Here is a 115,343-nt window from a genome sequence, read left to right as displayed (position 1 = left end):
CGACGTCGAGGGGCGGCCGTTGACGCCGGAGCACGCGGAGAGTCTGGTCGCCATGGTGCGCGAGGTGGCGCCCGAGACCGCGGTGATCCTGACGTCCCGTCACCAGTCGTCGCTCCCGACGGCCCTGCTGCTGCGCCTGGCGCGCGTGCCGCGGATCATCGCGATCAGCGAGGACGAGCCCGGCTCGCTGCTCGACATCCGGCACATCGTGGACGAGAGCACCGACGTCCCTGAGGCGCTGCGCATGCTGGCCCTGGTGCGCGCCGCGGGCTTCGAGCTCCCCGCCGGGGACGAAGGACGGCTGGAGGTCCGGCGCCCGCTGCCGGAGGTGGGGCACCTCACCGGCCCCCCGGGATACGTGGTCGTCCACCCGGGAACCACGGCCCCGGCCCGCGCCTGGCCGGCCGAGCACCACGCGCGGGCCGTGAAGGAGCTGGTACTAGGCGGGCTCCCGGTCGTCGTCACCGGCGATCCCGACGAGCAGGCGCTCACCGCGCGGGTCGCCGGCGCGTACGGCGCCGACCTCGGCGGCGTGACGACGCTGCACGAGCTCGCGGCCGTGCTGGCGAGGGCGGCGGCCGTCGTGGTGGCCGACACCGGCCCCGCGCACCTGGCCGCGGCCGTCGGCACCCCCGTGATCAGCCTGTTCGCCCCGATCGCCCCCGCGGCACGCTGGGCGCCGTACCAGGTCCCCGTGATCCTCCTCGGCGACCAGGACGCGCCGTGCCGGGCCAGCCGCGCGCGGGAGTGCCCGGTGCCCGGCCACCCATGCCTGTCCTCGGTGACCCCCGACCAGGTCGTGGCGACGATACGCGACCTGATCGCCACCACCACCCCCGGCATGCTGCGCCACGCGGTCACCCCGGCACCCGCCGACGACCGGCCGGACGCGACCGGAGCACCACCTGACGACGTACGCACCGGCCGCGACCACCCGGTCGCCACCGGAGCGCCGCCTGATGATGTGCGCGCCGGTGGCGACCGTCCCGACGCCACCGGAGCGCTGCCCGAGGGCGTGCGATGAGGATCGCCATCGTGTCGGCGCACACGGACCCGCTGGGCGGGGCGGACACGGACGGGCAGGTCGCCGGGCTGGCCGTCGCCCTGGCCGAGCTGGGCCACGCGGTGACGGTGTACACCCGCAGGACCGGCGCGGACCAGGACACCCCGGCACTCCTGGCGCCGGGAGCCGTGGTGGAGTACGTACCCGCCGGCCCGCCCGAGCCGCTGACCAAGGACGCGCTGCCGCCGTACATGCCCGCCTTCGCCGCCTGGCTGGCCCGCAGGTGGACGCTGGACCGGCCCGACGTGGCGCACGCGCATCACTGGATGAGCGGGACGGCCGCCCTCAACGCCGCCACCTGGCTCGCCGTCCCGGTCGTGCAGACGTTCCACACGCTCGGCACGGTAGAGCGGCGCTGGCAGGGCACCGTCTCGGACGAACGCATCGCCGCCGAGCGGGACATCGGGCGCCGTGCCATCGCGATCATCGCCACCTGCACGGACGAGGTGCGGGAACTGGCCGCGATGGGCGTGCCCACCGAACGGATCACCGTGGTGCCGTACGGTGTGGACCTCGGCAGGTTCAGCCCGGACGGCCCGGCCGCGCGCCCCGCCGACCAGGACGGCAGGCCGCTGACCGCGCAGGTGCTGAGCGTCGGCAGGCTGATCCCCCGCGAGGGCGTGGACACCATCATCGAGGCGCTCCCCCGGGTGCCCGAGGCCCGCCTCATCGTCGCGGGCGGCCGGCCGGGCGACGCCGAGTGGCTGCGGCTGCGGGCGCTGGCCTCGGCGTCCGGCCTGGCCGCCCGGGTGCGCCTCATCGGCGGCGTCGGCCACGCCGAGATGCCCGCGCTGGTCCGGTCGGCGCAGGTCGTGGTGAGCGTGCCGTGGTACGAGCCGTTCGGCATGGTCCCGGTGGAGGCGATGGCGTGCGGGATACCGGTGGTGGCCTCGGCGGTCGGCGGCCACCTGGACACGGTCCCCGGCTGCGGCATCCTGGTCCCGCCCCGGCGCCCCCTCCCCCTCGCCAAGGCGTTGCGCGACCTGCTGGCCCACCCCGGCCTGCGCGCGTCCCTGGCCGCCGCGGGACTGCGCCGCGCCAGGTCGCGGTACGGCAGGCCGTGGGTGGCGGCGCGCACCGAGTCGGTGTACCGCGAAGCGATCGGCGAACGTGCCGACCGCCTCGCGACGGCGGAGGGATGAGGCCGTGCACCCGCGTCCGGCGCGGCTGAGGGGGGCACCGGCGGACGCGCCGCGGGCGGACCAGGCCACGGACACGCCCCCGGCCGCCCAGACCGCGGACACGACCCCGGCCGCCCAGACCGCGGACACGACCCCGGCCGCCCAGACCGCGGACACACCCCCGGCGGACCAGGCCGCGGACGCGCCCCGGCCGGACCACGCGCTCACCGGCATGGCGCCGAACCCGGTCACGACCCGCCGCGACGAGTCCGTCCCTTCCTCTGCCGCCGCGACCGGCCAGGAGCCCCGCCGCACCGCGATCCACGTGCTCCGCGACATGATCGAGGAGGCGGGGACATGAGCGCCACCGGGCCGGTCGTCGTGATCGGGGATTCGTTGCTGGACGTCGACGTGGAAGGCGACGCCGACCGGCTGTGCGCGGACGCGCCGGTGCCGGTGGTGCGGGGCGTGGCCGAGCGGCGGCGGCCGGGTGGGGCGGGGCTGGCGGCGCTGCTGGCGGCGCGGTCCGGAGCCGAGGTGGTGCTGATCACCGCGCTCGGGGAGGACTCGGCGGGGCGGTGCCTGCGCGGGCTGCTGTCCGGCTTCGCCGAGGTGGTGCGGCTGCCCCTGCGCGGCACCACGGCGCGCAAGACGCGGGTCCGCGCCCGGGGCCAGACCCTGCTGCGGGTCGACACGGGGGACGGCCGGGCGTGGTGCGGCCCGGAGGGCGGGCGGGCGGCGTGGGTGCTGCGGCACGCGGGCGCCGTCCTGGTGTCCGACTACGGCCGGGGCACCGCGGAGGCCGTGCGCGACCTGCTCGGCTGCCTGACCATGCCGCTGGTGTGGGACCCGCACCGGGCCGGTTCCCTGCCGGTGCCGGGCTGCGCGCTGGTCACCCCGAGCGAGAGCGAGACCGCCGGGCTGTGCTCCAGGCCCTACCCCCTGCCGGAGCTGGCGGCGCGCGGGCTGGCACGCGAGCTGCACGCGTCGGCGGTGGCCGTCACGCTCGGCGGCGCGGGCGCGGTGCTCGCGACCGCGCAGGGCCGCACCGTCCGCGTACCCTCCCCCGCGCCAGCCACCGGGTACGACACCTGCGGCGCCGGTGACCGGTTCGCCGCCGCGGCGGTGCTGGCGCTGCGGGACGGCGCGGGTGCCGAGGAGGCGACGCGCACGGCCGTCGCCGAGGCGACCAGCTTCGTGAGGGCGGGCGGCGCCACCGCGATCCGCCTGCCCGAACCCGCGCCGTCCGGGCCGCCGCGCACCGCCGCCGAGCTCGCCGCGCTGACCCGCGCGTCCGGCGGCACGCTGGTCGCGACCGGCGGGTGCTTCGACCTGCTGCACACCGGGCACGTCAGCCTGCTGCGCCAGGCGCGGGCCCTCGGCGACGCGCTCATCGTGTGCGTCAACTCCGACGAGTCGGTGCGCCGGCTCAAGGGCCCAGGACGCCCGGTGGTCGCCGAGCGGGACCGGGTGGAGATCCTGCGGGCGCTCGGCTGTGTGGACGGCGTGGCGGTGTTCCCCGAGGACACCCCGGGTGCCCTGATCGAGCGCCTGCGCCCCGACGTGTGGGTCAAGGGCGGCGACTACGCGGGCCTGGAACTGCCCGAGGCCGCGGCGGTCCGCAGATGCGGCGGCGACGTCGTCGTACTGCCCACCGTGCCCGGCCACTCCACGACGCGCCTCATCGCCGCCGCCCAGGACGCGCTGTGACCGGCCCCACCCGGGAGGTGCCCCCATCGGGACCCCGTAAAGCGGTCGTGCGTCGTGACACCGGGGCGGGGGTGGGGCCAGCCTGGACGGAAGGGACGGATCGGCATTCCGGTGACCAGTCGAACCCCCCGTAGCAGGAGGAGCATCGATGATCGGGAACATTCCGTGATGACCGCGCGGCGGGTCGTGGTGACCGGCGGGGCGGGGTTCCTCGGGTCGCATCTGTGCGAGCGGCTGCTCGCGGAGGGCGCGTCCGTCATCTGCATGGACAACTTCCTCACCGGGTCGCCGGGGAACGTGGAGCACCTGCTCGGCCGGCCGAGGTTCCGGCTGATCGAGTGCGACCTCACCGGGTACGTCCACGTGCCGGGGCCGGTGGACCTGGTGCTCCACTTCGCCTCCGCCGCGTCCCCGGTGGACTACCTGCGCCACCCGATCGCGACGCTCAAGGTGGGCAGCATCGGGACGTTGCACGCGCTCGGCCTGGCCAGGGAGAAGGGCGCGCGGTTCGTGCTGGCGTCCACCAGCGAGGTGTACGGGGACCCGCTGGAGCACCCGCAGCGCGAGACGTACTGGGGGAACGTCAACCCGGTGGGGCCGCGCAGCGTGTACGACGAGGCCAAGCGGTTCGCCGAGTCGCTGACCACGGCCTACCGCGTCTCCCACGGGGTGGACACCGGCATCGTGCGGATCTTCAACACCTACGGCCCGCGGATGCGGCCGTACGACGGCCGGGCGATCCCGACGTTCGTCCGGCAGGCCATCAACGGCGAGCCGCTGACGGTCACCGGCACCGGGACGCAGACCAGGTCGATCTGCTACGTGGACGACACCGTGCGCGGGGTGCTGGCCCTGGCGGCGAGCGACTTCCCCGGGCCGGTCAACATCGGCAACCCGGCGGAGCTGTCCATGCTGGCGCTGGCCATGACGATCCGCGAGCTGACGGGGTCGCGCTCGCCCATCGCGTTCGTGGACCGGCCGGTGGACGATCCCGAGGTGCGGCGCCCGGACACCGCGCTCGCGGCGGCCCGGCTCGGGTGGCAGCCCGTGGTCGACGTCGCCGCCGGGCTGCGGCGCACCATCGCGTGGTTCGAGCGGGAACTGCTGGAGACCCGTCCAGCATCCTGAACGGGCGGTTGTAATTTTCAGTTCTCAGCGTCGCGGCTCGGCCTGATAGGGCCAGGTAAGCCGCGCGCCCCGGCGTGCGCCCGGCCGGGATGGGGCGGCGGTTCATGGCGCCGCCTGCGGGTTTCGCTTATGTTTCGCGCAGATCACCGGGCCGTATGACGTGCGCGTCATTTAGCGGCCCAATCTAATCGAAGCGATTCGATTAATTCCCTCCGCTGAAAGGAACGTCATGCGCGAGAGCGCGAGATCCCCCGGACGCCGCCTGGCGGTCACCATGTCGGCGGCCGCCGTCGCGCTGGCCGCGACGGTGAGCACGCTGACCGCCCACGCCGCCGCGGTCGCCTGCGAGGTGCGGTACACCGTCGGTTCGCAATGGGCCGGCGGGTTCTCCGGCAACGTCACCATCGACAACCTCGGCGACCCGGTCAGCGGGTGGCGCCTGGTGTGGAACTTCACCGCCGGGCAGCAGGTCGTCCAGGCGTGGAACGCCACCGTCACCCAGAGCGGCTCCCAGGTGACCGCCGCCGACGCCGGGTACAACGCCTCCATCCCGAGCGGTGGGAACGTGTCGTTCGGCTTCAACGGCTCGTGGAACAACTCCAGCAACCCGGTGCCCACGTCCTTCTCGCTCAACGGCGTCGCCTGCACCGGCGGCCCCGGCCCCACGACCACGCCCACGGTGACCCCCACCGTGACCCCGACCGTCACCCCCACGGTCACGCCGACCGTCACACCGACCGTGACCCCGACGGTCACCCCGACCCCGAGCACCGGGCGGCAGGTAGAGCGGCTGGACCGCGGCCTGGTCAGCGTGCGCTCCGGCAGCGCCAACCTCGTGTCGTGGCGGGTGCTCGGCACCGACCCCGCGGGCGTGGGCTTCAACCTGTACCGCGGCTCCACCCGGGTCAACTCCTCCGTCATCACCGGGGCGACCAACTACCTGGACAGCGGCGCCGCGGCCGACGCGTCGTACACCGTCCGCCCGGTCGTCGGCGGCACCGAGCAGGCGGCCTCCGAGGCGTCGCTGCGCTTCGCCGGCGGCTCGTATCTCGACGTGCCCATCCAGCCGCCGTCGGGCGGCACCTCGCCGGACGGGGTCGCCTACACCTACAGCGCCAACGACGCGAGCGTGGGTGACCTGGACGGCGACGGCCGGTACGAGTTCGTCCTCAAGTGGGACCCGTCCAACGCCAAGGACAACTCGCAGTCCGGCTACACCGGCAACGTCTACGTGGACGCCTACCGCCTGAACGGCACCCGCCTGTGGCGCGTCGACCTCGGGCGCAACATCCGCGCGGGCGCGCACTACACCCAGTTCCAGGTGTACGACTACGACGGCGACGGCCGCGCCGAGGTCGCGATGAAGACCGCGGACGGCAGCGTGGACGGCACCGGCCGGGTGATCGGCAGTTCCTCGGCCGACTACCGCAACTCCTCCGGCTACGTGCTGAGCGGGCCCGAGTTCCTCACCATGTTCAACGGCCAGACCGGCGCGGCGATGTCCACGGTGAACTACGACCCGGGACGCGGCACCGTGTCGTCCTGGGGCGACAACTACGGCAACCGGGTGGACCGTTTCCTGGCGGCCACCGCCTACCTGGACGGCCGCCGGCCGAGCCTGATCATGGCCCGCGGCTACTACACCAGGACCGTCATCGTGGCCTGGGACTTCCGTGGCGGCGCGCTCACCAAGCGGTGGGGCTTCGACTCCAACTCCTCGGGCAACAGCGCGTACGCCGGGCAGGGCAACCACAACCTGTCCGTCGCCGACGTGGACGGCGACGGCCGCGACGAGATCGTCTACGGCTCCATGTGCGTGGACGACACCGGCCGGGGCCTGTGGAACACCAACAACGGCCACGGCGACGCCATGCACGTCGGCGACCTCGACCCGTCCCGCTCCGGCCTGGAAGTCTTCAAGGTCGACGAGGACGGCAGCAAGCCGAGCTCCTGGATGGCCGACGCCCGCACCGGCCAGGTCCTGTGGTCGACCGCCGCCAGCGGCGACAACGGCCGCGGCGTCTCCGCCGACATCTACGCCGGCAGCCCAGGCGCCGAGTCGTGGTCCGCCGCGGTGAGCGGCCTCCTGGACACCCGGGGCCGCAACATCGGCGCCAAGCCCTCGTCCACCAACTTCCTGGCCTGGTGGGACGGCGACCCCGTCCGCGAGCTGCTCGACCAGACCCGCATCGACAAGTACGGCACCGGCGGCGACACCCGCCTGCTGACCGCCTCCGGCGTCCACAGCAACAACGGCACCAAGGCCACCCCCTCCCTCTCCGGCGACCTCCTGGGCGACTGGCGCGAAGAGGCCGTCTGGCCCACCTCCGACAACCGCGCCCTCCGCGTCTACGCCACCACCTCGGTAACCGACCGCCGCATCACCACCCTGATGCACGACACCCAATACCGAGTAGCCATCGCCTGGCAGAACACCGCCTACAACCAGCCCCCCCACCCGAGCTTCTTCATCGGCAACGGAATGTCCGAACCTCCCAGGCCGAACGTCTACACCCCGTGATCGCTTCCAGGTCGTGATCTCGGCCGGTGGGCCGCATGAGGGCGCAGTCGATCAGCGCCCTCATGCGGCCCACCACCTGGCCGGGATCGTCGCCCCTGCCTCCGCGCGGCGGGCGGCGTCGCTCGTGCCACCGGCGCGAAGCCGGGGACCGCGAAGAGACATTGAGCGGACGGCTCAGGTGAGGTAGATCGTGCTTCCCTGGGCTCTCGCGGTCAGGGAGGCGCGCAGGCGCTTGGCGAAGTGGGGTGAGAGCAGGGCGGCTCCCTCTTCTGGAGGGAAGAAGCGGTAGTCGTCGAGTTCCTCCTCCTGCAGGATGATCCCCTCGTCCCCTGGGATCTCGCCGCAGTCGAAGAGGAAATGGATCAGCGGGACGGGGCGGTCGCCGCTGGGCGGGTTCCAGTGGATCACCAACAGGCGGCCTACCGGCAGAGTGAGGCCGAGCTCTTCGGTCACTTCGCGGGCGCAGGCCTGGTCGGGGGTCTCGTGTTCGTCCACGTGGCCGCCGGGCCAGCCCCAGTGGTCGCGGTAGTTGGGCTTCACGAGGAGGACGCGGCCCGTGGGGTCGGTGATCAGCGCGCCTGCGGCGGCGACGGTCTTGTTCAGTTGCGCGAAGAAATCGTGCGCCGGCAGGAAGTTCATGTTCTGAAGGTAACCCCGGCTTCCCCTAGGGGCGGTCCCGTAGGTCTTCAGGCGGACGGCGTGTGGCGGGCTACCCCTGCGGCAGTACCCGTCAATTGCCATTCACGGCTGATGTATCCCCCTTTTTCCACTTCTACCTTCAGAAGAAAAACCGAGCTGGGGGATAGAAACGATGAGACGCCGGAGAAACCTGGCCGCGTCCGTGGGCGGGTGGAGTGCCCGCCACCGCTGGGCGGCGATCATGATTTGGGTGGCCTTCGTCGCGGTGGCCACCATCGCGGGCAGCGCCGTCGGCACGGCCCAGATGAAGGGCTACGAGAGCGCGAACGGCGACTCCCGCGAGGCGGGTCGCATCCTGGACGGGGCCAAGTTCCCCGATGTCGCGGGTGAGGTCGTGCTCATCCAGTCGCCGGGTGACGGGCCGGTGGTCACCGACGCGCGGTTCCGCGAGGCCGTGACCCGGGTCAAGGACGCGGTGACCGCCACGGGGCAGGTCACCAACGTCCGCACGCCGTACGACGACCCGCCGTCGCCGGTCACCCCGGACAAGCACACCACGCTCGTGCAGTTCGACATGAAGGGCGAGGCCAAGTCCGCCGGGGACCGGGTGCAGCCGGTGCTGAACGCCGTGGCCGGCGTGCAGAAGAGCTACCCCGACCTGCACGTCGAGCAGGCCGGCGGGGCGAGCGCGGACAAGCTCATCGGTGAGGCGATCGACAAGGACTTCGTCAGGGCCGAGCAGCTGTCGCTGCCCATCACCTTCGGCATCCTGCTCGCGGCCTTCGGCGCGCTGCTCGCCGCACTGGTGCCCCTGGCGCTGGCGATGACCGCGATCATCGGCGCGACGGGCCTGCTCGCGCTGACCAGCCAGCTCCTGCACGTCGACGGCGCGACGCCGAACCTCATGCTGCTCATCGGCCTCGCGGTCGGCGTGGACTACTCGCTGTTCTACATCCGCAGGGAACGCGAGGAACGGGCGAAGGGCCGCGACAAGCAGCGGGCCATCGAGATCGCGGCGGCCACCTCGGGGCGGGCGGTGCTGATCTCCGGCATCACGGTGATCGTCGCGATGGCCGGGATGTTCCTCACCGGCAACGGCATCTTCATGGGCTTCGCCGAGGGCACGATCCTGGTGGTGCTGGTCGCGATGATGGGCTCGCTCACCGTACTGCCGGCGTTGCTCTCCCTGATCGGCGACAAGATCAACGCACGGCTGATCCACGGCACCGTACGCACGGTCACCGGCGGCCGGGTCACCTGGGAGCGCAAACTCGGGCGCGGCGGCGAGGGCCGCCTGTGGAACGCCGTCCTCACCCCGGTGCTGCGCCACCCGCTGGTGTCGGTCGTGCTCGCGGGCGGCCTGCTCGTCGCGCTGGCCATCCCGGCGTTCGGCCTGCGCACCGGCCCGCAGACGATCGACGACCTGCAGGGCAACTACGCCATCGCCAACACCTTCAAGCGGATCGACGCGGCGTTCCCCGGCGGCAACGAGCCCGCGATCGTGGTGCTCAAGGCGGCGGACGTGACCACGCCCGAGGTGAAGGCGGCCATCGACTCCTTCAAGACCCGGGCGCTGGCCACCGGGCAGACCAACGAGCCGTTCAGCGTGCAGGTCAACCCGGACAAGACGGTGGCGCGGATCTCCATCGGCATGAAGGGCGAAGGCGCGGCCGCCGAGGGGACGGTCCGCACCCTGCGCGAGAAGGTCATCCCCGGGACACTGGCCGGGGTGGGATCGGCGCACGTCACGGGGAACGTCGCCGGGTCGATGGACTTCAACGCGCAGCTCTCCCGGTCGGCGCCGCTGGTGTTCGGGTTCGTGCTGCTGCTGGCCTTCCTGCTGCTGCTGAGCTCGTTCCGGTCGCTGGTGGTCGCGGTGAAGGCGATCCTGCTCAACCTGCTGTCGGTGGCGGCGGCGTACGGGGTGCTGGTGCTGGTCTTCCAGCGCGGGTACGGCGAGGGACTGCTCGGCTTCACCTCCACCGGCACCATCACCGACTGGCTCCCGATGTTCCTGTTCGTGATCCTGTTCGGCCTGTCGATGGACTACCACGTGTTCATCCTGAGCCGGATCCGCGAGGCGTACGACCGGGGCATGCGCACCGAGGACGCGGTCTCGTACGGCATCCGGTCGACGGCGGGCGTGGTGACCAGCGCCGCGCTGATCATGGTCGCGGTGTTCGGGACCTTCGCCACCCTGTCGCTGCTGACCTTCATGCAGATGGGCGTCGGCCTGGCGGCGGCGATCCTCATCGACGCCACCATCGTCCGGGCGGTCCTGCTGCCCGCCACGATGAAGCTGCTCGGCGACTGGAACTGGTACCTGCCGCGCTGGCTGAACTGGCTCCCGGAGCTCTCCCACGGGGACGACGACGATGACGACGACGATCGTCCCGACCTCGTCCAGCAGCGCAGGGAGCCCCTCCCGGTCGGCTGAACACCAAGACCGCCCCGGGACGGACAGCGTCGTCCTCCCGGGGCCCAGAGGACCACGACGGGGGACCAGGGCCTGGCGTCACCTTCCAGGGGGAGGTGACGCCAGGCCGTTTCTCATTCCCCGGGATCTGCCAGCTCGGTGAACGGAGCCGCGAAGTGGGAGGTCCCGATCGCGCCCCGCCTCGCGCGCACACCGTCGAGCACGGCCCGCCGGGTCCGCACGGCCAGCGCCGGGTCCTCGTCGTGGGCGTACGTGATCGCCGGGTTCGCCACCTGGACCGGGTGCACCACGAGGTCACCGGTCAGGGTGACCTCCCCGATCTCGACCACCTGATGCCCCGGCGTGTGCCCCGGAGCGGGCAGCACGCGCACCCCCGGCAGGAGGGTGGCCTCCCCGTCCACCGCGTCGATCAGCGTGGTGAGCGGCCGCAGGACCCGCTGCTGGATGGGATTCGGCCCCCCGTCCTCGATCCACTCGATCTCGGCCCGCTGGATGACATGCCGCGCGTTCGGAAACGCGGGCACCCCCTCGGTGACGGCCCCACTCGCGTGATCACTGTGCAGATGCGTCAGCACCACGGTGTCCACATCCCCCGGCGCGACCCCGTGCCCCGCCAGCTCGGTGATCAACCCCCCCGGCGCCGGCGCCCAACTGGCCGCCGGCGAGTCGGCCCCCCCGATCCCCGCGTCCACCAGCACGACCCGCCCACGCCCGTCCCGCACCAGATAACACCGAAAGTGCAACACCCACTCCTCGTCCCACCCCTCCCACACCGCGGCCCCCCCACCGCGGAACAACTCCCCGAGCGGCCGCCGCAACGCCTTCCCCATAGGCCCCACCGCATCCAGAATCGGCGTGACCTCCACCCCGGACACCAGCCTGGGCGCGTACGACATGGAACCCCCATGGGATCGGCTACCCGCCCACCCTAGATCATCTCGATCCCCGGCCTGATGTGATCAGGTCAGGGCCGACCTGTCCGCGTGTGCCGCGCGGCGGCGGGTGGCGAGTGCGGTGAGGGTCGCCGGAAAAGAGACTGCGCCGAAGGCACCTTTCAAAGGTGCGCATGCCCGCTGAATGTCTGGACATACGCGACGGGAGTGAGAAGGCGCGGGCCTTCGAGAGGGCCCGCGCCTGAGGGGAGGGTCAGTAGGCGATGCCTACTGGTTGTTTTACCGTGGCCGGGTCGTCGAGGGTCGCCAGCATGGCGTGGGCCAGGTCGGCGCGGGAGATGAAGCGGCCGTGGGGGACGTTGCCGCCTATTTCTCGGCGGTAGCGTTCCGTCAGGGGCTTGTCGGTGAGGCGGGGTGGGCGGACGACCGTCCATTCGGTGGTGCTGCGGCGGGCCTCTTCCTCCATGGCGGCGAGGTCGGCGTAGACGTCGCGGAGCAGGCGGCGCAGCAGGGGGGACAGGACGGCGCGGTACAGCATGCCTTCGTCCTCGGGGATGGGGCCGACGGGGACGGCGCTGAGGATGACCAGCCTGCGGACGTCGCTCTGTTCCATCGCCTGGATGATCGCGCGGGTGGCGCCGGTCGCGATGCCGGCGTCCTTGCGGGAGCGGGGGCCTATGGCCGAGATGACGGCTTCCCGGCCGGCCAGCGCGGGGCGCAGCGGGCCGGGGCTCGTCACGTCGGCGGTGATCACTTCCAGGGCCGAGTGGCTGACGGGCAGCCGTGCAGGGTCGCGTACGACGGCGGCCACCTCGTGCCCGGCGTCCAGCGCCTGCTTGACGATGTGCTGCCCCGTGCGGCCGGTGCCCCCGAAGACTGTGAGTTTCATTCGTCGTCTCCCCATGGTTGGTGAGTACTCACTTACATCCTAGAATGGAGACCCTTCTGGCGTGTATCAAAGTTCCGTCCGGTGAAAGGCAGAATCCGTCCGATGCCTCACGAGCGCAGCGGCGCCCTCACCCGGGCCCGTATCCTGGACGCCGCCGTCGAACTCATGCGCACGCTGGGGCTGGCGCGGGTCACGACAAAGGAGATCGCCAAGGCCGCGGGCTGCTCGGAGGCGGCCCTCTACCGCCACTTCTCCGGCAAGGAGGAGCTGTTCGTCACCGTGCTGCAGGAGCGCATGCCCTGGTTCGGCGCCCTGCTGGCCCAGCTGGCCGCGGACGCGAGCGACCAGGCGCCGGAGGAGACCCTCACCGAGATCGCGAGCGCCGCCACACGGTTCTACGAGGCCACCATGCCCATCGGCTCGTCGCTGTTCGCCGAGCCCGCCCTGCTGGAACGCCATCGCGAAGGGCTGCGCAAGATCGGCGCCGGGCCGCAGAAGCCGCTGGAGTCCCTCACCGACCTGCTGCGGACCATGCGGTCGCGCGGCGAGATCCGCCAGGACGCCGACGTGGAGTCGGCCGCCGCGATGCTGCTCGGCGCCTGCCACCAGCGCGCGTTCCTCGGCCACTTCATGGGGCCCGAGGTCCACACCCGTCCCCTCGCGGAGTTCGCGGCCGGCCTGGCGCGTACCGTGCTGCGCGGCATCGCCTGACGACCACCGGGGTAGGCCCCGGGACGGCGGCGTGGCATGATGTTACTCGCGAGTAGCACAGAGGCGTGAAGCCGCCCAGCAACGAGGAGCCAGCCCGTGCCAACGTCCCGTGACGTCGTGTTCGTCGACGGCGTGCGCACCCCCTTCGGCAGGTCGGGGCCGAAGGGCCTGTACGCGGAGACACGCGCCGACGACCTGGTGGTGCGCGTCATCCGCGAACTCATCCGCCGCAACCCCGGCCTGCCGCCCGAGCGGGTCGACGAGGTCGCCATCGCCGCGACCACCCAGATCGGCGACCAGGGCCTCACCATCGGCCGCTCCGCCGCCGTCCTCGCCGGGCTCCCCAAGTCCGTGCCCGGCTACGCCGTCGACCGCATGTGCGCGGGCGCGATGACCGCCGTCACCTCCGTCGCGGGCGGCATCGCGTTCGGCGCCTACGACGTCGCCATCGCGGGCGGCGTGGAGCACATGGGCCGCCACCCCATGGGTGAGGGCGTCGACCCCAACCCCCGGTTCCTGTCCGAGAAGCTGGTGGACGGCTCCGCGCTGGTCATGGGCATGACGGCGGAGAACCTCCACGACCGCTACCCCGAGATCACCAAGGAGCGCGCGGACGCCTTCGCCGTCGCCTCCCAGGAGAAGGTCGCCAAGGCGTACGCCAACAACCGGATCCAGCCCGACCTGGTGCCGATGGCGATCCGCACCGGCGCGCTCGGCTGGGGCCTCGCCACCGAGGACGAGCCGCCGCGCCCCGGCACCACCATGGAGGGGCTCGCCTCGCTCAAGACGCCCTTCCGCCCGCACGGCCGGGTCACCGCGGGCAACGCCGCCGGCCTGAACGACGGCGCCACCGGCTGCGTGCTCGCCGCGGCCGGTACGGCGGCCGAGCTCGGCCTCACACCCAAGATGCGGCTGGTCTCCTACGCCTTCGCCGGGGTCGACCCCGAGGTCATGGGCGTCGGGCCGATCCCGTCCACCGAGCGGGCGCTGCGCCTGGCCGGGCTGTCCATCGAGGACATGGGCCTGGTGGAGATCAACGAGGCGTTCGCCGTGCAGGTGCTCGCCTTCCTGTCCCACTTCGGCATCGCCGACGACGACCCCCGGGTCAACCCGTACGGCGGCGCCATCGCGTTCGGTCACCCGCTGGCCTCCTCGGGGGTGCGGCTGATGACCCAGCTGGCCCGGGAGTTCGGCGACCGGCCCGACGTGCGGTACGGCCTGACCACGATGTGCGTCGGCATGGGCATGGGCGGAACGGTCGTCTGGGAGAACCTCGCCTGGGAGGGCGCCAAGTGAGCGGCATCACCGAGATCTTCGACGACGAGGTCGTCACCCACGCGCTGGTGCGCGACGTGCGGCTGCCGGGCGGCGCGGGCACCATGGCGCTGATCACGCTGGACAACGGCTTCGACCACACCAAGCCGAACACCTTCGGCCCGCGCGGCCTGACCGAGCTCGGCGCGGCGCTGGACGCCGTCGAGGAGCGCACCGACCTCGCCGCGGTCGGCCTCACCGGCAAGCCGTTCATCTTCGCCGTGGGCGCCGACCTCAAGGGCGCCGCACTGGTGCGCCGCCGCGAGCAGGCCGAGGAGCTCGGCAGGCTCGGGCACGAGGTGTTCCGCCGCCTCGGCGAGCTGGAGGTGCCGACGTTCGCGTTCGTCAACGGCGCGGCGATGGGCGGGGGGCTGGAGGTGGCCCTGCACTGCGCCTACCGGACGATCTCCGCGGGCGTCCCGGCGGTCGCGCTGCCCGAGGTCTTCCTCGGCCTGGTGCCCGGCTGGGGCGGCACGCAGTTGCTGCCCCGGCTCATCGGCCCGAGCAACGCCCTCAAGCTGATCATCGACAACCCGCTCGCCCAGAACAAGATGATCGACGGCAGGGAGGCGTATCGGCTCGGCGTGGCCGACGCGATCTTCGAACCCGCCGACTTCCTGGAGGAGTCGCTGCGCTGGGCGGCCCGGGTGCTGACCGGCGAGGCCGCCGTCAGCCGCCCGCCGTTCACCGCGGACGCCGACGCGTGGCAGGCCGCCGTGGCCGGGGCCCGCGCCCTGACCGACCTCAAGGTGCGCGGCGCCTCGCCCGCGCCGTACCGCGCCCTGGAGCTGGTGGAGCTGGCCCGCACCGCCGGGCGGGACGAGGGGTTCGCGGCCGAGACGAGCGCCCTGGCCGACCTGGTGATGGGCGACGAGCTGCGCGCAGGGCTGTACTCCTTCGACCTGGTGCAGCGGCGGGCCAAGCGGCCCGCGGGCGCCCCGGACAGGGCCCTGGCCCGGCCGGTCACCAAGGTCGGCGTGGTGGGGGCGGGCCTGATGGCCTCCCAGCTGGCCCTGCTGTTCGCCCGCCGCCTGGAGGTCCCGGTCGTGCTCACCGACCTGGACCAGGCCCGTCTCGACAAGGGCGTCGGGTACGTCCACGCCGAGGTCGACCGGCTGCTGGCCAAGGGCAGGATCGACGGCGACAAGGCCAACCGGCTCAAGGGGCTGGTCACCGGGTCGCTGACCAAGGACGCGTTCGCCGGGGCCGACCTGGTGATCGAGGCCGTGTTCGAGGACCTCAAGGTCAAGAAGCAGGTCTTCGCCGAGGTCGAGGACGTGGTCGGGCCCGAGTGCGTGCTCGCCACCAACACCTCGTCGCTGCCGATCACCGCGATGGCGGCCGACCTGCGGCACCCCGAGCGGGTGGTGGGGCTCCACTTCTTCAACCCGGTGGCGGTGCTGCCCCTGCTGGAGATCGTCCGCGGCGAGCGCACCGACGATGCCGCGCTGGCCACCGCGTTCGCGGTCGGGAAGGCGCTGCGGAAGTCCAGCGTGCTGGTGAAGGACGCCCCGGCGTTCGTGGTGAACCGGCTGCTGGTGCGCCTCATGGGTGAGGTGATCGGCGCCGTCGACGAGGGCACCTCGATCGAGACGGCCGACCACGCGCTGGACGGCCTGGGGCTGCCCATGACGCCGTTCACCCTGCTTCAGCTGGTCGGCCCTGCCGTGGCGCTGCACGTGGCCGAGACGCTGCACGAGGCGTTCCCCGACCGGTTCGCGGTGTCGGCCAACCTCGCCGAGCTGGTGAAGGCCGGCAAGCCCGGCGTGTACGCGGCGGACATGACCGTCGACCCCGAGGCCCGGGAGATCTTCGCCGGCGCGGGCGACGGGCCCGGCGCCGTCGAGGTCAAGGACCGCGCGCTGCGGGCCCTCGCGCAGGAGGTCCGGCTGATGCTGGACGAGGGCGTGGTGTCCGCGCCCGAGGACATCGACCTGTGCCTCATCCTCGGCGCGGGCTGGCCGTTCCACACCGGCGGCATCACGCCGTACCTCGACCGCACCGGCGTCTCCGCCGCCGTCGCCGGCCGCGCCTTCCTCGCCCCCGGCGTGGCCTCGGTCCCCGCCTGATGGACGCGCCGCGACCTGGGCCCGTCTGCCGCCCGGGGAGCGACGCGGCAGGCACGGGCCGGATCTGAGCCTGATCCGGCGCCCGATCACGCGTCCGGGCGTGATCGGGGGCCGGGTCGGAACGCCGCCCCCGCGCCGCCCCCGGGGCGCTGTGACCGGGGAGGCGCGGGGGTCCGGGATGATTGGGGCATGCTGGCCGACGTCATCGAGCACCTCGCCTGCCCGGTGTGCCGGGAGGACCTCACCCTCGCGGGCGGGGTGGCGCGCTGCGCGGCCGGCCACGGCTTCGACGTCGCCCGGCAGGGGTACGTGAGCCTGCGCACCGGCTCGGCCCCGGCGGGCACGGCCGACACCCCGGCCATGGTGGAGGCGCGGGCCAGGTTCCTCGGCGCCGGGCACTTCGCCCCGGTGGCCGACCGCCTGCGCGAGATCGCCGCGCCGGCCGGTGTGGTGCTGGACGCGGGTGCGGGCACCGGCTACCACCTGGCCGCCGCGCTCGGCCCGGCGGCCGTGGGCATCGCCCTCGACATCTCCAAGCACGCGCTGAAGCGGGCGGCCCGCGCGCACCCCCGGATCGGCGCCGTGGTGGCCGACGTGTGGCGCCCGCTGCCGGTCAAGGACGGCCGGGCCGAGGTGCTGCTCAACGTCTTCGCCCCGCGCAACGGGCCTGAGTTCGCCCGGGTCCTGGCCCCCGGCGGCGTTCTGGCCGTGGTCACCCCGACCCCGGGCCACCTGGCGCCGCTGGTCGCGCGGCTCGGCCTGCTGTCGGTCGGGGAGGCCAAGGAGCGCAGGCTCGGCGAGGCGCTCGCCGGGCACTTCGCCGAGGCCGGGCACATGATCGAGGAGTACGAGCTCACGCTCGGCCACGAGGACGTCGAAGCCGCGGTGGGAATGGGCCCGAATGCCTGGCACACTGACCCGATGGCGCTCGCGAAGGAGATTTCACGGTTGCCGGATCCGGTCGCCGTGAATATGTCGTGCAGGATCTCCATGTTCCGTAAGATCACCTAGAAGCCAAGGAATGAGATTTTCCGCGACTTTGTAGGCCATCTTCCGTTTAGAAGCGACATACTTAACGGCAACCCGCCGATCCCGACCGGGAGAGCGTGAGGGAGGGGCACCCCCATGAAGGCCGAGGAACGCTGGCAGGCCAGGTTCCGAGCGGCACGTATGACGCTGCCCATCTGGGCGCGGCTGGCACCCGCCAAGGCCGTGTACCGCTGCAACAGCTCCGGCACGTGGGAGATCCACGCCTGGGACCGCTCGATCGGCTCGACCCGCCAGGTCACCAAGCGTCCCCGGGGCACCTCCCACGCGGCGATCGACCCCACCGGCCAGTGGATCTGGTGGTTCGCCGACACCTACGGCGACGAGTTCGGCATCTGGATGCGCCAGCCGTTCGGCGGCGGCCCGGAGGCACCGGCCCACCCCGACCTCGCGCCGGGGCACCCGACCGGCCTGGCGCTGTCCGCCACCGGCATCGCGGCCGTGGGCCGCAGCAGCCGCCACGGCTTCCAGGTCCTGCTGGTCAGGGGCTGCGGCGAGAAGCCGGCCGTGATCTACGAGTCCCGTGAGTTCGCGCAGGTCGCCGGGATGTCGCTGGACGGCACCCTGATCGCGGTCAGCCACAGCGAGCACGGCGACTCGCGCCACCCCGCGCTGCGCGTGCTGCGGCCGGACGGCCGGGTGGCCGCCGACCTGCACGACGGGCCGGGCAAGGGCTTCTCCGGCGTGCGCTTCGCGCCGTCCATCAACGACCGGCGCATCCTCGCCCTGCACGAGCGCCGCGGCAGGCGCGAGCCGCTGGTCTGGGACCCGCTGACCGGCGAGCAGCGCGAGATCTGGCTGCGGGTGCCCGGTGAGATCACCGCGGACTGGTACCACGACGGGCGCGCCCTGCTGATCGGCCACAACAACCGCGCGCGGACCGAGCTGTTCCGGTACGACCTCGGCGGTGGCGGCCTGACGCCGATCAAAACGTTGCACGGCGTCATCCACGACGCCATGCCCCGCCCGGACGGCGTGGTGGAGTACTCCTGGTCCAGCGCCGCCCACCCGCCGGTGATCAGGTCGAGCGGCGGTCACGTCGTGATGAACCAGTCCGGGCCGTCCGCGCCGCCGTCGGTCCCGCTGGAGGACGTCTTCGTGGAAGGGCCGGGCGGGCGCGTGCACGCCCTGGTGTCCCGGCCGGAGACCGGCAACCCGCCGTACCCCACGGTGTTCCTGCTGCACGGCGGCCCCGCCGCCCAGGACGACGACTCGTTCCTGCCGAACGTCGCGGCGTGGGTGGACGCCGGGTTCACCGTGGTCAGGGTCAACTACCGCGGCTCGACCGGATACGGCTCGGCGTGGCGGGACGCGCTGCGCGGCGAGGTGGGCCACATCGAGCTGGCCGACGTGTCGGCGGTGCGCGACTGGGCCGTCGAGCAGGGCGGCGCCGATCCCGAGCGGCTGGTGCTCGCGGGCTCCTCGTGGGGCGGCTACCTGACCCTGCTCGCTCTCGGCACCCAGCCCAAGGCGTGGACCGCGGGCATCGCGGCGGTGCCGATCGCCGACCACGCCGCCACCTACCGCGACGAGACCGAGGGCCTGCGCGCCTACCACCGCGCGCTGTTCGGCGGCTCCCCGCAGGAGGTGCCCGACCGGTACGCCAGCTCCTCGCCGATCTCCTACCTGGACGCCGTGCAGGCGCCGCTGCTCGTGCTGGCCGGGGAGAACGACCCGCGCTCGCCGATCGGGCAGATCGAGAAGTACCTGGAGCGCCTGTCCGAGCGCCGGCACGACTTCGAGGTCTACCGCTACAACGCCGGGCACGGCACCCTGGTCATCGAGGAGCGGATCAAGCAGATGACCACGCAGCTCGACTTCGCCCGCAAGCACACCGGCCCCGACCGGCGAAGCGGCACCCGGTAGCCCGGACCCCGTCGTAGGTCAGCGGACGCCCTGCGCGGCGGCCTCGGGCCGCTCGGCGCGCAGGACCAGGATCGCCAGGTCGTCGGCGCTCGGCTCGCTCGCGAAGTCCAGGACGGCGCGGTGGATGCGCTCGGCGACCGCGCGGGCCGACAGGTCGACGCACTCGGCCAGCAGCTTGCCGAGACCGCCCTCGTCGTCCAGCAGCCGCGTGCCCGACCGGCGCTCGGTGACGCCGTCGGTCACGCCGAGCAGCACGTCCCCCGGCGCCAGGACCACCCGCTCGGCCTCGAACTCGGCCTCGGGGAAGACACCGAGCAGCGACTGGGCGGTCACCACGGCCTCCACCACGCCGGTCGGCCGCAGCCGCAGCGCCTCGGGGTGCCCGGCGGAGATCAGCGACAGCTCAAGCCCCTCGTCGGTCCGGGTGATCTCGCCGTGCAGCAGGGTGAGGAACCTGGCCCGCTCGCCCTCCTCGAGGATCGCCCGGTTGAGCCGGGAGACGACCGCCGCCACGTCGTACCCCTCACGGGCCAGCAGCCGCAGCGTGTGGCGGGCCAGCCCGGTGACCGCGGCGGCCTCGGGGCCGGTGCCGCAGACGTCGCCGATGGCGAACCGCCACGTGCCGTCGGCGGTGGCGAACAGATCGTAGAAGTCGCCGCCCACCTCGTTGGTCTCGCCCGCGGGTTCGTACACCACGGAGTAGTCGAGGCCGGGGGTGACGGCGGGCACGCCCGGCGGCAGCAGGCTGCGCTGCAGGGCGCGGTTGGCGTCGGCCTGCTGGGCGTACAGGCGGGCGTTGTCCATGGCCAGCGCGGCCCGGCGGGCGAGGTCCTCGGCGAGCTGGGCGATGTCGTCGGGGAAGCGGCCGGACCGGCCGAGGCACATGACGCCGAGGCTGCGGCCCCTGGCCACCAGCGGGAAGGCGAGCGACTGCCAGTCGGGCAGGGAGATCGGCATGGGCCGGAGATCGTCGGCCGAGGGGATCGCGGCGTCGGCGAGGAGGTCGCGCAGGGCGTCCATCCTGGACTCGTCGGCGTGCCAGAGATAGGCCAGGTCGTGCTGGCCGCTGCCGTTGTCGGCGGTGTAGACGGCGCACCAGGTGGCCAGGCGGGGCACCACGATCTGCGCGATCAGCGCGGGGACCATGTCCGGGTCGAGGGTGCCGGCCAGGAGGTCGCTGGCGTCGGCGAGGAAGCCGAGCCACCCGGGGCCGCGCGAGGTGGTCTCGGTCACGCCGCCCTCGCGGTCCTCCCGGGGCGACATGGTGTGCGGCAGGCCGAGCCGGGCCCAGGTGGTGCGCTGGGTGCCGGAGAAGGTGACGCCCCAGGCGGCCACCGGGACGGCGGGGGCGGCGGGTGCCCTGTCGTCGTCCGCCCGCTGCCGGACCTCGATCTGGACGGCGTCCCCCTGATGGCCCCATACAATTTCAAATGGGACATCGCCTACTTCTGTGACGAATTCTCCCGTGAGTCGTTCGGCGTCCGCAAGGATCGACGTGGCGGCCCACGCGGTGAGCACCTCGTGCGTGAACTGCCTCGCGGCGGGTAGGGCCGCCTTGCCCGCCACGAACGACGCGGCCAGGGCACCTCGGGAAAAATTCGTCATCACACCGTGCATACCACAGATGGCCGTCACATGCGGTCAGCGGAGCAGGCGACCGCATAGTGTCCTTCATGCCAGACTGGCACTACTCCATGTCCCGCCCGAACAGCGTGAAGGAGGCTTCATGAAGGGCACCCCGACTCTCGCGGGGTCCGGTTCGGAGCGGTCTTACACCGAGTCCGATCTCCGGCCGTTGCTGGAGACGCTCGTCGCTTGGCGTGACGGCGACTTCCGGCGGCGCGTACCCCATGCGGCGCCAGGCATCCTCAGCGAGGTGCGGCTGCTGATCAACGAAGTGGCCGACCGCCGCGAGCACCTGGCCAACGAACTCCTGCGCGTGCGCCGGGAAGTCGTCAAGGAAGGACGGTTCGGCGTCCGCCTGACCCCGGGCCCCGGCGTGGGCTCCTGGGCGGAGAGCGTCCACTCGGTCAACGACCTCATCGACGCCCTCGTGGGCCCGGTCAGCAGCGCGGCCGACGTGCTGGACGCCGTCGCCCAGGGCGACCTGTCCCGCCGCATCGACATGGACCGCACGGCCCGGGGCGAGGTGCGCCGCCTCGGCAAGGCGATCAACGGCATGGTCGACCAGCTGGCGCTGTTCAGCTCCGAGGTCACCCGGGTCGCCCGCGAGGTCGGCTCGGAGGGCCAGCTCGGCGGGCGGGCCAACCTCCGCGGCATGTCCGGCAGCTGGCGCGACCTCACCGAGGCCGTCAACACCATGTCCAGCCGGGTCTCGGCCCAGGTCCGCGACATCGCGGTCGTCACCACCGCCGTGGCGCGCGGCGACCTGTCGCGCAAGGTCACCGTCGACGCCGTCGGCGAGATGCTCGAACTCAAGAACACCGTCAACACCATGGTCGACCAGCTCTCGGCCTTCGCCGAAGAGGTCACCCGCGTGGCCCGCGAGGTCGGCACCGAGGGCGAGCTCGGCGGCCAGGCCCGGGTGCGCGGCGTGTCCGGCGTCTGGAAGGACCTGACGGACAACGTCAACGTCATGGCGAGCAACCTCACCAGCCAGGTGCGCAGCATCGCCACCGTGGCGACGGCGGTGGCCCAGGGCGACCTCTCCAAAAAGATCACCGCGGACGCGCAGGGCGAGGTGCTCCAGCTCAAGGACACCCTCAACACCATGGTCGACCAGCTCTCGATGTTCGCCGACGAGGTCACCCGCGTGGCCCGCGAGGTCGGCACCGAGGGCCAGCTCGGCGGCCGCGCCGACGTGAAGGGCGTGTCGGGCGTCTGGAAGGACCTCACCGACAACGTCAACTCCATGGCGAACAACCTGACCTACCAGGTCCGCAACATCGCCCAGGTCACCAAGGCCGTCGCGGGCGGCGACCTGTCCAAGAAGATCGACGTGGACGCCCAGGGCGAGATCCTGGAGCTGAAGTCCACGATCAACACGATGGTCGACCAGCTGTCGCTGGTGGCCTCCGAGGTGAGCCGGGTCGCCCGCGAGGTCGGCTCGGAGGGCCAGCTGGGCGGCCAGGCCCAGGTGCACGGCGTGTCGGGCGTCTGGAAGGACCTCACCGACAACGTCAACTTCATGGCCAACAACCTGACCTCCCAGGTGCGGCAGATCGCGGCCGTCTCCACCGCCGTGGTGCAGGGCAACCTCTCCAAGAAGATCACCGTGGACGCGCAGGGCGAGATCCTGCAGCTCAAGGACACGGTGAACACCATGGTCGACCAGCTCTCGCTGTTCGCCGACGAGGTGACCCGCGTGGCCCGCGAGGTCGGCACCATGGGCCAGCTGGGCGGCCAGGCCCGGGTCCGCGGCGTGTCCGGTGTGTGGAAGGACCTCACCGACAACGTCAACCTCATGGCCACCAACCTGACCTACCAGGTCCGCAACATCGGCGAGGTCACCACGGCCGTCGCCCGTGGCGACCTCTCCCGCAAGATCGACGTGGACGCCCAGGGCGAGATCCTGGTGCTGAAGACCACCATCAACAAGATGGTGGACCAGCTCTCCTCGTTCGCCTCCGAGGTCACCCGTGTGGCCCGCGAGGTCGCCTCGGACGGCCGTCTCGGCGGCCAGGCCCGGGTGGAGGGCGTCGAGGGCACCTGGAAGCAGCTCACCGAGAGCGTGAACGAGCTGGCCAGCAACCTCACCACCCAGGTGCGCGCCATCGCCGAGGTGACCAGCGCGGTCGCCCGCGGCGACCTGACCCGCTCGATCAGCGTCCAGGCCCAGGGCGAGCTGGCCGACCTGAAGGACAACATCAACACGATGGTGTCCAACCTCGTCGCCACCACCAAGGCCAACCAGCAGCAGGACTGGCTGAAGTCCAACCTGGCCCGCGTCTCCCGGCTGATGCAGGGCCACCGCGACCTCATGGAGGTCGCCAAGCTGATCATGAGCGAGCTGACCCCGCTGGTCTCCGCCGCGCACGGCGCCTTCTACATGGTCACCGGCACCAGGGACGGCAGGCTGCGGCTCATCGCCGGGTACGGCGTGCGGCCCGGCAGCCGGGCCAGGCAGAGCTTCGCGCTCGGCGAGGGCATCGTCGGCCAGGCCGCCGCCGAGGGCCGCCCGATCGTGCTGGACGACGTGCCGGCCGGATTCCTCACCATCGACACCGGCCTGAGCAGCTCCACACCAGCCCAGATCGTCGTGCTCCCCGTCCTCTTCGAGGACCAGGTGCTCGGCGTGGTCGAGCTGGCGTCACTCGGCCGGTTCGACGACGTCCACCTGGCCTTCCTCAACCAGCTCGTCGAGACCATCGGCGTCACGATGAACACCATCATCGCCAACTCCCGCACCGAGGGCCTGCTCACCGAGTCCCAGCGGCTCACCACCGAGCTGCGCGAGCGCTCGGACGAGCTGCAGCGCCAGCAGGAGGAGCTGCGCCGCTCCAACGCCGAGCTGGAGGACAAGGCCGCGCTGCTGGCCAAGCAGAACCGCGCCATCGAGATCCAGAACTTCCAGATCGAGCAGGCGCGGCGCACCCTGGAGGAGCGGGCCGAGCAGCTCGCGGTCTCCTCGCGCTACAAGTCCGAGTTCCTCGCCAACATGTCCCACGAGCTGCGCACCCCGCTGAACAGCCTGCTGGTGCTGGCCAAGCTGCTCACCGAGAACAGCGACGGCAACCTCACCTCCCAGCAGGTCGAGTTCGCCCGCACCATCCACGGGGCCGGGTCGGCGCTGCTCCAGCTGATCAACGACATCCTCGACCTGTCCAAGGTCGAGGCCGGCCGCATGGACGTCCACCCGCAGCAGCTCTCCGTGCCCAAGCTGGTCGACTACGTCGAGGCGACGTTCGCGCCGCTGGCCAGGGACAAGGGCCTGTCGTTCAGCGTCGAGGTCGACCCCTCGGTGCCCGAGGAGCTCCTCACCGACGAGCAGCGCCTCCAGCAGGTGCTGCGCAACCTCCTGTCCAACGCGGTGAAGTTCACCCCGAAGGGCGAGGTGCGCCTGCGCGTCTCGCGGGCCGCGGGCGAGGTGCCGTACATCGACGAGACGCTGCGCGGCGCCGAGGACATCCTGTCCTTCTCGGTGGTGGACACCGGCATCGGCATCGCCTCCGACAAGCTGGACGTGATCTTCGAGGCGTTCCGGCAGGCCGACGGCACCACCAGCCGCAAGTACGGCGGCACCGGCCTCGGCCTGTCGATCTGCCGCGAGATCGCCCGGCTGCTCGGCGGCGAGATCCACGCCACCAGCGAGCCGGGCCGCGGCAGCACCTTCACCCTCCATCTGCCGATCAACTACACCGGCCCGCTGGCGGACGGCGACGGCGGCGCGTCGGTCAGCGTGCCGGACGACGCCGGGCGCCACCTGGAACCGGAGGCGCCCGTGCTCAACATCGAGGCCCCGCTCACCGACGACCTCCACATCCCGTCGCTGAGCATGAACAACGACGTGAAGCCCTGGCAGGGCGAAGACCCCCTGAACGGCGCCAAGGTGCTGATCGTGGACGACGACATCCGCAACGTGTTCGCGCTGACCAGCGTGCTGGAACGGCACGGCTCCACCGTGGTCTACGCCGAGAACGGCCGCGAGGGCATCGAGCAGCTCGAACGCAACGAGGACGTCGCGCTGGTGCTGATGGACATCATGATGCCCGAGATGGACGGCTGGGCCACGACGTCGGCGATCCGCCGCATGCCGCAGTTCACCGATCTGCCGATCATCGCGCTCACGGCCAAGGTCATGCACGGCGACCGGGAGAAGAGCATATCCTCGGGCGCCTCGGACTACGTGCCGAAGCCGGTGGACGTGGACCGCCTGCTGGAGCGTCTGCGTGGCTGGCTGACCCGCCACCGGGTGGGCTCGGGAGAGGTCAAGGAGGGACGCGGTTGATGGCGGAGCGAGCGAAGATCCTCCTGGTCGACGATCGCGAGGAGAACCTGATCGCGCTGGAGGCCATTCTCAGCTCCCTCGACGTGGTGGCGGTACGGGCGAGGTCCGGCGAGGAGGCGCTCAAGGCGCTGCTCGCCATCGAGTTCGCCCTCATCCTGCTCGACGTGCGCATGCCGGGCATGGACGGCTTCGAGACCGCGGCGCACATCAAGCGCCGCGAGCGCACCCGCAACATCCCGATCATCTTCCTGACCGTGGTGGACAGCGCCCCCGACTACGCCTTCCGCGGGTACGCCGCCGGGGCCGTCGACTACCTCACCAAGCCCTTCGACCCGTGGGTGCTGCGCGCCAAGGTCTCGGTGTTCGTCGAGCTGTACAACATGAACAGCCGCCTGGCCGACCAGGCGGCGCTGCTGCGCGACCGGCTGGCCGTCGAGCTGCCGGACGGCACGGGCGCCGAGGTGCTGCCCGAGTTGTCCCGGCGGCTGACCGCCGTGGAGGAGGAGCTTACCCGGGTCAAGGAGCTGACCGCCAAGACCCAGGGTGCCATCCCGCTCACCGGCCCGCTGCGCGACCTGTCCGAGCGGGTGCTCCACCTGCGCGCGGGCTTCGACGCGTTGTCCTGACCCTGCGCCGCCGCGTCAGGTGTCCTCCTCGGAGCCCGACGAGCGGGAGTTCTCCGTGACGAGGCTTTTGACCAGCGTGTCGAGGTCCACGACGCCCGCGGCGACGGCGGCGTACAGGTCGTCCAGCTCGCGGTGGCCGAGGCGCTCGGCCACGCTGCCCGAGACGCCCTGGCACTCCAGGTCCAGCAGTTCCAGGCCCTCGGCGGCGACCGCCTCGGCGACCAGGCGCCGGCCCTTGTCCGCGGCGTCGTCCGCCCGCTGCGCGGCCAGGTGGCGGCGGATCAGCAGCCGGGCGGTGGGGGTGGTGGCGGCCACCAGCCCGTCCGCGGACGGCGAGGCCGTCTCGGCGGTGAGGATGTGCACCACCGCGCCGTCGTCGACGCGGGCGTGCAGGGGGACCAGCCTGCCGTTGATCAGCGCGCCGATGGCGTGGTCGCCGATCTCCGGGCCGAGGGCGTAGGCGAAGTCGATGGACGTCGCGCCGGGCGGCAGCGGGATGACCTCGCCCTCGGTGGTGAACGCGGCGATGCCGTCCGGGCGCAGGTCGCCGCGCAGGGACTCCAGGAAGTCCGCGGAGGTGGCGTCGTTCTGCCAGGCCAGCAGGCGGCGCAGCCATTCCAGGTCGATGCGCCCCGCCACGTCCGCCCCCGGCCCGCGCGCCATCTCGTGGATGTGCGCGGCGAGGCCCCGCTCGGCCGTGCGGTGCATGCGGCGCGTGCGGATGATGACGTCCATCACCTTGCGGCCGTCGGCGATCACCCGGGTGTGCAGCGCGCGGTAGAGGTTGAAGCGGGGCAGCGAGATGAAGTCCTTCAGGCGGCCGGGCACGGGGTTCATGCAGGCGTGCACGGCGCCGAGCGCGATGTAGCAGTCGCGGTCCTCGCCGTCCACCAGCACCAGCAGCCGGAACAGGTCGGCGGGTTGCAGGGTGTCCAGCCGGTCGCCCACGTCCAGGTGGACGGCCCACAGGTGGCGGCGGTACAGCATCACCTCACCGGCGACCCGCTGGTCCTTCAGCGCGTCGCGCAGGCGCCGCACGGCGGGCTGGAGCAGGGCGCGGCCACCGGCCTCGCGGGCGTCCAGTGCGGACTTGATGGCGTCGTGCGCGTCGGGCTGGAGCACCGAGAAGCACAGGTCGTCCATCTCGCGCTTGAGTTCGTACATGCCGAGGCGCTCGGCGAACGGGATCAGCAGCTCCTGCGACTGGCGGGCGATGCGCTGCTGTTTGTGCGGGGGCTGGAAGCCGAGGGTGCGGAGGTTGTGCAGGCGGTCGGCCAGCTTGATGAGCAGGACCCGCAGGTCGGCGGCGGCGGCGAGCACCATCTTGCGGAACGTCTCGGCCTCGGCGCGCTCGCCCCACTTGGAGCCGTCGAGCTTGGTCACGCCGTCGACCAGCACCGCGATCTCGTCGCCGAAGTCGGCGCGCAGCTCGGGCAGGGTGTAGGAGGTGTCCTCGACGGTGTCGTGCAGCAGGGCGGCCTGGAGCGTGGCGGTGTCCATGCCGAGCTCGGCGAGGATCAGCGTCACCGCGAGCGGGTGGATGATGTACGGCTCGCCCGACTTTCGCACCTGGCCGCGATGCGCCAGCTCGGCCGCGTCGTACGCCCGGCGCACCGGGCCCATCTTGGGTTTCGGGTATCCCGCGCGGTGCGCGCGCAGCACGGAATCGATGTCGACCTGATCGTCCGCCCGTGCGGCGCGCGGCACCGGGTCCCGGAGGGTCCGGCCGCGCCGCCCGGAAGGCCGCTCCTCACCCATGGGTACTCCCTCGCCGGTGTACCTGAGTCATCGCGAGCAACTTCGAGCAAACTACGGGCAACTGCGCGCGCACGCGCGCATGACGCCCACGTTAGCGCCGGGCACGCTCCAAGGCATCCCAGAAACCGCGCCGCAGTGCGTGGCGTACTTCGTCGTGCAGCAGGAAATCGATCGGCAGGGACGATCCCTGGAGCAAACGGGCCTCCAGGTCGGACGGCATCCGGGGCTTGCGGGCCAGCACGGCCTCCAGCCACAACGCGGGGGCGTCCCGCGCGACGGACTCGCCGAAATCGTGTCCTTCCTTGTGTGCGGCTTTCACGGCGTCGGCCAGCGTGGTGGTGCCCGGGCCGTGCGACGGCACCGGCGCCGGCTGCGGCCCCGTGTAGGGCCCGAGGTGCGATCCCGCGTACGGCGAACCTCCGGCGTGCCCTCCGGAGTACTGGCTGGGCACCGGGGAGGCCTGCGGCGGGATGGGGGCGGGCATGGGGCCGGTGAGCGGGCCCGGGGCGTCCGTGCTGTACCCGCCCGAGTACGCGGCGGGCAACGCGGGCTGCGTCGTCCCCCTGGGGGCCGGCGGCGCCCCGGGAGGCGCGTCCTGCGGCGTCCCGTGCGCACCGGACCGGCCGCCGTGCGCTCCCGGCTGCCCGGACTGACCGCCTTGTCCCGGCTGATGCCCGCCGAACTGGCCGGACTGGCCGGACTGATGCCCACCCGCCTGTCCTGGTGACTGGTGCCCGCCGGCCTGACCGGGCTGCTGGCCCGCCTGGCCGGACGACTGATGCGCGCCGGCCTGTCCGGGCTGCTGGCCCGGCTGGCCGGACGACTGATGCGCACCGAACTGACCGGACGACTGGTGTGCGCCTGCCTGGCCCGGCGACTGGTGTGCGCCCGCCTGGCCGGACGACTGGTGCCCGCCCGCCGCGCGAGGCCCTGCCGACAGGCCTGAATGGCCGCCCGCGCCGGCCCCACCCGGCCCGGTCGCGTTCGCGCCGTCTCCGTGGGCGCCGCTGCTGAGGCCCCTACCGGGCTGTTGTCCACCGGTGGAGCTGAGCCCGCCCTGTCCCGTCCCGTGCGACCCGGTGCCGAAGGACCCGCCGTACGAACCGCCCGCACCGGGCCCGCCGGCGCCGTGCGAGCCACTGCTGAGGCCCCCGCCGCCCTGCCGGCCACTCCCGGTGCCACCGGCCCCGGAACCGCCCGTGCTCAGTCCGGTTCCCGTCGTGCCGCGTCCGGTCTGGCCGGACCTGTGTTCGCCCGGCTCGGACGATCCCGGAGACTGCCCGTCCATCCCGAACACGCTCGGAGTGAGGGGTCCGTCATCGGACGACGACTGCGCGCCCCGGCCGAAGGAACTGCCCAGGCCGTACGCCCCTTGCCCTGGCGAACCGGGCCCCTGGCCCTCCGGTCCGAAGGACCCCGGTCCAGGGGAACCGTGCGCGGGGGTGCCCTGCGGATCCGGCGCCACCCCTTGGACACCCGTCCCGACTTGCCCGCCTTGACCACTCTGCCCGTACCCACCCGAGCCCGCGGCGCCCGCGCCATAGCCACCGGAGCCTCCGGCACCCGCACCACCCGCGTCGTACGGGCCAGAGCCCGCGGCGTCCGCGCCATACCCGCCGGACCCCGCGCCGTCGGTACCGTACGCCCCGGTGCCTGCGGCATCCGCACCATACGAACCGGAACCCGAACCACCCGCACCATACGAGCCGGAACCCGAACCGCCCGCACCGTACGAACCGGAACCCGCACCATCCGCACCATACGAGCCGGAACCTGAGCCGCCCGCACCGTACGAACCGGAACCCGAACCGCCTGCACCGTACGATCCGGAACCCGCGCCACCCGCGTCAAACGAACCGGAACCCGAACCGCCCGCACCATACGATCCGGAACCCGCACCACCCGCCTCAAACGAACCGGAACCCGCGCTGCCCGCACCATACGAACCGGTACCTGCGGCGCCCGAACCGTACGCGCCGGAGGCTAGGCCACCCGAACCACCTGAACCGTAGGAGTTCGATCCTGGGCCCCCCGCGCCATGCGAACCCGAACCTGAACCACCCGCGCCGTGCGAACCGGAACCTGAGCCGCCCGAACCGTGCGAGCCGGGGCCTGGGCCGCCCGAACCAAGCGCGCTGGATCCTGGGCCGTCCGAACCAAGCGCGCCGGATCCTGGGTTGCCCGCGCCGTGCGAACCGGAACCCGCACCACCCGAACCGTGCGAACCCGACCCCGCACCACCCGAACCCTGCGAACCCGAACCACCCGCGCCATGCGAACCCGAACCGGGACCACCCGCACTGTGCGAACCCGAACCTGGAGCACTCGAACCGAGCGTGCCTGAACCTGGACCGCCTGGACCAAGTGCGCCCGGACCTTGGCCGCCCGCGCTGTGCGAGCCGGAACCTGAGCCCCCCGGACCATGCGAGCCCGCGCCTGCGCCGTCCGCGCCGTACGGGCCGGTGCCCGTGTCGTACGAGGCGGCGGGCGTGCCCTGGCCGTATGCGCCTGGGCCGGTGGTGCCGGGGCCGTAGGTGCCTGAGGCGTGGACTCCCGTTCCGGGAGTGGGGCTTGGTGAGGCGGTGGTGCCGTAGGCGGTGGGGGGGTGGTCGCCGGGGTGGGGTGGGTGCTGGTCGGGTTGTGCCTGCTGGCCTGGCGTGGAGGGGCGGGACTGGGAGGTGGGGGTCATCGCGGACAGGCCGGAGCGGGTCGTGGGGGACAGCGCGCCGGAGGCCTGGGCCAGGGAGGCGGCGCCCAGCGGGCCGGGGCCGAGGGCGCCTTGGGGGGCGGGGCCGTGGGCGGAGGTGGTGGAGAGGCCGGAGGCGGGGCGGCCGTGGCCGTTGCCGTTGCCGCCGTCGGGGGGGCCCGCCACGTTGCCGGTGACCAGGTTGACGTAGGGGCGCAGGTGGCCGCCGCTGATCTCGATGAGGTCGTCGCACTCCTGCTGGAGGGTGCGGGAGACGGCCCAGCTGCCCTCGGCGGCGATGTGGATGACGGTGACCCGGATGCCGAGGTCCTGCGCGTCGCTCACGACCTGGGCGAGGTCCTCGTCCCCGCTCACCACGACGGCGTCGCAGATGGCGTTGTTGCGGGCGAGGGTCATCAGGTCGCGGTGGACCTGGGCGTCCACACCCTCGCGGCGGCCGGGGCGGATGCGGGCCAGGCGCAGTTTTAAACCGGGGATGTCGGCCAGCGCGTCGTGTTCGGGCGTGCGCCGGCCCTCGACCGTGGCCTCGTACCAGTAGCACCGCAGCAGCGGGAGGTCGGTGCGCTCGCGCGACAATGTGGACAGAAGTTGCAGCAGACCGGGGTAGTCCCAGGCGACGGCTTCGCGATGGCGGGTCCCATGCACGGCCATCGCGCCGTCGGCCAGCAGGTAGCCGGCGTCCACGAACAGCGCGCAGCGATCCACGCGACACCGCCCTTTCTACGTGGCCCAGGCCCGGTGGCAGCCGAAGCCCGGCCCGATCCCAGGGTAATGAAGCCTCTGATCGCGCGAGGGTGAATCCCGGCGATTCGGCCCGCGCATGGCCACATCTAGGGACGTCCACGCAGACCGTACCAGTTTGCTCTTTAATCCCGACCTGCGGTGATAAGGGAGTGGCCGCAACGTGCACGAACATCGGCGTTCTCTAGGCTGGCCTCATGAACGACCGCGCGAATCTGCTGGATGAAATCATCAAAAAGGGAGTCGTACACGGCCGTGTCGTCCTCTCCTCCGGGCGTGAGGCGGACTGGTACGTGGACCTGCGCCGGATCACCCTGGACGGCGTCGCGGCCCCGCTGGTGGGCCGCGTGATGCTCGACCTCACCGAGGACCTCGGCTACGACGCGGTGGGCGGCCTGACGCTCGGCGCGGACCCGGTGGCCACGGCGATGCTGCACGCGGCGGCGGCGCGCGGGCGGCGCCTGGACGCGTTCGTGGTCCGCAAGGAGGGCAAGGCGCACGGCTTGCAGCGCCGCATCGAGGGCCCGGACGTCGCCGGCCGCCGCGTCCTCGCGGTGGAGGACACCTCGACCACGGGCGGCTCGGTGCTGACGGCCGTGGAGGCGCTGCGGGAGGCGGGCGCCGAGATCGCCGGCGTCGCGACCATCGTGGACCGCGGCGCCGCCTCCGCCATCGAAGCCACGGGCCTGCCCTACCGGACCGCGTACACCCTCACCGACCTCGGCCTGTCCTGAACGTTTCACCTTTGACGGGACGTCCGGGGACCGGCGCCACCGGTCCCGGGCCGTTCCCGATCAGTTCGGGCGTTCGACCGTGAAGGACTGGCGTTCGCCGGGTTTGCCGGGTTTGCGGGGTTTGCCGTTCACCTCAACGTAGACGGCGGCGGCGTCGCCCAGGACCACGTCGAGGCGGGGCTGGTCGTAGACCGCCTGCTGGCCGCGGCTCAGGTCGCGGTCCTCGACGACGTCGCCCCCGCTGACCCGCACGAACAGCGGGCAGCTGTCGGCGCGGCACTCCACGAACAGGGTGGGGGTCGAGGCGGCCGGGACGGCGGCCGACGTGGCGGGCGCGGGCAGGGGCGCGGCGGAGACAGCCGGCGCGGCGGCGCCGGACGGCGTGCCGCCGTCGGTGTTCAGCGAGCCGATCAGTGCCAGCACGCCGAGCACGATCAGCGCCAACACCACGAGGACGGCCACGCCTGTCAGCAACAGGCGGGCGAGCCCCATGGGGTCGGTTCTGTGGCGTCCCACATATCGGAGGGTAGCCGCTTCGTGGCGGCGAATGGCCGTTCAGCTGCACATTCGTCTGACGGGTCGGCGCACGGGGGCCTCACCGGCCTGTCGCGGACAGGACCGGCCAGGGGGCCGCGACGGGCCCGCCTACAGCGGGGAGGCGGAGTCCCGGTGGTGACGGCCGCGCGGCTCGGCGGGCGGGTCGGTGAGCTGCCCGGAGCGGGACGCCTTCCGGCCCTTCATGATCTCGCGGATGATCGGGATGATCGAGAGCAGGATGATCACGGCGGCGCCGGGCAGGATGTACCGGTCGACGTTGGGGATGGCGCTGCCCGCGAAGTAGCCCACGAGCAGCAGCGACTCGGTCCACAGGACGCCGCCGACGATGTTCCACACGAAGAACTTCGGCGCGGGCATGCCGAGCATGCCGGCCACCGGGTTGAGGAACGTGCGGACGATCGGGATGAACCGCGCGAGCACCACGGCCTTGGCGGGGCCGAAGGTCTGGAAGTAGTGCTCGGCCTTGTGGACGTACTCCTGCTTGAACAGCCGGGACTCGGGCCGGGAGAACAGCCGGGGGCCGGTCTTGGCGCCGATGTAGTGGCCGAGCTGGGCCCCGAAGATCGCGCACAGCGGGGCGCCGATCAGCAGGACGGGCAGCGGGAACGGCGCGTCGAGGCCCACAGAGGTCGCCACGGCGGCGGAGGCGCCCATGCCCGCGACGACCAGCAGGGAGTCACCGGGCAGGAAGAAACCGATCAGCAGCCCGGTCTCCGCGAAGATGATCGTGAGGATGCCGATCAGACCGAAGGTGACGATCCACCACTGGGCATCAAGAAGATTCGTGAGGTCCATCACGGACGAGACTATCCTGGCGAGCAGGTTCCGCGCGCGAACGGGTACGACGAGGTATATCGAGCGAGCGCCGGCCTCCGGCGGTGACCGGAGGCCGCGGCCCACCGGCCTAGGCCGGTCCGTGGTTTCCCGACTCGCCGCTACTTCGCAATACTTGCTACCTGCCCCCGTAAGTGCACGTACTGGCCTGTGCGGCCATCAGAAATCCGTCTAGGGAGATGACTTCCGATGCCTATCGCGACCCCAGAGGTCTACGCCGAGATGCTCGACCGGGCCAAGGCCAATGGTTTCGCATACCCGGCGATCAACGTGACGTCCTCGCAGACGCTGAACGCCGCGCTTCGCGGATTCGCGGAGGCCGAGAGTGACGGGATCATCCAGGTGTCGACCGGTGGCGCCGAATACCTCTCCGGCCCCACCGTCAAGGACATGGTCACCGGCGCCCTGGCGCTGGCAGGGTACGCGCGAGCCGTCGCCGACAAGTACCCCGTGCAGATCGCCCTGCACACCGACCACTGCCCGAAGGACAAGCTCGCCGGGTTCGTGAACCCTCTGCTGGACATCTCCCGGCAGCGTGTCGCCGAGGGCAAGGACCCGATCTTCCAGTCCCACATGTGGGACGGCTCGGCGTGCCCGCTCGACGAGAACCTCGAGATCGCCCGTGACCTGCTGGCGAAGGCCCGCGAGGCCAACGTCGTGCTCGAGGTCGAGATCGGCGTCGTCGGCGGCGAGGAGGACGGCGTCGTCGGCGAGATGAACGAGAAGCTGTACAGCACGCCCGAGGACGCCCTGGCGACCGCCGAGGCGCTCGGCGTGGGCGACCAGGGGCGTTTCCTGCTGGCGGCGACCTTCGGCAACGTGCACGGCGTGTACAAGCCGGGCCACGTCAAGCTGCGCCCGAGCGTGCTCAAGGAGATCCAGGACGCGGTCGGCGCGCAGTACGGCACCGAGAAGCCGTTCCACCTGGTGTTCCACGGCGGCTCCGGCTCGTCGCTGGACGAGATCCGCGAGGCGATCTCCTACGGCGTGGTGAAAATGAACATCGACACCGACACGCAGTACGCCTTCACCCGCCCGGTCGCCGACCACATGCTCCGCAAGTACGACGGCGTGCTGAAGGTCGACGGCGACGTGGGCAACAAGAAGGACTACGACCCGCGCGCGTGGGGCAAGTCGGCCGAGGCGGGCATGGCCGCCCGGATCGCCCAGGCCTGCGACGACCTGCTGTCGGCGGGCAACAAGCTCTGATCACGGAGCGTGCCCGGCGGGGCGGCGGCCCGCGCCGGAAGCACATCTGATACGCGCCGGGAACGGGCGGGTCGTTGACCCGCCCGTTCCTTGTGAATTCCCTGAGAAAGGACCGTAAAAGCCGTAATAAGCAGACTCATGTCCCAATCTTCTCGTTAGCATCATCAAAATGTTCATCTCCTACCGAGCGCGGCCATATGTCTGCGGTGCCATCGGTAAGTGGGATGCACGGGTGGCGGACAGGCTGCTGGCCGCGTCGCCGCGGGGCCTGGACGAGGTGCACCGCTCCCCCACGGCCGCCCTGTGGTCCACGGGCGAGCCGGAGAACTGGTCGGCCGGTTCCCGGTCCGGCTACCTGTGGTGGCCCGCCGCGGGCGGCCCCCCGCAACCCTCCTCGTGGCGCGACGCCGCCGAGCGTCGCCTGGCCGCCGGGCTGGTCGTCGACCGCGACGGCGCGGTGCTGCACACCGACGCGCTCGGGATCAACGAGCTGAACGTCCGGGCGCACGGGGACGCCCTCTACTTCTCGGTCCGGGTCGACCCGCTGGTCCACCTGGACGACCGGCCGCTGCGCGCCGACTGGTCGGCGCTGGCCAACCTGCTGGTGCTGATGACCCCGATCGGGGACGAGACGCCGTTCGCCGAGATCAGGCGCCTGGAACCGGCCACCGCCTGGCGGGTCCCGGCCCGCCCGTCCTGGCCCGCCGGCCGCGAGAGCTTCGAGCCCGCCTGGCTGGACACCGGGAAGGCGCCCACGCCGCGCGAGATGACCGAGCTCATCGCGGCCCGGATCCCGCGCAGGGCCACCCCGGTCACCATCGGGCTCAGCGGCGGCTGGGACTCCCGCCTTCTCGCCGCGCTGGCCGTGCGCCGGGGGGTGCGGGCCCAGGCGTGGACCACGAGCACCGACGACGGCCTGGACCTCGACGTCGAGCACGCCCGGCGGGTCGCCGGGGAGCTCGGCCTGCCGCACCGGGTGGTGACGCCCGGCCCCGAGGCGTGGCTGGAGGAGCACCGGGACGTCTGGCGGCGCACGCAGTACCAGACGCTGCACCACGGGTGGGCCATGCCGTACGCCCGCGCGGTGCACGGGCTGCGCGGGCCGCTGGTCGACGGATGCCTCGGCGACGCGCTGCTGCGCCGCCGTCCCGACCACGGCACCATCGCGCGGGCCGGGGACCACGCCGAGGCGCGGCGGATCTCCTGGCGGGCCCTGTCGCCGGGTTTCCCGAGGCACGAGGGGATCTGGGCGCCGGGGATCGGCGAGGCCATCGCCGAGCTGAGCATGACGGCGTTCGACCGGGTGACCCGTCCGGTGGAGGGCCATCAGGCGCTGCCGATCCTGGCCCGGCTGCTCACCCGGTACCGGGGGATCTACGCCTCGCCGAACTGGCTGCTCGGGCCGGAGGCGGAGGTCGTGCTGCCGTTCGCCGACCCCGAGATCGTCGCCGGGGCGCTGAGCGTGCCGCTCGCCGCCCGGGAGGACCACGCCTACTACCGGGCGATGCTGGAGTACGGCGCGCCCCGGGTGGCCGGGCTGCCCTCGACCAACGACCCCGGCGAGCGCCCCGAGCCCGGTCCGCGGCGGGCGACGAGCCCGGCGGCGCTGGCCGCGCTGGCGCGGGAGATCGCCGGGTGCGGCGAGGTCCGGGAGCTGCTCGGGCCCCGGATGCTGGCCGCGCTGGACGACCCCGGAGTGCGGGCGCGGCAGGCCCGGTGGTCGGGGCCGCTGTACGTGCTCCAGTGGGCCGGGCTGCTCGCGCGGTGGCGCGCGGAGTATGGATCGCGCATCGATTGGCGCTCTCTTGGCTGAATTCCCGTATCGTGAAATAGCCCTTTGCCTGCGGAAATACTCAAAGAAAGGGTAAAAATGCGGACACCACCTCCACGCCTGCTGCTGGCCGCCAGCGCGGCGGCAGCCGGGCTCGCGGTGCTCGCGCTGGTGCCGCTGTCCGCGTCCGGACTGGTCGACCCCCTCCAGGCCACCCAGCTCGCCCTCTCCGCCGTGACCCTGGCCATCGCGGCGGCGCTCATCGCGAACGTGCGCCGCACCGACGGCAAGGCCCTGCGGATCGACGCGCGCACCAAGCGCCAGGAGGCCGCGCTCGCCCAGACCGGCTCGGACCTCCGCCGGATCGCGACCACGCTGGACGACCTCGCCGGACGCCTCGACGACGCCGGACGCGATCGCGTGCGGCACGTGCTCGCCGCGCTCGGCGAGGACCGCATGGAGCTCACCGCCCAGTCCGGCCGCCTGGCCGGCCTCGACGAGGCCGTCACGCGCCTGAACGACGCCACCCGCGAGACCACCACCGGCCTGGCCGACCTCCGCCGCGCCCACGACCGCCTGGCCACCGCCACCGGCGTCCAGGACCTCGCCGACCGCCTGACCGACCTCGCCGGCACCGTCCGCGACACCCGCTCGGCCGTGACCGGCACCGCCCGCCAGACCTACACCCAGCTGGAGGCGCTGGTGGACCTGCGCGCCCTCCTCCAGCCCCGCGCCCCCCTCCCGCCCCTGCGCGGCTGGGCCGCCTCCCCCGACGTCCTCCGCCTCCTCGTCGGCCGCATCGCCACCGCCCGCCCCAAGACCATCCTCGAATGCGGCAGCGGCGCCTCCACCATCTGGCTCGCCTACGCCGCCCAGCGCTTCGGCGGCGGCCACGTGATAGCCCTGGAACACGACGAACGCTTCGCCCAGTCCACCCGCGACCTGATCCTCGCCCACAACCTCCAGGACGTGGCGGAGGTCCGCCACGCCCCCCTCACCACCTGGACGGACCGGGGAGGGGAGACCTTCCCCTGGTACGACGTGCGGGCGGTGCAGGATCTGCCTGAGGTCGGGCTGGTGTTCGTGGACGGCCCCCCGGGGGCCACGGGCCCGGAGGCGCGGTACCCGGCGGTGCCCCTGCTGCTGCCGCACTGCGCGTCCGACGCGTGGATCGTGCTGGACGACGCGGACCGCCCCGCCGAGCGGGAGATCGCCGAGCGGTGGCTCGCGGAGTATCCCGAACTGGCCGCCACCAGCCACAAGGCCGAGAAGGGCGCGATCATCCTGCGGCGGACCCACGGATGACCGTCACACCCGTGCCCGCCGAGGTGGCCGCCGAGCTGCGCAGGGGCGGGAAGATCGCGATCGCGACCGCCGGGGTCGGGACCGCCGACCTCGACGAACTGCTCCCCGGCGTGGCCTACGAAGCGGCCGACGTGGACGAGATGGGCACGGACCCCTGGGTGATGACCGACCCCTCGGCGGTCGCCGTGGTGGCGCGGACGCCGACGGATCTGCGCCGTGCGGTCGCCCTCGGGGACGCGTTCCCCGACGCCCAGGTGATCGCGGTGATCGTGCTGGAGAGCCCGCAGTGGTGCGACGCCCCGGGCGTGCGCCTGTCGCCGGGGCTCGGCCGCAAGTTCCTGCGCGACCTCGCGGTGTCCAGGCACGGCAAGAGCGGCTGGCGGGTCAGGACCCGTTTCTCGCACCCCCGCCCGGCCGGGGAGGTCGCCGCCGCGGTGGCCCGCGGCTTCGGCGCCCACCCGCTCGGCGCCTACGCCCTCCCCACCGCCGGCCTCGCCGGACCGGGCCTCGCCGCCTGGCGCCCCGGCGACCCCAACGCGCGCTTCAGCGACACCCGGGGCCCCGCCCCCGACCGCGCCGGAGTCCCGTCCGGCGACCTGGCCGTACGCGCCACCGGCGACGACACGGAGTGGATCGACGAACGGGTACAGGTCGTGGACCGCGTGGCCGACCCGTCCTGGGCGCGCATCGGAGCCCCCGGCGGGTACGGCGTGCTGCGGGACACGGTGCTCGCCCCTGAGGCCGTGCCCCCCGTGGACGAACGCTCGATCAACCCCAGAGGCTTCGCCAAGATCCCGTCCCGGGGATACGCCACCCTGGAACGGCGCGACGGCGTCACGGAGATCCGCCTGGAGGACCGGACCCTCGTCCGCGTCCCCGACTCGGGCGGCGTCACCGACGCCGACATCGGCAGGCTCCGCCGCCTGCGCGGCGTGCGGATCGGCTGGCGCCACGCCCACGGCGGCCCCGTCGCCGCCGCCCGCACCGTCACAACCCTCGCCGCCGCCGGCGTCCCCCTGCTGTGCGACCCGGTGCCGGACTGGGCCGCCCGCGCGCTGGGCCCCGGCCTCACGGCCCACCTGACCGGCGCGACCGAGGACGACCTCTCCGACGACCTGCGCCGCGAGGAGCACAGCGTACGGCTGCGCCGCGCCGCCCTCGGCACCCACGGCACCATGGCCCGCTGGCGCGCCCTCGCCGAGGGGGCGGGCGTCCCGGTCCCGCCGCGGGACTCGATCTCGGTCGTCATGTGCACCCGCCGCGCCGACCTGGTGCCGTTCGCCCTCGGCCAGATCGCCCGGCAGCGCGGCGTGCGGCTCGAAGTGATCCTCGCCCTGCACGGCGTGCCCGCGACCGCGCCGGAGGTCCGCGACGCGGTGGCCCGGTTCGACCGCCCGATCACCGTCGTGGAGGCCGGCCAGGACGCGCCGTTCGGCGTGGTCCTCAACCAGGCCGCCGCCCGCGCGAGCGGCTCGTTCGTCAGCAAGTGGGACGACGACGACTGGTACGGGCCCGACCACCTCGCCGACCTGCTGCTCGCCCAGGAGTACTCGGGCGCCGAGCTCACCGGCGTCGCGTCGGAGTTCTTCTATCTGCAGCAGATCGACGTGACGGTGCGCCGCAACTGGACCAGCGAGACCATGTCCGACCACGTGGCGGGCGGCGCGTTCATCGTGTCCCGCTCGGCGTTCGAGGCGCTCGGCGGCTTCCGCCCGGTGTCCCGCGCGGTGGACGTCCAGTTCTTCCAGGCCCTGCTGCGCGCGGGCGGCGGCATCTACCGCACCCACGGCCTCGGTTTCGTCGCCCGCCGCGCCGCGCGCGGGCGGCACACCTGGCAGGAGCCGGTCGGGTACTTCCTGGCCCGCGCCAGGGACCAGTGGCCGGGCTTCAGACCCAGCCGGTTGATGGAGACCGGGAAATGACCGTCGGAGGGGGACCGGTGTCAACGGGGACATCGTCCGGGCCGGGGCGACCGCCCCGGATCAGGCACAACGACTACGGCGTGCTCACGCCGCCCGAGCCGGGCACCTGGCGCCCCAGCCTGTCGGTGAGCGTCGTGATCGCGGCCTACGGGCACCAGGACAAGCTCGACCTGACCCTCGCCGCGCTCGCCGCGCAGAGCTACCCGTCCCACCTCACCGAGGTGATCGTGGTGGACGACGGCACGCAGCCGGCGCTGCGCCTGCCGGAGATCGCGCCGGAGAACACCGTGCTCCTGGCCACCGAGCCGGGCGCCCGGGGCCGTTCCGACGCCCGCAACGCCGGGCTGGCCCGCGCGGGCGGGGACGTCGTGCACTGGCTGGACGCCGACATGGTGACCTTCCACGACGAGGTTGAGGAGCACATGCGCTGGCACCACCTCGCCGACCACCTGGTGGTGATGGGCTACGTCCGCTACGTCGAGCACCGCGCCGGCACGCCGACCCCGCGGGAGGTCCACGCGGCGGTGTCCGCGGGCGCGGCGGACAAGCTCTTCGACGAGGAGCGCAGCGAGCCGCACGCCTGGATCGTGGACCTGGCCGAACGCACCGACGGCCTGCGCACGGCCGGGGACTCGGCGTACCGGGTGCACGTGACCAACGCGGCGTCGGTCAACGCGCGGCTGCTGCGCGAGGCGGGCCCCCTGGACACGAGCCTGGTGCTCGGCGAGGACACCGAGCTCGGGTATCGGCTGGCCCAGGCGGGGGCGGCGTTCGTGCTCGCCCCCGGGGCCCGCAGCCGCCACCTCGGGCTGTCCATGATGATGCGCGACAAGGACAGGATCCGCCGGTACAACCACGCCTACGTGCCCGGCCTCGTCCCGTACATGCGATGGCAGCGCACCCATCCGCGCCGCCAGTGGCAGGTGCCGTACGCCGAGGTCGTCGTGGAGGCCGCCGGGGCGTCCTACGAGGACGTGCGCGCGACCGCCGACGGCGTGCTGGCCGGGACGCTGAACGACGTGGTGGTCACCCTCGCCGGCCCGTGGGACGCCGCCCGGGAGGACCGGCGCAACCCGCTGGACAGCACCCACCTGGACCTGCTGCTGCTGCGCGGCCTGTACCGGGGCGAGCCGAGAGTGAGATTCGTCACCAGCGTGCCCGCCACGGCCGCGCCGGTGCCGTACCGGCTGACCTGCCCGCCGGGGTGGGTGCCCGGCGCCGAGACGCTGCGGCGCCTGGTGGAGCACGCCTCCAAGCACGGCCACGGCCTGGTGTCGGTCGCCCTGGACGAGGGGGAGGACGCGGTGCTCGCCGCGCGCCTGGAGCACACCGGCGCCTTCGCCCGCGCCGCCCTGGTCCGCGAGCCGGGCGAGCCGCTGGACGTGGCCGTGCACGACGTGTCGGGCACGCACTGGATGGACGGCGCGTCGCTGGGGTTCCTGCCCGCCGCCATGGCCGAGCCCGCCAAGCGCGGCAGGACCGACGACCCGGCTCTCACCAGGGAGCTCACCCGGCTGCGCGAGGAGAACGCCCGGCTGACCGAAACCCTCGCCGCCCGCGGCGACGGCGGCGCCCCCGCTCCCGCGGAGCGGGTGATCCCCCGTCCCAGGGGCCGGTGGTTCCGCACCTCGGGGCGCTGATCGCGGCCCGGCCAAGATTTTTTCCGGTTTTCCCGCGCATCGCAGAAGGTGGTATGACCAGACGTCCGGAACACAGGTAAGACTGTGCTCATGGAACCGCACGAGAACCTTATGTCCGGCCCACCGCCCGTCCATCTTCCGGACACCCCGGAGGCCCGGGAGTCCCTGGAGTCCGGCGCCAAGGCCAGCGACACCGCCGCCCGTTTCCCGGCGTACTCCGCGGCCTGGGCCGCCCTGGCCGACGAGGCGTTCGCCGCAGGTCACGCCGTCACGTCCTACGCCTTCGCCCGCACCGGTTACCACCGTGGGCTCGATCAACTGCGCCGTGCGGGATGGAAGGGGCACGGGCCGATCCCCTGGGAGCACGGCCCCAACCAGGGCTTCCTGCGCTGCCTGCACGCCCTGTCCCGGGCCGCGCAGGCGATCGGCGAGAAGGACGAGGCCGAACGATGCGCCCAGTTCCTCCGGGAGAGCAGCCCCGCCGCGGCGAAAGCCCTCGCGAGTCAGTAAGTCGCGCTTGGGTGACATCGGCCTGCTCGGGTAGTCTCACTACGCAAGAGCCCCTGTCGCACTTGCGCCAGGGGTTTCGTATTTGTGCGCGGGAGTACAAACCATGCCGGCTGTCGTTCTCGTAGGCGCCCAGTGGGGCGATGAGGGCAAAGGTAAGGCCACCGACCTTCTGGGCGGCGAGGTCGACTACGTCGTCCGCTACCAGGGCGGCAACAACGCCGGCCACACCGTAGTCATCGGCGACCAGAAGTACGCCCTGCATCTGCTACCCACGGGGGTGCTGTCGCCGGACGTGGTGCCGATCATCGGCAACGGCGTGGTGATCGACCCCGGGGTGCTCCTGTCGGAGATCGACGGGCTGAAGAAGCGCGGCATCACGTGCGACCGCCTGCTGATCTCCGCCAGCGCGCACCTGATCATGCCCCACCACAAGGCGCTGGACAAGGTCACCGAGCGCTACCTCGGCAAGGCCCGCATCGGCACCACCGGGCGCGGCATCGGCCCGGCGTACGGCGACAAGATCGCGCGGATGGGCGTGCGGGTGCAGGACCTGCTGGACCCCGGCATCCTCAGCAAGAAGATCGAGGTCGCGCTGGGCGAGAAGAACCAGGTGCTGACCAAGGTCTACAACCGCCGGGGCATCGACCACGGCAAGGTCCTCGAGGAGTACCTCGCCTACGCCGAGCGGCTGAAGCCGTTCATCGCCGACACCTCGCTGATCCTCAGCAAGGCACTGGACGAGCACAAGGTCGTGCTGCTGGAGGGCGGCCAGGGCACGCTCCTCGACATCGACCACGGCACCTACCCCTTCGTGACCTCCTCCTCGCCCACCTCGGGCGGCGCGTGCGCGGGTTCGGGCATCCCGCCGACCCGCCTGACCCGCGTGATCGGCATCGTGAAGGCGTACACCACCCGCGTCGGCTCCGGTCCGTTCCCCACCGAGCTGACCGACGACATGGGCGAGTGGCTGCGCCGCACCGGCGGCGAGTACGGCACCACGACCGGCCGCGACCGCCGCTGCGGCTGGTACGACGCGATCATCGCCAGGTACGCCACCCGGATCAACGGCCTGACCGACTTCTTCCTCACCAAGCTCGACGTGCTGACCGGCCTGGAGCGCATCCCGGTCTGCGTGGCCTACGACGTGGACGGCACCCGCCACGACGAGATCCCGATGACGCAGACCGAGTTCCACCACGCCAAGCCGATCTACGAGGAGCTGCCCGGCTGGGAAGAGGACATCACCGGCGCCAAGACGTTCGAGGACCTTCCGAAGAACGCGCAGGACTACGTGCGCGCCCTGGAGGAGATGAGCGGAGCGCCCATCTCCGCCATCGGCGTCGGCCCCGGCCGGGACCAGACCCTCTCGCTGCGCCCGCTCATCTGACCCCCCACGGCCCCGCCTGGACGGGGCCGGTACGGGTGACCGATAGAGTGCGCCGTTGTGCAGGTTGAGATTCACGGCCACCGGGGGGCACGGGGCCTGCGCCCGGAGAACACCCTTCCCGGTATGGCCTACACACTGGAGCTCGGTGTCCATGTGATCGAGCTCGATGTCGCGCTGACCGCCGACCGGCAGATCGTGCTGACGCACGACCTCACCGTGTCGGCGGTGACCAGCCAGGACACCGGGCCCGCCACGCCGGGCGACCCCGCGTACCCCTACGTCGGCAAGCCCATCCGCTCGCTCACGCTGACGCAGCTGCGCACGCTCGACGTGGGTGCCCGGCACCCGAGGAGGCCGGACGATCCTTACGCGCGCACCCAGACGCCGGTCGCGGGCGCCCGCATGCCGACCCTCGGGGCGGTGCTCGGCCTGCTGGCGGCCTACGACGCCGACGGGGTGCGGCTGAACGTCGAGCTGAAGTGCGACCCCACGCGGCCCGGCGAGTCCGCCGATCCCAGGGAGCTCACCGAGCTGGTCGTGGCCGAGCTGGACCGGCACGGACGCCTCGGCGGCACCGCCCTGCTCAGCTTCGACTGGCGGGTGCTGCACGCCGCGCGCGACCTGGTCGCCGCGCGGTACGCCCTGGTCGAGAAGGCGACGCTGCGGCCCGAGTGGCTCGGCCTGGACCACGTGACGGACTTCGGCGGGGACGTGGCGGCGGCGGCCGCGTCCATCGGGGCCACCACCCTGTCCCCGGACCGCGTGCTGGTCGACTCCGACCTGATGGACCAGGCGCGGAAGGCCGGGCTGGCGACCGTGGTGTGGACCGTCAACGACCCCGAGGAGGCGTCCCGGATGATCGGGCTCGGCGTCGCGGGCATCGTCACCGACTACCCCGACCGGATGCGCACCCTGTGGGCGGCGCGCGGCCTTCCCCTGCCGGAACCGCTCACCGTGCCGAAACGCGCCGCCGTCCCCACCTGACTTCGTTATCGAACGGATTTGCGATCCGCGCGCGTCACAACATCAACTGGAGTGCGCGCGGGAGTATCGTGCGGAGAACTGAAGTGGCGGGACCGCCGCCCGGCGGCCGGCGCCGGCATCGAGGCGGGCGCGCGACCGGACAACACGCCGCGAGACCGGAGGTCGCTCATGCGGGGAACGTCGCAGGTGTCGCAGATGTCGTCGTGGGCCACCGAGCGCTTCGGCGGCCGCGCCGCGCAGGTGCGCGGGCAGCTCGCCGCGTCGCTGCTGGAGGCCTCGGGCAACGCCCAGGACGCGCAGAAGTCGTCCCGCAGCGGCAAGCGGTACGCCTACGGCTCCACCCTGATGGCCCGGCGGTACGAGGCGCTGCTCGACGGCTTCCGGAGCGAGCCCGGCTTCCAGGCCGTGCGGCCGCACGGCTCGCCGCACCATCTGGTCGTGCTGGACGGCAACCTGTTCCTGCCGTTCCGCTACGCCGAGGACGACACCACGCCGATCAGCGAGGCCCGGGTCGGCGACGGGCGGGTGTCGGCGCTGGTCCGTGAGCTGTTCACCCGGTTCGGGCCCGCCCCCTCGTACTACCAGGAGTCGCTGGACCTCAGCGCGGGCCTGCCGGAGGACCCCGCCGAGGCGGAGGCCGAGCAGGCCGAGCTGGCCGCGGCGCGGCCGGTGCTGGCCCAGCTTCCCGGCGACACCCGGCTGATCCCCGTCGCGTACGCCGCCAACGCCCAGGCGGGGCTGCTGCGGCTCCACTGGGGCGAGGCCGAGCTGATCGACGACATGGGCCGGGTGCACTGGGTGCACTGCGAGCCGATCCCGCTGCTCAGCGCGCTGCCGTGGGTCACGCCCGCCGCCGAGGCCGGCGCCGCCGAGCGGTTCGACCAGGGTGCCGAGCCCGGCCTGGACCTCACGGCCGAGCGCGGCCCGTTCCCTGGCACCGGCGACGTCGTCCGCCTCGCCGCAGCAGATGACCGGTCGTGAACGCGAGCCGTCCCCGCAGGCGGTCGCGGACGCCTTCGACCAGGCCCGGCTCACCCAGGCGCGGCGGCTCGCCGGGCTGACCAAGAAGGACCTCGCCGAGCGGATCGGCGTGACCCCGGCCGCGGTCGGGCAGTACGAGACCGGCACCACCCACCCGCGGCCCGACCTGATCCCGCGGCTGGCGAGCGCCCTCGGCGTCCCCATGGCGTTCTTCCTGACCGGCAGGCCGCACGGGAAGCTGGACGGGTCGATGGCCCACTTCCGCAGCCTGCGCTCCACCCGGGCCCACCAGCGGGCCAAGGCCGTCGCGTTCGTCGAGCAGGTGTGGGAGCTGACCCACGCGCTGGAGCTGCGGGTGCGGCTGCCGCGGGTCGACCTGCCGGGCTTCTCCGGCGGCGAGGTGCACTCGGGGGTCGAGCTGCCCCGCGACCCCGCCGCCGCGGCCCGCGCGCTGCGCGCCCACTGGCGGCTCGGCACCGGCCCGATCGCCCATCTGGTGCGTCACATGGAGGCGCACGGCATCGTCGTGGTGTTCCCGCCCCCCGACGAGGACGCCACCACGGTCGACGCCTTCTCCACCTCCCAGCTCCCCCGCCCGATCGTCGTGCTGACCGCCAACCGCTTCGACGACATCCACCGCCACCGCTTCACCGCCGCCCACGAGCTCGGCCATCTGGTCCTGCACGGCGACACCGCCGCCGGCGACCCTCAGCAGGAACGCGAGGCCGACGCCTTCGCCGCCGAGTTCCTGACCCCGCGCGACAGCATCCTCCCCGACCTCCCGAGACGCCTGGACCTCCGCCGCCTCGCCGAACTCCGCCGCGTCTGGGGCGTCTCCGTCGACTCCCTGCTCTACCGCTGCCGCGAGGTGGGCCTCCTGTCCGACTCCTCCACCGCCCGCGCGTACCAGCGCCTGGCGGCCCTCCGCGACCAGCCCGGCTTCGCCGGCGAACCCATCACCGGCTACCCCGGCGAACACCCCGCCATGCTCCGCCAGGCCTTCGACCTCGCCTGCACCGAAACCCCCCTGACCCTCCCCCGCCTGGCCACCACCCTGGCCTGGCCCACCCCCCGCGTCCGCGCCCTGCTGGGCCTCCCCGACCACCGCCCCGAACTCCGCCTCGTCCCCTGACCTCGCCTGCCGCGCGGAGTGCCCGCGATCACGAGCATCCGATCTGTACGGGGCTGAGTGGAGCGCCGTACGATGCGGCGCATGCCGTCCATTGGGCCTTTTGAATTTGTCATCCTGCTGGTTCTCGCCGCAGTGGCCGTCGGCCTGGTGTTCGGTGTCGTGGCGGTGGCCCGCAGGGGCGGCGGGAAGGACCCGGCGCCGGTGGTGGCGCCGCAGGATCTCGAGCCTCTCATCGCGCATCTGGTCAGGGAGCGGCAGCTGATCCAGGCGATCAAGGAGGTGCGGCAGAGCACCGGTCTCGGGCTGGCCGAGGCGAAGGCGGTCGTGGACGGTGTGGCGGCCGGGCGGTCGCTCTACAGCCGTCCGAGCATGGCGCGGTTCCAGCAGATGGTCCTGCCGCCGACCCCGCAGGATCTGCCGCAGGACCTCCCACCCGACCTCGCGACCCGGGTGCGCCAACTCAAGGCGGCGGGGCGGACCGAGCAGGCGGTGCACCTGGTGCGCGGGGAGACCGGGATGGAGGATCGGGAGGCCCGGCTGTTCGTCGACAGCCTGTAGGTCAATACGGTGGACGCATGACGATCGACCAGCCCACCGTGTCCGCCGCCCCCGAGACCCCGGTGACCTTCAGCGCGGAGCTGTGGCAGGCCATCGAGCCCGTGTACGCGGCGATCCTGGCGCACCCGTTCATCACCGGCCTGGTCGACGGGACACTGCCCAAGGAGGCGTTCGGGCACTTCGTCGTGCAGGACTCGCACTACCTGCGGGACTACGCCCGCGCGTTGTCGGTGTGCGCGGCCAGGGCCCCCGACGAGGACGACGTGCGGGCGTTCGCGGGCGACGCGGTGGGCGCCGTCGCGGCCGAGCAGGAGATGCACTCGGCGTTCATGGCCGGTCTCGGCGGCGCGGCCGAGCACGCGGCCCCGGTGGCGCCGACCACCCGGGCGTACACCAGCTACCTGCTGGCCACGGTGTACGGCGGGTCGTTCCTGGACGGCCTGGCGGCCGTGCTCCCCTGCTACTGGATCTACGCCCGCGTCGGGGAGGCGCTGCTGGAGCACTCGTCCCCCGACCCGCTGTACCGCCGCTGGATCGCCGCCTACGGGGACGAGACGTTCCAGGCCGTCGTGCGCCGCGTGGTGGCGCTCACCGACCGGGCCGGCGCCGAGGCCACGGACGCCCAGCGCGCCCGGGCCCTCGACCACTTCGTCACCACGTCGCGCTACGAGTGGATGTTCTGGGACGCCGCGTGGCGCCGGGAGACCTGGCCGGTCTAGGGGCTCAGGCTCACAGCCAGCTGTTGCGGCGGAACCCCCGGTAGAGCAGCGAGCAGATGACCAGCATGGTCCCGATGACCGCGGGATACCCCCACATGGCCGACAGCTCGGGCATGTGCGAGAAGTTCATGCCGTAGATCCCGGCGATCATGGTCGGCACCGAGATGATGGCCACCCACGCGGAGATCTTGCGCATGTCCTCGTTGGCCAGCGCGTTGGACCTGGCCAGCGCGGCCTGCAGGATCGAGTTGCACAGTTCGTTGGACGACTCCACCTGCTCGCACACCCGGGCCAGGTGGTCGCCCACGTCACGGAAGTAGTCCCGCATGTCGGAGGGGATCATGCGGCGCTGCGGCAGCGCCCCGAGCGGCGTCTGCAACGGCGTGACCGCGCGCTTCATCTCGATCATCTCGCGCTTGAGCTGGTAGATGCGGCCGATGTCCCGGGAGCTCACGTCCGCGAAGACCGCCGCCTCGACCTCCTCCAGCTCGGCCTGCATCAGGTCGGCCACACTCAGATAGCGGTCCACCACGTGGTCGGCGATGGCGTGCAGCACGCCCGAGGGGCCGCGGGACAGCAGCTTGGGCTTGGCCTCCAGCCGCCCCCGCACCTCGGCGAGCGGGCAGTGCTGCCCGTGGCGCACGGTGACCACGAAGTCGGGCCCGACGAACACCATGATCTCGCCGACGCCGATGATCTCGCTGGACGCGGTCAGCTCGTCGTGGTCGAGGTAGGAGACGGTCTTCAGCACCACGAACAGGGAGTCGCCGTACCGCTCGACCTTGGGGCGCTGGTGGGCCTTGACGGCGTCCTCGACCGCGAGGGGGTGCAGCCCGAAGACCTCGGCCAGCCACTCGACCTCGGGGGCCTCCGGCTCGTGCAGGCCGACCCAGACGTACGCCTCGGGGGAGCCGGCCGCGGAGTTGTGCTCCCGGACCAGGCTGACGGCCTCGGGGATGCCGGGGACGTCCACCCGCTTGCCGCCGATGTAGGCGCCGAACTCCACCAGGGAGTCGCGCGGCGGCACGCACCGTGCGTCCGGCACGACGCGGCGCAGGGCGGCGGGCGTGGCGGTCGTTCCGATGCGGACGTGCGTGGTGCGGGGGTGACGGTTGATCCGCTGGAAAAGCGTGGACGAGCGCATGATGGTCCCTTCCCGCCCGGCAATAGCGGGAGCCGCGCACGACGCGGCGAACGTCACAGGGAGCGGACGCGTGTAGGTCTCAGCCGGGCACCGAGTTGGAGAGGTCGGGTTTGCGCACGACGTACGTGCGCGAGCACGTACTGCTGGGATCACCAGATGTCATCCCGATTCCACCTCCAATCAGCCGAAGACAGACCAAAGCCGCCCCAACGTACCATGGGCCTGGCCGTCCGCCTAGCTTACCTCGCCCTTACACCCCCCGATCATGGGATGCGCGAAAGCAGGGGCGCCACCTGGGGTCTTCTTTTAGCACTCTTGGCTTATATAAGCGGCATGTGATATTCATGGACTCGTGCACGCGTTCGATATCCTCGGCGACCCGGTGCGCCGCAGGATCCTGGAGTTGCTGGCCGGCGGCGAGATGACCTCCGGCGCGGTGTGCGAGGTCATCCGGCGGGAGTTCGGCATCTCACAGCCGGCCGTGTCCCAGCACCTGCGGGTGCTGCGCGACGCCGGGTTCGCCCGCGTCCGCCCCGAGGGCACCCGCCGGCTGTACCGGGTGAACTCCGAGGCACTGCGCGAGGTCGACAGCTGGCTGGACAACTTCCGGCGCTTCTGGACCCCGCCGCTGATGGCCCTCGGCACCGAGATCGCCCGGGGCAAAAGGGAACAGCGGCTGCGCGGCTCCGGCGCGGAACCCGACGAAGACCACGAAGAAGACCAAGGGAGTTCCCCATGATCGATACGACCGAGCAGATCAGCGCCGTGGAGCGCACGATCGGCAGCCGCGTGCTGGAGGCCGGCGAGGCGCGGGTGCTGACCGCGAGCCAGACCTACGACGCGCCCATCGAGGAGGTGTGGGACGCGCTGACCGACATCGAGCGCATCCCGCGCTGGTTCCTCCCCATCACCGGAGACCTTCGCGTCGGCGGCAGCTACCAGCTGGAGGGCAACGCGAGCGGCAAGGTCGAGCGCTGCGACGCGCCGACCGGCTTCGCGGCGACCTGGGAGTTCGGCGGCCAGGTGAGCTGGATCGAGGTCCGCCTGTCCCCCGCGCCCGGCGGCGGCACCCGCTTCGAGCTGGAGCACATCGCCCATGTGGACGAGGCCATGTGGGCCCAGTTCGGGCCCGGCGGCGTCGGCATCGGCTGGGACAGCGCGCTGCTCGGCCTCACCAGCCACTTCGCCGCCGAGGGGGAAGGGGTGGACCCGGCGCAAGCCGCGGAGTGGGTGGCCTCCGACGACGGCAAGCGCTTCATGGCGCTCAGCAGCGAGCGGTGGGCCGAGGCGAGCATCGCGGCCGGCACCGACGAGGCCGAGGCCCGCGCCGCCGCCGGCCGCGTCCTCGCCATGTACACCGGCGAGGGCCCCGGCCCCGAGATGTGACGGCCCCCGCCCGCCCGGCGTGTCCCTTGAGCCGCGCCGGGCGGGGCGCGAGCGGCGTGTCCACAGGCCAGGCGTGCCTCGCCCTGTCCGTCCACAGGGCAGGCGGGGCGCGGTGCGCCTGTCCACAGGCAGGGCGGGCAGGGCACGGGCGGGCCGTAGACTCCCTGCGTGCGCGTACTTGTGATTGGGTCCGGTGGCCGTGAGCACGCACTGTGCCGTTCGCTGGCGCTGGATCCCGAGGTGACCGAGGTCCACTGCGCCCCCGGGAACGCGGGCATCGCGGCGGTGGCGGCCGTCCACCCGGTGGTGCCCACCGATCCCGGGCAGGTCGCCGCGCTCGCCGGGCGGCTGGCCGCCGATCTGGTGGTCGTCGGCCCGGAGGCCCCGCTGGTCGCCGGGGTGGCCGACGCCGTGCGCGCGGCCGGGGTGCCGTGCTTCGGCCCGTCCGCCGACGCGGCGCTCATCGAGGGCTCCAAGGCGTTCGCCAAAGAGATCATGACCGCGGCCGGGGTGCCGACCGCCGGGGCCCGGGTGTGCACCACACCCGAGCAGGCCCGCGCGGCACTGGAGGAGTTCGGCGCGCCGTACGTCGTGAAGGACGACGGCCTGGCGGCGGGCAAGGGCGTCGTCGTCACCTCCGACCTCGGCGCGGCCCTGGCGCACGCCGCCGCCTGCGAGCGGGTCGTGATCGAGGAATACCTCGACGGCCCCGAGGTCTCCCTGTTCGCCCTGTGCGACGGCACCACGGCCGTCCCGCTCCAGGCCGCCCAGGACTTCAAGCGCGCCCTCGACGGCGACCAGGGCCCGAACACCGGTGGCATGGGGGCCTACACCCCGCTGCCCTGGGCCCCCGAGGGCCTCACCGAGCAGGTCATGGCCGAGATCGTCCTGCCCACCGTCCAGGAGCTGGCGCGGCGCGGCACGCCGTACACCGGGGTCCTCTACGCGGGCCTGGCCCTCACCGGCGGCGGCCCCAAGGTCATCGAGTTCAACGCCCGCTTCGGCGACCCGGAGGCCCAGGTGGTCCTGGACCGCCTGGAGACCCCCCTCGCCGGGCTCCTCCACGCCTGCGCCACCGGCGCCCTGTCCGCCCACCCCGCCCCGTACCACCGCGACGGCGCCGCCGTCACCGTGGTGATCGCCGCGGAGAACTACCCCGGCCCGCCCGTGACCGGCGACGTGATCGAGGGCCTGGACCACGTGACCAAGGACTCCTACGTCATCCACGCGGGCACCGCCGCGGACCCCGAGGGCCGCGTGATCTCCACCGGGGGCCGCGTCCTCAGCGTCGTGGGCACCGGCCCCACCCTCGAATCGGCCCGCGCCGCCGCCTACGACGCCGTGTCCCACGTCCGCCTGCGCGGCTCCCACCACCGCTCCGACATCGCCGCGCAAGCCGTGGCGTCGGATCGGTAGCGCCGGACCGGGCCGGTGCGATAAGCCGGGGCAGAGGCGAACCCTGGAGGACGGTTATGACGGCCGAGCGGGCAGCGGGAACGGGACCGGCGGCGGCGACCGGCCCGCTCACAGACGACGAGCGGGCCCCCGCCGAGGTCCCCGCCGAGTTCGACGTCGCCACCGGGGCCAAGGAGAGGTTCCGGTGGGCTGGGGTCTGGCGGGTCTACGTCAGCTCCCGCGGCGCGGAGGTGCGCGCGGAGGCCGATCGGGCTGTGCTGTGCCGGGGGGACGAGCCAGGGCTGGCCGGGGTGCGCGCGGCCCTCGGGCGGCACGTCGACGTCGCCCTGGACTACGCGAACGAGCGGCAGGGCTGGCGGCGGTGGCTGACCGGCCAGGTGATCGAGGGTGCGTGGTCGAACCTCTACAGCGCCACGGTGCTGCTGTACGGGCTGCTTCCCGCGGACGAGCTGGACGCGCGGGCGCCGGAGGTGATGGCGACCGGCCGGGCCTATCTGCCCGCGGACGACGCGCGGCTGCAGCGGCTGGCGGCGCGGGTGGCGGCGGGGGACATCGGCGAGCGTGACCGGTCACTGCTCCAGTCGGTGCTCCGGGCCGCCTACACCGCCGCGTCGGTGGAGAGCGGCCGGGTGCGCAGCTTCCGCAACATGCTGCTCGGCGGGGTGGCGATCCTCACGCTGATCGTGTCGGGGCTGGTCACCCTCGCCGCCGTCTGGCCCAGCTGGCTCCCGATGTGCGGCAACGGCACCCTGCTCGCCACGCTCGGGCCACGGCCGGCGATGTCGCAGGTGTGCCCGACGGGGTACGGCCAGGCGAGCCGCGGCGACGTCCCGCTGGTGGCGCTGCTCGGCATGCTGGGCGCGGCGCTCGCGACCGCGGCGAGCCTGTCCACCCGGTCGGAGCTGTCCACCCGGTACTCGCTGGCGGTCGCGCAGAACCTGCTCAAGGTCCCGGCGGGCGTCGCGACGGCCATCCTCGGCCTGCTGATCCTCAACTCCGGGTTCGTCCCCGGTTTCACCGGCCTGAGCTCGCAGACCGCGATCCTCGTGTGGGCGATGGTGTTCGGCTACGCGCAGCAGGTCGTGACGCGGTTCGTGGACCAGCGGGCCAACTCTCTGATGGCCGCCGCCTCGCCGAGCGTCCCCGCGAACGAACCGGCCCGCTGAGCGGTACGGTCTCCCCGAGCCGCCTCGCTGGACCGGTGCTGGACTGTGCGCTCAAAGTGGCCAGCGCCTCATCCGGAAAGCACTACTGTGGGCGGATAACTCGGCCGCCGTCCACTCGCTGGCGGGCCCGATGTGGCCGCGCCGTTCCCGATATCGAGGAGCCCCATCACATGGTTCGTTACCGCGTGCGCGGTGGCAACGCCCTGCGCGGAACCGCCTTCATCCAGGGAGCCAAGAACGCCGTGCTCCCGATGATCGGTGCGGCGCTGCTCGCCACCGACGGCCGCACGGTCCTGCGCAACGTTCCGATCATCGAAGACGTGCGGCGGGCCGTCGAGCTGGCCGAGGCCGTGGGTGCCAAGGTCCAGCTCCACGAGGCCGAGCGCACGCTGGTGATCGACGCCTCCCGGCTGACCAGCCCGGTGCTGCCCGCCGAGATCGCCCGGCGGTTCCGCGGCTCGGTGCTGTTCGTCCCGGCGCTGCTCCACCGGCTCGGGGAGGCGGTCATCGAGGGCATCGGCGGCTGCAACCTCGGCAGCCGCAACCTCGACTTCCACTACCTCGGCTACAAGCGGCTCGGCGCGATGGTCGACGAGGGCGAGAGCGTCATCCACGTCAAGGCCGCGGGCTTGACCGGCGCGCAGCTGTACCTCGACACCCCCTCGCACACCGGCACCGAGAACCTCATCATGGCGGCGGCCCTCGCGAAGGGCACCACCGTCATCGAGAACGCGGCGCTGGAGCCCGAGGTCCTCGACGTCATCGGCATGCTGAGCCGCATGGGCGCCAAGATCAGCGGCGGCGGCACCGGCTTCATCACGGTGGAGGGCGTCGACGAGCTCACCGCGGTGGAGCACCGCGTGATGCCCGACCGCCTGGACGCCGGCGTGTTCGCCATGGCGGCGGCCATCACCGGCGGCGAGGTCAACCTCGTCGGCACCTCGCTGGAGCACCTCGGCGTCGTCCGGTGGAAGCTGGAGCAGATGGGTGTCGAGTTCGCAAGCGACGGCGCCGTGCTCAACGTGCGCCGGCACCGGCCGCTGCGCCCCATCAACGTCATCACCGACACCTACCCCGGCTTCGCGACCGATCTGCAGTCGCCGATCATGACGGTGGGGTGCCTCGCCGACGGCGCCAGCTACATCCACGAGCGCATCTTCGACGGCCGTTTCGCGCTCGCCGGCGAGCTCAACAAAATGGGCGCCCGGATCGAGGTGGAGGGCAGCCGCGCGGTCGTCCACGGCCCCACTCCGCTGACCGGAACAGAGGTAACGGCGCACGACCTTCGGTCCGGAATCGCCCTCGTTCTGGCCGGCCTCGCCGCCGAGGGCGAGACCGTCATCTCCCCCGGTTATCTCATCGACCGGGGCCACCACGACCTCGCGGCGCGCATGAAGGCCCTGGGTGGAGATGTGGTAAGAGAGATTTCCCCTACGACGTGACTCGGCCCGTAAACCGCCTCTGACCTGTTCATATGACCGATCCGGCCATACCTTGTCGGCATGGCCGGATGGTATTCCGGCAAATCCGGGCGTGACATTAGTGCCTTGGCGAGCGATCGTTCCAAAGAGGACTAGACCGGATGGGCGACGAACCCGAGCCGGGAGCGCCGTTGTTCGCCCTTTTCGGTGGCCACGCGGCGGTCCCCGGCGAGGTGGAATCGGCCAGTTGAACGCGGAGAGGACGTCAGGCCGGGCGCGACCGGACGGGAGCACACACGACCCCCGGAACCGCACGGTGTGACAACCTCGATCAGAGGTATGGCGGGATGGGACGAACATTGGTCGAGCGGACCGAAGACAGTTCGCGAGGGTCGCGGGTGGGCACGTCGGCCCCGGACCTCACGATCGGGGTGGTGGGACCACACGACCTCGTCGAACGAGTGATGCTCATGGGTCACGCGGCGGCTCCGGTCCCGTGCCGGTTGGTCGCCGCCGCGTATCGTGACGAGCAGGAGGCGGCGGACAAGGTCGTCCGCCTGGGCCCGGGGGTGGACGCCTGCCTGTTCGCGAGCCCGGTGCCCTACGAGCTGGCCCGGCGCTCAGGAGTACTCACGATCCCGGCGACGTACGTCCAACTCGGCGGGCCCGCGCTGACGGCGGCGCTGGCACGTGCGGCACTGGACGAACGCATCGATCCACGCCGGGTGAGCATCGACGTGCTCACCAGGGCCGAGGTGGAGGAGGCGTACGCCGACCTCGGCCTGCCGGCCACCGGCGTGCAGACACGAGAGGAGTCGGGTGCCACCGGCACGGTCGCCGGTTACCACGAGAGACTGATCCGGCAGGGGGCGACGACCGGTGCCCTGACATGCCTGCCCGCGGTGGCCGACCGGCTGACCGCGGCGGGGGTGCCGACCGTCCGCATCAGGCCGACGTCGGCCGCCGTGCGGACGGCGCTGCACACGGCGGCGTTGCTCGGCGCGCATCACAGGTTGGAGGAGTCGCAGCTCACGGTGGTGCTGATCGAGGTGCCGACGTTACGTGAGCCCGTACGGCGGGCGGCTCCGAGGTATTGGCGTGACGAGCTCAGGTTGTCCCTGCACCGCCTGCTGGTTCAGGAAGCCAATCGGATGAACGCCGCCGTATGGGCGATCGATGATCACAGCTATCTGGTGACGGCGACGCGGGGCTCCATGGCCGCGGCGACCGACGGTTTCCGGGTGCTGCCGTTCGCGGCGCGCATCCGCGACGACCTGGGTCTGGCGGTCGAGGTGGGGGTCGGCATGGGCCGCACCACCCACGACGCCGAGACGCACGCACGTGCCGCGCTCGCGCGGACACAGGCGGGCAAGCAGCCTCAGGGCTTCGCCGTGGACCGGGAGGGCCGCACGCTGGTGCCGGCGCCCCGGATGCCACCGCAGGCCCCGGGACAGGGCAGGCCGAAGGGCGTCGAGGTGCTCGCCCGGCTGGCCGCGAAGCTGGAAGGTGGGGACACGATCGTGGACGCGGAAAGCGCCGGGCGCATGCTCGGGGTGACTCCGCGCACGGCTCGACGGCTGCTGCGTACGCTGGTTGACGAGGGACTCGCGTGGCCGCTTCCGCCGAATCGAACACCACAACCGGGTCGCCCACGGCAGCTTTACCGCCTGATCGTGGAGAAGCTCGGCCCGCGTTGACACCGGGACCGGGCCGGCCGCCTCCTGCGGTCGTGCCCGGTCTCCGCGGAGCCCGGCCCGTCCACAGCCTGTGGATAACCGGCGGCCTGTGGGGGGCCGCCCAAGGGCCGGTTAAGATGCAGAAATGTGATATTTGGCCACCCCTACCCGGCTGGTTATCCACACGATGTGGACAAATCTGTGCTACACGCAGGACCTTCGCCTTAACGGCCGATGTCCGCTTCCACGGGCTGGGATCGGTGTGTCTCAAGGGATGAAACCCGGCGAGTGGGTCAGGCACGTCCAGATAGCGTCATGAGCTATGGGGAAGAACACTCATGACATCAAGGTCTGGACGGCGCTGATCGCCGTGTACGTGGTGTGGGGATCCACGTACCTCGCGATCATGATCGCGATCGAGAGCATCCCACCGCTCATCAGCGGAGGCATGCGGTTCACCGCCGCCGCCGTCGTGCTCGGCGCCGTGCTCGCCGCGGTGCGGGGCCGCCGGTCCTTCCGGATGACCCGCAAGGAGTTCCTCAGCGCCGGTCTGGTCGGAGTGCTGCTCCTCACCGCGGGCAACGGCATGGTCGCCATGGCCGAGCAGCACATCAGCTCCGGCCTCGCCGCGCTGCTGGTCGCCTCGGTGCCGCTGTGGCTGGTCGTGTTCCGGATCATCGCCCGCGACCGTCCCCGCGTGCTCACCCTGACCGGTGTCCTCATCGGCTTCTGCGGCGTCGCGGGCCTTTCCCTGGACGGCGGCGGCACCGCCGGCACCACCGGCATCGTCATCGTCCTGGCCGCCTCGTTGTCCTGGTCCGTCGGCTCGTTCCTCGCCGGCCGCCTCCCCATGCCGAAGGACCCCTTCGCCGCCAGCACCGTCGAGATGGCGGTGGGCGGCCTGGGCCTCCTGCTCACCGGCACCGTGATCGGCGAACGCCTCCACCCCGCCGACGTGACCACCGCGTCCTGGCTGGCGGTCGTCTACCTGATCCTCATGGGCTCCCTGGTCGGCTTCACGAGCTACACCTGGCTCCTCGGCAACGCACCCATCTCCCTGGTGTCCACCTACGCCTACGTCAACCCCGTGGTAGCCGTCCTGCTGGGCCTGGCGATCCTCCAGGAGCCCATCACTCCCCAGATGCTCGCCGGCGGCCTGGTGATCGTCCTGGGCGTGGCCCTGGTCGTCTCGACCGAACGCCGCCACCGCCCACCCGCCTCGGCCGCCACCCCCAAGGTGGAACTCACCCGCTCCTGACGCGACGGACGGCCGGTCCCGGCGCGACGGATGGGCCGACCGCACATGGAACCCACCCGTACAGGCGACCTGGGACCCGGCCGCCCCTGACGCGACCGACGGCACCCGGGACGTCAGCCGGCCCCGAACGCCTCCGCGGCGGCCAGCAGCACGTCGTTGGCCTCCGGCGACCCGATGGAGACCCGGGCCCCCTCCCCCGCGAACGGCCGCACCGCGACCCCGTCCGCGGCGCACCGCTCGGCGAACGCCATGGTGCGCTCCCCGAGCCGCAGCCACACGAAGTTCGCCTCGGTCGGCGGCACCGCCCACCCCTGCCCGAGCAGCCCGTCCCGCACCCGGGCACGCTCCTTGACCACGGCCTCCACCCGCTCCAAAAGCTGATCCTCAGCCGCGAGCGAGGCGACCGCCGCCGCCTGAGCCAGCGCGTTCACCGCGAACGGCACCATGGTCTTCCGCACCGCCGCCGCCACCGGCTCATGCCCGATCAGATAGCCGACCCGCAACCCCGCCAGCCCGTACGCCTTGGAGAAGGTCCGCAGCACCGCCACATTGGGCCGATCCGCGTACACCCGCACCCCGTCCGGCACATCCGCGTCCCGCACGTACTCGTGATAGGCCTCGTCCAGCACGACGAGGACGTCCTCAGGCACCCGATCGAGGAACGCCGTGAGCTCGTCCGCCCGGCTGACCGTCCCCGTCGGATTGTTCGGACTGCACACGAAGATCAGCCGAGTCCGCGAAGTGACCGCCGCCGCCATCGCCTCAAGGTCATGAGCCTCGTCCACCAACGGCACCCGAACCGAAGTCACCCCCGCCAGATCCGCCAGCAAGGGATAAGCCTCAAACGACCGCCAAGCATAAATGACCTCCGCCCCCGGCTCCCCCACGGTCTCCAGCAGTTGCTGCGCCACCGTAACCGACCCCGCCCCGAGGGCCACATGCTCAACCGGCACCCCATACCGCCCAGCCAGCGCCTCGGTCAGCCCCACACAAGCCGGATCCGGATACCGATGCATCTCCCGAGCCGCGACCGCCACAGCCTCCACCACAGAAGGCAGAGGATCATAAGGCGACTCATTGGACGACAACTTGAACGACCGACCATCAGAACCCACCACAGCCTTCCCCGGCCGGTACGCGGGCAGCTCCTCAAGAACCAATCGAAAACGCGGCATGCCCACACCCTATGCCGCCCCCACCCCTCCCCGCCGCTCCCAATCAACCGACCCCCCGGCCACACCTCAGCCAGGATCGCCCAGCCCGCGCCCCTTGACGCCCTCAACGAAGAGGCCCCACTCTGACGAGCTGACGGCCACCACGGGACCATACGGTTTCCTGGAGTCCCGAACCAGGAAGAGACGTCTGGCACTACTCCGATGCCAGACCCCGACCTCGACACATTGGCCACCGTTGGCGTTACTCCAGCTGGACTTACGCCAGCTCACCCGAGACAGGTCCATCATGGCTCCATCGCCCCATCTGCTCATACTTCACGCACCACCTGGGTGATCAAGTCGCGCGTCTGATCGGGTCCGAGCCCTCGGGCTCGCAGGTGATTGAAGAGAAGGTTGTAAGCCTCAACCTCCGATGGGCGCTCCAAATATACGCTTCCTTGCCAATACTCGACATACACCGTGTCAGGGTCTGCGGGCTTGGGAAAGCTCAAGATCGTGAACCCTCCGTCCATGGCGGGATGGACCCCGGCCGCGAAGGGCAGAACCTGGATCGTCACGTGATTTCTCCAGGACAGATCGATCATTCGTAGAAGTTGATCACGCATCGTCCCGGAGCCTCCGACAGGACGCCGAATCACCGCCTCGTTCAGAATGAGCCACATCTTCGGCGGATCGACCCGATCCAGCACACGTTCCTGACGCTGCATCCGTATCGCGAGCCGCCGCTCAAGCTCTTCCTCGGACGGCAGTACCGGGGCCGACCTCATGACTGCCATGGCGTATCCCTCGGTCTGAAGTAGCCCAGGGACGAACTCAGACTGGTACTCCTGAAAGGTCGCGGCCTCCTCTTCAAGGCCCACATAGCTGTGCACCCATTCGGGGATGGCCTCGGACAGCGTGTACCACCAACCACGTTTACGAGCATCACGCGCGAGCTGTATCAACGCCTCCCGCCGCTCGCCGGTCACCTCATAGAGATCGAGCATCACGGAGACAAGAGCAACCGTCGCAGAGCTGGTCGCGGACTCGATCCGAGTGATCGTGACAGGCGCGCACCCCGCGTGGTCCGCCACCTGATCCCTGGTCAACCCAGAGGCTTTGCGGAGTCGTTGCAGTTCCGCGGCGAGCCTGCGTCTACGCACCGATGGACTTCGCCGTGTGCTCACTTCACTCCCCTCGGTGACGAGTCTGCCAGTATGCCGAAGTGATCTTTAGGCTTCAAGATGCACTTTGTTCATTTCGATTCTTGTTGCCGAAGGCTCGGAGGTCATGCAAACTGAGCACTCAAAGTAACGCTACGGTCATACACAGTCACAGACACGTACGATCGTGGCCGGGTCGAGAAGGAGACCCTGTGAAGGCTTTTGGTCTGCTGGGCCAGCTCGATGTCCCCGCCCATGTCGCAGCCGTGCCGCGTGCGCGGCGGTGTGTGCGGGAACTGCTGGATGGGATCGACCATCCGCAGGTGGACGATGCGCTGTTGCTCGTCACCGAACTCGTCACCAACTCCGTGCGGTACTCCGATTCGGGACGGTGCCCGGCCGGGCGGGTGCGGATCGCGGTGGCAGAGCATGACGGGACGCTGCACGTCGACGTGATCGACGCGGGCTCATGGGGAAATCAACCTACGGTCTGTCCGGAAATATGCCTGGACAGCGGCGGTGGACGCGGGCTCTGGCTGCTTCAGGAGATGGCGACGGCCTGGGGCTGGTACGAGACGGCGGCCGGGCGCGTGGTCTGGTTCCAGCTCACCGGCAAGTGACGCACATCCACACTCGCGTGCGGCCGACGAACGCCAGCCGGTTCAAGGTGACTGCTGGACCAGCGTCCGCGCCGCGGTGGCACGGCAGGGATCACCGAAATCCGCTTTCAGGTGGCGGTGGGGCGGCTCTACTGTGGCGCGGTGACGGCTCAGATGATTGTTCTCAATGGTGGCTCCAGCTCGGGGAAGTCGGGGATCGCTCGGTGCTTGCAGGCGGTTCTGCCGGAGCCGTGGCTGGTCTTGGGGGTAGACACGCTGGTCGAGGCGATGCCGGCGTCGATGCGGACGGCGGGGGCGGGGATCGAGTTCGCACCGGATGGTGCGGTGGTTGTGGGGAAGCAGTTCATGGTGTTGCAGGCGGCGTGGATCGAGGGGGTTGTCGCGATGGCGCGGGCGGGGGCGCGGGTCATCGTCGATGAGGTCTTCCTTGGTGGGGCGGGGTCTCAGGAGCGGTGGCTGAGGGCTCTTGGTGGAGTGCGCGTGCTCTGGGTCGGCGTCAGGTGCGACAGTGCGATCGCTGCGGGGCGGGAGGTCGCGCGAGGGGATCGGGTGACCGGGATGGCCGTGTCACAGGCGGAGGTGGTTCACCTGGGGGTGCACTATGACGTGGAGGTGGACACGACGCATGTCGAGGCCATGGAGTGCGCGCGGGCCATTGCCGCTCATGTGAAATGAAGCGGTACTCGGTTACGGCGAAGCGCTAACCAGCCAGGCGGAGCATCGGGGGGTGGAGGAGTTCGGCGGGGCCGCGGCGGTAGAGCATGGCGGGGCGGCCGCCGTCGCGGGTGGTGGTGTGGCCGGTGGGGACGAGGAAGCCGTCGGCCTTGGTCACCTTACGGTGGAAGTTTCTGGGGTCCAGGGGGCGGCCCCAGACGATCTCGTAGACCCTTCGCAGGTCGGCGACGGTGAACTCGGCGGGGCAGAAGGCGGCGCCGAGGGAGGTGTACTCCAGTTTGGCGCCGGCGCGCTCTATGCCGTCCAGCATGATGCGGCGGTGGTCGAAGGCCATCGCGGTCAGGGAGGAGACCGGCTGCCAGCTCATGTGGGCCTCGGTCGAGGCGGGGAGGTCGGGGGCCAGGCCCAGGTAGGCGACGCTCAGGACCCGCTGCCGGGGGTCGCGGTCGGGGTAGCCGTACGTGCGCAGCTGCTCCAGGTGGACCGGGGCCCCAGGGAGGCCCGCACGTTCGGCGAGTACTCGTCCCGCCGCCGCCGGGAGGTCCTCCTCCAACTGGATGAAGCCCCCGGACAGCGCCCAGCGCTCCTCGTAGGGAGGGCGGTCGCGCCGCCAGACCAGCGCGCAGAGCTGCTGGCAGCGCACCGTGAGGACGACGAGATCCACGCTGACGGGAATGCGCGGGACCATGGCAGGCACGTTACACCGCCTGACCATCCACCATGTGAACACCGCTACCGAGTCCCGGGCCGAGCCCTGTCCGGCACGGTGTCCGCGAGCATCCTCCGGGTGGCCCATCCCAGGCGACGAGGAGGAGACGCACGATGACCGCGAAGCGCTATCCGGCCGAGTGCCGGCTCACGCCAGGCGCTGAGGTCCGGCCCTCACCGATCGAAGGGCTGGGACTCTTCACCACTCAGAAGATCGACCCTTCAGACCGCCTACGGGAAGCACTGGGTGGCACCGCTACTCCGCCGCATCGCCTCCCAGTGACACGACACTCAACGGCTCGGCTGGAGTGGGCCGATCCGGGACGACACGAACGGGGGTGTGTGTCCCGCGAGGCGACAGCATGATCGCCTGCGCGATGGCGTGTTGCGGGCTGTCTGAGACTCGCCTTAGTAAGAATGCGCCGAAGCCACCCTTTCCCCCTCGCCCCTGGAGGCTCCTGCACGTATGCACGGCGGAACGTCTGGGTCTCTGTCGCGGGTCGGTGGGAGGGAGTGCGGCGAGGGTCGCCCAAAATAAGACAGCGCCGAAGGCGCCGTTTCCACAGCGCCGCTCGAACTGATCCAGGGCGGCGGGTGAGCGGTCAGGTTTCGCGGTGGAGGTAGACGGAGGCGTTGCTCTTGCGGCCGTCGGGGTGGTCACTTCGATTCCCCGGCGCCCCGGGAGACTCCCGCACGTGTACGAAGCGGGAACGGTCTGGTTCCCCGGCGCGGGTCGGTGGGGAGGAGGTGCGGCGAGGGTCGCCCTGAATAAGACAGCGCCGAAGGCACCGTTTCCACGGCGCCGGGAGGACTGCTCGGGGCGCCGTGGGTGGGTGGGTCAGGTTTCGCGGTGGAGGTAGACGGGGGCGTTGCTTTTGCGGCCGTCGGGGGTGGTTACTTCGATTTTGAGCCAGGCCTTCTGGGGGACGGTGGACCAGTCGACGGGGACCCAGATGCGCTGGACGGCGGGGGGGAGGCCGGGGATGGGGGTGCGGTCGGTCCAGCCTATGGTGGCGGAGTCGGCGGTTCGAGGGGTGTCGCCGCCGAACCAGCTCATGGTGACGGTGCCGCCGGCCAGGTTGTAGCCGCGGACCTCCACGCCTTGCTGGATGCCTCGGGAGACCGACAGGGCCTGGATGGGGATGGGGCGGTCCCAGTCGGCGGCGACCTCTTCGGCGAGGGTGGGGGAGCCGCAGTTGAAGTAGCTGCTCCACTTGTAAGAGATGATCTTGGAGACGTAGGGGCCGACGAAGCCGACCGCCTCGTCCAGGCGCTTCTTGTCGGTGGCGCCCCGCTTGCCGCCGGCCTCGCACGCGCCGTCGCCCTCGGGCTCGAACGCCTCGACATTGGCCCACAGCTGCAGGTCCTCGCCCTCGGCGCGCAGCTCGGCCAGCGCCTCGGACATGGCGCGGTAGTAGTCCCGGGTGGCGCCGTAGTACGCCTCGCGGTACGTCCTGTCGCCCACCACGGGCTTCAGGCGCTCGTCCACGGGTTGGCTGCGCAGGTTGGGCCAGAACAGGCCGACCTTCCCGGTGCCGCGGCTGTCCTGCGGCGCGACGATGCCGACGCCGGTGCGGGCCAGCGCCATGAAGCCCCGCTTGACCTGTTCGGGCGTGGAGGTGAACTGCTTCTCCTTGCGCGCGTCCAGGTAGGGGCTGACCATGATGGGCTTGCCGGGCAGTTCCTGCTGGACGATGTCGTGCTGCTCCGCGTACACCCGCAGGGTCGCCACCTCGGCGGGGTCGGGCCAGTCGCGCAGCTGGAGTTCGAACGGCTGGTACACCCCGCCGAGCGAGGCGCGGTCGTTGAACCGGTCGCCGTAGTCCTGGAGCACCCGCCGGGTCAGCGTGGTCAGCGTCCCGATGTGCCGGGGGTCGGCCTTGGTGGGCTCGACCCGGTCGCGGGGGGCCACGGGCAGGGCGGGGAAGACCTTCATGGCGAAGCGGTCGGCGAGGCCGAGGATCTCGGTGAGGCTGTCCTGCCGGGCGCCGTCCACCAGGATCAGGTGGTAGCCCTTGCCCTTGGAGCTGAAGTCGCAGGTCGGGTCGTCGGTGCCGTCGTCGGGGGCGAGGATGCGGTAGAAGACCTCGTCGCCGACGGTGATGGTGTGCTCCATCTGCGGGCACCGGAACAGGCCGGCGCCGAACGCCTCGTCGGTGCGGTAGACGTACGTCCAGGTGATGCGGTTGCCGGGGTTGGCGGCCTTGAGCGCGGACTCGGCGGCCTGCACGCAGGTCATGCCGAGTTCCTCGCACTTCTCGTACCGCCGGTCGGGTTCCTCGCCCGCCATGTCGAGCACCCGGCCCTCGTCGTCCACCGGACGGGCCTGTAACCCGAAGCCGAGACGCACGACGGTGTCGCCGCCGACGCGGTGGATGGCCTGCAGCTGGCTGCGCCACGTGCAGTGGTCGGTGGTCGGCACCAGCCAGTAGCCGGTGACGGCGTACGGTGTCGGCGTCGTGGTGTCGAAGGTGCCGCAGGGGTCGCTGAACACCGGGGTGGACGGCGTGGGGCCGGTGGGGGTGGCCTTGCCGGTCGCCTTGGGGCTGGAGGACGTCACGGCCCCCGACGGCGAACCGGGGGAGTCGGGAAGGACGATCACGATCGCCGCGACGGCGGCCAGCAGAGCCGCTCCGAACAACAGAGTGAGCCCGCGCACCTTCAGGAGACTACCGTCCTTAGGTTGTGGTCCGGATAAAGCACGATCGGGAGGCTCGGCGGGCGAAGGTCAGCTCCGCTCTCCCGCCCATGCCTCTAACTGGGCCACGAACCTGCGCGCGGAGTTCGGCCAGTGGTGGTTGGCGCGGGCCGCCGCGTACCCGCGGGCACCGGCGGCGCGCCGTTCGCGCGGGTCGTTGCGCAGCCGCAGTACGGCCCGCACGACGGCCTGCGGGTCCTGCCAGGGCACCACGACCCCGCTCTGGTAACGCTCCACCAGCTCGACGGCCCGCGGCGACGGTGTGGTGATCACCGGGATGCCGTGCGCCATGTACTCCACGATCTTGGTGGGCATGGAGTGCCGGTAGTTGGGCTCGTCGTGCAGCAGTGACAGCCCGGCGAGGGCTCCGTCCAGCCGCTTGAGCGCCTCGTCGTTCGGCATGAAGTCCCGCCACTCCAGCACGCCCTCGGCGACCGCCTGGTTGAGCATGGGCCTGCTCTGCGGGTCGGCGTAGCCGATCAGCTCGACGGCGACGCGGTGCGGCTGCAGCAGCCTGCTCACCTCGACGGCCTCGCGCACCCCCCGCGCCTCCGACAGCCATCCGAGGTAGACCACGCGGTCGTCGGACGGCTCGCTGACGTGGTCGGGCACCCAGGTCTCGTTCGGCACCACCAGGTGCGCCTGGCGGAACCGCCCGGCGTACGCGGTCTCGGCGAGCAGCAGGTGCAGGTGGCGCTCGGCGGTCCCCTCCAGCATGCGCGCGAGGAAGCGCGTCGGCGGGCGCAGGAACGACGGCAGCCACGGCTTGAGGGACAGCGTGGCGGGGGTGTCCTCGTGCACGTCCCAGACCACCGGGGGACGTCGCCGCACCCCGGCCACCGCGAGCAGCAGCTCGGGGTCGTGCACGATGGCGAGGTCGACCTGATGACGCAGGCTCTTGAACAGCCGGCGCGCCGCCCTGATCGCGGTCAGCCGCTTGCGCTCGGCGGCCCGGGGCAGGTCCACCCCGGTGACCCACGGCCGGGGCACGACGCCGCGCGCGGTGAAGGGCGCCGCGTATGTGACGGCATGACCGGCGTCCACGAGCGCGCGGATCTGCCGGTGCAGGATCCGGGCGTCCTCAGGGTGGTGGACCACCGTCATGACGAGCACGTGCACGCAGCGACCCCGCTTTCAGAGCCGCTCGACGCGTTCGCCCTCGGAGAGGACGCCACGGGTGTCGAGCAGGAGTACCGCGTGCTTCTCCACCATCTCCAGGTCGAACACCGAGTGCTGCTGGAGGAGCACGGTCACGTCCGCCCGCTCCACCGCCTCCCGCAGGTCGTCCTCCCGGGGGACCTTCACCCCGTCGACGGTCCAGTGCTTCACGTACGGGTCGGCGAAGGCGAGCTCGGCGCCGAGGTCGCGGAAGGCCCGTGCGATGGGCACGGCCGGTGTCTCGCGCTCGTCGGCGATGTCGGGTTTGTAGGTCACGCCCATCAGCAGCACCCGGGAGCCGTTGACCGGCTTGCGCGCCCGGTTGAGCAGGCGCTGCACGCGGGCCACGACGTACGCGGGCATCCGCTCGTTGATCTCCTGGGCCAGCTCGACGAACCGGAAGGGGTAGCCGAGCTTGCGGACCGCGTGGGAGAGGTAGGAGGGGTCGACCGGGATGCAGTGGCCGCCGACGCCCGGGCCGGGCAGGAACTTCTGGAACCCGAAGGGCTTGGTGGAGGCCGCCTCGATGGCCTCCCAGAGGTTCACCCCGAGCTCGTCGCAGAAGATCGCCATCTCGTTGACGAGCGCGATGTTGACGTGCCGGTAGGTGTTCTCCAGGAGCTTGGCCATCTCGGCCTCGCGGGTGCCGCTGACCGTGACGACCTGCTCGATGAAGCGGGCGTAGAACGCGGCCGCGCGGTCGCGGCAGGCCTCGGTGTAGCCGCCGACGACCTTCGGGGTGTTGCGCAGGCCGTACTTGGCGTTGCCCGGGTCGATGCGCTCGGGGGAGAACGCGAGGTGGAAGTCCACCCCGGCGGTCAGCCCGGAGGCCTCCTCCAGGATCGGCCGGACGACCTCGTCGGTGGTGCCGGGGTAGGTCGTCGACTCCAGCACCACCAGGGTGCCGCGCTGGAGGTAACGGCCCACCGACTCGACGGCGCCGCGCACCGCGGAGAGGTCCGGGCGGTGGTCCTCATCGAGGGGCGTCGGGACGCAGATCACGATGGCGGAGCTGGCGGCGAGGATGGCCTGGTCGAGGGTGGCCGTGAACTGGTTGCCCAGCATGGAGTCCAGATCGGCGTCGCTCAGGTCGTCGATATAGGAGTGGCCGGAGTTCAGGGCGTCGACCTTGCGCTGGTCGACGTCGAGGCCGACGACACGCAGGCCCGCTCCCGTGGCTTCCTTCGCCAGGGGCATGCCCACGTATCCGAGGCCGATGACCGCGAGATCGTATCCGCTCACGCCGCGACCTGAGGAAGTCCGAAAGAACACTGCATGGTGGCAAAGGCTATCTCAAGTCCGCACAGCTCATGTCTAATGCGATTGAACCGGTTGCGTGGTGACACTTTCCCAGCGGTCATGGTACGTCAATCACCGGGACAGAGACTGGTAGATCGCCCGATATCCCTCGGCGACACGGCTCCAGGTGCGCTTGGCGGCCACCTCGGCCCGCCCGGCCTCGCCCATCTCGGCGCGCCGCGCGGGATCCTCGCTCAGCCCGGCGAGGGCCTTGGCCAGCGCCGCGGGGTCCCCCGGCGGCACCAGCAGGCCCGCGCCGTCCGATCCCACCAGCTCCGAGAGCGCCGGCAGGTCGCTGAGCACGACCGGCTTGCCGAGCGCCATCGCCTCCACCGGCTTGAGCGGCGTCACCAGCCGGCAGACCCGTAGATCGTCACGGGGGCAGGCGAAGATGTCCAGCGCCGCCTGGGCCTGGAGCGCCTCCTCGGGGCCCACCCGGCCGGGCAGCAGCGCGAGGTCGCCGAGGCCGAGCTGCTCGGCCTGGGCCAGCAGGGCGGGCCGTTCGGCGCCGTCGCCGACGATCAGCACCCGCACGGGCGTGCCGGAGTCGCGCAGCAGGGCGGCGGCGGACAGCAGCGTGGCGAAGCCCTCGTACCCGACGATGCTCGACACCGAGCCGACCACGATCTCGTGCGGCGCGATGCCGTACGCGGCCCGCAGCGCGGCGCCGTCGTACTCGGCGGTGAGCAGCGAGTCGTCCACGGCGTTCGGCGCGAGGAAGATCTTTTCCCGGGGGACGCCCCGCTCGACGATCTCGGTGGCCATCGTCTCGGCCAGCGTCACCACGGCGTCCGCGGCGCGCATGATGTGCGCCTCCCGCTCGCGCTGGAGCAGGTGGCGCTCGCTGCCGACCCGCGCGGGGTCGCGGGATGCCCAGGTCTCCTCAAGGAAGCCCCGGACCTCGTACACCACCGGCGTGCCGGTCCGCTCGCGCACGGCGAGCGCCACCGAGCCGTTGCGGTGGTCGGTGGCGGCGTGCAGCACCTGCGGGCGCAGCGTGCGGACCAGCTCGGCCACCTCGCCGGCCCCGCGCACCATCCGGCCGCGGCTCTCGAACGGAACGTCACCGCTCGGCAGCAGCCGGTGGTACGGCACGCCGTCGAGCTCGTCGTACGGCTCGGCGTCGGCGTGGCCCTGCAACATCGGCCAGCCCCAGCTGGTCACCACGTGCGGGTCGAGCCCGGCGGCGAGCTGCGCGGTGACGATGCGGTGGGTGCGCACGGTGTACCCGGCCTGGGTGTACGGCAGCGCGTTGGTCACGCAGTGCAGCACCCGCCCCTCGATCCGCTCGCCCACGATCACCTTGGACTTCGGCGGGATCGGGCCCGGGCTCACCGCGGCCTTCTCGCCCTCGTAGTAGGCGATCCTGCGGCGGATGAACGGCCACCGGGAGTGCGGCCGGAGGATCTCGATGGCCTGGGTCATGCGCCCGCGCTCGAACTCGTTCTTGGCGGAGTCGAGCGGACCGTTCGCCATGCGGCGCGCGATCTTGCGGGCGGTCACCCGCGCGACGCGGGCCACGGGCCAGGCCACCTTGCCGACGGCGGGACGCAGCCGGGCCGGCATGGCCTCGGCGGCGGCCTGCGCCACCCGCATCGGATCGGACTTGACCTTGGTGACGAAGACCCTGGAGACAATGACCGGATGCTGGATGAAGCCCTTCAGGAAACCTCCGACGCCGGCCCGCGCCGCCTTCGGAGTGACCTGATCGGGCTGCCTGGCCTCGGAAACCACGCGGTGACCGTACCATAGGCACCGCTTGAGCTAAGTTACCCATCCGTTGTCGGTTCCAGGGGGAAAGGCGAGGTCAATGAGGGAAAACCCCCTCGTCCTGCACGTGCTCGGCGCCCGGCCGAACTTCGTCAAGGCGGCACCGGTCGTGCGCGGGCTCGGCGAGCTCGGGATCCGTCAGGGCATCGTCCACACCGGGCAGCACTACGACGCCCTGATGTCGGACGTGTTCTTCGCCGACCTCGGCCTGCCCGACCCGGTCGCCAACCTCGGCGTCGGCTCCGGCACGCACGCCCGGCAGACGGCCGCGCTGCTCACCGGTCTGGAGGACGTGGTCTCCGAGCACCGGCCGGACCTCGTCGTGGTGTACGGCGACGTCAACTCCACGCTCGCGGCGATCCTGGTCTGCGCCAAGCTGCACGTGCCGACCGCGCACGTCGAGGCGGGCCTGCGGTCCTTCGACCGCGAGATGCCCGAAGAGGTCAACCGTGTCGTCACCGACGCGCTGGCCGACATCCTGCTGGTGACCAGCCCGGACGGCCTGTCCCACCTCGCCGCCGAGGGCGTCGCGCCCGGCAAGGTCCACCTCGTGGGCAACCCGATGATCGACAGCCTGTTCTCGGCGCTGCCCAAGCTCGACCCCGCCCCGGTGCGCGCCCGCCTCGGCCTGCCCGAGCGGTACGCCGTCGCCACCCTGCACCGCCCGGCCAACGTCGACGACCCCGCGTCGGCCCGCGAGCTGGTGGACGGCGTGCTGGCGGTGGCCGAGCAGGTGCCGATCGTGGTGCCGCTGCACCCGCGCGGGCGCACCCGCCTGGCCGAGGCCGGCCTGGTGACCGGCGGCAACCTCAGCATCGTCGACCCCCTCGGGTACGTCGAGTTCCTGTCGCTGGTGCGCGGCGCGGCGCTGGTCGTCACCGACTCCGGCGGCGTGCAGGAAGAGACCACGATGCTCGGCGTGCCGTGCCTGACCGTGCGGCCCAACACCGAGCGGCCGATCACGATCACGCACGGCTCCAACCGGCTGGTCACCCCGGCCACGCTGTCCGCCGCGGCGTCCAAGGCGCTGGCCGACGGCGCGGTCACCCCGACCGGCGAGCTGCCGCCGCTGTGGGACGGCAAGGCCGGGCCGCGGATCGCACGGGTCATCGAGGCGTGGCTGCGCGGGGACAACCTCTCGCCCGCCTCGCAGGGCGTGCCGCCGAGCGGCTCCTGAGACCCTCTGCCCGGGGCTGCGATCTGGGCATTTAGCCGGAAACCACCACTTTCAGCCGGTAAAAGCCGTACGATCGGACGTCCCGCGGCAGTGAGTCGGACGTGAGGGAGCAAGGCGCACCATGAGTGACCAGAACGATCCGGAAGAGCCGCGCTTCCAGCGGCTCGGCGCGGTGAACTGGCTCCCCGAGGAGCGCAAGGCCGTCGAGCGCTACGAGGACCGCATCCGCGAGCTGGAGCGGCGCCTCGCCACCGCCGAGGCGCGCGCCGACTACGCCCAGTGGCAGCTCGCCGCCACCAAGGCGCAGCGTCCCTACCGGGTCAGCACCGCGCTCGCCGGGGTCAAGCGCCCCGCCAGGCTGGTGCGCCTCCCCCGCGACCTGTCCCGGGCGATCAAGCCGGGCAAGGCCCCGAAGGCCCCGCCGACCGTCGCCGCCAGCAGCGTCACCATCGACGCCGCCCTGGCGCACGCCCCCGCCGTCAAGATCCCGAACCTCGAATGGCCGTCCGGCCCGGTGAACCGCCCCGACCTCAAGGTCGCGGTCATCCTGGATGACTTCTCCCGGCTGGCCTTCCGCTACGAGTGGGACCAGATCGAGTTCGGGCTCGCGGACTGGCGGCAGATCTTCGCGGATAAGCGGCCGGACGTCCTGTTCTGCGAGTCCGCCTGGCACGGCAACCAGGGCCGCTGGCGCTACCAGATGACCGGCACCAACGCCCCCAAGCAGGAGCTGCGCGACCTCGTGGCCTGGTGCCGCGAGCAGGGCATCCCCACGGTCTTCTGGAACAAGGAGGACCCGCCCAACTTCGACTTCTTCATCGACACCGCCAAGCTGTTCGACCACGTGTACACGTGCGACGGCGACATGGTGCCGAAGTACCGCGAGATCCTCGGGCACGACCGGGTCGGCGTGCTGCAGTTCGCCGCGCAGCCCCGGGTGCACAACCCGATCCAGACCAAGCAGGGCCGCCTGCACGACGTGGTCTTCGCCGGCATGTACTTCCGCGACAAGCACCCCGAGCGGCGCGAGCAGATGGAGACGGTCATCGCGCCCACCCGGGAGCTCGGCCTGCACATCTTCGCCCGCAACGACAAGGCGGGCGACAAGTACGCCTGGCCCGCCGAGTATCGCCCGCACATCGTGGGCGAGCTGCCGTACGAGCAGATGCTGGCCGCGTACAAGATGTACAAGGTCTTCCTCAACGTGAACTCGGTGATCGACTCGCCCACCATGTGCGCCCGGCGGGTCTTCGAGCTGTCGGCCTGCTCGACCACCGTGCTGTCGGGCTGGTCGCGGGCCATCGAGGAGACCTTCGGGCCGCTGGTACCGGTCGCGCACACCCAGGAGGAGGCCTACAACCAGGCCCTCTACCTGATCAACAGCCCCGAGCTGCGCGCCAGGCAGGGCCACCTCGCGCATCGCGAGGTGTTCGACAAGCACCTGTTCTCGCACCGCGTCGACCAGATCCTCGGCGACCTCGGCCGGCCGGTCGCCACCCACTCCAAGAGCGTCTCGATCGTGCTGCCCACCAACCGGGCGGGCCAGCTGGAGCACGCCATCGCGCAGGTCGCCCGGCAGCGCCACCGCGACCTGGAGCTCATCCTGGTGCTGCACGGCCTGGACATCGACCCGGCCGTCGTGCGGGACAAGGCCCTGGCCGCCGGGATCCCCGCCGTCACGGTGCTGACCGCCGACCCGGCGCTGACCCTCGGCGAGGTGCTCAACCTCGGCATCGCCCGCGCCGAGGGCGAGTACATCGCCAAGATGGACGACGACAACCTCTACGGCGAGCACTACCTGTCGGACCTGCTGCGCGTCTTCGACTACTCCGACGCCGAGATGACCGGCAAGGGCGCCCACTACACCTATTTCCCCGCCACCGACTCCACGGTGATCCGCCTGCCCGGCCTGGAGCACCGCTACGCCCACCTGGTGCAGGGCGCCACGATCCTCGCCAAGGCGGGCCTGCTGCGCGCCTTCGCCTTCGAGCCGGTCAACGCGGGCGAGGACACCCGCCTGGTCCGCCGCTGCAAGGAGGAGGGCATCCGCATCTACTCGGCGGACCGCTTCAACTTCGTCTACATGCGCGGCGCCGACGCCTCCGCCCACACCTGGAAGGCCCAGGACTACAAGCTCACCCGCAACGCCCAGTTCTGCTTCACCGGCCACCCCGAGCCGCACGTGATGATCTGACTCGCGCAGGTACGCAAGCTGAATCACGGGTGGCGTGTCATGCGGCAGCCTCTCGTGCGCTCGTCAGATCCAGCTCAGCGATGCACAACGGGTGGTCGGAGAACGTGGGCACCGTGGTAACCGTCACGAGCCGGGCGCCTCCAAAAAGGACATCGTCCACACGACCTCCCGGCAATGCCGACTGCAAAGGACCTTCCAGGCGTCTGAGAACGAGGTCGCGTTGCTCAGTGTTGAAGTCACCTGCGAATACGACGACTTCATCATCGTACTGCTCCACTTCCTTAGCCAAGTGATCCCATATGGCCGAAAACTCCGGTTCCTCAGCCCGCCGATGGAAACGATGAAAGGGAAACAAGTGCACCGAACCCAACGTAATCTTGCGGCCACCCAGAGAGATTCTGATCGTCACCGTACCCTTGTCGAAACTATAGATTCCCTCGGACACCAGCTGGGGATTGGGGAATACGGCTCGCGTTACCTCGTCGAAAGGGAACCGGCTAGCTATGGCCACCCCGGATCGACCGCCAGGGCGCACGTAGGACGGTGACAAGTTGTGCCCCGCCATGTATGAGAGCTGCGTCTCGCCTAGCAGACGTTGGAACAAAGGCGACACATCCGAGCAATCCGGGAACGGAACCTCCTGCATGGCGAGCAAGTCAAGCCTCTGTTCCCGCACTAGGTGAAGGATCTCCAGGAAAGGATCCACACCAGAGCGGACTGCTGTCGCTTCGTTGACGTTCCAGGTCCCAACCCGGACGTAAGCCGACAAAAAGGTGGAATCAGTCGCAGCGCGCTCCACAAGCTCCATGACGATGTCGGCCCTATTCCCCCGGGACCCCTCCTGGAGTCCCCCTCGCTATGACGGGCCCCCGCTACCCAGGGAGCGGAGCTTGATGCCTGGCGCCCCACTCGACATCGGGTCACGGCTTGCGTCCGTCGGGTACCGGAGTGGCATCGGGGCTGAGATGGCGACGCGCCAGGCAGTGTCACGTTGTGCAGGGCGCACACGATACCGGTAGGTACGTGATGTCCATTCATCCACTGTGAGGTGACATGCCCGCGATTCGCCCGGTCGATCCTCTGGACCCAACGGCCAGCCTGCGGAACGCAGAAAGATGGCTGCGCTCGGTCTACAAACGCACCTCAGATGGTGCGATGGGCTGGGGACATCATGAGAGTGAGGACCCGACGGAGTGGGGGGGAACCCTTGACGGCATCCGGGGGATGACCGCCATGGGGGAGCCAGCCAACTCATCTGACCTGGCCGATGCCGCGCAATGGCTAAAAAGCAGACAACGGCCGGACGGCGGCTTCCCTGCACGCGAACTCGAATACTCGGCCAGCGAAGCCACAGCATGGGTCGTCATCGCATTTCACGGAATGGGATGGAACGCGGGGAATGACACTTGCGTTAGGCGGGCGGTGGACTATCTGTACCGTTGCGTGGACAGCGAAGGCGCGGCGGCTACCACCCCGGCGGACGTGGGAAAACCCCGGACCTTCCCCACAGCTCTAGCGCTGTGGGCGTTCGCGCTCCAACCTGACACCGAGCGCATGTGCGCCAAGATGATCTCCCGCCTTCACAAGATGCAGGATCCAGAGACTCGCGGATGGGGAGTAAGCTTCGGTGCGACTCCTAACGCCGCCACAACAGCACAGGTCCTATACGCACTCTGCGTCGCCCAGGGACGATCCGACGCTGACTGGGTACGCGGGGGAGCAGCGTACCTTCTAGAACGCCAAAAGGCCGAAGGCGGCTGGGGGAACAGTCACGACGAATGGTTTCCCACAGAGCGCCCCCGTATCCCCTCACGGTGCATCCACTATGGCACGGCCTGGGCTCTTCTCGCGCTAACTCAGTTCCCCGATGACCGCGAGTGTCAACTGGCGGCCGAAAGCGCTGTGCGTTATCTTCTCGGCCGTCAACGGAAGTCTGGTGCGTGGTTATTCGAGGAATACGATCCAGTGGAGTTCGTCTGGTGCACGACGCAGGTCATGGTGGCCTTGGTTGAGTGGAACAAGGTGCGAAGGCCTAGCTCAGCCACCATGGAAGAAACAGGGGTACGCGGCGCCGCCAGACGGATCGCGCGGGATTTGACGTCCCGGGGCCGTGATTCCTTTCTGTATCTGGCCGTAGGCGCCCTGGCAGTCGCTCAGTTCTGGGGCTCCATCCAACCGCCCCTGTCGGAGTTGGCTCGGTTCCTCCGGCTAGATGGAGCCGGCATCTGGACCAATCTTGTGAGCACCGTGATTTGGTCCTGCCTGGCCCTGATCATCGGCTGGCTGGTGAAACGCATCTCTCGCTCAACTGGTGATTCGAAAGACAAAAAGGTATAAGCGTGACGAACCTCTTTGGTTTCGGAGTGCCCCTATCGCGCGCAAACTCCGACCCGAAACAAGATGTCTTGGTTAAATGGCGTGGATCTGCCAGAATCGATACAGCGACATCGTAAGGAGCTTCGACACGGCCTGATGCGTCGAGATGGCCACGGAGCCAGCGTAGGAGCTGGTGCGTTTGTAGTGCTACGCCGCCCGCATCCCGATGTGCTTTGTGGCCTGCCAAGAGCACATCATTGCGAAGAGTCGGAAAGGTGAGCCGTGAGCCACTACGTGTTCCCAGAGCCCAGCGACTGGAACTTTGACAAGCTTGGTCATCGCGGGAAGCTCTTTGATGCCAACGCCAGCGTGATGCGTAGCAGCTACCTCATCGTAGAGATAGATGGGCAACTCCCAAGTTGGCTGACACAGCACATGTGCGACTTCGTCTATTACGTCCTTGATGGGACGGGCACGTTCGTGGTCGAGGGACGTACGGAGCGATGCGTACAGGGTGATCTTGTCACGGTGCCAGCCGGGTCACGATTCACATACCAGGGCAATCTCCGTATGTTGCTAACGTCCACACCGCCATGGACGGCCGGCCAAGAAGAGCTGATCGACTTCTCGGGCAACTCTTTGTGGGATGAAACGACCAAGAGCGAGTCCGGCTCCTCGCAATCCCAACCACAGAACATCCGCTGAACTACCGGATGTACCGCACGAGCATCTGAAGCTTTTCAACGATCTCGGTTCCACCGAGGTGCCGCAGGGATCTATGGCTCGGCATCGCCGCCCCCTTCGGCACGAGCACGTTCGAGAACTTGCGCCGCACGAGCCCACGGACAACGATGGTCGCAACGAGTGGAGCACCTTCAGGCGAGGCCAGAACCCGGTGATAGGCCTCGTGGTTCAAACTGTAGGAGGAGCCGGCCGTCACCGTGCCGTCGAAGACCACATCGAGTCGGACGGCACCTGTGCGGGCGAACTGATAATCACCGAATCGCCCTCCAACAGGCATACTCGAACTGTAACGATCATATTCCCGACCGCAAGGCAGCGGGCTGAGCATCTGGAAGCGTAATGATCCCACGATCACCTGGGAACTGAAGTCCCATGCGTGATTATGGATGCTCTCGTCGGACGGCACTCCCGTCCACCAGAGATGAACGCGCACCTCAAGCCCTAGCGGATCGCGATAGAGCGATATTCGGTCGAACCCATTCGGGTGCGCATAGGAACGAGCGGCAACCGCCTCAACCAAGGATCTATCCCCGCTCAGCGAACTGACTATGTCGTCAAGTGATCGACGACTACCAAGCTCCGCCACCACTGCCGGATCAACCTGGTGATCCATGGGCTCCAGAACACTTCTGAGTCTATTGAACGCATCGCTACTCATCTGGCTCTCTTGACCTGAGGGATGCTTCCTTCGCCGTAAACATTACGGGCGCATCCACAGCACCTCAAGCCAGTCCAGGTTCTTTGGGTCCGTAAAGCAAAGAGACACGCGGGGAAGCATCTCTGATCGCAAATGGTCCCCCTCGATATACGGTCACCCACTCAGGCCGACGTGCTATGAAGCCGGTCATGCACAAACAGACGATACCGAGCAAACCTCGCAGCGCTTCCCGCACTCTCATAGGGGTACAAGGTAACTGCCTGATGCACATATACGTACAGACCGTATGGGCAAGGATGAAAGGGAATCTACGCCGACAGCTACTGGTTGCTCAGTTCGGGGCCCGCCCAACCGGGCTAGCACGACCGCACCGCTGATGTCGACGCCCAGGCGGGGGGATTGCCACGTGACGACGACAACGACATCGACGAGCGTCGGCCTGCGATCCGAACGGGGCCCGGTGCTCGCCGCCGTGATGCTCTGTACCGGGCTGGTGGCGCTGGACAGCACGGTGATCGCGACGGCGGTGCCGTCGGTGGTCACCGATCTCGGTGGGTTCGCGCAGTTCCCCTGGCTGTTCTCCATCTATCTGCTGACCCAGGCGGTCACCGTCCCGCTGTACGGCAAGCTGGCCGACCTGTTCGGGCGCAAGCCGGTGATGTTCTTCGGCATCGCGGTGTTCCTGCTCGGCTCGGTGTTGTGCGGGCTCGCCTGGAGCATGCCGGCGCTCATCGTGTTCCGCGCGTTGCAGGGAATCGGCGCGGGGGCCGTGCAGCCGATGAGCATCACCATCATCGGGGACATGTACTCCGTCGAGGAACGCGCCCGGGTGCAGGGGTACGTCGCCAGCGTGTGGGGCGTGTCGGCGGTGATCGGGCCGGCGATCGGGGGGCTGTTCGCCGACTACCTCACCTGGCGCTGGATCTTCTTCATCAACCTGCCGCTCGGCGCACTGGCCGCGTGGATGCTCCTGCGGCGGTTCAAGGAGCGGGTGAGCACCAGCTCACACAAGATCGACTACCTCGGCGCGGGGCTGCTCGTCAGCGGCTCCTCGCTGCTCATCCTCGGGCTGCTCGAAGGCGGCCTGGCCTGGGACTGGGTCTCGGCGCCGAGCCTGGTCATCTTCGCCGCCGGGCTGCTGCTGGTCGTGGCGTTCGTGCTGGTGGAACGCAGGGCCGTCGAGCCGATCCTGCCGCTGTGGGTGTTCCGCCGCCGCATGCTCGTCGGCGGCAACATAGTCGGGCTGGCCGTCGGCGCGCTGCTGATCGGCCTGACCTCGTACGTGCCGACCTACACCGAGGGAGTCCTCGGCACCGGGGCGCTGCTCGCGGGCTTCGCGCTGGCCGCGCTCACCGTCGGGTGGCCGCTCGCCGCCACGGTGTCCGGGCGGATCTACATGCGCATCGGGTTCCGCGACACCGCCCTCATCGGCTCCGGCGTGCTCGTGGCGGGCGCCGTGCTGTGCGTCCTGCTGACCTCGAAGGCCGCGGTGTGGCAGGTCGCGGCGGCGTGCTTCGTGGTCGGCGTGGGCCTCGGCCTGTCGTCCAGCCCCACCATCGTGGCCCTCCAGTCGAGCGTCGGCTGGGACCGGCGGGGGGTGGTGACCGCGACCCACATGTTCTGCCGCTCCCTCGGCAGCGCGGTGGGCGCCGCCGCCATGGGTGCCATCTCCAACGCCACCCTGTCCGACCGCTTCGCCCACCCGCCCGCCGCCCTCACCGGGAAACTCCCCACCACCCTGGACGCCACCAGCCTCGTCCTCGGCGCCCAGGGCCCCGCGGCCCACACCGCCACGGCCGCCTACATCCGCCGGGCCCTGTCCGACGCCACCCACCACGTCTTCCTGTCCCTGCTGGTGGTCGCGGCCCTCGCCGTCGTCGCCCTGCTGCTGATGCCCCGGCGCGCCCAGGAACTGACCTTCGACTGAGCACTCGGCCCCGTGGGCTGGTTCACTCCCCCATGCGGTCGATCAGGGCGCGCTGCGGGACCACGGTGTACTTCGGGTCGGCCGCGGAGGCGGTGCCCGCGGCGAAGACGCCGAAGCGGGTGCAGGCCGCGGCGGCCATCAGGGCGGCTCCGGACAGGACGGTGGCGCGGCGACTGCGGGTGGACAGGACGGCACCCACCGCGCCGGCGGCGGCCAGGACCTCGCCGGCCAGGGTCAGGGCGCCGGCGCGGCCCTGGTGGTACGGCTCGGCGATCATGCCCATGCGGTGGCGCATCAGGCGGCCGGCGGCCAGTTCCAGTGCGGTGCCGAAGAGCGCGGCCCGGCGGGCGGGGGCGCTCTCCGCCGCGGGTGCGGCGATCAGGGCGGCGCCCGCGGCCGTCGCGGTGGCCGAGCCCGCGAACAGGAACGGCATCTCGCGGTGACCCTCGTGCCAGGCGGGCACGGCGGTGTCGCTGATCAGGACGGCGGTGTACGTGGTGACCGCCGGGCCGAGCACCGCCGAGCCGTAACAGGCGGCCTTGCCGAGCAGGGGGAGGCGGCCGGTGAGGTCGGCGAACGCGCTCAGGCCGACCAGCGGGCCGTACCCGGCGAGCAGCCACGAGCCGACGCTCATCGGGGAGGTCAGCTTGAACACCCGCAGCATGTTGAGGAAGCGGCCCGGCCGGCCGAGATCCTCCACCAGCGCGACCATCGACAGGGTGATCCCGGCCAGCGCCGCGACCTTCCCGGCGCGGGCCAGCCCCGGCCTGCTGGTGACCTGCCCGCCGGCCGCGAACACCGACGACGCGCCGGCCAGCCCGCCGAGGTACAGATAGCCGCCGATGTGCAGCGGCTTCCACGCCGGCGGCTTCAGCACCGGCCGCCCGTAGTAGGAGGCGAACCCCCTCGGCGTCGTGGCCCGTCCCGCGTCCGGGACCGTGCCGGTCGTGTTCATCGTGCTCATCGGCGTCTCCCCCACACGGGTGCCCGGTGGTCGGTGGGTGCGGTGCGGCCCGTCAGGGCGAAGGACGCGACGACGCCGGCGGCCAGGACGAGCGCGGCGACGGCCGCGTGGCGCCACATGCCCGGCAGGTCGCGGGTGGTGTCCATGGGGGCGGGCGGCAGGCCGTACACCTCGGGGTCGTCCAGGAGCAGGAAGAAGGCGCCGTTGCCCCGGACGCCGTCGTCCGGGTCGTCGCCGTACAGCCGGGCCTTCGCGACGCCGTCCTCGTGCAGGCGCCGCACCCGGGCCTCGGCCCGCTCCAGCAGCTCGTCCAGCGGGCCGAACTGGATGGACTCGGTCGGGCACGCCTTGGCGCACGCGGGGGTGCCGCCGTCCACCAGGCGGTCGTAGCACAGGGTGCACTTCCAGGCGAGGCCGTCGTCCTCCCGCTTTTCGATCACGCCGTACGGGCAGGCGGACACGCAGTAGCCGCAGCCGTTGCACACGTCGGGCTGCACGACCACGCTGCCGAACTCGGTGCGCAGCAGCGAGCCGGTGGGGCAGACGTTCAGGCAGGCGGCGTCGGTGCAGTGCTTGCACACGTCGGACGCCATCAGCCAGCGCAGGTCGCCCGCGCCGTCCTTCTGCACGCGCTGCTCGACGAACGCCACGTGCCGCCAGGTGGACGCCGACAGCTCCACGGTGTTGTCGAACGACATGCCGGTGAGCAGGTTCGGCGCGTCCGCCGGAAGCTGGTTCCATTCCTTACAGGCGACCTCGCACGCCTTGCAGCCGATGCAGACCGAGGTGTCGGTGAAGAAGCCCATCCGGGGCTGGTCCCCCGAATAGCCGGTTTCCCGCTGCACCTGCGGCAGGCGGGCCACGCCCACGGTCCCCGCGCTCATCGCCCCGCCTCCGATCCGCCGCGCCCGACGGCGCCTCCGGACGCCTGCCAGGCCGTGTCGCCCTGCCCGGCCGCGGACGCGTGCTCCCGCGCGGCCCGCTCGAAGGCGAGCTCGACCGGATCCTCGGGCAGGCCCGCCCTGCGGCGGAACGTCTCCATCAGGCGCAGCCGTCCGGCGCCGCGCGGGCGACGTCCGGGCTGGATGTCCGCGGTGTACGCCTTGTCCTCCTGGATGTCGGCGTTGGGGTCCAGCGCGATGGAGTTCAGCTCGTTGGCCGAGTCGCCGACGGCGAGGCCGTTGCGGCCGAAGTGGAAAGGCAGCCCGATCTGGTGCACCACCCTGCCGTCCAGCCGCAGCGACGGCATCCGGTCGGTGACCAGCACCCGGGCCTCGATCGCGCCCCGCGCGGTGATGATCGTCGCCCAGCCGCCGTGCTCCAGCAGCCGCTCCTCGGCCAGCTCCGGCGAGACCTCGCAGAACATCTCGGGCTGCAGCTCCGCCAGGTAGGGAAGCCAGCGGCTCATCCCGCCCGAGGTGAAGTGCTCGGTTAGGCGGTAGGTGGTGACGACGTACGGATAGACGTGGCCGCCCGGCGGGTGGTACCGGTTGCCCGGCCGGTCGTACAGCAGCCGCACCGGGTTGGCCGGCTGGGTCTCGTAGAGCGGGTTGCCCATCGGCGAGTCCTGCGGCTCGTAGTGCGTGGGCAGCGGCCCGTCCTCCAGCCCCGCGGGCGCGAACAGCCACCCCTTGCCGTCGCCCTGCATGATGAACGCGTCGATGCCGGTCAGCGCGGCCACGCCCACCGCGTCCTTCCCCGGACGGTGGTCGGGCGGCAGGTCCTCGACGAAGTCCGGGACGTCGTGGCCGGTCCACCGGCCGCGTGCCTCGTCCCACCAGACGTACGCCTTGCGCTCGCTCCACGGGAGACCCTTCGGGTCCGCCGAGGCGCGGTTGTACAGCGTGCGGCGGTTCAGCGGCCACGCCCAGCCCCAGTCGGCCGACACCCAGCTCTGCTCGGTGTGCGGCGTGCGGCGGGCCGCCTGGTTCACGCCGCCGGCGTACACCCCGCAGTAGATCCAGCAGCCGCACGACGTGGAGCCGTCCCCGCGCAGCTCGGTGTACCCCGACAGCGGGTGGCCGTCCGGGCCGGATCCGTTGATCTCCCGGAGCACCGCGGCGGCGCTCGGCTCCCGCAGCTCGCCCTCCTCGGGGTAGTCCCACGCGAGATCGAGGAACGCCCGGTCCCGCGGCTCGGCCGACCCCGCCAGGCGCTGCCTGACCAGCTTGTGCAGGTGGTGGACGAACCACAGGTCGCTGCGCCGGTCGCCGGCGGGCTCGATGGCCGCGTCGTGCCACTGGAGCACCCGGTTGGTGTTGGTGAACGTGCCGCTCTTCTCGGTGTGCGCGGCGGCGGGGAAGAAGAACACCTCGGTGGGGATGTCCCGGGTGCGCAGCTCCCCGCTCTCGATCTCCGGGCCGTCCTGCCACCACGTGGCGGACTCGATGAGCGAGAAGTCCCGCACCACCATCCAGTCCAGCTTCGCCATCCCGAGGCGCTGCAAACGGGTGTTGGCCGAGCCGACCGCCGGGTTCTCGCCGAACAGGAAGTACCCCTCGCAGACCCCGTCCAGCTGGGCCATCACCGTGTCGTAGGTGTTGTGCGTGCCGGTCAGCCGGGGCAGGTGGCCGAAGCAGAAGTCGTTGTCCGGGGTCGCGGCGTCGCCGTAGTACGCCTTGAGCAGGCTCACCACATAGGAGCGGGCCTCCGCCCAGAAGCCCTTCTGGGTGCTGACGACCTCCAGGAAGGTGTCCAGGTCCTCGTCGGTGTGGGCGTGCGGCATCGGGATGTAGCCCGGCAGCAGGTTGTACAGGGTGGGGATGTCGCTGGAGCCCTGGATGCTGGCGTGGCCGCGCAGCGCCATGATGCCGCCGCCGGGCCTGCCGATGTTGCCGAGCAGGAGCTGCAGGATGCTCGCGGCGCGGATGTACTGGGTGCCCACGGTGTGCTGGGTCCAGCCGACCGCGTACGCGAACGCGGTGGTGCGCTCGCGGCCGGAGTTGGCGGTCAGGGCGTCGCAGACCTTCCCGAAGAGCTCCGGCGGGATGCCGCAGATCCGTTCGACCATCTCGGGGGTGTAGCGGGCGTAGTGCCGCTTGAGGATCTGGTAGACGCAGCGCGGGTCGGTGAGCGTCTCGTCGCACCTGGCGTCCGGCATCACCGGCGCCCCGCCCGAGCCCTGCGCCTCGGGCCTGCCGGGCGTGTGGTACTCGGCGAGCCGCACCCGGCGGCCGGACACCGCCTGCACCGCCGGGCCCCGGTAGTGCCAGGTGCTCGTGTCGTAGCGGCGGTGCGTCTCGTCGAAGCCGGAGAACAGGCCGTCGAGGTCCTCGGTGTCCTGGAAGTCGTCGCGGATGATGGACGAGGCGTTGGTGTATGCCAGCACGTACTCGCGGAAGTCCTTGCCCTCCGACAGCACGTGGTTGATGATCCCGCCGAGGAACGCGATGTCGCTGCCCGCGCGGATCGGGACGTACAGGTCGGCCATGGCGCTGGTACGGCTGTACCGGGGGTCCACGTGGATCACCGTCGCGCCGCGCAGCTTGGCCTCCATCACCCACTGGAAGCCGACCGGGTGGGCCTCGGCGAAGTTGGAGCCCTCGATGATGATGCAGTCGGAGTTGCGCAGATCCTGCATGAAGGTGGTCGAGCCGCCCCGGCCGAAGGTGGTGCCGAGGCCGGTCACCGTCGAGCTGTGGCAGACCCGCGCCTGGTTCTCCACCTGCACGACGCCGAGCCCCGTCATCAGCTTCTTGATGAGGTAGTTCTCCTCGTTGTCCAGCGTCGCGCCGCCGAGGGAGGCGATGCCCAGCGTGCGGGCCACCCGCTTGCCCTCGGACTCCTCCTGCCACGTCCGGGCCCGGGTGCGCACCACGCGCTCGGCGACCATCGCCATCGCGATGTCCAGATCCAGCGGCTGCCACCGGGTCCCGTACGGCGCGCGGTACAGCACCGACGTCTCCCGCGCCGGCCCCGTGGTCAGCTGTAGCGTCGCCGACCCCTTGGGGCAGAGCCTCCCCCTGCTGATCGGCGAGTCCGGGTCCCCCTCGATCTGCACGACCGCGTCCCCCGACACGAACACGTTCTGCGCGCACCCCACCGCGCAGTAAGGACAGATCGACTTCACCACCCGATCCGCCGTGGCCACCCTCCCCCGCACCGAATCGGCCCACGTGGACCGCACCGCCGCCCCGAGCCCCCGCCGGTCCGCCCCCAGAACCTGCCGCACCACCGGCCACCCGCGAAGCCCACCCATCGCCGCCTCCCGTCCGCAACCGGCCACCAACGCACCGTGACATCAAGGGGGCAAGCCACTACCTCCCCACCCCCACCCACCCCCAACCGTCCGTCCACCTCACCACCCCTTGAGCCCTCACCCCACCGCACGGCCCCGCTTTCTCGCCGCGGATCGCGTGTACCGGCGCGCCGATACGACCCCGGTTCTCGCCACCCTTCACAGGTTGTAGGTTCGGCGCCGGGTCGGCGGGACGTTGTACGGCGAAGTCGGCGCCGCTGTACGGCGGGAAACCCGTGGTGTGTGCGGTGCCGGTGAAATGGTCCTCGCGGAGGCCGCGCTTCGCGCGAGAAGGCGCGAGGGCTGTTCTCGGCGGGGGACACCCCCGCACTCCCGGGACCTGCCGGGCTCACCATGATCCACCGCGATGGGTTCCGGTGGATCGGTGTCCCGCCGTACGGCGGCGCCGTATTCGCCGTACAACGTCCCGCCGACCCGGCGCCAGTGAGGCAAACCTGACGACGCGGCGGGGCGGGGCGGGCGAGGCGGGGCGAAGCAGGGCAAGGCGGGGCGGGGCGCCACGGCGGGCAACGCCGAGTGTGTGCGGGGACGGTGGGCCGGGTGGCAGTGCAGCGTGTGAAGCGGTCTGCCGGGGGTGGGCATGTCCGGCGGTTCGTGAGGGCCGACTTCGGAGGACGTCTGGTCGCTCGCCACAATGTCAGCCATGGCTTCTCTTGTGCACCATGTGAGCATCGACTGTGCGGATACCTACCGGCTCGGGAACTTCTGGGCCGAGGTGCTGGGTAGCAAGATCAGTGACGACGACCAGCCCGGGGACCCCGAGGCCTTGGTCGAGGCGGAGGGCATATCGATCCTGTTCATCGCCGTGCCCGAGGGGAAGACGGTCAAGAACCGGATCCACTTCGACATTCAGCCCACGGACCGCACTCGCGACGAGGAGGTCGAGCGTCTGCTGTCCCTCGGCGCCACTCTGGTCGGCGACCGGCGCCGGCCCGACGGCTCCGGCTGGGTCACCCTCGCCGACATCGAGGGGAACGAGTTCTGTGTCGAGCGCAGTGCCGCCGAGCGAGCCGCCGTCACCTCCTGAGCGGCGGGCGCGGGCATGTTCGCGACGACAGATACGGCGGCTTTCGGCGACCGCCTTCGCGGGAGGAGCGGCTCCGGGACCGGGGTGATCGTCTTCTGGGGGGTGGGGACCCGCCTGACGGTGCTGGTGGGGGCGCTTTTAGCATCGTCCTATGAAGACTTCGACGAGGGATGGCGCCAAGGTCGCGCCGCACGCGCCCCGGGTGGCCGTCAAGCGGCGGACTCCTGACATCTACCAAGCCATGCTTCAGCTGGACGCCACCGTGTCGGGGAGTGGGCTGGAGCGGTCGTTGCTGGAGCTCGTCCGGGTTCGTGCCTCGCAGATCAACGGGTGCGCGTTCTGCCTGGACATGCACACCATCGACGCGCGGGCGGCGGGGGAGACCGAGCAGCGGCTTTACACGCTGTCCGCCTGGCGGGAGACGCCGTTCTTCACCGAGCGGGAGCGGGTGGCGCTGGAGCTCACCGAGGCCGTGACGCTGATCGCGGAGGACGGGCTCTCCGACGAGCTCTACGCGCGGGCGGGCGAGCAGTTCAGCGAGGAGGAGCTGGGCAAACTCATCTGGGCCGTCACGGTCATCAACGCGTGGAACCGCATCGGCGTGGCCACCCGCATGGAGCCCGGCCACTACCGTCCGCACGGCCAATGAGCGCGCCCGTCGAACGGGCGGCGCTCACCGAGAAGTCGGCGACACTCCGGGCGCTGCACGTGCCCGGACGGCCGCTGGTGCTGCCGAACGTGTGGGACGCGGGGTCGGCGCGGGTCGTGGTGGACGCCGGGTTCCCGGTGGTGGCCACCGGCAGCGCGGCGGTGGCCCGGTCACTGGGGTACGACGACGGTGAGGCCACACCCGCCGAGGAGATGCTGGCGGCGGTGGCGCGGATCACGCGGGCGGTGCCGGTGCCGGTCACGGCCGACATGGAACGCGGGTACGGCATGGCACCCGCCGAGCTGGCCGAGCGTGTGGCGGCGGCCGGGGCGGTGGGCGTGAACCTCGAGGACTCCGACCCGCGCACCGGCGCGATCATCGACCCCGCCGAGCAGGAGGACTTCCTGTCCGCCGTACGAGCCGCCGCCCCTGAGCTGGTGATCAACGCCCGCGCCGACACGTTCGTGCACGGCACCGGCTCCCCCGGGCAACGCCTCACCGAGGCGGTCGAACGCGGCCGCCGCTACCTGCGAGCGGGCGCCGACTGCGTCTTCCCGATCCTCGCCACCGACCCCGCCGTGATCACCACTCTGGTCACCGAGATCGCCGCCCCCGTCAACATCCTGCTCCTCCCCGGCATGCCCTCGATCCCCGACCTGTCCACCATGGGCGTAGCCCGGATCAGCTTCGGCGCCGGCCTCCACACCCTTCTCCAAACCCACCACCGCACCCTCCTCGACACCATCACCTCCGGCACATCACCCTTCGCTCCCCCACAGCCCTGACCGGCCCCCGCCCAGCCGAGCGGCAGGGCCATGGGGGTGGAGGGAGGCGGGGGGTCGACAGGCTCGGGAGTGTCCTCCGCCCGAATACAGCCCTTGCGTCTTCTCGCGCGGAGCGCGTCCTGCGCGATGGCCATGCCCGGGACGTCCGTACGGCCGGGTCGTCCGCCATACGGCGGTGCCGCCAGAGCCCCCGTCGCCTCGTCGGGTTCGTCTTTGTCCGGCGCCGGGTCGGCGGGAAGGTGGACGGCGAACACGGCGCCGTCATACGGCGCGACACCGGCCCGACGGAACATGTGGCGGTGGAGCACTATGAGCCCGGCAGGGCCGGGGTGTGGGGGCCTGCCCCCACATAAGACAGCCCTTGCGGCTTCCGCGCGAAGCGCACCCTCTGCGAGGACCATTTCCGTGGCGGGTGGATACGTGTGGTTTTCCGCCGTACGGCGGCGCCGACTTCGCCGTGCCACGGCCCGCCGACGCGGCGCCGGTGCACATGACTCCCAGAAGGCGACGAGAGCCGGGCCCCCGTAAGGCGGGGCATGGAGCCAGGCCGGAGGCGTGGACCGAGACGGCGAGTGTTCACCGGGACGTGTCGCGGTGCAGCACCATGAGCCCGGCAGGCCCGGGGGTGCGGGGGTGTCCCCCGCCTGAGCACAGCCCTTGCGCCTTTCCGCGCGAAGCGCGCCCTGCGCAAGGACCATTTCATCGGCGCCGCGCACACCACGGGTTAGCCGCCGTAAAACGGCGCCGTATTCGCCGTTCCACTTCCCGCCGTACCGGCGCCGGGCCAAGAAGTGATCCGGAACGGGGGACTCCGGCCGTAGGGGCCGGGCCACCGCGTGCGGGGGCTCCCGGCAGGGGGCGGGGGCCGCTTCCCTGCCGGGAGTCGCTTGGTCAGGCGGTTTCGGTGGGGGTCTTGGTGGGGGGTTCGGTGCCGTTGAGGCTTGGGGGGGTGGCGTTGGCGAAGAGGGAGCGGGCGAGGCCTAGGCCGGTGCCGCCCAGGGTCATGGCTTTGGCGAGGAGTTCCTCCACGCCTTGGGCTCCGTTGAGGACGACCATGTGGTCGATGTTGCCGAAGGCCTTGGAGGCCGCTTCGACGATCTGGGGCCAGTTCTCGGCCAGCTGCTGGGCGATCACGGCTTCCTGGTTCTTGGCCAGGGCCTGGGCGCGGGCCTGGATCGCTTCGGCTTCGGCGAGGCCCTTGGCCTTGGCGGATTCGGCGTCGGCGAGGCCGCGGGCGCGGGCGGCCTCCGCGTCGGCGAGGCCCTTGGCCTTGGCGCCTTCGGCGTCGGCGAGGGCGCGGGCCTTGTTGGCGGCGGCTTCGCCCTCACCGGTGGCGCGGGCGGCGCCGGCGGCGGCCTCGGCGCGCAGGCGCACGGACTCGGCCTCGGCGGCGGCGGCCTGCTTGACCTGGGAGGCCTGGGCCACGGCGCGCAGCTCGGTCTCCCTGGCCTCGGCCTCGGCCTGGGCGATGCGGGCGTCGCGCTCGGCCTGGGAGATGGTGACCGTCTCGTACGCCCTGGCGTCGGCGGGCTTGCGGACCTGCGACTGGAGGCGCTGCTCGGAGAGGTTGGCCTCCAGCTCGGCGGCCCGGGTCTCCTGGACCACGACCTCCTGGCGGGCGGTGGCCTCCGACAGCGGGCCCGCCTGCCGGGCCTTGGCGGAGGCCTGGTCGATCTCGGCCTGGTAGCCGGCCTGCTGGATCTGGGACTCGCGGATGGCGGCGGCCTTCTTGGCGGCGGACACCTGCTCGGCCTCGGTGGCCTCCTGGTCGCGCTGCGCCTCGGCGATGCGGGCGGCGGCGGCGATGCGGGCGGCGTGCGGCTTGCCGAGGTTGGCGATGTAGCCGGTCTCGTCGTCGATCTCCTGGATCTGCAGGGAGTCGACCACCAGTCCGAGCTTGCTCATCTCGTCGGCGGCGCTGCTGCGGGTCTCACCGGTCAAGCGCTCGCGGTTGAGGATGAGGTCCTCGACGGTGAGGTTGCCGATGATGGAGCGCAGGTGGCCGGTGAACAGCTCGTGGATGGCACCGCTCATGCTGTCCTGCTGGTCGAGGAAGCGCCGGGCCGCGTTGGCGATGGACGTGAAGTCGTCGCCGACCTTGTAGATGATCACGCCGCGGACCTGCACCGGGATGCCCTGCTGTGTCACGCAGTTCACCTGGAGGTTGGTGGCCCGGCTGTCGAGACGCAGCCGCCGCGCCGTCTGGAACCCGGGGAGCACCGCGGTGCCCTTCCCGGTGATGATCTTGAAGCCCAGGCTTTCGGCCAGTTCATTCTTACCTCGGGCCGCGAGCCCGGAGATGATGAGCGCCTCGTTGGGCTCGGCGACCCGCCACACCGCTTTGAACAACAGTGTGATGACGACGAACAGGACGATGACGCCGCCGACCCAGAAGGCCAGCTCGGTGGTGGTCATTGGACCTCCGGTTGCACAAAAGGGGGTGGGAGAGTCAGACGATCGCGCGGGCCACGTAGATCGTTCGTGGCGGCGAATACTCGACGATGATCACGATCGTCCCCGGGGCGATCTCTTCGTCGGGAACCGACGGGTAGGCGTAGAACGCCTCGACGCCCCCGCGTATCGGCACCAACACCTCACCCACAAGGCCCGGACCAATACGGCCGGTCACCCTGCCCTGCCTGCCGACCACCCGTTGTCACCCCGTCGTCGAATGCATCGCCGCACGCGAACAGTACTCCGTTCGCCCCGCTTTATCAGCACGGAGAACGGGCTCGGCGGCCCCATCCCCGTGACTCGGGCCACCCGCGCGCATCGCCTTCACCTCCCCTAACGGCCTGGTAAACCCCGACGTTCCCGGCTTAGGACAGGAAAGGTTACAAATCGCAAACATCGCCCCGTACAGGGGGCGCAATAAACCCAGAAAGAGTTCATCCACCCCCCGCGCCCCATCGCTTTCCGTTTTCCGGCAGGGGTGATGATCGCGGAATGACGGCTCATTTCCCGCTTGGCGATGATCTTCCGGGAAGGCGCGCACGCGAGCTCGGGATGGACCGCCCGATCAGCCGGCGCGACTTCCTGGACGGGGTCGCGACCGCGGTCACCTGCGCGGCCGTGCCCGCCCCCTCCCCACCCGCGAGGACGCTCCCGCGCGCCCGCCCGCCCGCCGAAAGCCAGGAGTCGCGGCACCCGGCGAGCGCGCAGGGGCTGCGCGGCGACACCCCGGACGCCGTCGCGGTGCCGCACGCGCTGCGCGACGGGCGGTTCTGGCGGCACGCGGGCACGCCGGAGCCCACCGGGGAGCGCTACGACCTCGTCGTGGTCGGCGCCGGCATCAGCGGCGTCACCGCCGCCTACACCTGGACCAGGCGCCACCCCGGCGCGCGGGTGCTGGTGCTGGACAACCACGACGACATCGGCGGCCAGGCCCGGCGCAACGAGTTCCACCCGGCGGGACGCCGCGGCCCGCTCGTCGCGCACGGCGGCTCCGGCGCGTTGTACGCGCCGCGCGCCTGGTCCCCCGAGGGCCGCGAGCTGCTCGCCGAACTCGGCGTCGTCCCGGGGCGCCAGCACGACACCGGTCTCTACCCCGGCCTCGGCATGCACGAGGCGGTGTTCTGCGACCGGGAGACCTTCGGCCGCGACCGGCTGGTGGTGCTGCGGCCGGGTCGCGCCACCGCCGAGTGGGCGGCCGAGCTGCCGATCGCCGAACGGGCCAGGCAGGACCTCGTCATGCTGTTCGACCACGCTCCCGACTGGTTCCCGGGCCTGCCGGACGACCACAAGAAGCGGCTGCTCGCCGGGCTGACCTACCAGGGTTTCCTGCGGGACGTCTGCCGCGTCCACCCCGACGCGGTGCGGTTCTGCCAGACCATGCCGAGCGCCACCTGGGCGTACGGCGCCGACGCGCTCGGCGCGCTGGACGCCTGGGCGCTGTCCGGGCCGTTCGCCTACCCGGGTTTCGCGGGGCTCGGGCTTGCGGCCGAGCCGTCGCCGTACAACTCGCCGCGGGTGGCCGAGCGGCGCGCCTCGGGGCAGGCGGACGTGTACTGCTTCCCCGAGGGCAACCAGGCACTGGTGCGGATGATGGTCGGCCGCATGGTGCCGGGGTTCGCGGCCGACCCCTCGATGGAGCACATCACCACCACGGCGTTCGACCACGCCGCGCTGGACCGCGCGGGCAACCGGGTCCGGGTGCGCCTGTCCAGCCCGGTGGTCCTGGTGCGCAACGACGGGCCGCCGGGGACGGCGACCGGCGCGACGGTGGGCTACTTCGACGGCGCGCGGGTGCGCACGGTACGGGCCGGCGGGGTCGTCATGGCGTGCTGGCACAGCGTCATCCCGTACGTGGTGGACGACCTGCCCGCCGCGCAGAAGGAGGCGATGCGGCGGGCGGTGCGGATGCCGGTGGTGCACGCGACGGCGCAGCTGCGCGACTGGCGGGCCTGGCGGGACGCCGGGGTGCACCGGGTGCGCTTCACCGGGGCGTACTGGGCGGGCGCCGAACTGGCCGCGCCGGTGAGCCTGGGCGCCTACCGCTGCCCGGCGACCCCCGGCGAGCCCATCACCGCGCATCTGGTGCACACGCCCGCCACGCCCGGCACCGCGCCGGGGGACGCGGCCGTGGCGGGACGGCGGGCGCTGGCGGGCACGCCGTACGGGGCGCTGGAGTTCGGCGTGCGGGAGCAACTGGCCCGGCTGCTCGGCCCGTGGGGGTTCGACCCGGCGCGCGACGTCGAGGGGCTCACCGTCAACCGCTGGGGCCACGGGTTCTCCCCGGCGTACGCGCGGCCCTGGGACGCCTTCCACCCGGGCGGCCCGGCCCCCGCCGAGACGGCGCGCCGCCGCTTCGGCCGGATCGCCATCGCCGGTTCCGACGCCGTCCCCGGCGCGGACGCCGACGCCGCCGTCAGCGCCGCCTGCCGCGCCGTCCGGGATCTGGAGGCCCCGTCGTGACCCTCAGCGGCCCTTCCCGCCGGATTTGGTGGGCCGCCGCAGCGCCGTGAAGAACCACGAGGTGTCGGGCTCGATCGCCCAGCGGGTGAGGCGCCGCACCGGGGACGTGCAGAGCAGCGTGGCGAGGGCCACACCCAGCAGGACGGCCAGGGCGACGCCCGCCGGGGTGCTCATCTCCTTGGCGTACACCTGGAAGACCTTCACGAAGAAGCCGTGCAGCAGGTAGGCGTACATGGTGGCCGCGCCGAGGGCGGAGTACCACGTGCGGCGGGACGGGGTGATGGCGAGGAAGGCGCAGAGCAGCGTCGCGCCCGCCATGAGCATGCCGAGCCGCATCGCGCTGCCGGTGAGGTTGTCCACACCGATCTTGGCGTTGCTGTTGCGCCACCTGATCCACTCGGTCGCGATGTCGGTGTGCAGCGCGAACGCCAGCACCAGCCCGCCGGCCAGCACGGCGGCGCCGAGCACGCGGACGGCCGGCCGCTTGAGCAGGTCCAGGTGCGCGGGGGTCAGCATGAGGCCGAGCACGTAGAACGGCAGCAGGCCGAAGGTGCGGTTCATCGACAGCTCGTCCGGCAGCTCGCTCATGCCCGACAGCAGCGACAGCAGGACGGCGACGAGCAGCGGCCACCGCAGCTGCTGCCACACCGGGGTGGACAGCCGCCACAGGAACAGCGACATCAGGAACCAGGTGAGGAAGTACGGGTCGAGCAGGCTGATGTCCAGGTCGCCGTACAGGAACAGCCGCGGCAGCGAGTACGCCAGCTCGAAGATGATGTACGGCACGGCGAGGCCGCTGATCAGCTTGCGCGCCTTGCCCGGGGAGAACGTGAAGTTCCGCGACAGGTAGCCGCTCAGCGTGATGAACAGCGGCATGTGGAACGTGTAGAGGAAGAAGTAGAGCGCGTGCGCCGCCGGGACGTCCCGCAGGTCCTCGATGAGGTGGCCCACGACGACCAGGATGATCGCGAGGTACTTGGCGTTGTCCAGGAACGGGTCGCGCTCCCCGCGTGGCCGGCGGGGCGGGGCGGGCGTGTCCGCGGGGAAACCGAGGACACCGGGCGGGCTCTCCACGGCGGCCGTGCCCGGCACCGAGGGCCGCGACGCGGGCACCGAGCCGGGGGCCGCCGGGGCGTCGGGGGTCGTCACGAGGCCCCGACCCTAACGCGGCGGATCGGGTGCCGGGCGAACGCCGGATGGCTCCCCGGGGAACACCGCGCGACGGTTGGCCGGCGGTACGGTGCCGCCCGTCCGGCGACGGCGGGTCAGGCGCCGTGCGGCCGGGGCGGCGGGGTCAGGCGGTGGGTAGTTCGGCGGGCAGGCCGGTGGCGGCGAGGCTGGCCGACCATAGCGCGGCGGCCAGGGCCGGGTCGCTCATCTTCTCAGGAACGGCGGACGGGACGGCGGTCTCGCTGAAGAAGCGGCCGGAGTGGTCGGTGCCGTCGGCCGTGGTCGCCAGGTGGACCAGCGTCGACGCGCCCTGCTCCGGCGTCTTGAAGTAACCGGGGATGAGCCCGTAGATCTTCATCACCAGCGTGCCGGCCGCGAACCCGGTCTTGATGACGCCGGGGTGGAAGCAGGTGGCCGCCACGCCGCGCCGCGCGAGCTCGACGGTGAACAGCGCGTTGGCCTGTTTGGTGTCGGCGTACTGCAGCCAGCCGTTCCAGCGCCGCTTCGTGCGGTTCAGGTCGGCGGGGTCCAGGCGGCCCGTCTTGGCGGCCCGTGAGCTCGTGGTGACCACACGGCCGCCGGAGGCCGTGAGGCGTTCCAGCAGCAGGTTGGTGAGCAGGAACCCCGACAGGTGGTTGACCTGCGTCATGGTCTCGTGGCCGTCCGCGGTGACCTCCCGCTTGGACGTCATCACCCCGGCGTTGTTGGCGAGCACGTCGATGCGCTCGTAGCGGTCGAGTAACTCGGCGGCCAGTGCCCTCACCTCGGTGAACGACGCGAAGTCCGCGGCGAGGGCGTCGGGACGGCGCCCGGTGATCCCCTCGATGCGCGCGGCGACGGAGTCGAGTCTGGGGCGGGAGCGGCCGACCAGGACGACGTCGTGCCCTGCACGCGCGATCCCCTCGGCGGCGGCCGCGCCGATACCGGCTGTGGCGCCTGTTATTACAGTAATCATTCGTCCTCCAGTACGCCGGAACCCTATCGGTGCTAGCCTTCTGAGCGATCTTCCGGAGGTGCATTCCCCCCCAAATGCGGCAAGATCCTCCCGGCGCGCAGGAGTGACCATGGGTTCTGGAAAGCGGTCGATCCGCTTCAAGATCTTTTCGTTGCTACTCCTACCTCTGCTTTCACTAAGCGCCCTCTGGGGATTCGTCCTCAATCTGACGATCGGTGACGGCATCTCGCTGATGCGGGCCAACACCATCTACCAAAGCCTCGGACTCACCTCCACGGACCTGGGGCTCCAGATTCAGTCCGAACGGTCGATGTCCGCCACCGCGTTCGGCGTCGTGCCGAAGGAACAGGACCGCCTGTTCGGCCAGCGGCGCGCCACCGACGTCTCCTTGGCCAAGTTCCGCGCCGCCGCGCTGTCCGAGGACACCCAGGGCGTGCTCAACGACGTCACCAAGATCGCGACGACCGCCCTGCTCAACGAGCTGGAGCACCTCCCCGGCATCCGGGCTAACGTGGACAGCGGCCAGTCGACCCGCCTCGCGAACATCCAGGCCTACAACCAGATCATGGACGGCGTGTTCCGCCTGTACGACCGCATGGTCTCGGTACCGGACCTGTCGATCTTCGAGCAGGCCGGCGCCATGCAGAACATGGGCCAGGCCCGCGAGATCATCTCCCGGGAGAACGCTCTGATCAGCGCGGCGATCGCCCGGGACGGGCTCACCGACGCCGAGTACACGTCGTTCGCGGAATGGGTGTCGAACCGGCGTTTCCAGTACGCCAAGGGCATGGCCATGCTGGAGCCGGACCTGCGCAAGCCGTACGAGGAGGTCTTCGCCTCCCCGACGTTCAAGCGCTTCATCACGATGGAGCAGGACATCATCGACCGGGCCAGGTCCACCGGCCCGCTGCCTCCGTCGGTGAGCCGCTGGCAGGCCATCACCGACAGCCTGTCGGCCATGCTCGACCAGGTGGGCATCAAGGCGTCCGTCGGGCTCGCCGACCGCGCCATGAGCGTCGCCACCGGCATCCTGCTGCGCATCGGCCTGGCCGGCGGCCTCGGCCTGGTCGCCGTGGTCGCCTCCATCATCATCTCGGTGCGCTTCGGCCGCCGCCTCATCCGTGAGCTGGCCGACCTGCGCAACTCCGCCCGCGAGCTGGCCGACGTACGGCTGCCGCGGGTCGTCGACCGGCTGCGCAAGGGTGAAGAGGTGAACGTCGAGGCCGAGGCGCCGCCGATCGCCGGGGGCGACTCCGCCGAGGTCCACGACGTCGCGGAGGCGTTCGGCTCGGTGCAGCGCACCGCCGTCAAGGCCGCCGTGGAGCAGGCCGACCTGCGCCGGGGCGTCAGCCAGGTGTTCCTCAACCTGGCGCGCCGCAACCAGGGACTGCTGCACAGGCAGCTGCGGCTGCTCGACACGATGCAGCGCCGGGACTTCGACCCCGAGGCGCTGGGGGACCTGTTCCAGCTCGACCACCTCACCACCCGCATGCGCCGCCACGCGGAGAGCCTCATCATCCTGTCCGGGTCCGCCCCCGGCCGCGCGTGGCGCAAGCCCGTGCCGATGGTGGACGTGGTGCGGGCCGCCGTCGCCGAGGTGGAGGGGTACACCCGGGTCAACCTGTTCCCCCTTCCGAACGCCTTCGTGGCGGGCTCGACCGTCGCCGACCTCATCCACCTGATCGCCGAGCTGATCGAGAACGCGACGCTCTTCTCCCCGCCCCGCACCCGCGTGCAGGTCCGCGGCGAGTCGGTCGCCAACGGCTTCGTGGTGGAGATCGAGGACCGCGGGCTCGGCCTGAGCCCGGAGGAGTACGCGTCGATCAACGATCGGCTGGCGAACCCGCCGGAGTTCGACCTGGCCGACAGCGACCGCCTCGGCTTGTTCGTCGTGGGCCAGCTCGCCGCGCGCAACAACGTGAGCGTGGTGCTGCGCGCGTCGCCGTACGGCGGCACGACGGCCATCGTGCTCATCCCCCGCGAGCTGGTGGCCGACGACGGCTCCCCCGCTCCCCTGCCCGGCTCGCTCGCCGACACCGGGCCGCGCCACGCGCGCGGCTCCATCGGCCAGGCGCCCGCCGAGGCCGAGCCCGAGGACGCGGTCACCAGCGTGCCGGCCACCCCCGCCACGCCGGTCGCGCGGGCCGAGGAGGACCAGGACAACGGCACCTCGCCGTTCTTCACCCCCGCGCGCCCCGCCGACAGCCCGGCGCTGACGGTGGTGCCGGGCTTCATCGACAACGGCCCCGACACCGACCCCGGCATCACGCCGATCACCGACGCCACGGAGCCGCCGTCCTCGGTGCCCCAGCCGAGGACCGCGGCGCCGAAGCCGAGGCCGACCGCGTCCGGCGGCACCCACGCGGGCCTGCCCCGCCGGGTGCGCCAGGCCAACATCGCCCCGCAGCTGCGGGAGAACACCAAGCAGCCGGACACGCGGACCCGGGAGGGCGCGACCCCGCTCGCCGCCCCGACGCCCGCGGAGGATCCCGCGGGCACGACCGGTGGCCCGCAGCGCTCGCCCGACGAGGCGCGCGCCATGTTCTCCGCCTTCCAGCAAGGCGGACGCCGGGGACGGCTGGAGTCGGAGCGGGATATGCGGGAAAAGTCCGCAGAACAGGACGACCGGGCGAATGAGCACCTGAGCAGGCACGATGGCGCGCAGCCACCGCCGGGCACGGGACACGACGAGGGCGACCAGCCCTCCGGAAGCACGGACCGGCGTGACCAACAGCACGGGCTGCGCGACCATAGTGGTGGCTACGTACATCAGGCGACCGGCGAGAAGGGTGACGAATGACTGGCAAAGTCTCGTCGAACGGCGAACTCAACTGGCTCCTCGACGATCTCATCACCAGGGTCGCAGCAGTGCGCCAAGCCGTCATCCTGTCCACCGACGGCCTGGTCGTCGGGGCGTCCAAAGGCTTCAGCAGGGAAGACGCCGAACACCTGTCCGCAGTGGCGTCGGGCTTCCAGAGCCTCGCCCGGGGCGCCGGCCGCCACTTCGGCGGCGGCGAGGTGCGGCAGACCATCGTCGAGATGGAGAACGCCTTCCTTTTCGTGACCGCGGCCGGCACCGGCACATGCCTGGCGGTGCTGAGCAGCGCGGACGCCGACGTGGGTCACATCGCCTACGAAATGGCCATGCTCGTCAAGCGGGTGGGCCAGCACATCTCCACCAACCCCCGGACATCGCCATGACCATTCGCGGAGAACAGTGGCTGGACGAGGAGGCGGGCCCGCTGGTCCGGCCCTACGCCCTGATCCGTGGCCGCACCCGCTCGTCGGCCGACAACCTTGATCTGATCGCTATGGTCACGGCGACCGGCGCTCCGTACACTGGCGAGGCCGGTCTGGGCCCCGAGGAACAGCGCATCCTCGAGCTGTCCGAGCGGCCGATGTCGGTCGCGGACATCGCCTCCGAGCTCGACCTGCCGCTCGGCGTGGTCCGCGTTCTCCTCGGCGATCTCCACGATCACGGCATGATCGGCGTACGGGCTCCTGCCCACCGGGGACCGCGCCCGAACGAGCGCATTCTCAAGGAAGTGATCAATGGCTTACGAGCACTCTGAGGAGCCCGTCGCTCTCAAGATCCTTGTGGCGGGCGGCTTCGGCGTGGGGAAGACCACACTGGTCGGCGCGATCAGCGAGATCCGCCCCCTGCGCACCGAGGAAGTGCTGTCCGACCGCGGCATCGGTGTCGACGACATCGACGGCGTGGAAGCCAAGACGACCACCACCGTGGCCATGGACTTCGGCCGGATCACCATCCGCGAAGGCCTGGTGGTGTACCTGTTCGGCACGCCCGGCCAGGAGCGTTTCTGGTTCATGTGGGATGAGCTGTCCTACGGCGCGCTCGGCGCGGTCGTGCTCGCCGACACCCGGCGCCTGACCGACTGCTTCCCCTCGATCGACTATTTCGAGCAGCGCGGCACGCCGTTCATCGTCGCGGTCAACTGCTTCGACGGCGCCGATCGCCACGAGCCCGAGGACGTGCGCATCGCGCTCGACCTGGACCCCGAGGTCCCCGTGCTCATGTGTGACGTGCGACGCCGCGCCTCGGCCAAGGTCGTGCTGGTCACGCTGGTGGAGCACGCGCTGCGCACGCTCACACCCGCCGCCGGATAGGAACCGCCCCCGCACCACGAGCACCTTCACCTCTTCATCTCGCCGCCCGCACCGGCCTCATCCTGAACTGGATCGGAGTCGACATGCTCAAGGGTGTTCCTCAGCCGCGCGCGGACGAGTTGACCGAGAAGGCCCGGGGATGGCAGAACCCCCGGCTGCCGATCGAGCTCCGCGTGGCCAACCGCGTCCTGAAGCCGTTCGCGGCGCGGCTGTGGCCGCTGGAGGCCGAGGCGCTCAAGGCGAAGGCCCGCAAGCGCACCGGGCTGAGCGACTTCGGCGACCTAGCGCCTCTGGACGAGCCTCTGGGGCTGCTGTGCCGGGGGATGGACGAGGTGGCGGAGTTCCATCCGTTCGGCCGCCTGTCGGTCCATACGGCGATCCTCAGCGCCCTCGTGAACCGGCTGCGGCTGGAGGACCTCGCCAAGCGGCGCCCCGAGGCGTTCGAGCGGCCGGTGGAGGCCCCCATCATCATCGCCGGCCTCGTGCGCAGCGGCACGAGCTTCCTGCAGCGCCTGATGGCCGAGGATCCCGACCTGCGCTCGATCCCGTTCTGGGAGGTGCTGAACCCCCTGCCCATCGGGGACGCCGCGGCGCCGATACCCGACCCCGATCCGCGCATCAAGGCCGGCGCGCGGGCCATCAACTACATGAACCGTGCCTCCCCCGAGATGGTCACGATGCACGAGATGGAGAACGAGTCGGCGGAAGAGGAGCTGGTGCTCCTGGCCATGGGGTTCTCCTCGATGCTGTACGAGGCCACGGCCCCGATGCTGCCCGGCTACATGCCGTGGTACACCGGCACCGACCACACCGCCGGGTACGCCTACCTGCGGCGCGTGCTCCAGGCCATGGCCTGGATCCGCCCGTCGGGGCGGCGCTGGCTGCTGAAGTCGCCGCAGCACATGGAGCAGTTCGGGCCGCTCACCACGGTGTTCCCCGACGCCACGGTGGTGCAGACCCACCGCGACCCCGTGCGCAGCGTGCTGTCGACCGGCAGCATGCTGGCGTACTCGTACCGGCAGAGCTACTACCACCCGAACCCCCACCTGGTGGGCCGCCAGGCCATCGTGATGACCGAACGGCTGCTGCGCGCCGCCGTGCGCGACCGCGACCCCGCCGACGACCGGTTCGTGGACGTCATGTTCGCCGACCTGAACGCGGACCCTCTCGGCACGGTCCGCCGCGTCTACGCCCGGGCGGGCACCGAGCTCACCCCCGAGGCCGAGCGCCGCCTTTCGGACTGGCTGCCGCGCCACGCGCGCGGGCGGCACGGGGCGCACACCTACACCGCCGCCGACCTGGCCCTCGACACCGACGAGCTGCGCGAGCGGTTCGCCTTCTACTACGAGCGGTTCGGCGTCCCGCACGAGCCCCTGTAACGGGCCGTCAGAGCGCCCGGAGCCCTTCGATGACCTCCCGGAGCAGCTCGGCTTGGGGCACGGGACCGGCCGGCGTCGGGGACCTGGTGAGGATCAGGCCCTGGTCGAGCAGGTCGGCGAGCAGCAGCCGCAGCACGCCGAGCGGCAGGTCGACGTCCGAGGCCACCTCGACCACCGGCCGGGAGCGCCGCACCAGCGCGAGCAGCCGCCGGTGCTCGGGCCCGAGCTCGGCGGCGCCCGGCGCGTCGGCGCCGGTGGCCACGATGAGCGTCAGCAGCTCGAACGACGACGCGGGCGGCGGTGTCCTGCCGCGCACCAGCGCGAACGGCCGCACCACCGGCCCGTCGTCGATCCACTCGCCCTCCATCACATGACACCCCGCGGATGCGTGGTCAGGTGCTGCCCCACCCTTCCGACCAGCCGCGCCATCTCGTAGGCGATCAGGCCGGCGTCGGCCTGCATCATGCTCATCACCGCGAGACAGCTCCCATTGCCCGCGGCCGTGACGAACAGCAGCGCCGACTCCATCTCCACGATGGTCTGGCGGACCGCGCCGCCGCCGAAACGCATGCTGGCGCCCTTGGCCAGGCTCTGGAAACCGGCGGCGACCGCCGACAGGTGCTCGGAGTCCTCCCGGCTCAGGCTGCCCGACGCCGCCACGCGCAACCCGTCGTTGGACAGGATGATCGCATGACGGACGTCCGTCACCCGCGCCACGAAATCATCGAGGAGCCAGTTCAGCTCGGTCGACATCGTCACACCTCCTCACCGTCTCGTTCGCTTTCGGTCCTGCCGCGCCGCCACCCCGCCTGCATGGAGTTCAGCAGCGCCCTGGAGTGCTCGGGGGACGTGCCCGCCGGTTGCTCCGGCCCCTCCGCCGCCGCCGGTTCCGCCTCGGGCTTGTTCTTGAGCTGGGGGGCCAGGTGCGCCTGGCGCACCCGGCGGGGCAGGGGCTTGCCCGCCGTGGCCGTGGTGACCGGCTGCTGCGGCTGCGCCGCCTGGTGGGCGGGCCACGGCACCGGCGCGGGCGTCACCTCGCGCGGGGTGGCCGTGGCGGCCAGCGTGTCGGGGAGGAGCACGATGGCGGTGGTGCCGCCGTAGGGGGAGCCGCGCAGCTCGATCCTGATGCCGTGCCGGGCGGCCAGGCGCGCCGTGACGTGCAGGCCGAGCCGCTCGGTGCCGGCGGCCTCGAACTCCGGCGGCCGGGCGAGCTTCTCGTTGACGGCGTCGCGCTGCTCGGGGGACATGCCGAGGCCGCGGTCCTCCACCTCGATGGCGATGCCCCGGGCCGCGGGCTCGGCCCGCACCGAGACCTCGGTGGACGGCGGGGAGAACACGGTGGCGTTCTCGATCAGCTCGGCGCACAGGTGGATGACGTCCGCCGCCGCGTCGCCCTTGAGCGCGACCTCAGGCATGGGGAACACATGCACCCGGGTGTAGTCCTCGACCTCCGCGACCGCGGCGCGCACCACGTCGGCGAGCGGCACCTCGCGGGCGAACGTACGGCCGGGCGAGCCGCCGGACAGGATGACCAGGCCTTCGGCCTGCCGCCGCATGCGGGTGGTGAGGTGGTCGGCGCGGAACAGCTCGCGCAGCGTCTCGGGGTCCTCGATGCGCCGCTGCATGGCGTCCAGCAGCTTGAGCTGCCGTTGCAGCAGCGTCTGGCTGCGGCGGGCGAGGTTGCGCAGGGCCTTGCCGACGGCGTCGCGCAGCGTGGCCTGCTCGACGGCGGCCTCGACCGCGGTGCGCCGCACCCCGGCGAACGCCGCGCTGAGGTCGCGGATCTCGGTGGTGCTGCCGGTGACGGCGAGCGGCGGGGCCTCCACGTCCACATCGACCTCTTCGCCCCGGCGCAGCCGCTGGATGAGGCGCGGCAGCCGTACGTCGGCCAGCTCGGCGGCGGTGTCCCGCAGCTCGCCGAGTTCCCTGGTCAGGCCGCGGCCCACCCGGAACGCCACGACGACGGACACGATGACGGCCACCAGGCCGAGCACGCCGGCCAGACCGGCCCGGACGAAGGTGGCGAGCGCCGCCGGCTCCGCGCTCGCGGCCAGCGCGTCGCTCGACCTGGTCAGCGTCGACTGGTAGTAGGCCTCGATGTCGTCGGCGGCCTGGCGCCACACGGTGTGGGGGAACGTGCGGCCCTGGTCGGCGAGGATCTGCTCCTCCAGGGTGAGGAACCGCTGGTACTCCTGCGAGCGTTCCAGTTCCTCGAAGGGGGCGCGCAGCGCCGGCTCCAGGTCGGACATGCCCTGGGAGAACAGGAACCGCCTGGTGGTGGCGAGCTGCGCGAACGCGCGGTACTCGTCGGGGGACAGCGGGCGGCCGGCGATCAGCACCCCGGCGGCCAGGCCGCGTTCGCGGGACAGGAAGTCCTTGGAGTAGCCCATCGCGGTCACGGCGCGGGACTGCTGGTAGAGCGGCAGGTCGTTGGCGACGGTCATGGCGGCGATGAGCCGCTGCATGGCGTCGGGGAAGCGGCCGTACTCCACGGTCAGCGCCGCCTGGTCCAGCACGCCGGCGTCCACGGCCGAGCGGGCGGCGTCCAGGCGTCCGATCATGACGAGCATCTCGTCGAACCGCGTCCTCATCGCGGGTGTGGAGAGGTCCTCCTGCGCGGAGTCGGTCAGCGCGAGCTCGCGGAACCGGTCCCGCAGGCCGTCCACGACCTCGCGCTGCCGGGACACCGCGGCCTTGCGCTCAGGGGACCTGCTGCCGAGCCATTCGGAGGTCAGCATGTGCTCGCGTTGCATGCCGATGGCCAGGTCGTCGCCCGGCTTGCCGATGTTGGCGTACAGGGAGGCGACGGCGAGCATGCTCGCCGATTCCCTCGTGGTCACGCTTGTCCCGAAGACCCATAGGGCCGCCAGGGAGAGGAGCGGGATCACGAGCAGCGCGGTGATCTTGAACCGGATGGATCTGCTCGACGCCATGACACCTCATCGGTTCGCGGGTTACGGCCGGGGACCGGCATCCGAGGGTGAAGATCGGCGAGCAGACTAGCATTGTGCGTGGTGTTGTACCTGGTACATCTGTGGTATTGGGCCAAATAGACCCATCTGTCATCGGTGTCGGGAAAGCTGCAGGGAGGCGGCCCCGGCGACCACCCGGTCCACCGCGGCGGCCATCGCGGCCCGGGTGGCCGCGCTTTCCACTGTGTAAGGACGGTGGGCCGCGTCATCCCAGGCGACCCTGGTCTGGTGCGCCGCCACGAGCGCCAGCGCGGCGGTCTCCACACCGAGCAGCGTCCACTCGACCAGACCGGCCAGCACACCGTGGCCGGGCAGCGACACGTAGGTCAGCACCGCGAGCGTCCCGCCCGCGGCCAGGGCCAGCCACTCCATCGGGCGCGCGATCGGCAGCCACCGCTCGTCGGCGCCGAACCGGCGCGACATCAGCGCGGTGGCGCCCGCCATGCTCACCAGGGCCACCAGCATCGCGACCTCCGCGACCCGGGTGCCCGGCGCGACGGCCGCGATGACGGCCGACACGGCCCACGCCAGCGTCAGCGCCTGCGGCCATCCCGCGACAGGCGCCCGCACGGCGCGCATCCCGGCGGCCAGCAGCAGCGAGGAAACCCCGAGCAGGCCGACGGCGAGGGCCGCGGCCCTGCCGCCGTCCAGCGCGGCGTACCGGGCGATGGTCAGATCGGCCATCCCGTCCGGACCACCGATCCGGCCGATCACCAGCGTGAGGGACGCGGCAAGCACGCCTGCACCGGCGACCAGGGGATAAAGCCTTCTCAGGGGAAGCATGTATAAAGATTCCCCCGAAAGGGGCATCTCAGGCATCCGGTTTAATCCCTGAGCCATCCCTGAGCCCACCCCTAGGTCTCAGGGATGACCGGCAGGCCCTACCCTCACCCCGCCCGGGGACGGAAGCGACCCGGGACCCCCCTCGCGAGTCCCGGGTCGCGGCTCCGGCGCCGGTCAGGCCGTCGCGGCGGCCTCGGTGTAGCGGGCGCGCAGCCCGGGGACCGGGTCGGCCTCGTAGGCCTCGGGCTCGCCGGACCCCCAGACCGGGGGCTCGGCGGTTCCGGCCAGCAGCCACGCGGCCTGCCGGGCGGCGCCGTCGGCCACGTACTCGCCGGGCTCGGGCACCAGGACCGGCCGGCCGAACACCGACGGGGCGATGCGGCGCACCGCCTCGGACCTGGCGCCGCCGCCGATGAACAGCAGGCGGCTCGGCTCCACGCCGAGCGCGTCCAGGCCGTCGGCGAGCCCGCACAGCATGCCCTCCACGGCCGCCCGCGCGAAGTGCGCCGGGGTCGCGTTGGACAGCCGCAGCCCGTGCACCGACCCGGTGGCGTCCGGCTTGTTCGGCGTGCGCTCCCCCTCCAGGTACGGCACCATCACGAGCCCGTCCGCCCCGGGCGGCCCTTGCAGGGCCAGGTCGGACAGCTCCGCCACGCCGACGCCCAGCACGGCCGCCGCCGCGTCGAGCACCCGGGCGGCGTTCAGCGTGCACACCAGCGGCAGGAAACGGCCGGTCGCGTCCGCGAAGCCCGCGATGGCCCCGGAGGCGTCGTGGCTCGACGTGCCCGAGCAGGCGAAGACGGTCCCCGAGGTGCCGATGGACACCACCACGTCCCCGGGCCGCAGGCCCACGCCGAGCGCCGCCGCCATGTTGTCGCCGGTGCCGGGCGCCAGCCGCACGGACGCGGCGTCCGGGAACAGGCCGGAGTCGACCACCCCGGCCTGCCCCACCGGCTCCAGCACGCGCGGCACGAGCGGCGTGTGCCCGAGCGCCAGCTTGAGCAGGTCGGCGCGGTAGGTGCCCGCCGACGGGGACCAGTAGCCGGTCCCCGAGGCGTCACCCCGGTCCGTGGTCAGCGCGCCGAGGCCTTTGGCCCCGGCCAGCCGCCAGGTGAGCCAGTCGTGCGGCAGGCACACCGCCGCCGTACGCCGGGCGTTCTCCGGCTCGTGCTCGGCCAGCCAGCGCAGCTTGGTCACCGTGAACGACGCCACCGGCACGCTGCCCGCCGCGTCCGCCCAGGCCTGCGGCCCGCCGAACTCGGCGACCAGTTCCTCGGCCGCGCGGGCCGAGCGGGTGTCGTTCCACAGCAGGGCGTCGCGGATCACCGCGCCGTCCTCGTCCAGGCAGACCATGCCGTGCTGCTGGGCGCCGACCGACAGCGCCGCCACGTCGGCCAGGCCGCCCGCCTCGTCGATCGCCTGCCGCAGCGCCGTCCACCAGTGGTCGGGGTGGACCTCGGTGCCCGGCGGGTGCGGGGCGCGGCCCTCGCGGACCAGCGCCCCCGTCTCGGCGTCCCTGACGACGACCTTGCAGCTCTGCGTCGAGGAGTCGATCCCGGCGACCAGGGTCATCCGCGCACCCCGAGGAGGTGCTCGATCGCCAGCTGGTTGAGACGGGTGAAGTGGAACCCCCGCTCGGCCGCCTTGTCGATGTCGAAGTCGTCCTTGGCCAGGTCGGCGACGGTCTCGCCGGGGGCCAGGGTCGGCTGGGCCAGCTCGGTGACCCGGGAGTCGGCGAGCGCCTGCTGCACCTCGGGGTCGGCGCGGTACGCGGCCGACTTCGCCTTCAGGATGAGGTACGTCCGCATGTTGGCGGCGGCCGACACCCACACGTCCTGCGGGTCCTCGGTGCGCAGCGGCTTGTAGTCGAAGTGGCGCGGGCCCTCGTAGCCGCCGTTCTCCAGCAGGTCCACAAGGAAGAACGCGCTCTTGGTGTCACCGTGGCCGAAGATGAAGTCCTGGTCGTACCTCGGGCCGTGCTGGCCGTTCAGGTCGATGTGGAACAGCTTGCCGTGCCACAGGGCCTGGGCGATGCCGTGCACGAAGTTGAGCCCGGCCATCTGCTCGTGGCCGACCTCGGGGTTGAGCCCGACCATCTCGGGGTGCTCAAGCTCGTTGATCAGCGCCAGGGCGTGGCCGATGGTGGGCAGCAGGATGTCGCCGCGCGGCTCGTTGGGCTTGGGCTCCAGGGCGAAGCGCAGGTCGTAGCCCTTGTCGATGACGTAGGCGCACAGGAGGTCGAGGCCCTCCTTGTACCGGTCGAGCGCGGCCTTGACGTCCTTGGCCCCGTCGGACTCGGCGCCCTCACGGCCGCCCCAGCAGACGTAGGTGGTGGCGCCGAGCTCGGCCGCGAGGTCGATGTTGCGGAGGACCTTGCGCAGGGCGTACCGGCGCACGTCGCGGTCGTTGCTGGTGAAGGCGCCGTCCTTGAACACCGGGTGGGTGAACAGGTTGGTGGTGGCCATGGGGACCTTGAGGCCGGTGCCGGCGAGGGCCTCCTTGAACTTCTGCACGGCCTTGTCGCGGTCGGGCTCGGTGGCCAGCAGGTCGTCGTCGTGGAAGGTGACGCCGTAGGCGCCGAGCTCGGCGAGACGGTTGACCGACTCCACCGGGTCGAGCGGGGGGCGGGAGGCGTCACCGAAGGGGTCGCGCGCCTGCCAGCCGACCGTCCAGAGGCCGAAGGTGAACTTGTCTTCCTTCTTGGGGGTGTACGCGTCCACTGTCTGTATCTCCCAACTTGGAGGTATTTAGTCTATGTTGTGGACTAAATATCGGACGACGGAGGCGCCAGGTCAAGAGGCGCGGGACCGTGACTTCACGGGGGAGGGCGGCTGGTTGTGATCGAGGGCGGTGACATCCCCTGATGGCAGGGGCTTTGCGGCACGGCACGATGCGCGCGGGCAACCTCGCGGTCGTCCTCGGCGAGCTCGACCGGCGCGGGCCCCTGACCCGCGCCGCCCTCGCCGACGGCACCGGCCTGACCAAGACCACGGTATCGAAGCTGGTCGGCGACCTGATCGACGCCGGCATGGCCGTGGAGTCCGGCGCCGTGCGCGACGGCGAGCGGGGCCGTCCGGGGACGGCCGTGCGGCTCAGCGGGCACCGCGTGGCCGCGCTCGGGCTGGAGATCAACGTCGACTACCTGGCCGCCTGTGTGGTCGATCTCACCCGCGAGATCCGCGTCATCCGTACACAGCCTGTGGACAACCGCTCCGTCCCGCCCGCCGAGGTCATCGCCCGCCTGCGCACCCTGGCCACGACCGTACTCGCCGAGGCCGCCGCCCTCGGCCTGTCCGTCGCCGGCGCCGTGGTGGCCCTCCCCGGCCCCGTCGACCCCATCACCGGCACGGTCCACCGCGCTCCCAACCTCGGCTGGCGCGACGTCGCCGTCACCGACACCCTGGCCCTCCCGCTGCCGGTGGTCGTGGACAACGAGGCGAACCTGGCCGCCCTCGGCGAGTTGTGGTTCGGCTCCGGCCCGTCCCTCGGCGACTTCCTCCACGTCTCCGGCGAGATCGGCATCGGCGCCGGCCTGGTCGTCGGCGGCGGCCTGTTCCGCGGCGCACACGGCTTCGCCGGCGAACTCGGCCACGTCGTCGTCACCCCCGACGGCCCCCCCTGCCGCTGCGGCGGCTCCGGCTGCCTGGAACGCTACGCCGGCCAGGACGCCCTCCTGGCCGAAGGCGAAACCCTGCCCGGCCTGGTGGCCCGCCTCCGCTCCGGCGACCCCGAAGCCCTGGAGTCCTGCACCCGCGCCGGCACCGCCCTCGGCATCGCCCTCACCACCGCGGCCAACCTCCTGGACCCCGACACCATCGTCCTCGGCGGCATCTACGCCCCCCTGTTCCCCTGGATCTCCACCTCCGTCACCCGGACCCTGCACAGCCGTCTGTCCCAGATGCACCCAAAGGTCCCCGCCCTGGTCATCTCCGCCGCCGGCACCAACGCCGCCCCCCTGGGCGCCGCCGGCTCGGTCATCCAGCGTGTCATCGCCGACCCCACCCCCCTGCTCCCCTCGCCACCGGCCCCTCATCAGGAGGCCATCGGCTGAGGACGTGTCAGCCCGGGGGGCCGGCCCCTGGTGCGTCGCGGTCGTCGACGATTCGGGTGAGCAGGTCAAGAAGGGTGGTGCGCTCGTCCGCCGACCAGGAGCGCAGTAGTTCGTCCTGCGCGGCGGCCACGACGGCGCCGAGCTCGCGAAGGTGGCGGGTTCCCGCGGCGGTGATGGTGATGATGTTGCGGCGGCCGTCACCGGGGTCGGGACCGCGCCGGACGTACCCCTGCTCGACCAGAGCGCCGATCGCGGCCACCACGTCGCTGCGATCGATGGACGTGCACCGCCCCAGGTCCGCCTGACTCGACGGCCCGAACTCGTCCAGCGCGGCGAGCATGGCGAAGTGGTACCGGCGTGAACCGACGCTCGCCAGAGCCTGGTCTGTCAGCCGGTTCGCCGTGATGGCCACTTGATTGACCAGCCAGCTGGGCAGTGTTCTCAGCCGGGCGGGAGTGGCGCGCTCTCTGATCCCCACGATCCCCATCCTAGAGGATGGTTGGCGGCACCATCATTGGCAGGACCATCAAACTGCGGTACGTTGACGATGCAGTTGTTGGCGCGACCATCAATCTCCCGCAGAGGAATCGGAGATCGACATGACCGAGACCACCGTGCCCCGCCCCAGCTTCGGCCGCGCACTCGCCGAGGCCACCCGGAAGGTCGGCAAGCTGCACCGCCGGGCCCTCGCCGAGTCCGGCACCGACTTCCCCGGCTGGATGCTCCTCACCCTGCTGAAGGAGCAGACCTCGCCGATGCCTGTCGGCGTCGTGGTGGCCGAGATGGACCACCGCATGGACCTTCCCGAGGCCGACGTCCTCAGCCTCCTGAAGAGGACCGCCGCGGCGGGCCACGTCACCTACCGGCCGGACGCCCCGACGCCTACCGCGGAACTCACAGAGGAGGGAAGAACCTACTTCGCACGCGTCTACGCCCACGCCCGCACGACCACCGACGCCGCCGGCGACGGCATCGACCCCGACCTCCTCGACACCGTGGTCACCGTGCTTCTGGCCGTGGACGAGCGCGCGACCCTCCTGCTCGATTCCTGACAACGGCACGAGAGGTCACCCCTCGCCACCCGACGAGGGGTGACTCCTCCCGGTATGCCCCACCCGAGGCAGCGGTGGACACGGCCCACTGTCACCTCCCCAGAGTCATCGGCTAAATTCGGTTGAGAGTTAAAGCAACCCTGGAGGACCCATGTCCGTCCATCGCCTCAACCACGCCGTCCTGTACGTCCGCGACGTCGACCGCAGCGTCGCCTTCTACCAAGAGGCCCTCGGCTTCCGCGTCGTGATGTCCTTCCCCGGCGCCGCCTTCCTCCAGGCCCCCGCCTCGCACAACGACCACGACCTCGGCCTGTTCCAGATCGGTGCCCAGGCGGGCCCCTCGCAGGCGGGCCAGGCCACCGTCGGCCTCTACCATCTGGCCTGGGAGGTCGAGACCCTCGACGACCTCCAGCACACCGCCGACAAGCTCACCGAACTCGGCGCCCTGGTCGGCGCGTCCGACCACAGCACCACCAAGGCCCTCTACGCCAAGGACCCCGACGGCCTCGAATTCGAGGTCTCCTGGCTGGTCCCCGCCTCCCACCTCACCGAGGACACCATCGCCGCCCGCGCCCACATCCGCCCCCTGGACATCGCCAAGGAGAAGACCCGCTACGGCGCCCTGACCCGGGGCGGCACCGGCATCTCCATCCCCGGGTGAAAACCTTTTCCGCGTAGAAATCTCACCGTCCTATGCCTTGGACCCCCAACGGTGTCGAGTTCGAGGTCTACTCGCCGATCCTGGACCGAAAACCTTTTCTGCGCTGAAATTTTCACCGTCCCCTGCCGCGCGGCCGAGCCCCCGGCGGCTGATAGTTCCAGGCGGGAGGACCCGTGGCGCCACGGGCCTCCGGTGCCGGCCGCGGCGAGGCGTTGACGTGTCCCGCTCGGTCGGATGTACTCCCCGGCACCGGCAGCGGACGGATTCCTTGATTGTTAGCGATAACAATAAATGATCGCGGCTATTCGAGTCAGCCAGTGAGCTGCCGGTTTTTCCTGATTGTTGCCGCTAACAAAGGAAGAGCAGATGTCCCCCTCGCCGCTCAACCGCCGTCAGCTGTTCCAAGCCACGGGTGTCGCCCTGGTCGCCACGACCGCCGGCCCGGTCGCCTTCGGTAGCTCAGCGGCCGAGGCCGCGGTGGTGCCTCCGGTCCGGCCCGACCTCGGAGTCTCGGCCTATCCGTTCGACTACGGGCAGGTGCGGCTGAGCTCCGGTCGCTGGATGGACAACCAGAACCGCACGCTGTCCTACCTGCGGTACGTCGACGTCGACCGCATGCTGTACGTCTTCCGCGCCAACCACCGGCTGTCCACCAACGGCGCCGCCGCGAACGGCGGATGGGACGCTCCTTCGTTCCCGTTCCGCTCCCACATGCAGGGGCACCTTCTCACCGCGTGGGCCCAGGCCTACGCCGTGCTCGGCGACACCACGTGCCGCGACAAAGCCAACTACATGGTCGCCGAGATGGCCAAGTGCCAGGCGAACAACGGCGCGGCCGGGTTCGGCACCGGGTACCTGTCCGGCTTCCCCGAGTCCGAGTTCAGCGCCCTGGAGGCGCGCACGCTGAGCAACGGCAACGTGCCGTACTACTGCATCCACAAGACACTGGCCGGCCTGCTCGACGTGTGGCGCCACACGGGCAGCACCCAGGCCCGCAGCGTGCTGCTGGCGCTGGCCGGCTGGGTGGACCAGCGCACCGGCCGGCTCAGCTCCAGCCAGATGCAGAACATGCTGGGCACCGAGTTCGGCGGCATGAACGCGGTGCTGGCCGACCTGTACCAGCAGACCGGCGACGGACGCTGGCTCACGGTCGCGCAGCGGTTCGACCACGCCGCGGTGTTCAACCCCCTGGCGTCGAACAGCGACCAGCTCAACGGCCTGCACGCCAACACCCAGGTGCCCAAGTGGATCGGCGCGGCGCGGGAGTTCAAGGCCACCGGCACGACCCGCTACCGCGACATCGCGAGCAACGCCTGGAACTTCACCGTCGGCGCGCACACCTACGTCATCGGCGGCAACAGCCAGGCCGAGCACTTCCGGGCCCCCAACGCGATCGCCGGGTACCTCTCCAACGACACCTGCGAGCACTGCAACACCTACAACATGCTCAAGCTGACCCGCGAGCTGTGGCTGCTCAACCCCAATCAGGTGTCGTACGTGGACTACTTCGAGCGGGCCCTGCTCAACCACGTCATCGGCGCGCAGAACCCCGCCGACGGCCACGGCCACGTCACCTACTTCACACCGCTGCGGCCGGGTGGCCGCCGCGGGGTGGGCCCGGCGTGGGGCGGCGGCACGTGGAGCACCGACTACAACTCGTTCTGGTGCTGCCAGGGCTCGGGGGTGGAGGTCAACACCAACCTGATGGACTCCATCTACTTCTACAACGGCACCACGCTGACGGTGAACCTGTTCATGCCGTCGGTGCTGAACTGGACGTCTCGCGGGATCACGGTCACCCAGACCACGACCTACCCCGTGAGCGACACTACGACCCTGCAGGTGACCGGGAGCGTCGGCGACTCGTGGACGATGCGGATCCGCATCCCCGGCTGGACCACCGGCGCGACGATCAGCGTCAACGGCACCCAGCAGAGCGTGGACACCACTCCGGGGACCTATGCCTCACTGACCCGGTCCTGGACCTCGGGTGACACCGTGACGGTCCGCCTGCCGATGCGAGTGATCATGGTGGCGGCCAACGACAACCCCAACGTCGCGGCCGTCACCTACGGACCGGTCGTGCTGTCGGGCAACTACGGCAACACCTCGCTGTCGGCGTTGCCGACGCTGAACACCTCGTCGATCACCCGGACCAGTACGACCGCGCTCACCTTCACCGCCACCGCGAACAACGCGACGGTGAACCTGATCCCGTTCTACGACGCGCACGGGCACAACTACACCGTCTACTGGAATGCCACCGGCGGCGGTGGCCAGCCCACCGGGTCGGGTTTCCGGCTGGTCAACGCGGCCAGCGGCCTCGTGCTGGGCATCCAGGACATGTCTACTGCCGACGGCGGCCTGGCGCTGCAGTGGACCGACAACGGCACCGCCGACCACAACTGGGAACTGATCGTCGACGGCGGCGCGGTGAGGTTCCGCAACGCCAACAGCGGCAAGGTGCTGGGTGTGGACGGCATGTCGACCGCCGACAACGCCCGCGTCCTGCAGTGGGCCGACAACGGCACCGCCGACCACCGCTGGACCATCACCGACGTCGGCGACGGAACCCACAAGATCCGCAACGCCAACAGCAGCAAACTGCTGGGCATCCTCAACGGCTCCACCGCCAACGGCGCCCAAGCCGTGCAGGACCCCGACAACGGATCGTCCGACAACCAGTGGCGCTTCGTCCCGAGCGGCGCCCGCCGCATCCAGAACCTGGCCAGCGGCCTGGTACTCGGCGTGCAGAACATGTCCACCGCCGACGGCGGCCTGGTCCTGCAATGGGGTGACACCGGCACCACCGACCACCTGTGGACCGCCGTCACCGACACCGGAGGCTACATCCGCCTTCGCAACTCCAACAGCAACAAGGTCCTAGGCGTCGAGAACGCCTCCACCAGCACCGGCGCGCGCGTCCTCCAATGGGCCGACAACGGCGCGAGCGACCACCGCTGGCGCCTGCGTCACGGCGCCAACGGCTACTTCCGCATCCAATGCGCCAACGGTGGCCGCGTCCTCGGCGTCACCGGCGCCTCCACCGCCCAGGGCGCCCAGATCGTCATGTCCGACGACAACGGCGCCAACGACCACCTCTGGCGATTCGTGTAGTCCCCCCGCGCCGGGAAGCCCCGGAGCCCATGCTCGTCCTGGGCGGCCGTACCAAGTCAGGGAACCCCAGGGTACGGCTGCCACAGGACGACGAGCATCACAACCCACGCGAGCACCACGCCCTGCATGACCACGATGCCCTTCCGCCCCCGCCGCCAAGCGATCACCAGAGTCGTGACCAGGACGACGGCCACCACCCCGTAAGACGTATAGGCGACCCTGCAACGAAAGCGAATCTCCGCCAGCCACTGCTCATACGTCGGATCGCTCCCAGAACAGAGCACCGTCGCCCCGTCACACAACACCCCCCGCCCCACCGCCCGATCGATGACAAACCCAGCGGCCACCAGCAGCACCCAGTCCAAGCAGCACAACACCACCACCGCTCCGACAACCCACCCGTGCCGCGCCAATTCCCCCATCCGCACCACCCGATCGTACGGCGCCGCCCTACGGCGACATCGTCAATGTCGGCTTTCGGGGGATGGAACGTACCGGTCCGTCAGGCCGCGGAGCGCTCGGCGGCCGGGCGGCGGCGCCGGTTCGCGTGTGAGATGGCCGGTGGGGTGTAGGACACGTCGTTGGGGCCGGCGTCGGTACCGGGGGGAGCGATCTCGTCGAGCCGGTCGAGGATCTCGTCGTCCAGGGTGACGCCGGCGCCGGTCAGCAGGTCGTCGAGCTGTCGCATGGTGCGCGGCCCGATGATCGCGGAGGTGACGCCCGGGTGGGCGATCGCGAACGCCATCGCGAGGTGGGTCATCGGCAGGCCGGCCTTCTCGGCGAGCGGGATGAGCTGTTCGACGACGTCGAGTTTGCGCTGGTCGGTGAAGTGCTGCGGCATGCCGCCGGACCGGTGGGTGTCCGTCTGCCGCCCCTTGCGGTAGCGGCCGGTGAGCAGGCCCTGGCCCAGCGGGCTCCAGACCAGGGTGCCCATCCCGTAGCGCTGACAGACCGGCAGCACCTCTCGTTCGATGCTTCGGTTGACGATCGAGTACGGCGGCTGCTCGGTCCGGAAACGCTCCAGACCGCGCCGCTCGGCGACCCACTGCGCCTCGACGATCTCCGAGGCGGGGAAGGTCGACGCGCCGATCGCCCGCACCTTGCCGCCGCGGACCAGGTCGGACAGGGCTGACAGAGTCTCCTCCACGTCGACCGCCGGATCGGGGCGGTGGATCTGGTAGAGGTCGAGGTGGTCGGTCCGCAGGCGGCGCAGGGTGTTCTCGACGGCGGTCATGATCCAGCGCCGTGAGTTGCCCCCGTGGTTCGGATCGCCGCCCATCGGATAGTGCACCTTGCTGGCCAGCACGACGTCGTCGCGGCGACCCTTGAGTGCCTTGCCGACGATCACCTCGGATTCGCCGGCGGAGTACACGTCGGCGGTGTCGACGAAATTGATTCCCGCGTCCAGGGCCCTGTGGATGATCTGGATCGAGTCGTCGTGGTCGGGGTTGCCCATGGCCCCGAACATCATGGTGCCCAGGCAGTACGGGCTGACCTCGATTCCGGTCCGGCCCAGCGTGCGGTACTTCATGATTCCCCCCGGAATCGTTCGTGGAGCGTTCGGTGCGTGATCGGCATGGTGCCGTCGGGCCCTGTGGGGGTGCGGCGTCGCCGATACATCCATGCAAGCAACGCGGCGAGCGCCGGGCCTTCACGATCCTTTCGCGTGGTTGCACAATCCTCTTCGCTCAGGTGGGAGTCACGGCAGCGCCGCCGCGGCGGGACCGGCTCCACCCCGCAGGCGTACCGCGTCGACGCTGGGCGGAGCACCGAACTGGCGCCGGTACTCCCGGCTGAACTGGGACGGGTTGTCGTACCCGACGCGCTGGCCGACGCCGGTGACGTCGTTCGGACGGTTCGCCAGCAGCAACCTCGCCGCCTGTAGCCGGATCTGCTTCTGGAACTGGATCGGGCTCATCGCCGTCACCACCTGGAAGTTCCGGTGGAAAGCGGAGACACTCATCCCCGAAAGCTGTGCCAGTTCCCCGACCCGGAACGGCTGGGTGTAGTTCTCCCGGATCCACCGCACAGCACGTTCAATGTGGCTCAGGCTGCTGTCCGCGAGACCGAGCTGACGGACGGCGTCCCCCTGTTCCCCGGTCATCAACCGCCAGAGGATTTCCCGCTTGAGCAGCGGGACGAGCGCCTTCCGGTCCCCTGGCCGGTCGAGCAGGCGCAGCAGCCGAACGACAGCGTCGAGCAACTCGTCCGGGGCGTCACTGACCGCGATGCCCGGCGGCACGGTGCCGGTGGACCGAGGTAGTTCCCCAGGTCCGATCTGCAGCAGCAGCTCCGCGATGACGGCAGGTTCCAGGGTCATGCCGAAACCGAGCGAGGGGCGGGCGGTGTCGACGAAATGCCCCGTCACCGGGAGGTCGACCGAAGCGACGAGATACTGGCCGGCACCGTACTCGTAGACGCGGTCCCCCAATGCCAGACGCTTGCTGCCCTGAGCGATGACCGCCAGCACCGTGCCGGACATCGAGGACTCCGGCGAAACCGCATGATCGACCTTGCAGACCCGGACGCCGTCGATTGCAGTGGCCAAGCCGGGACGCGCATGCCGTTCCAGCAGGTCACGAAGCTCGTCCAGAAACATGTCACCATTGCAGCACGCGAGCCGCCGACGGCCAGAGGAAGGTGCACGAACACACAAGTCCGTCCCATCCCGCCCCGCGAGCGACCCAGTGCGGCGGCCTTCAAACCGCCGACTGATGAAAGGCTCCGCCGACCGGTCCGTACAAGGCCGGACGCGCCGTCGTCAGAAGGACTTGAGGGTGGCGACGAATGCGCCGAAGGCGGGGGACGGCACCGTCAAGTGGCCTCTTGAGGGGGTCTTGCTGTCGCGGATGGCTACCCCGGTAGGGAGGGTGGCGACCTCCACGCAGTCGCCGCCGTTCGCTGAGCTGTAGGAGGATTTCTTCCAGATTAGCTCTTCCATTGTCCGGCCATCCTTGTCATGAGTGACACAGATTCTCGCTGAGACAGGGCGTCAGCCCGGAAGACATCGAACATTCGTCGCAATCGTATCAAATCCTCCGGATCCTCGACTACTTCTCCGCTGATGGCATTGTCCACGTACGCGATGTCAGTTCCGCCGTTGAAATTGGCGATCACGAACGGACCGGTGAAACCCGCGCATGCCTTGGCGCCGGGGGGACGATCTGAACGATCACGTTATCGCGTTTGGCCATCTCTGACAGATGCGTCAGTTGACCGGCCATGGCATCGGGACCGCCGACGTTCTGGGCCAGCACGCTTTCCGCGATGAGTGCGATGAACATCGGCGGCTCCTCCTCTTGGTAAAGGATCTTCTGCCGTTCCATGCGCGCGCCGACCATCTCTTCGACGTCCGCGAGATGGTTGGCCGCCTGGAGGATCGCTCTCGCGTAGTCCTCGGACTGCAGGAGACCGGGCACCACCATCGGCTGGAACGACCACAACGACGACGCCCGTGCCTCGATCTCCGTCCAGCGTCCGAACCACTCCAGTGGGACCGATGCCTTCACCAATTCCTCGCGGATGCGGGCGAGGATGCCCCTCATCTCGAACATCTCATCCAGTTTGGCCACATGGTCCGCCACGGGAACCCGATGGCCGGTCTCCCATTGGCGGACCAGGACTTCACTTACATAGAACTCTTTGGCCAGCGTCGCCCGGGATATACCTTTCCCTTCCCGAGCCCGCCGCAATTCCCGAGCAAGGAACATACGCGGCGTGCCGCCGTTACCTGTCGTCATCTGCCGGTGCACCTCGTTTCAGCGGGCCACAGGGGGTTTCGAATCACACGCGGTCCGAATGTGCCTTCCCCACACAATGCCAGGCGAACGATCCTGGCAACGGCTTTTCCGAAAAGGCCGGCCGTGGAATCGAACGAAACCCGCGCCACATGGGTCCCCCTCCGCACGAAAGGGTGCGAATAATGGCAGACCCCGCAATGCTGCCGTGCAGCGATAAAACGTCTACCCCGGACGTACCGGCGAACGTCATCGAGCTGCCGGGACGTCCGGAGTCGGCCGCACTCGCCCGGACGTTCGCCAGGGAGGCGCTCGGCGACCGGCATCCTGCCGCCGACGACGTGACACTCCTGGTGTCGGAGCTGACCGCGAACGCCGTGATCCATTCGAGGTCGCGCGACGGCGGGACCGTGACGTTGATGATCGCCGACCGTGTGACACATGTTCACATCGAAGTCACCGACGAGGGCGGCGACGCGGCCCCTGAACTCCGTGAGGACCCTCTTTCCGAAGGAGGACGCGGCCTCATGCTCGTGAACCTGATCTCCCACCGCTGGGGCGTTTCGCAAGACTGGTCCTGGCGCACCGTCTGGTGCGAGGTGCGGTACGAGATCGCCACCACACCGGCCGGCGGTCGAGTCTGAGAAGTGGTCGGTGACGCTAGACAGCGAGGCACCGGTCAAGCCGAGCCCTTTCGCGGTGGAGCGCGATGAGCCCGGCAGGGGCCGGAGGTGTGGGGGCTGGCTCCCACATACAGGGGCCGGGGATGTGGGGGCTGGCCCCAATGCCACTTAGCTTAAGTTGATCTTTGTGGTGGGTGTGTCGTTCTGTGTGGTGTGGGGGTGGTTCGGGAGGATCGGGTCGTGTGACGCATGGTGGTGTGGTGGCGGGTGGCCGGTTGACGGATTGGGTCTCGCTGGGAGTGCTGACTGCGTCGGTGCCGCGTGATGTGGTCGATGAGGCGGTCGCGGTGGCGGGCAGGCAGGCCAGGCGCGCGGGTGGGAAGCTGCCGCCGCATGTGATGGTGTATTTCGCGATGGCGATGGCGTTGTTCGCCGATGATGACTACGAGGAGATCGCGGTCCGGCTGGGTGAAACGTTGTCGGGTTGGGGGTGCTGGGACGCGCAGTGGTCGCCGCCGACTTCGGGCGGGATCGCGCAGGCTCGTGCTCGGCTGGGGTTTGAGCCGGTGCGGGCGCTGTTTGAGCGGGTGGCGGTTCCCGTCGCCGGGGAACTGACGCGTGGTGCGTGGCTGGGGGATCGGCGGTTGATGGCCATCGACGGGTTTGAGTGGGACGCCCCGGACACGCCCGGTAACGTCGAGGTGTTCGGCTATGGCGGATCGGCCGAGCATGCCACGCCGTTTCCCAAAGTGCGTGTGGTCACGATCTCCGAGTGCGCTTCGCATGCGGTGGTGGCGGCCGCGATGGCCGGCACCTCCATCGGGGAACAGGTCCTGGCGCGGGCGTTATGGCCAGGCGTGGAGCCGGGCTGGCTGCTGCTGGCCGACCGCAACTTCTTCAACTGGGCCGACTGGCATGCCGCAGCGGCCGGCGGCGCGCAGTTGTTGTGGCGGGTCAAGTCCAGCCACCGACTGCCGGTGCTGGAGGGGTTGCCCGAT

93 protein-coding genes and 3 pseudogenes (1 of these 96 running past the window's edge) are annotated in these 115,343 nt (G+C 71.1%); 57 read left to right on the top strand and 39 right to left on the bottom strand.

The annotated features are described in order from the left end of the window. From ACFP1K_RS04460 to ACFP1K_RS04435, 6 genes are all read left to right on the top strand, one after another. A protein-coding gene (locus ACFP1K_RS04460; RefSeq protein WP_380747169.1) for a glycosyltransferase family 9 protein crosses the window boundary here: on the top strand, positions 1-1,024 show its 3' portion. Its footprint begins 173 nt before the window's first position; the window shows 1,024 of its 1,197 coding nt (coding positions 174-1,197); its start codon lies off the left edge, out of view; its stop codon occupies positions 1,022-1,024. Next, entirely contained in the window at positions 1,021-2,205 is a 1,185-nt protein-coding gene (locus tag ACFP1K_RS04455; protein WP_380747168.1) for a glycosyltransferase, read from the top strand. Before ACFP1K_RS04460 ends, ACFP1K_RS04455 begins: the two co-directional genes overlap by 4 nt. 4 nt (positions 2,206-2,209) lie before the next feature. Next, positions 2,210-2,545 (top strand): hypothetical protein, encoded by a 336-nt coding sequence (locus tag ACFP1K_RS04450; protein ID WP_380747167.1) that lies wholly within the window; start codon positions 2,210-2,212, stop codon positions 2,543-2,545. Further along, complete coding sequence (rfaE2, locus tag ACFP1K_RS04445) at positions 2,542-3,894, top strand: D-glycero-beta-D-manno-heptose 1-phosphate adenylyltransferase (RefSeq protein ID WP_380747166.1); 1,353 nt, start codon at positions 2,542-2,544, stop codon at positions 3,892-3,894. Before ACFP1K_RS04450 ends, rfaE2 begins: the two co-directional genes overlap by 4 nt. 168 nt (positions 3,895-4,062) lie before the next feature. Next, positions 4,063-5,022 (top strand): UDP-glucuronic acid decarboxylase family protein, encoded by a 960-nt coding sequence (locus ACFP1K_RS04440; protein WP_380747165.1) that lies wholly within the window; start codon positions 4,063-4,065, stop codon positions 5,020-5,022. 229 nt (positions 5,023-5,251) lie between these two features. Next, positions 5,252-7,543 (top strand): rhamnogalacturonan lyase family protein, encoded by a 2,292-nt coding sequence (locus ACFP1K_RS04435; RefSeq protein WP_380747164.1) that lies wholly within the window; start codon positions 5,252-5,254, stop codon positions 7,541-7,543. Positions 7,544-7,717: 174 nt separating this feature from the next. On the opposite strand, the gene ACFP1K_RS04430 is transcribed toward ACFP1K_RS04435, so the two are convergent. After that, entirely contained in the window at positions 7,718-8,182 is a 465-nt protein-coding gene (locus ACFP1K_RS04430) for an NUDIX domain-containing protein (RefSeq protein ID WP_380747163.1), read from the bottom strand. 172 nt (positions 8,183-8,354) lie between these two features. Here ACFP1K_RS04430 and ACFP1K_RS04425 point away from each other — a divergent pair, with 172 nt between their 5' ends. Continuing rightward, positions 8,355-10,619, top strand: a complete 2,265-nt coding sequence (locus tag ACFP1K_RS04425; protein ID WP_380747162.1) for an MMPL family transporter — start codon at positions 8,355-8,357, stop codon at positions 10,617-10,619. Between the two features lie 113 nt (positions 10,620-10,732). Here ACFP1K_RS04425 and ACFP1K_RS04420 read toward each other — a convergent pair whose 3' ends face one another. Both ACFP1K_RS04420 and ACFP1K_RS04415 read right to left on the bottom strand, forming a co-directional pair. Beyond that, positions 10,733-11,515, bottom strand: coding sequence for an MBL fold metallo-hydrolase (locus ACFP1K_RS04420; protein ID WP_380747161.1), 783 nt, complete (start codon positions 11,513-11,515; stop codon positions 10,733-10,735). 250 nt (positions 11,516-11,765) lie between these two features. After that, the gene (locus ACFP1K_RS04415; protein ID WP_380747160.1) at positions 11,766-12,401 is read right to left on the bottom strand and encodes an NAD(P)-dependent oxidoreductase; all 636 of its coding nucleotides are present in this window, start codon (positions 12,399-12,401) and stop codon (positions 11,766-11,768) included. A gap of 102 nt (positions 12,402-12,503) precedes the next feature. Here ACFP1K_RS04415 and ACFP1K_RS04410 point away from each other — a divergent pair, with 102 nt between their 5' ends. From ACFP1K_RS04410 to ACFP1K_RS04390, 5 genes are all read left to right on the top strand, one after another. Further along, a complete protein-coding gene (locus ACFP1K_RS04410) occupies positions 12,504-13,112 on the top strand; it encodes a TetR/AcrR family transcriptional regulator (RefSeq protein WP_380747159.1) in 609 nt (202 codons plus the stop codon). A 96-nt stretch (positions 13,113-13,208) separates the two neighbouring features. Next, positions 13,209-14,408 carry a thiolase family protein gene (locus ACFP1K_RS04405; RefSeq protein ID WP_380747158.1) on the top strand — a complete coding sequence of 400 codons (1,200 nt, stop codon included), beginning with the start codon at positions 13,209-13,211 and terminating at the stop codon, positions 14,406-14,408. Further along, positions 14,405-16,495 carry a 3-hydroxyacyl-CoA dehydrogenase NAD-binding domain-containing protein gene (locus tag ACFP1K_RS04400; protein WP_380747157.1) on the top strand — a complete coding sequence of 697 codons (2,091 nt, stop codon included), beginning with the start codon at positions 14,405-14,407 and terminating at the stop codon, positions 16,493-16,495. The genes ACFP1K_RS04405 and ACFP1K_RS04400 overlap by 4 nt, the downstream gene beginning before the upstream one ends. Before the next feature lie 189 nt (positions 16,496-16,684). Then, positions 16,685-17,506: a putative RNA methyltransferase gene (locus ACFP1K_RS04395; protein WP_380747156.1), complete on the top strand. Its 822-nt coding sequence runs from the start codon at positions 16,685-16,687 to the stop codon at positions 17,504-17,506. Positions 17,507-17,620: 114 nt separating this feature from the next. Further along, positions 17,621-19,408 (top strand): S9 family peptidase, encoded by a 1,788-nt coding sequence (locus ACFP1K_RS04390; protein ID WP_380747155.1) that lies wholly within the window; start codon positions 17,621-17,623, stop codon positions 19,406-19,408. Between the two features lie 18 nt (positions 19,409-19,426). Here the strand turns inward: ACFP1K_RS04390 and ACFP1K_RS04385 are convergent, their stop codons facing one another. Continuing rightward, on the bottom strand, positions 19,427-21,013 hold the full coding sequence (locus ACFP1K_RS04385; protein ID WP_380747154.1) for a PP2C family protein-serine/threonine phosphatase: 1,587 nt from the start codon (positions 21,011-21,013) through the stop codon (positions 19,427-19,429). Between the two features lie 121 nt (positions 21,014-21,134). Here ACFP1K_RS04385 and ACFP1K_RS04380 point away from each other — a divergent pair, with 121 nt between their 5' ends. Both ACFP1K_RS04380 and ACFP1K_RS04375 read left to right on the top strand, forming a co-directional pair. Then, entirely contained in the window at positions 21,135-25,316 is a 4,182-nt protein-coding gene (locus ACFP1K_RS04380) for a HAMP domain-containing protein (protein WP_380747153.1), read from the top strand. Further along, positions 25,316-25,942, top strand: a complete 627-nt coding sequence (locus ACFP1K_RS04375; protein WP_380747152.1) for a response regulator — start codon at positions 25,316-25,318, stop codon at positions 25,940-25,942. The genes ACFP1K_RS04380 and ACFP1K_RS04375 overlap by 1 nt, the downstream gene beginning before the upstream one ends. 15 nt (positions 25,943-25,957) lie before the next feature. On the opposite strand, the gene ACFP1K_RS04370 is transcribed toward ACFP1K_RS04375, so the two are convergent. After that, complete coding sequence (locus ACFP1K_RS04370; RefSeq protein WP_380747151.1) at positions 25,958-27,700, bottom strand: RelA/SpoT family protein; 1,743 nt, start codon at positions 27,698-27,700, stop codon at positions 25,958-25,960. 91 nt (positions 27,701-27,791) lie between these two features. Beyond that, positions 27,792-27,989, bottom strand: a pseudogene (locus tag ACFP1K_RS41375) (NYN domain-containing protein); the annotation flags it as partial. Between the two features lie 441 nt (positions 27,990-28,430). Between ACFP1K_RS41375 and ACFP1K_RS04360 the strand changes: the two are divergent. Continuing rightward, the gene (locus ACFP1K_RS04360) at positions 28,431-28,646 is read left to right on the top strand and encodes a hypothetical protein (RefSeq protein WP_380747311.1); all 216 of its coding nucleotides are present in this window, start codon (positions 28,431-28,433) and stop codon (positions 28,644-28,646) included. Positions 28,647-30,677: 2,031 nt separating this feature from the next. Here the strand turns inward: ACFP1K_RS04360 and ACFP1K_RS04355 are convergent. Next, a pseudogene (locus tag ACFP1K_RS04355) lies at positions 30,678-31,058 on the bottom strand (NYN domain-containing protein); the annotation flags it as partial. A 287-nt stretch (positions 31,059-31,345) separates the two neighbouring features. Between ACFP1K_RS04355 and pyrE the strand changes: the two are divergent. Continuing rightward, a complete protein-coding gene (gene pyrE, locus ACFP1K_RS04350) occupies positions 31,346-31,882 on the top strand; it encodes an orotate phosphoribosyltransferase (RefSeq protein ID WP_380747150.1) in 537 nt (178 codons plus the stop codon). A gap of 60 nt (positions 31,883-31,942) precedes the next feature. Here the strand turns inward: pyrE and ACFP1K_RS04345 are convergent, their stop codons facing one another. After that, positions 31,943-32,398 carry a RodZ domain-containing protein gene (locus ACFP1K_RS04345; protein WP_380747149.1) on the bottom strand — a complete coding sequence of 152 codons (456 nt, stop codon included), beginning with the start codon at positions 32,396-32,398 and terminating at the stop codon, positions 31,943-31,945. A 129-nt stretch (positions 32,399-32,527) separates the two neighbouring features. Beyond that, a complete protein-coding gene (locus ACFP1K_RS04340; RefSeq protein WP_380747148.1) occupies positions 32,528-33,235 on the bottom strand; it encodes a DedA family protein in 708 nt (235 codons plus the stop codon). Positions 33,236-33,463: 228 nt separating this feature from the next. Between ACFP1K_RS04340 and fbaA the strand changes: the two genes are divergently transcribed. The 12 genes from fbaA (at position 33,464) to tenA (ending at position 47,392) form a co-directional block, all read left to right on the top strand. Then, the gene (fbaA, locus tag ACFP1K_RS04335; RefSeq protein ID WP_380747147.1) at positions 33,464-34,483 is read left to right on the top strand and encodes a class II fructose-bisphosphate aldolase; all 1,020 of its coding nucleotides are present in this window, start codon (positions 33,464-33,466) and stop codon (positions 34,481-34,483) included. Positions 34,484-34,715: 232 nt separating this feature from the next. Further along, positions 34,716-36,296, top strand: coding sequence for an asparagine synthase-related protein (locus tag ACFP1K_RS04330; protein WP_380747146.1), 1,581 nt, complete (start codon positions 34,716-34,718; stop codon positions 36,294-36,296). A gap of 57 nt (positions 36,297-36,353) precedes the next feature. Then, entirely contained in the window at positions 36,354-37,559 is a 1,206-nt protein-coding gene (locus ACFP1K_RS04325) for a class I SAM-dependent methyltransferase (RefSeq protein WP_380747145.1), read from the top strand. Next, a complete protein-coding gene (locus ACFP1K_RS04320; protein ID WP_380747144.1) occupies positions 37,556-39,481 on the top strand; it encodes a glycosyltransferase in 1,926 nt (641 codons plus the stop codon). The genes ACFP1K_RS04325 and ACFP1K_RS04320 overlap by 4 nt, the downstream gene beginning before the upstream one ends. A 17-nt stretch (positions 39,482-39,498) precedes the next feature. Continuing rightward, positions 39,499-41,121, top strand: a complete 1,623-nt coding sequence (locus tag ACFP1K_RS04315) for a glycosyltransferase family 2 protein (protein ID WP_380747143.1) — start codon at positions 39,499-39,501, stop codon at positions 41,119-41,121. 90 nt (positions 41,122-41,211) lie between these two features. Then, on the top strand, positions 41,212-41,631 hold the full coding sequence (locus ACFP1K_RS04310) for a DUF3151 domain-containing protein (protein ID WP_380747142.1): 420 nt from the start codon (positions 41,212-41,214) through the stop codon (positions 41,629-41,631). Between the two features lie 103 nt (positions 41,632-41,734). Beyond that, a complete protein-coding gene (locus ACFP1K_RS04305; protein ID WP_380747141.1) occupies positions 41,735-43,018 on the top strand; it encodes an adenylosuccinate synthase in 1,284 nt (427 codons plus the stop codon). Positions 43,019-43,075: 57 nt separating this feature from the next. Next, complete coding sequence (locus tag ACFP1K_RS04300) at positions 43,076-44,002, top strand: glycerophosphodiester phosphodiesterase family protein (protein ID WP_380747140.1); 927 nt, start codon at positions 43,076-43,078, stop codon at positions 44,000-44,002. 168 nt (positions 44,003-44,170) lie between these two features. Beyond that, complete coding sequence (locus tag ACFP1K_RS04295) at positions 44,171-44,983, top strand: hypothetical protein (protein WP_380747139.1); 813 nt, start codon at positions 44,171-44,173, stop codon at positions 44,981-44,983. Further along, complete coding sequence (locus ACFP1K_RS04290) at positions 44,970-46,115, top strand: helix-turn-helix domain-containing protein (protein ID WP_380747138.1); 1,146 nt, start codon at positions 44,970-44,972, stop codon at positions 46,113-46,115. The genes ACFP1K_RS04295 and ACFP1K_RS04290 overlap by 14 nt, the downstream gene beginning before the upstream one ends. An 81-nt stretch (positions 46,116-46,196) precedes the next feature. Continuing rightward, a complete protein-coding gene (locus tag ACFP1K_RS04285) occupies positions 46,197-46,673 on the top strand; it encodes a ribosomal protein L7/L12 (RefSeq protein WP_380747137.1) in 477 nt (158 codons plus the stop codon). A 17-nt stretch (positions 46,674-46,690) separates the two neighbouring features. After that, positions 46,691-47,392, top strand: coding sequence for a thiaminase II (gene tenA / locus ACFP1K_RS04280; protein ID WP_380747136.1), 702 nt, complete (start codon positions 46,691-46,693; stop codon positions 47,390-47,392). Between the two features lie 10 nt (positions 47,393-47,402). On the opposite strand, the gene ACFP1K_RS04275 is transcribed toward tenA, so the two are convergent. Next, positions 47,403-48,536 (bottom strand): magnesium and cobalt transport protein CorA, encoded by a 1,134-nt coding sequence (locus tag ACFP1K_RS04275; protein ID WP_380747135.1) that lies wholly within the window; start codon positions 48,534-48,536, stop codon positions 47,403-47,405. 352 nt (positions 48,537-48,888) lie between these two features. Here ACFP1K_RS04275 and ACFP1K_RS04270 point away from each other — a divergent pair, with 352 nt between their 5' ends. The 7 genes from ACFP1K_RS04270 (at position 48,889) to ACFP1K_RS04240 (ending at position 56,859) form a co-directional block, all read left to right on the top strand. Beyond that, positions 48,889-49,275 (top strand): ArsR/SmtB family transcription factor, encoded by a 387-nt coding sequence (locus tag ACFP1K_RS04270; RefSeq protein ID WP_380747134.1) that lies wholly within the window; start codon positions 48,889-48,891, stop codon positions 49,273-49,275. Beyond that, complete coding sequence (locus ACFP1K_RS04265) at positions 49,272-49,922, top strand: SRPBCC family protein (RefSeq protein WP_380747133.1); 651 nt, start codon at positions 49,272-49,274, stop codon at positions 49,920-49,922. Before ACFP1K_RS04270 ends, ACFP1K_RS04265 begins: the two co-directional genes overlap by 4 nt. 168 nt (positions 49,923-50,090) lie before the next feature. Further along, positions 50,091-51,338: a phosphoribosylamine--glycine ligase gene (gene purD / locus ACFP1K_RS04260; protein ID WP_380747132.1), complete on the top strand. Its 1,248-nt coding sequence runs from the start codon at positions 50,091-50,093 to the stop codon at positions 51,336-51,338. Positions 51,339-51,394: 56 nt separating this feature from the next. Beyond that, the gene (locus ACFP1K_RS04255) at positions 51,395-52,504 is read left to right on the top strand and encodes a hypothetical protein (RefSeq protein ID WP_380747131.1); all 1,110 of its coding nucleotides are present in this window, start codon (positions 51,395-51,397) and stop codon (positions 52,502-52,504) included. A gap of 170 nt (positions 52,505-52,674) precedes the next feature. Then, positions 52,675-53,946, top strand: a complete 1,272-nt coding sequence (gene murA / locus ACFP1K_RS04250; RefSeq protein WP_380747130.1) for a UDP-N-acetylglucosamine 1-carboxyvinyltransferase — start codon at positions 52,675-52,677, stop codon at positions 53,944-53,946. Between the two features lie 443 nt (positions 53,947-54,389). Then, positions 54,390-55,622, top strand: coding sequence for a transcriptional regulator (locus tag ACFP1K_RS04245; protein ID WP_380747305.1), 1,233 nt, complete (start codon positions 54,390-54,392; stop codon positions 55,620-55,622). A 301-nt stretch (positions 55,623-55,923) separates the two neighbouring features. Continuing rightward, a complete protein-coding gene (locus ACFP1K_RS04240) occupies positions 55,924-56,859 on the top strand; it encodes an EamA family transporter (RefSeq protein WP_380747129.1) in 936 nt (311 codons plus the stop codon). Positions 56,860-56,972: 113 nt separating this feature from the next. On the opposite strand, the gene hisC is transcribed toward ACFP1K_RS04240, so the two are convergent. The 3 genes from hisC to ACFP1K_RS04225 form a co-directional block, all read right to left on the bottom strand. After that, positions 56,973-58,034 (bottom strand): histidinol-phosphate transaminase, encoded by a 1,062-nt coding sequence (gene hisC, locus ACFP1K_RS04235; RefSeq protein ID WP_380747303.1) that lies wholly within the window; start codon positions 58,032-58,034, stop codon positions 56,973-56,975. A 66-nt stretch (positions 58,035-58,100) separates the two neighbouring features. After that, complete coding sequence (locus tag ACFP1K_RS04230) at positions 58,101-58,319, bottom strand: DUF397 domain-containing protein (RefSeq protein ID WP_380747301.1); 219 nt, start codon at positions 58,317-58,319, stop codon at positions 58,101-58,103. Between the two features lie 23 nt (positions 58,320-58,342). Continuing rightward, positions 58,343-59,176: a helix-turn-helix domain-containing protein gene (locus tag ACFP1K_RS04225; RefSeq protein WP_380747299.1), complete on the bottom strand. Its 834-nt coding sequence runs from the start codon at positions 59,174-59,176 to the stop codon at positions 58,343-58,345. Between the two features lie 212 nt (positions 59,177-59,388). On the opposite strand from ACFP1K_RS04225, the gene ACFP1K_RS04220 reads away from it, so the two are divergent. Beyond that, the gene (locus tag ACFP1K_RS04220; RefSeq protein ID WP_380747128.1) at positions 59,389-59,796 is read left to right on the top strand and encodes an ATP-binding protein; all 408 of its coding nucleotides are present in this window, start codon (positions 59,389-59,391) and stop codon (positions 59,794-59,796) included. Positions 59,797-59,937: 141 nt separating this feature from the next. Continuing rightward, positions 59,938-60,471: a chloramphenicol phosphotransferase CPT gene (cpt, locus tag ACFP1K_RS04215; protein ID WP_380747127.1), complete on the top strand. Its 534-nt coding sequence runs from the start codon at positions 59,938-59,940 to the stop codon at positions 60,469-60,471. A gap of 25 nt (positions 60,472-60,496) precedes the next feature. Here cpt and ACFP1K_RS04210 read toward each other — a convergent pair whose 3' ends face one another. The 5 genes from ACFP1K_RS04210 to ACFP1K_RS04190 all read right to left on the bottom strand — a co-directional run bounded on the left by ACFP1K_RS04210 (position 60,497) and on the right by ACFP1K_RS04190 (position 68,068). Next, a complete protein-coding gene (locus ACFP1K_RS04210) occupies positions 60,497-61,159 on the bottom strand; it encodes an NUDIX hydrolase (protein WP_380747126.1) in 663 nt (220 codons plus the stop codon). A gap of 858 nt (positions 61,160-62,017) precedes the next feature. Further along, on the bottom strand, positions 62,018-63,838 hold the full coding sequence (locus ACFP1K_RS04205; RefSeq protein WP_380747125.1) for a DUF4434 domain-containing protein: 1,821 nt from the start codon (positions 63,836-63,838) through the stop codon (positions 62,018-62,020). Between the two features lie 69 nt (positions 63,839-63,907). After that, complete coding sequence (locus ACFP1K_RS04200) at positions 63,908-64,996, bottom strand: glycosyltransferase (RefSeq protein ID WP_380747124.1); 1,089 nt, start codon at positions 64,994-64,996, stop codon at positions 63,908-63,910. A gap of 15 nt (positions 64,997-65,011) precedes the next feature. After that, positions 65,012-66,277, bottom strand: a complete 1,266-nt coding sequence (locus ACFP1K_RS04195; protein WP_380747123.1) for a nucleotide sugar dehydrogenase — start codon at positions 66,275-66,277, stop codon at positions 65,012-65,014. A 129-nt stretch (positions 66,278-66,406) separates the two neighbouring features. Then, a complete protein-coding gene (locus ACFP1K_RS04190; RefSeq protein ID WP_380747122.1) occupies positions 66,407-68,068 on the bottom strand; it encodes a glycosyltransferase in 1,662 nt (553 codons plus the stop codon). A gap of 76 nt (positions 68,069-68,144) precedes the next feature. Here ACFP1K_RS04190 and wecB point away from each other — a divergent pair, with 76 nt between their 5' ends. Both wecB and ACFP1K_RS04180 read left to right on the top strand, forming a co-directional pair. Beyond that, the gene (wecB, locus tag ACFP1K_RS04185; protein WP_380747121.1) at positions 68,145-69,281 is read left to right on the top strand and encodes a non-hydrolyzing UDP-N-acetylglucosamine 2-epimerase; all 1,137 of its coding nucleotides are present in this window, start codon (positions 68,145-68,147) and stop codon (positions 69,279-69,281) included. Between the two features lie 121 nt (positions 69,282-69,402). Then, positions 69,403-71,475, top strand: coding sequence for a glycosyltransferase family protein (locus tag ACFP1K_RS04180; protein WP_380747120.1), 2,073 nt, complete (start codon positions 69,403-69,405; stop codon positions 71,473-71,475). A 37-nt stretch (positions 71,476-71,512) separates the two neighbouring features. Here ACFP1K_RS04180 and ACFP1K_RS04175 read toward each other — a convergent pair whose 3' ends face one another. Beyond that, positions 71,513-72,283, bottom strand: coding sequence for an endonuclease/exonuclease/phosphatase family protein (locus tag ACFP1K_RS04175; RefSeq protein ID WP_380747119.1), 771 nt, complete (start codon positions 72,281-72,283; stop codon positions 71,513-71,515). Between the two features lie 245 nt (positions 72,284-72,528). On the opposite strand from ACFP1K_RS04175, the gene ACFP1K_RS04170 reads away from it, so the two are divergent. After that, positions 72,529-73,812, top strand: a complete 1,284-nt coding sequence (locus tag ACFP1K_RS04170; RefSeq protein WP_380747118.1) for a prenyltransferase/squalene oxidase repeat-containing protein — start codon at positions 72,529-72,531, stop codon at positions 73,810-73,812. Between the two features lie 261 nt (positions 73,813-74,073). Further along, positions 74,074-74,496, top strand: coding sequence for a hypothetical protein (locus ACFP1K_RS04165; RefSeq protein WP_380747117.1), 423 nt, complete (start codon positions 74,074-74,076; stop codon positions 74,494-74,496). 1 nt (position 74,497) lies between these two features. On the opposite strand, the gene ACFP1K_RS04160 is transcribed toward ACFP1K_RS04165, so the two are convergent. After that, a complete protein-coding gene (locus ACFP1K_RS04160; protein ID WP_380747116.1) occupies positions 74,498-75,148 on the bottom strand; it encodes a hypothetical protein in 651 nt (216 codons plus the stop codon). A 451-nt stretch (positions 75,149-75,599) separates the two neighbouring features. On the opposite strand from ACFP1K_RS04160, the gene ACFP1K_RS04155 reads away from it, so the two are divergent. Then, positions 75,600-77,120 carry an MDR family MFS transporter gene (locus tag ACFP1K_RS04155; RefSeq protein WP_380747115.1) on the top strand — a complete coding sequence of 507 codons (1,521 nt, stop codon included), beginning with the start codon at positions 75,600-75,602 and terminating at the stop codon, positions 77,118-77,120. Between the two features lie 22 nt (positions 77,121-77,142). Here the strand turns inward: ACFP1K_RS04155 and nrfD are convergent, their stop codons facing one another. The 3 genes from nrfD to fdh form a co-directional block, all read right to left on the bottom strand. Next, positions 77,143-78,084 carry an NrfD/PsrC family molybdoenzyme membrane anchor subunit gene (nrfD, locus tag ACFP1K_RS04150; RefSeq protein WP_380747114.1) on the bottom strand — a complete coding sequence of 314 codons (942 nt, stop codon included), beginning with the start codon at positions 78,082-78,084 and terminating at the stop codon, positions 77,143-77,145. After that, positions 78,081-78,890 (bottom strand): 4Fe-4S dicluster domain-containing protein, encoded by an 810-nt coding sequence (locus ACFP1K_RS04145; RefSeq protein WP_380747297.1) that lies wholly within the window; start codon positions 78,888-78,890, stop codon positions 78,081-78,083. The genes nrfD and ACFP1K_RS04145 overlap by 4 nt, the downstream gene beginning before the upstream one ends. A gap of 74 nt (positions 78,891-78,964) precedes the next feature. After that, entirely contained in the window at positions 78,965-82,282 is a 3,318-nt protein-coding gene (gene fdh / locus ACFP1K_RS04140; protein ID WP_380747113.1) for a formate dehydrogenase, read from the bottom strand. Between the two features lie 703 nt (positions 82,283-82,985). Here fdh and ACFP1K_RS04135 point away from each other — a divergent pair. The 3 genes from ACFP1K_RS04135 (at position 82,986) to ACFP1K_RS04125 (ending at position 84,803) form a co-directional block, all read left to right on the top strand. Further along, the gene (locus ACFP1K_RS04135) at positions 82,986-83,369 is read left to right on the top strand and encodes a VOC family protein (RefSeq protein ID WP_380747112.1); all 384 of its coding nucleotides are present in this window, start codon (positions 82,986-82,988) and stop codon (positions 83,367-83,369) included. 151 nt (positions 83,370-83,520) lie between these two features. Beyond that, complete coding sequence (locus ACFP1K_RS04130; RefSeq protein ID WP_380747111.1) at positions 83,521-84,018, top strand: carboxymuconolactone decarboxylase family protein; 498 nt, start codon at positions 83,521-83,523, stop codon at positions 84,016-84,018. Further along, positions 84,015-84,803, top strand: coding sequence for an isocitrate lyase/PEP mutase family protein (locus tag ACFP1K_RS04125; protein ID WP_380747110.1), 789 nt, complete (start codon positions 84,015-84,017; stop codon positions 84,801-84,803). The genes ACFP1K_RS04130 and ACFP1K_RS04125 overlap by 4 nt, the downstream gene beginning before the upstream one ends. Before the next feature lie 891 nt (positions 84,804-85,694). Here ACFP1K_RS04125 and ACFP1K_RS04120 read toward each other — a convergent pair. Next, positions 85,695-87,218 carry a flotillin family protein gene (locus ACFP1K_RS04120; RefSeq protein WP_380747109.1) on the bottom strand — a complete coding sequence of 508 codons (1,524 nt, stop codon included), beginning with the start codon at positions 87,216-87,218 and terminating at the stop codon, positions 85,695-85,697. A 34-nt stretch (positions 87,219-87,252) separates the two neighbouring features. Beyond that, positions 87,253-87,390 (bottom strand): hypothetical protein, encoded by a 138-nt coding sequence (locus tag ACFP1K_RS04115; protein WP_380747108.1) that lies wholly within the window; start codon positions 87,388-87,390, stop codon positions 87,253-87,255. A 419-nt stretch (positions 87,391-87,809) separates the two neighbouring features. On the opposite strand from ACFP1K_RS04115, the gene ACFP1K_RS04110 reads away from it, so the two are divergent. Beyond that, positions 87,810-89,717 carry an NAD(P)-binding protein gene (locus ACFP1K_RS04110; protein ID WP_380747107.1) on the top strand — a complete coding sequence of 636 codons (1,908 nt, stop codon included), beginning with the start codon at positions 87,810-87,812 and terminating at the stop codon, positions 89,715-89,717. Positions 89,718-89,720: 3 nt separating this feature from the next. On the opposite strand, the gene ACFP1K_RS04105 is transcribed toward ACFP1K_RS04110, so the two are convergent. Next, positions 89,721-90,866, bottom strand: a complete 1,146-nt coding sequence (locus ACFP1K_RS04105) for an acyltransferase family protein (RefSeq protein ID WP_380747106.1) — start codon at positions 90,864-90,866, stop codon at positions 89,721-89,723. Positions 90,867-91,011: 145 nt separating this feature from the next. Then, on the bottom strand, positions 91,012-91,842 hold the full coding sequence (locus tag ACFP1K_RS04100; protein WP_380747105.1) for an SDR family NAD(P)-dependent oxidoreductase: 831 nt from the start codon (positions 91,840-91,842) through the stop codon (positions 91,012-91,014). A gap of 109 nt (positions 91,843-91,951) precedes the next feature. On the opposite strand from ACFP1K_RS04100, the gene ACFP1K_RS04095 reads away from it, so the two are divergent. The 5 genes from ACFP1K_RS04095 to ACFP1K_RS04075 all read left to right on the top strand — a co-directional run bounded on the left by ACFP1K_RS04095 (position 91,952) and on the right by ACFP1K_RS04075 (position 97,349). Then, a complete protein-coding gene (locus ACFP1K_RS04095) occupies positions 91,952-94,642 on the top strand; it encodes a nitrate- and nitrite sensing domain-containing protein (protein ID WP_380747104.1) in 2,691 nt (896 codons plus the stop codon). Then, a complete protein-coding gene (locus tag ACFP1K_RS04090; protein ID WP_380747103.1) occupies positions 94,639-95,043 on the top strand; it encodes a roadblock/LC7 domain-containing protein in 405 nt (134 codons plus the stop codon). The genes ACFP1K_RS04095 and ACFP1K_RS04090 overlap by 4 nt, the downstream gene beginning before the upstream one ends. Then, the gene (locus tag ACFP1K_RS04085; RefSeq protein WP_380747102.1) at positions 95,040-95,414 is read left to right on the top strand and encodes a DUF742 domain-containing protein; all 375 of its coding nucleotides are present in this window, start codon (positions 95,040-95,042) and stop codon (positions 95,412-95,414) included. The genes ACFP1K_RS04090 and ACFP1K_RS04085 overlap by 4 nt, the downstream gene beginning before the upstream one ends. Beyond that, positions 95,395-95,970 (top strand): GTP-binding protein, encoded by a 576-nt coding sequence (locus ACFP1K_RS04080; protein ID WP_380747101.1) that lies wholly within the window; start codon positions 95,395-95,397, stop codon positions 95,968-95,970. The genes ACFP1K_RS04085 and ACFP1K_RS04080 overlap by 20 nt, the downstream gene beginning before the upstream one ends. Positions 95,971-96,053: 83 nt before the next feature. Next, positions 96,054-97,349 (top strand): sulfotransferase family protein, encoded by a 1,296-nt coding sequence (locus ACFP1K_RS04075; RefSeq protein ID WP_380747100.1) that lies wholly within the window; start codon positions 96,054-96,056, stop codon positions 97,347-97,349. A gap of 7 nt (positions 97,350-97,356) precedes the next feature. On the opposite strand, the gene ACFP1K_RS04070 is transcribed toward ACFP1K_RS04075, so the two are convergent. The 6 genes from ACFP1K_RS04070 to xylA all read right to left on the bottom strand — a co-directional run bounded on the left by ACFP1K_RS04070 (position 97,357) and on the right by xylA (position 103,824). Further along, complete coding sequence (locus ACFP1K_RS04070; RefSeq protein ID WP_380747099.1) at positions 97,357-97,716, bottom strand: DUF742 domain-containing protein; 360 nt, start codon at positions 97,714-97,716, stop codon at positions 97,357-97,359. Further along, a complete protein-coding gene (locus ACFP1K_RS04065) occupies positions 97,716-98,102 on the bottom strand; it encodes a roadblock/LC7 domain-containing protein (RefSeq protein ID WP_380747098.1) in 387 nt (128 codons plus the stop codon). Before ACFP1K_RS04065 ends, ACFP1K_RS04070 begins: the two co-directional genes overlap by 1 nt. 2 nt (positions 98,103-98,104) lie before the next feature. After that, the gene (locus ACFP1K_RS04060; protein ID WP_380747097.1) at positions 98,105-100,282 is read right to left on the bottom strand and encodes a nitrate- and nitrite sensing domain-containing protein; all 2,178 of its coding nucleotides are present in this window, start codon (positions 100,280-100,282) and stop codon (positions 98,105-98,107) included. A gap of 129 nt (positions 100,283-100,411) precedes the next feature. Continuing rightward, on the bottom strand, positions 100,412-101,104 hold the full coding sequence (locus ACFP1K_RS04055) for a DUF998 domain-containing protein (protein ID WP_380747096.1): 693 nt from the start codon (positions 101,102-101,104) through the stop codon (positions 100,412-100,414). Positions 101,105-101,278: 174 nt separating this feature from the next. After that, a complete protein-coding gene (xylB, locus tag ACFP1K_RS04050) occupies positions 101,279-102,676 on the bottom strand; it encodes a xylulokinase (RefSeq protein ID WP_380747095.1) in 1,398 nt (465 codons plus the stop codon). After that, positions 102,673-103,824, bottom strand: a complete 1,152-nt coding sequence (xylA, locus tag ACFP1K_RS04045) for a xylose isomerase (protein WP_380747094.1) — start codon at positions 103,822-103,824, stop codon at positions 102,673-102,675. The genes xylB and xylA overlap by 4 nt, the downstream gene beginning before the upstream one ends. A 143-nt stretch (positions 103,825-103,967) precedes the next feature. On the opposite strand from xylA, the gene ACFP1K_RS04040 reads away from it, so the two are divergent. Beyond that, a complete protein-coding gene (locus ACFP1K_RS04040) occupies positions 103,968-105,155 on the top strand; it encodes an ROK family protein (RefSeq protein ID WP_380747093.1) in 1,188 nt (395 codons plus the stop codon). Between the two features lie 7 nt (positions 105,156-105,162). Here the strand turns inward: ACFP1K_RS04040 and ACFP1K_RS04035 are convergent, their stop codons facing one another. Continuing rightward, the gene (locus ACFP1K_RS04035) at positions 105,163-105,633 is read right to left on the bottom strand and encodes a MarR family winged helix-turn-helix transcriptional regulator (RefSeq protein ID WP_380747092.1); all 471 of its coding nucleotides are present in this window, start codon (positions 105,631-105,633) and stop codon (positions 105,163-105,165) included. Positions 105,634-105,754: 121 nt separating this feature from the next. Here ACFP1K_RS04035 and ACFP1K_RS04030 point away from each other — a divergent pair, with 121 nt between their 5' ends. From ACFP1K_RS04030 to ACFP1K_RS04020, 3 genes are all read left to right on the top strand, one after another. Next, positions 105,755-106,207, top strand: coding sequence for a hypothetical protein (locus tag ACFP1K_RS04030; RefSeq protein WP_380747091.1), 453 nt, complete (start codon positions 105,755-105,757; stop codon positions 106,205-106,207). A gap of 151 nt (positions 106,208-106,358) precedes the next feature. Further along, positions 106,359-106,868, top strand: coding sequence for a VOC family protein (locus tag ACFP1K_RS04025; RefSeq protein ID WP_380747090.1), 510 nt, complete (start codon positions 106,359-106,361; stop codon positions 106,866-106,868). A 366-nt stretch (positions 106,869-107,234) separates the two neighbouring features. Then, positions 107,235-109,985: a beta-L-arabinofuranosidase domain-containing protein gene (locus tag ACFP1K_RS04020; protein WP_380747089.1), complete on the top strand. Its 2,751-nt coding sequence runs from the start codon at positions 107,235-107,237 to the stop codon at positions 109,983-109,985. Between the two features lie 56 nt (positions 109,986-110,041). On the opposite strand, the gene ACFP1K_RS04015 is transcribed toward ACFP1K_RS04020, so the two are convergent. From ACFP1K_RS04015 to ACFP1K_RS03995, 5 genes and pseudogenes are all read right to left on the bottom strand, one after another. Beyond that, positions 110,042-110,413, bottom strand: coding sequence for a hypothetical protein (locus tag ACFP1K_RS04015; RefSeq protein WP_380747088.1), 372 nt, complete (start codon positions 110,411-110,413; stop codon positions 110,042-110,044). Positions 110,414-110,487: 74 nt separating this feature from the next. Then, a complete protein-coding gene (locus ACFP1K_RS04010) occupies positions 110,488-111,516 on the bottom strand; it encodes an aldo/keto reductase (protein ID WP_380747087.1) in 1,029 nt (342 codons plus the stop codon). Positions 111,517-111,684: 168 nt separating this feature from the next. Further along, positions 111,685-112,584, bottom strand: coding sequence for an AraC family transcriptional regulator (locus ACFP1K_RS04005; protein WP_380747086.1), 900 nt, complete (start codon positions 112,582-112,584; stop codon positions 111,685-111,687). Positions 112,585-112,746: 162 nt separating this feature from the next. Beyond that, a complete protein-coding gene (locus ACFP1K_RS04000; protein WP_380747085.1) occupies positions 112,747-112,926 on the bottom strand; it encodes a DUF397 domain-containing protein in 180 nt (59 codons plus the stop codon). Next, a pseudogene (locus ACFP1K_RS03995) lies at positions 112,914-113,695 on the bottom strand (helix-turn-helix domain-containing protein). The gene ACFP1K_RS04000 and the pseudogene ACFP1K_RS03995 overlap by 13 nt, the downstream one beginning before the upstream one ends. 212 nt (positions 113,696-113,907) lie before the next feature. Here ACFP1K_RS03995 and ACFP1K_RS03990 point away from each other — a divergent pair. Continuing rightward, positions 113,908-114,366, top strand: a complete 459-nt coding sequence (locus ACFP1K_RS03990; RefSeq protein WP_380747084.1) for an ATP-binding protein — start codon at positions 113,908-113,910, stop codon at positions 114,364-114,366. A 221-nt stretch (positions 114,367-114,587) separates the two neighbouring features. After that, positions 114,588-115,343: transposase domain-containing protein (locus ACFP1K_RS03985; protein ID WP_380747083.1), on the top strand; the 756-nt coding region annotated here is incomplete at its 3' end.

It is taken from the genome of Sphaerisporangium aureirubrum, assembly GCF_042658925.1.
Taxonomy (GTDB): Bacteria; Actinomycetota; Actinomycetes; order Streptosporangiales; family Streptosporangiaceae; genus Sphaerisporangium; species Sphaerisporangium aureirubrum.
This window is presented reverse-complemented; position numbering and strand designations above follow the sequence as displayed.

Coding starts and splice junctions, on each gene's coding strand:
- ACFP1K_RS04000 (WP_380747085.1), bottom strand. CDS start 112,926: ATGGAAGAGCTAATCTGGAAGAAATCCTCCTACAGCTCAGCGAACGGC.
- ACFP1K_RS04020 (WP_380747089.1), top strand. CDS start 107,235: ATGTCCCCCTCGCCGCTCAACCGCCGTCAGCTGTTCCAAGCCACGGGT.
- ACFP1K_RS04055 (WP_380747096.1), bottom strand. CDS start 101,104: ATGCTTCCCCTGAGAAGGCTTTATCCCCTGGTCGCCGGTGCAGGCGTG.
- pyrE (WP_380747150.1), top strand. CDS start 31,346: ATGAACGACCGCGCGAATCTGCTGGATGAAATCATCAAAAAGGGAGTC.
- ACFP1K_RS04120 (WP_380747109.1), bottom strand. CDS start 87,218: ATGACCACCACCGAGCTGGCCTTCTGGGTCGGCGGCGTCATCGTCCTG.
- ACFP1K_RS04430 (WP_380747163.1), bottom strand. CDS start 8,182: ATGAACTTCCTGCCGGCGCACGATTTCTTCGCGCAACTGAACAAGACC.
- ACFP1K_RS04395 (WP_380747156.1), top strand. CDS start 16,685: ATGCTGGCCGACGTCATCGAGCACCTCGCCTGCCCGGTGTGCCGGGAG.
- ACFP1K_RS04290 (WP_380747138.1), top strand. CDS start 44,970: ATGACCGGTCGTGAACGCGAGCCGTCCCCGCAGGCGGTCGCGGACGCC.
- ACFP1K_RS04375 (WP_380747152.1), top strand. CDS start 25,316: ATGGCGGAGCGAGCGAAGATCCTCCTGGTCGACGATCGCGAGGAGAAC.
- ACFP1K_RS04145 (WP_380747297.1), bottom strand. CDS start 78,890: ATGGGCTTCTTCACCGACACCTCGGTCTGCATCGGCTGCAAGGCGTGC.
- ACFP1K_RS04065 (WP_380747098.1), bottom strand. CDS start 98,102: ATGTCGACCGAGCTGAACTGGCTCCTCGATGATTTCGTGGCGCGGGTG.
- nrfD (WP_380747114.1), bottom strand. CDS start 78,084: ATGAGCACGATGAACACGACCGGCACGGTCCCGGACGCGGGACGGGCC.
- ACFP1K_RS04255 (WP_380747131.1), top strand. CDS start 51,395: ATGACGGCCGAGCGGGCAGCGGGAACGGGACCGGCGGCGGCGACCGGC.
- ACFP1K_RS04090 (WP_380747103.1), top strand. CDS start 94,639: ATGACTGGCAAAGTCTCGTCGAACGGCGAACTCAACTGGCTCCTCGAC.
- ACFP1K_RS04095 (WP_380747104.1), top strand. CDS start 91,952: ATGGGTTCTGGAAAGCGGTCGATCCGCTTCAAGATCTTTTCGTTGCTA.
- ACFP1K_RS04060 (WP_380747097.1), bottom strand. CDS start 100,282: ATGGCGTCGAGCAGATCCATCCGGTTCAAGATCACCGCGCTGCTCGTG.
- ACFP1K_RS04180 (WP_380747120.1), top strand. CDS start 69,403: ATGAGTGACCAGAACGATCCGGAAGAGCCGCGCTTCCAGCGGCTCGGC.
- ACFP1K_RS04030 (WP_380747091.1), top strand. CDS start 105,755: ATGACCGAGACCACCGTGCCCCGCCCCAGCTTCGGCCGCGCACTCGCC.
- wecB (WP_380747121.1), top strand. CDS start 68,145: ATGAGGGAAAACCCCCTCGTCCTGCACGTGCTCGGCGCCCGGCCGAAC.
- rfaE2 (WP_380747166.1), top strand. CDS start 2,542: ATGAGCGCCACCGGGCCGGTCGTCGTGATCGGGGATTCGTTGCTGGAC.
- ACFP1K_RS04240 (WP_380747129.1), top strand. CDS start 55,924: ATGGGGAAGAACACTCATGACATCAAGGTCTGGACGGCGCTGATCGCC.
- ACFP1K_RS04285 (WP_380747137.1), top strand. CDS start 46,197: ATGCCGTCCATTGGGCCTTTTGAATTTGTCATCCTGCTGGTTCTCGCC.
- ACFP1K_RS04170 (WP_380747118.1), top strand. CDS start 72,529: ATGCCCGCGATTCGCCCGGTCGATCCTCTGGACCCAACGGCCAGCCTG.
- ACFP1K_RS04005 (WP_380747086.1), bottom strand. CDS start 112,584: ATGTTTCTGGACGAGCTTCGTGACCTGCTGGAACGGCATGCGCGTCCC.
- ACFP1K_RS04025 (WP_380747090.1), top strand. CDS start 106,359: ATGTCCGTCCATCGCCTCAACCACGCCGTCCTGTACGTCCGCGACGTC.
- ACFP1K_RS04295 (WP_380747139.1), top strand. CDS start 44,171: ATGCGGGGAACGTCGCAGGTGTCGCAGATGTCGTCGTGGGCCACCGAG.
- ACFP1K_RS03990 (WP_380747084.1), top strand. CDS start 113,908: ATGGCAGACCCCGCAATGCTGCCGTGCAGCGATAAAACGTCTACCCCG.
- tenA (WP_380747136.1), top strand. CDS start 46,691: ATGACGATCGACCAGCCCACCGTGTCCGCCGCCCCCGAGACCCCGGTG.
- ACFP1K_RS04070 (WP_380747099.1), bottom strand. CDS start 97,716: ATGGAGGGCGAGTGGATCGACGACGGGCCGGTGGTGCGGCCGTTCGCG.
- ACFP1K_RS04455 (WP_380747168.1), top strand. CDS start 1,021: ATGAGGATCGCCATCGTGTCGGCGCACACGGACCCGCTGGGCGGGGCG.
- ACFP1K_RS04160 (WP_380747116.1), bottom strand. CDS start 75,148: ATGGATCACCAGGTTGATCCGGCAGTGGTGGCGGAGCTTGGTAGTCGT.
- ACFP1K_RS04110 (WP_380747107.1), top strand. CDS start 87,810: ATGGACCGCCCGATCAGCCGGCGCGACTTCCTGGACGGGGTCGCGACC.
- ACFP1K_RS04370 (WP_380747151.1), bottom strand. CDS start 27,700: ATGGGTGAGGAGCGGCCTTCCGGGCGGCGCGGCCGGACCCTCCGGGAC.
- ACFP1K_RS04325 (WP_380747145.1), top strand. CDS start 36,354: ATGCGGACACCACCTCCACGCCTGCTGCTGGCCGCCAGCGCGGCGGCA.
- ACFP1K_RS04385 (WP_380747154.1), bottom strand. CDS start 21,013: ATGACGAATTTTTCCCGAGGTGCCCTGGCCGCGTCGTTCGTGGCGGGC.
- ACFP1K_RS04135 (WP_380747112.1), top strand. CDS start 82,986: ATGGCTTCTCTTGTGCACCATGTGAGCATCGACTGTGCGGATACCTAC.
- murA (WP_380747130.1), top strand. CDS start 52,675: ATGGTTCGTTACCGCGTGCGCGGTGGCAACGCCCTGCGCGGAACCGCC.
- ACFP1K_RS04415 (WP_380747160.1), bottom strand. CDS start 12,401: ATGAAACTCACAGTCTTCGGGGGCACCGGCCGCACGGGGCAGCACATC.
- ACFP1K_RS04130 (WP_380747111.1), top strand. CDS start 83,521: ATGAAGACTTCGACGAGGGATGGCGCCAAGGTCGCGCCGCACGCGCCC.
- ACFP1K_RS04080 (WP_380747101.1), top strand. CDS start 95,395: ATGGCTTACGAGCACTCTGAGGAGCCCGTCGCTCTCAAGATCCTTGTG.
- ACFP1K_RS04435 (WP_380747164.1), top strand. CDS start 5,252: ATGCGCGAGAGCGCGAGATCCCCCGGACGCCGCCTGGCGGTCACCATG.
- ACFP1K_RS04380 (WP_380747153.1), top strand. CDS start 21,135: ATGAAGGGCACCCCGACTCTCGCGGGGTCCGGTTCGGAGCGGTCTTAC.
- hisC (WP_380747303.1), bottom strand. CDS start 58,034: ATGCCGCGTTTTCGATTGGTTCTTGAGGAGCTGCCCGCGTACCGGCCG.
- ACFP1K_RS04075 (WP_380747100.1), top strand. CDS start 96,054: ATGCTCAAGGGTGTTCCTCAGCCGCGCGCGGACGAGTTGACCGAGAAG.
- ACFP1K_RS04040 (WP_380747093.1), top strand. CDS start 103,968: ATGGCAGGGGCTTTGCGGCACGGCACGATGCGCGCGGGCAACCTCGCG.
- ACFP1K_RS04010 (WP_380747087.1), bottom strand. CDS start 111,516: ATGAAGTACCGCACGCTGGGCCGGACCGGAATCGAGGTCAGCCCGTAC.
- ACFP1K_RS04265 (WP_380747133.1), top strand. CDS start 49,272: ATGATCGATACGACCGAGCAGATCAGCGCCGTGGAGCGCACGATCGGC.
- ACFP1K_RS04310 (WP_380747142.1), top strand. CDS start 41,212: ATGGAACCGCACGAGAACCTTATGTCCGGCCCACCGCCCGTCCATCTT.
- ACFP1K_RS04410 (WP_380747159.1), top strand. CDS start 12,504: ATGCCTCACGAGCGCAGCGGCGCCCTCACCCGGGCCCGTATCCTGGAC.
- ACFP1K_RS04100 (WP_380747105.1), bottom strand. CDS start 91,842: ATGATTACTGTAATAACAGGCGCCACAGCCGGTATCGGCGCGGCCGCC.
- xylB (WP_380747095.1), bottom strand. CDS start 102,676: ATGACCCTGGTCGCCGGGATCGACTCCTCGACGCAGAGCTGCAAGGTC.
- ACFP1K_RS04420 (WP_380747161.1), bottom strand. CDS start 11,515: ATGTCGTACGCGCCCAGGCTGGTGTCCGGGGTGGAGGTCACGCCGATT.
- ACFP1K_RS04125 (WP_380747110.1), top strand. CDS start 84,015: ATGAGCGCGCCCGTCGAACGGGCGGCGCTCACCGAGAAGTCGGCGACA.
- fbaA (WP_380747147.1), top strand. CDS start 33,464: ATGCCTATCGCGACCCCAGAGGTCTACGCCGAGATGCTCGACCGGGCC.
- ACFP1K_RS04340 (WP_380747148.1), bottom strand. CDS start 33,235: ATGGACCTCACGAATCTTCTTGATGCCCAGTGGTGGATCGTCACCTTC.
- ACFP1K_RS04085 (WP_380747102.1), top strand. CDS start 95,040: ATGACCATTCGCGGAGAACAGTGGCTGGACGAGGAGGCGGGCCCGCTG.
- ACFP1K_RS04390 (WP_380747155.1), top strand. CDS start 17,621: ATGAAGGCCGAGGAACGCTGGCAGGCCAGGTTCCGAGCGGCACGTATG.
- fdh (WP_380747113.1), bottom strand. CDS start 82,282: ATGGGTGGGCTTCGCGGGTGGCCGGTGGTGCGGCAGGTTCTGGGGGCG.
- ACFP1K_RS04320 (WP_380747144.1), top strand. CDS start 37,556: ATGACCGTCACACCCGTGCCCGCCGAGGTGGCCGCCGAGCTGCGCAGG.
- ACFP1K_RS04245 (WP_380747305.1), top strand. CDS start 54,390: ATGCTCATGGGTCACGCGGCGGCTCCGGTCCCGTGCCGGTTGGTCGCC.
- ACFP1K_RS04440 (WP_380747165.1), top strand. CDS start 4,063: ATGACCGCGCGGCGGGTCGTGGTGACCGGCGGGGCGGGGTTCCTCGGG.
- ACFP1K_RS04210 (WP_380747126.1), bottom strand. CDS start 61,159: ATGGTCCCGCGCATTCCCGTCAGCGTGGATCTCGTCGTCCTCACGGTG.
- ACFP1K_RS04425 (WP_380747162.1), top strand. CDS start 8,355: ATGAGACGCCGGAGAAACCTGGCCGCGTCCGTGGGCGGGTGGAGTGCC.
- ACFP1K_RS04230 (WP_380747301.1), bottom strand. CDS start 58,319: ATGGACCTGTCTCGGGTGAGCTGGCGTAAGTCCAGCTGGAGTAACGCC.
- ACFP1K_RS04275 (WP_380747135.1), bottom strand. CDS start 48,536: ATGCGCTCGTCCACGCTTTTCCAGCGGATCAACCGTCACCCCCGCACC.
- ACFP1K_RS04305 (WP_380747141.1), top strand. CDS start 41,735: ATGCCGGCTGTCGTTCTCGTAGGCGCCCAGTGGGGCGATGAGGGCAAA.
- ACFP1K_RS04175 (WP_380747119.1), bottom strand. CDS start 72,283: ATGGAGCTTGTGGAGCGCGCTGCGACTGATTCCACCTTTTTGTCGGCT.